Annotated in this window: 121 protein-coding genes, 1 tRNA gene and 1 other RNA gene (2 of these 123 cut by a window edge); 40 read left to right on the top strand and 83 right to left on the bottom strand. The window is 69.8% G+C overall.

Features of this window, described 5'->3' with window-relative positions:
• The 6 genes from ACFHPP_RS11150 to pyrC form a co-directional block, all read right to left on the bottom strand.
• Positions 1-151, bottom strand: partial view of a S41 family peptidase gene (locus ACFHPP_RS11150; protein WP_437163341.1) — the start only. The gene continues 1,280 nt to the left of window position 1, outside the view; only the first 151 of its 1,431 coding nucleotides appear in the window; it begins with the start codon at positions 149-151; the stop codon falls past the left edge of the window.
• 47 nt (positions 152-198) lie between these two features.
• The gene (gene rnr / locus ACFHPP_RS11155) at positions 199-2,412 is read right to left on the bottom strand and encodes a ribonuclease R (RefSeq protein ID WP_437163342.1); all 2,214 of its coding nucleotides are present in this window, start codon (positions 2,410-2,412) and stop codon (positions 199-201) included.
• A 1-nt stretch (position 2,413) separates the two neighbouring features.
• Positions 2,414-5,167 (bottom strand): type I DNA topoisomerase, encoded by a 2,754-nt coding sequence (gene topA, locus ACFHPP_RS11160; RefSeq protein ID WP_437163343.1) that lies wholly within the window; start codon positions 5,165-5,167, stop codon positions 2,414-2,416.
• 41 nt (positions 5,168-5,208) lie between these two features.
• On the bottom strand, positions 5,209-6,318 hold the full coding sequence (gene dprA / locus ACFHPP_RS11165) for a DNA-processing protein DprA (RefSeq protein WP_437163344.1): 1,110 nt from the start codon (positions 6,316-6,318) through the stop codon (positions 5,209-5,211).
• A gap of 103 nt (positions 6,319-6,421) precedes the next feature.
• Entirely contained in the window at positions 6,422-7,015 is a 594-nt protein-coding gene (gene plsY, locus ACFHPP_RS11170) for a glycerol-3-phosphate 1-O-acyltransferase PlsY (protein WP_437163345.1), read from the bottom strand.
• Complete coding sequence (pyrC, locus tag ACFHPP_RS11175; RefSeq protein WP_437163346.1) at positions 7,012-8,280, bottom strand: dihydroorotase; 1,269 nt, start codon at positions 8,278-8,280, stop codon at positions 7,012-7,014. The genes plsY and pyrC overlap by 4 nt, the downstream gene beginning before the upstream one ends.
• Here pyrC and ACFHPP_RS11180 point away from each other — a divergent pair.
• Both ACFHPP_RS11180 and rpmG read left to right on the top strand, forming a co-directional pair.
• Positions 8,279-9,349, top strand: a complete 1,071-nt coding sequence (locus ACFHPP_RS11180; RefSeq protein WP_437163347.1) for a Bug family tripartite tricarboxylate transporter substrate binding protein — start codon at positions 8,279-8,281, stop codon at positions 9,347-9,349. The genes pyrC and ACFHPP_RS11180 overlap by 2 nt on opposite strands.
• A gap of 139 nt (positions 9,350-9,488) precedes the next feature.
• A complete protein-coding gene (gene rpmG / locus ACFHPP_RS11185; RefSeq protein WP_168033295.1) occupies positions 9,489-9,662 on the top strand; it encodes a 50S ribosomal protein L33 in 174 nt (57 codons plus the stop codon).
• An 80-nt stretch (positions 9,663-9,742) separates the two neighbouring features.
• On the opposite strand, the gene ACFHPP_RS11190 is transcribed toward rpmG, so the two are convergent.
• The gene (locus ACFHPP_RS11190; protein ID WP_430668997.1) at positions 9,743-11,143 is read right to left on the bottom strand and encodes a PleD family two-component system response regulator; all 1,401 of its coding nucleotides are present in this window, start codon (positions 11,141-11,143) and stop codon (positions 9,743-9,745) included.
• A 127-nt stretch (positions 11,144-11,270) separates the two neighbouring features.
• On the opposite strand from ACFHPP_RS11190, the gene ACFHPP_RS11195 reads away from it, so the two are divergent.
• Positions 11,271-11,888, top strand: coding sequence for a class I SAM-dependent methyltransferase (locus tag ACFHPP_RS11195; protein ID WP_437163348.1), 618 nt, complete (start codon positions 11,271-11,273; stop codon positions 11,886-11,888).
• An 84-nt stretch (positions 11,889-11,972) separates the two neighbouring features.
• Here the strand turns inward: ACFHPP_RS11195 and ACFHPP_RS11200 are convergent, their stop codons facing one another.
• The 4 genes from ACFHPP_RS11200 to ACFHPP_RS11215 form a co-directional block, all read right to left on the bottom strand.
• The gene (locus ACFHPP_RS11200; RefSeq protein ID WP_437163349.1) at positions 11,973-12,617 is read right to left on the bottom strand and encodes a VOC family protein; all 645 of its coding nucleotides are present in this window, start codon (positions 12,615-12,617) and stop codon (positions 11,973-11,975) included.
• Between the two features lies 1 nt (position 12,618).
• Positions 12,619-13,317 (bottom strand): glutathione S-transferase family protein, encoded by a 699-nt coding sequence (locus ACFHPP_RS11205; protein ID WP_437163350.1) that lies wholly within the window; start codon positions 13,315-13,317, stop codon positions 12,619-12,621.
• 77 nt (positions 13,318-13,394) lie between these two features.
• Complete coding sequence (locus ACFHPP_RS11210; protein WP_437163351.1) at positions 13,395-14,468, bottom strand: SMP-30/gluconolactonase/LRE family protein; 1,074 nt, start codon at positions 14,466-14,468, stop codon at positions 13,395-13,397.
• 153 nt (positions 14,469-14,621) lie between these two features.
• The gene (locus tag ACFHPP_RS11215) at positions 14,622-15,806 is read right to left on the bottom strand and encodes a pyridoxal-phosphate-dependent aminotransferase family protein (RefSeq protein WP_437163352.1); all 1,185 of its coding nucleotides are present in this window, start codon (positions 15,804-15,806) and stop codon (positions 14,622-14,624) included.
• Between the two features lie 144 nt (positions 15,807-15,950).
• Here ACFHPP_RS11215 and ACFHPP_RS11220 point away from each other — a divergent pair, with 144 nt between their 5' ends.
• The 3 genes from ACFHPP_RS11220 (at position 15,951) to ACFHPP_RS11230 (ending at position 20,632) form a co-directional block, all read left to right on the top strand.
• The gene (locus ACFHPP_RS11220) at positions 15,951-18,866 is read left to right on the top strand and encodes an FAD-binding and (Fe-S)-binding domain-containing protein (protein WP_437163353.1); all 2,916 of its coding nucleotides are present in this window, start codon (positions 15,951-15,953) and stop codon (positions 18,864-18,866) included.
• On the top strand, positions 18,863-19,435 hold the full coding sequence (locus ACFHPP_RS11225; RefSeq protein ID WP_437163354.1) for a DUF924 family protein: 573 nt from the start codon (positions 18,863-18,865) through the stop codon (positions 19,433-19,435). Before ACFHPP_RS11220 ends, ACFHPP_RS11225 begins: the two co-directional genes overlap by 4 nt.
• An 84-nt stretch (positions 19,436-19,519) precedes the next feature.
• Positions 19,520-20,632: an OmpA family protein gene (locus ACFHPP_RS11230; protein ID WP_437163355.1), complete on the top strand. Its 1,113-nt coding sequence runs from the start codon at positions 19,520-19,522 to the stop codon at positions 20,630-20,632.
• Positions 20,633-20,669: 37 nt separating this feature from the next.
• On the opposite strand, the gene ACFHPP_RS11235 is transcribed toward ACFHPP_RS11230, so the two are convergent.
• Entirely contained in the window at positions 20,670-21,584 is a 915-nt protein-coding gene (locus ACFHPP_RS11235) for a hydrogen peroxide-inducible genes activator (RefSeq protein ID WP_437163439.1), read from the bottom strand.
• A gap of 116 nt (positions 21,585-21,700) precedes the next feature.
• Here ACFHPP_RS11235 and ACFHPP_RS11240 point away from each other — a divergent pair, with 116 nt between their 5' ends.
• Positions 21,701-22,276: a peroxiredoxin gene (locus ACFHPP_RS11240; protein WP_437163356.1), complete on the top strand. Its 576-nt coding sequence runs from the start codon at positions 21,701-21,703 to the stop codon at positions 22,274-22,276.
• A 79-nt stretch (positions 22,277-22,355) separates the two neighbouring features.
• A complete protein-coding gene (locus ACFHPP_RS11245; RefSeq protein ID WP_437163357.1) occupies positions 22,356-22,904 on the top strand; it encodes a carboxymuconolactone decarboxylase family protein in 549 nt (182 codons plus the stop codon).
• A gap of 44 nt (positions 22,905-22,948) precedes the next feature.
• On the opposite strand, the gene ACFHPP_RS11250 is transcribed toward ACFHPP_RS11245, so the two are convergent.
• From ACFHPP_RS11250 to ACFHPP_RS11270, 5 genes are all read right to left on the bottom strand, one after another.
• Positions 22,949-23,260, bottom strand: coding sequence for a hypothetical protein (locus tag ACFHPP_RS11250; protein ID WP_437163358.1), 312 nt, complete (start codon positions 23,258-23,260; stop codon positions 22,949-22,951).
• 103 nt (positions 23,261-23,363) lie between these two features.
• On the bottom strand, positions 23,364-24,644 hold the full coding sequence (locus ACFHPP_RS11255) for a TRAP transporter large permease (RefSeq protein WP_437163359.1): 1,281 nt from the start codon (positions 24,642-24,644) through the stop codon (positions 23,364-23,366).
• Between the two features lie 20 nt (positions 24,645-24,664).
• A complete protein-coding gene (locus tag ACFHPP_RS11260) occupies positions 24,665-25,207 on the bottom strand; it encodes a TRAP transporter small permease (protein ID WP_437163360.1) in 543 nt (180 codons plus the stop codon).
• 1 nt (position 25,208) lies between these two features.
• Positions 25,209-26,210, bottom strand: a complete 1,002-nt coding sequence (gene dctP / locus ACFHPP_RS11265) for a TRAP transporter substrate-binding protein DctP (protein ID WP_437163361.1) — start codon at positions 26,208-26,210, stop codon at positions 25,209-25,211.
• 95 nt (positions 26,211-26,305) lie between these two features.
• Positions 26,306-26,380, bottom strand: a tRNA-Val gene (locus tag ACFHPP_RS11270).
• Positions 26,381-26,497: 117 nt separating this feature from the next.
• Between ACFHPP_RS11270 and ACFHPP_RS11275 the strand changes: the two genes are divergently transcribed.
• Complete coding sequence (locus tag ACFHPP_RS11275) at positions 26,498-27,382, top strand: N-formylglutamate amidohydrolase (protein WP_437163362.1); 885 nt, start codon at positions 26,498-26,500, stop codon at positions 27,380-27,382.
• A 253-nt stretch (positions 27,383-27,635) separates the two neighbouring features.
• Here ACFHPP_RS11275 and ACFHPP_RS11280 read toward each other — a convergent pair whose 3' ends face one another.
• Positions 27,636-28,778 (bottom strand): CaiB/BaiF CoA transferase family protein, encoded by a 1,143-nt coding sequence (locus ACFHPP_RS11280; RefSeq protein WP_437163363.1) that lies wholly within the window; start codon positions 28,776-28,778, stop codon positions 27,636-27,638.
• A gap of 75 nt (positions 28,779-28,853) precedes the next feature.
• On the opposite strand from ACFHPP_RS11280, the gene ACFHPP_RS11285 reads away from it, so the two are divergent.
• Complete coding sequence (locus tag ACFHPP_RS11285; protein ID WP_437163364.1) at positions 28,854-29,243, top strand: hypothetical protein; 390 nt, start codon at positions 28,854-28,856, stop codon at positions 29,241-29,243.
• Here ACFHPP_RS11285 and ACFHPP_RS11290 read toward each other — a convergent pair.
• The 4 genes from ACFHPP_RS11290 to ACFHPP_RS11305 are packed head-to-tail and all read right to left on the bottom strand — an operon-like array spanning position 29,237 to position 33,030.
• The gene (locus tag ACFHPP_RS11290) at positions 29,237-30,400 is read right to left on the bottom strand and encodes an acyl-CoA dehydrogenase family protein (RefSeq protein ID WP_437163365.1); all 1,164 of its coding nucleotides are present in this window, start codon (positions 30,398-30,400) and stop codon (positions 29,237-29,239) included. The genes ACFHPP_RS11285 and ACFHPP_RS11290 overlap by 7 nt on opposite strands.
• Positions 30,401-30,454: 54 nt before the next feature.
• Positions 30,455-31,060, bottom strand: a complete 606-nt coding sequence (locus tag ACFHPP_RS11295) for a LysE family translocator (protein WP_437163366.1) — start codon at positions 31,058-31,060, stop codon at positions 30,455-30,457.
• Between the two features lie 37 nt (positions 31,061-31,097).
• Positions 31,098-31,505: a hypothetical protein gene (locus ACFHPP_RS11300; protein WP_437163367.1), complete on the bottom strand. Its 408-nt coding sequence runs from the start codon at positions 31,503-31,505 to the stop codon at positions 31,098-31,100.
• Positions 31,506-31,563: 58 nt separating this feature from the next.
• On the bottom strand, positions 31,564-33,030 hold the full coding sequence (locus ACFHPP_RS11305; RefSeq protein ID WP_437163368.1) for an N-acyl-D-amino-acid deacylase family protein: 1,467 nt from the start codon (positions 33,028-33,030) through the stop codon (positions 31,564-31,566).
• A 109-nt stretch (positions 33,031-33,139) separates the two neighbouring features.
• Between ACFHPP_RS11305 and ACFHPP_RS11310 the strand changes: the two genes are divergently transcribed.
• On the top strand, positions 33,140-33,328 hold the full coding sequence (locus tag ACFHPP_RS11310; RefSeq protein WP_437163369.1) for a hypothetical protein: 189 nt from the start codon (positions 33,140-33,142) through the stop codon (positions 33,326-33,328).
• Here the strand turns inward: ACFHPP_RS11310 and ACFHPP_RS11315 are convergent.
• Together ACFHPP_RS11315 and ACFHPP_RS11320 are read right to left on the bottom strand one after the other, a co-directional pair.
• The gene (locus tag ACFHPP_RS11315) at positions 33,325-34,329 is read right to left on the bottom strand and encodes a serine hydrolase domain-containing protein (protein ID WP_437163370.1); all 1,005 of its coding nucleotides are present in this window, start codon (positions 34,327-34,329) and stop codon (positions 33,325-33,327) included. The genes ACFHPP_RS11310 and ACFHPP_RS11315 overlap by 4 nt on opposite strands.
• A gap of 42 nt (positions 34,330-34,371) precedes the next feature.
• Positions 34,372-36,042 carry a hydantoinase B/oxoprolinase family protein gene (locus ACFHPP_RS11320; RefSeq protein ID WP_437163371.1) on the bottom strand — a complete coding sequence of 557 codons (1,671 nt, stop codon included), beginning with the start codon at positions 36,040-36,042 and terminating at the stop codon, positions 34,372-34,374.
• Positions 36,043-36,089: 47 nt separating this feature from the next.
• Here ACFHPP_RS11320 and ACFHPP_RS11325 point away from each other — a divergent pair, with 47 nt between their 5' ends.
• Positions 36,090-36,668 (top strand): deoxycytidylate deaminase, encoded by a 579-nt coding sequence (locus ACFHPP_RS11325; RefSeq protein WP_437163372.1) that lies wholly within the window; start codon positions 36,090-36,092, stop codon positions 36,666-36,668.
• A 35-nt stretch (positions 36,669-36,703) separates the two neighbouring features.
• On the opposite strand, the gene ACFHPP_RS11330 is transcribed toward ACFHPP_RS11325, so the two are convergent.
• The 4 genes from ACFHPP_RS11330 to ACFHPP_RS11345 all read right to left on the bottom strand — a co-directional run bounded on the left by ACFHPP_RS11330 (position 36,704) and on the right by ACFHPP_RS11345 (position 41,879).
• Positions 36,704-37,618 carry a hypothetical protein gene (locus ACFHPP_RS11330; RefSeq protein WP_437163373.1) on the bottom strand — a complete coding sequence of 305 codons (915 nt, stop codon included), beginning with the start codon at positions 37,616-37,618 and terminating at the stop codon, positions 36,704-36,706.
• A gap of 28 nt (positions 37,619-37,646) precedes the next feature.
• Positions 37,647-39,734, bottom strand: a complete 2,088-nt coding sequence (locus ACFHPP_RS11335) for a hydantoinase/oxoprolinase family protein (protein ID WP_437163374.1) — start codon at positions 39,732-39,734, stop codon at positions 37,647-37,649.
• The gene (locus ACFHPP_RS11340) at positions 39,731-40,996 is read right to left on the bottom strand and encodes a Zn-dependent hydrolase (protein WP_437163375.1); all 1,266 of its coding nucleotides are present in this window, start codon (positions 40,994-40,996) and stop codon (positions 39,731-39,733) included. Before ACFHPP_RS11340 ends, ACFHPP_RS11335 begins: the two co-directional genes overlap by 4 nt.
• A 91-nt stretch (positions 40,997-41,087) precedes the next feature.
• Positions 41,088-41,879 (bottom strand): SDR family oxidoreductase, encoded by a 792-nt coding sequence (locus ACFHPP_RS11345; protein ID WP_437163376.1) that lies wholly within the window; start codon positions 41,877-41,879, stop codon positions 41,088-41,090.
• A gap of 111 nt (positions 41,880-41,990) precedes the next feature.
• Between ACFHPP_RS11345 and ACFHPP_RS11350 the strand changes: the two genes are divergently transcribed.
• The 5 genes from ACFHPP_RS11350 (at position 41,991) to ACFHPP_RS11370 (ending at position 46,113) form a co-directional block, all read left to right on the top strand.
• Positions 41,991-42,968 (top strand): 2-hydroxyacid dehydrogenase, encoded by a 978-nt coding sequence (locus ACFHPP_RS11350; protein ID WP_437163377.1) that lies wholly within the window; start codon positions 41,991-41,993, stop codon positions 42,966-42,968.
• Positions 42,969-43,098: 130 nt separating this feature from the next.
• Positions 43,099-43,455 (top strand): hypothetical protein, encoded by a 357-nt coding sequence (locus ACFHPP_RS11355; RefSeq protein ID WP_437163378.1) that lies wholly within the window; start codon positions 43,099-43,101, stop codon positions 43,453-43,455.
• Between the two features lie 66 nt (positions 43,456-43,521).
• Positions 43,522-44,154, top strand: a complete 633-nt coding sequence (locus ACFHPP_RS11360; RefSeq protein ID WP_437163379.1) for a flavin reductase family protein — start codon at positions 43,522-43,524, stop codon at positions 44,152-44,154.
• Between the two features lie 7 nt (positions 44,155-44,161).
• Positions 44,162-45,850, top strand: a complete 1,689-nt coding sequence (locus tag ACFHPP_RS11365; protein WP_437163380.1) for an ABC transporter permease — start codon at positions 44,162-44,164, stop codon at positions 45,848-45,850.
• Positions 45,847-46,113 carry a hypothetical protein gene (locus tag ACFHPP_RS11370; protein ID WP_437163381.1) on the top strand — a complete coding sequence of 89 codons (267 nt, stop codon included), beginning with the start codon at positions 45,847-45,849 and terminating at the stop codon, positions 46,111-46,113. The genes ACFHPP_RS11365 and ACFHPP_RS11370 overlap by 4 nt, the downstream gene beginning before the upstream one ends.
• A 3-nt stretch (positions 46,114-46,116) precedes the next feature.
• On the opposite strand, the gene ACFHPP_RS11375 is transcribed toward ACFHPP_RS11370, so the two are convergent.
• Entirely contained in the window at positions 46,117-46,743 is a 627-nt protein-coding gene (locus tag ACFHPP_RS11375; RefSeq protein WP_437163382.1) for a TetR/AcrR family transcriptional regulator, read from the bottom strand.
• Between the two features lie 196 nt (positions 46,744-46,939).
• Between ACFHPP_RS11375 and ACFHPP_RS11380 the strand changes: the two genes are divergently transcribed.
• Positions 46,940-47,911: an aldo/keto reductase gene (locus ACFHPP_RS11380; protein ID WP_437163383.1), complete on the top strand. Its 972-nt coding sequence runs from the start codon at positions 46,940-46,942 to the stop codon at positions 47,909-47,911.
• A 110-nt stretch (positions 47,912-48,021) separates the two neighbouring features.
• Here ACFHPP_RS11380 and ACFHPP_RS11385 read toward each other — a convergent pair whose 3' ends face one another.
• The 9 genes from ACFHPP_RS11385 to ACFHPP_RS11425 form a co-directional block, all read right to left on the bottom strand.
• Positions 48,022-48,921 (bottom strand): hypothetical protein, encoded by a 900-nt coding sequence (locus ACFHPP_RS11385; protein WP_437163384.1) that lies wholly within the window; start codon positions 48,919-48,921, stop codon positions 48,022-48,024.
• A 249-nt stretch (positions 48,922-49,170) separates the two neighbouring features.
• Positions 49,171-49,659 (bottom strand): bacterioferritin, encoded by a 489-nt coding sequence (bfr, locus tag ACFHPP_RS11390; protein WP_437163440.1) that lies wholly within the window; start codon positions 49,657-49,659, stop codon positions 49,171-49,173.
• Between the two features lie 43 nt (positions 49,660-49,702).
• Positions 49,703-49,879: a (2Fe-2S)-binding protein gene (locus tag ACFHPP_RS11395; protein WP_437163385.1), complete on the bottom strand. Its 177-nt coding sequence runs from the start codon at positions 49,877-49,879 to the stop codon at positions 49,703-49,705.
• Positions 49,880-49,967: 88 nt separating this feature from the next.
• A complete protein-coding gene (locus ACFHPP_RS11400) occupies positions 49,968-51,002 on the bottom strand; it encodes a Fe(3+) ABC transporter substrate-binding protein (protein ID WP_437163386.1) in 1,035 nt (344 codons plus the stop codon).
• A gap of 96 nt (positions 51,003-51,098) precedes the next feature.
• The gene (locus ACFHPP_RS11405) at positions 51,099-52,034 is read right to left on the bottom strand and encodes a DMT family transporter (protein WP_437163387.1); all 936 of its coding nucleotides are present in this window, start codon (positions 52,032-52,034) and stop codon (positions 51,099-51,101) included.
• Positions 51,994-52,788, bottom strand: a complete 795-nt coding sequence (locus tag ACFHPP_RS11410) for an HpcH/HpaI aldolase family protein (protein WP_437163388.1) — start codon at positions 52,786-52,788, stop codon at positions 51,994-51,996. The genes ACFHPP_RS11405 and ACFHPP_RS11410 overlap by 41 nt, the downstream gene beginning before the upstream one ends.
• Before the next feature lie 58 nt (positions 52,789-52,846).
• On the bottom strand, positions 52,847-53,290 hold the full coding sequence (locus ACFHPP_RS11415) for a RidA family protein (RefSeq protein WP_437163389.1): 444 nt from the start codon (positions 53,288-53,290) through the stop codon (positions 52,847-52,849).
• A 61-nt stretch (positions 53,291-53,351) separates the two neighbouring features.
• The gene (locus ACFHPP_RS11420; protein WP_437163390.1) at positions 53,352-54,956 is read right to left on the bottom strand and encodes a cisplatin damage response ATP-dependent DNA ligase; all 1,605 of its coding nucleotides are present in this window, start codon (positions 54,954-54,956) and stop codon (positions 53,352-53,354) included.
• Entirely contained in the window at positions 54,953-55,990 is a 1,038-nt protein-coding gene (locus tag ACFHPP_RS11425; RefSeq protein ID WP_437163391.1) for a ligase-associated DNA damage response exonuclease, read from the bottom strand. Before ACFHPP_RS11425 ends, ACFHPP_RS11420 begins: the two co-directional genes overlap by 4 nt.
• A gap of 148 nt (positions 55,991-56,138) precedes the next feature.
• On the opposite strand from ACFHPP_RS11425, the gene ACFHPP_RS11430 reads away from it, so the two are divergent.
• From ACFHPP_RS11430 to pdeM, 8 genes are all read left to right on the top strand, one after another.
• Entirely contained in the window at positions 56,139-58,052 is a 1,914-nt protein-coding gene (locus tag ACFHPP_RS11430; protein WP_437163392.1) for a class I SAM-dependent methyltransferase, read from the top strand.
• Between the two features lie 399 nt (positions 58,053-58,451).
• The gene (locus ACFHPP_RS11435) at positions 58,452-58,655 is read left to right on the top strand and encodes a hypothetical protein (protein WP_437163393.1); all 204 of its coding nucleotides are present in this window, start codon (positions 58,452-58,454) and stop codon (positions 58,653-58,655) included.
• Positions 58,656-58,660: 5 nt separating this feature from the next.
• Positions 58,661-58,903 (top strand): acyl carrier protein, encoded by a 243-nt coding sequence (locus tag ACFHPP_RS11440; RefSeq protein ID WP_437163394.1) that lies wholly within the window; start codon positions 58,661-58,663, stop codon positions 58,901-58,903.
• Between the two features lie 67 nt (positions 58,904-58,970).
• Entirely contained in the window at positions 58,971-59,354 is a 384-nt protein-coding gene (locus ACFHPP_RS11445; protein ID WP_437163395.1) for a DUF6152 family protein, read from the top strand.
• A 68-nt stretch (positions 59,355-59,422) separates the two neighbouring features.
• The gene (locus ACFHPP_RS11450) at positions 59,423-59,821 is read left to right on the top strand and encodes a DUF2214 domain-containing protein (RefSeq protein WP_437163396.1); all 399 of its coding nucleotides are present in this window, start codon (positions 59,423-59,425) and stop codon (positions 59,819-59,821) included.
• 21 nt (positions 59,822-59,842) lie between these two features.
• The gene (locus ACFHPP_RS11455) at positions 59,843-60,385 is read left to right on the top strand and encodes an MOSC domain-containing protein (protein ID WP_437163397.1); all 543 of its coding nucleotides are present in this window, start codon (positions 59,843-59,845) and stop codon (positions 60,383-60,385) included.
• A 43-nt stretch (positions 60,386-60,428) separates the two neighbouring features.
• Positions 60,429-62,984, top strand: a complete 2,556-nt coding sequence (locus ACFHPP_RS11460; RefSeq protein ID WP_437163398.1) for a ligase-associated DNA damage response DEXH box helicase — start codon at positions 60,429-60,431, stop codon at positions 62,982-62,984.
• Positions 62,981-63,730, top strand: coding sequence for a ligase-associated DNA damage response endonuclease PdeM (pdeM, locus tag ACFHPP_RS11465; protein ID WP_437163399.1), 750 nt, complete (start codon positions 62,981-62,983; stop codon positions 63,728-63,730). Before ACFHPP_RS11460 ends, pdeM begins: the two co-directional genes overlap by 4 nt.
• Before the next feature lie 72 nt (positions 63,731-63,802).
• Here the strand turns inward: pdeM and ACFHPP_RS11470 are convergent, their stop codons facing one another.
• Positions 63,803-64,411, bottom strand: a complete 609-nt coding sequence (locus ACFHPP_RS11470) for a fasciclin domain-containing protein (RefSeq protein ID WP_437163400.1) — start codon at positions 64,409-64,411, stop codon at positions 63,803-63,805.
• 151 nt (positions 64,412-64,562) lie between these two features.
• On the opposite strand from ACFHPP_RS11470, the gene ACFHPP_RS11475 reads away from it, so the two are divergent.
• The 3 genes from ACFHPP_RS11475 (at position 64,563) to ACFHPP_RS11485 (ending at position 67,819) form a co-directional block, all read left to right on the top strand.
• The gene (locus ACFHPP_RS11475; protein ID WP_437163401.1) at positions 64,563-65,975 is read left to right on the top strand and encodes a cryptochrome/photolyase family protein; all 1,413 of its coding nucleotides are present in this window, start codon (positions 64,563-64,565) and stop codon (positions 65,973-65,975) included.
• Between the two features lie 30 nt (positions 65,976-66,005).
• Entirely contained in the window at positions 66,006-66,734 is a 729-nt protein-coding gene (locus ACFHPP_RS11480) for a metallophosphoesterase (RefSeq protein WP_437163402.1), read from the top strand.
• Positions 66,735-66,862: 128 nt separating this feature from the next.
• Complete coding sequence (locus ACFHPP_RS11485; RefSeq protein ID WP_437163403.1) at positions 66,863-67,819, top strand: hydroxymethylglutaryl-CoA lyase; 957 nt, start codon at positions 66,863-66,865, stop codon at positions 67,817-67,819.
• Here ACFHPP_RS11485 and ACFHPP_RS11490 read toward each other — a convergent pair.
• From ACFHPP_RS11490 to ACFHPP_RS11510, 5 genes are all read right to left on the bottom strand, one after another.
• On the bottom strand, positions 67,807-68,637 hold the full coding sequence (locus tag ACFHPP_RS11490; RefSeq protein ID WP_437163404.1) for a TIGR00282 family metallophosphoesterase: 831 nt from the start codon (positions 68,635-68,637) through the stop codon (positions 67,807-67,809). The genes ACFHPP_RS11485 and ACFHPP_RS11490 overlap by 13 nt on opposite strands.
• Positions 68,634-69,215: a 5-formyltetrahydrofolate cyclo-ligase gene (locus ACFHPP_RS11495; RefSeq protein WP_437163405.1), complete on the bottom strand. Its 582-nt coding sequence runs from the start codon at positions 69,213-69,215 to the stop codon at positions 68,634-68,636. Before ACFHPP_RS11495 ends, ACFHPP_RS11490 begins: the two co-directional genes overlap by 4 nt.
• A gap of 228 nt (positions 69,216-69,443) precedes the next feature.
• A non-coding RNA gene (ssrS, locus tag ACFHPP_RS11500) (6S RNA) lies at positions 69,444-69,600 on the bottom strand.
• Between the two features lie 9 nt (positions 69,601-69,609).
• Positions 69,610-69,939, bottom strand: a complete 330-nt coding sequence (locus ACFHPP_RS11505; RefSeq protein WP_216839869.1) for a cell division protein ZapA — start codon at positions 69,937-69,939, stop codon at positions 69,610-69,612.
• Positions 69,940-70,143, bottom strand: a complete 204-nt coding sequence (locus ACFHPP_RS11510; RefSeq protein WP_430669056.1) for a hypothetical protein — start codon at positions 70,141-70,143, stop codon at positions 69,940-69,942. It abuts the gene before it with no gap.
• Between the two features lie 123 nt (positions 70,144-70,266).
• Between ACFHPP_RS11510 and ACFHPP_RS11515 the strand changes: the two genes are divergently transcribed.
• From ACFHPP_RS11515 to ACFHPP_RS11535, 5 genes are all read left to right on the top strand, one after another.
• Entirely contained in the window at positions 70,267-70,704 is a 438-nt protein-coding gene (locus ACFHPP_RS11515; protein WP_437163406.1) for a hypothetical protein, read from the top strand.
• Positions 70,705-70,746: 42 nt separating this feature from the next.
• Positions 70,747-71,658, top strand: a complete 912-nt coding sequence (locus ACFHPP_RS11520) for a class I fructose-bisphosphate aldolase (RefSeq protein WP_437163407.1) — start codon at positions 70,747-70,749, stop codon at positions 71,656-71,658.
• A gap of 140 nt (positions 71,659-71,798) precedes the next feature.
• A complete protein-coding gene (locus ACFHPP_RS11525) occupies positions 71,799-72,551 on the top strand; it encodes a sulfite exporter TauE/SafE family protein (protein WP_437163408.1) in 753 nt (250 codons plus the stop codon).
• 40 nt (positions 72,552-72,591) lie between these two features.
• Positions 72,592-73,227 carry a thiamine phosphate synthase gene (thiE, locus tag ACFHPP_RS11530; protein WP_437163409.1) on the top strand — a complete coding sequence of 212 codons (636 nt, stop codon included), beginning with the start codon at positions 72,592-72,594 and terminating at the stop codon, positions 73,225-73,227.
• Positions 73,228-73,263: 36 nt separating this feature from the next.
• Positions 73,264-74,160, top strand: coding sequence for a PhzF family phenazine biosynthesis protein (locus ACFHPP_RS11535; protein WP_437163410.1), 897 nt, complete (start codon positions 73,264-73,266; stop codon positions 74,158-74,160).
• Positions 74,161-74,170: 10 nt separating this feature from the next.
• Here ACFHPP_RS11535 and ACFHPP_RS11540 read toward each other — a convergent pair whose 3' ends face one another.
• Positions 74,171-74,533 carry a hypothetical protein gene (locus tag ACFHPP_RS11540; RefSeq protein WP_437163411.1) on the bottom strand — a complete coding sequence of 121 codons (363 nt, stop codon included), beginning with the start codon at positions 74,531-74,533 and terminating at the stop codon, positions 74,171-74,173.
• A gap of 161 nt (positions 74,534-74,694) precedes the next feature.
• Between ACFHPP_RS11540 and ACFHPP_RS11545 the strand changes: the two genes are divergently transcribed.
• Positions 74,695-75,162: a hypothetical protein gene (locus tag ACFHPP_RS11545; protein WP_437163412.1), complete on the top strand. Its 468-nt coding sequence runs from the start codon at positions 74,695-74,697 to the stop codon at positions 75,160-75,162.
• Between the two features lie 70 nt (positions 75,163-75,232).
• The gene (locus ACFHPP_RS11550) at positions 75,233-75,955 is read left to right on the top strand and encodes an FkbM family methyltransferase (protein WP_437163413.1); all 723 of its coding nucleotides are present in this window, start codon (positions 75,233-75,235) and stop codon (positions 75,953-75,955) included.
• Here ACFHPP_RS11550 and epmA read toward each other — a convergent pair.
• Complete coding sequence (gene epmA / locus ACFHPP_RS11555; protein ID WP_437163414.1) at positions 75,952-77,073, bottom strand: EF-P lysine aminoacylase EpmA; 1,122 nt, start codon at positions 77,071-77,073, stop codon at positions 75,952-75,954. The two genes, ACFHPP_RS11550 and epmA, sit on opposite strands and share 4 nt — an antisense overlap.
• Positions 77,074-77,111: 38 nt before the next feature.
• Here epmA and ACFHPP_RS11560 point away from each other — a divergent pair, with 38 nt between their 5' ends.
• Entirely contained in the window at positions 77,112-78,128 is a 1,017-nt protein-coding gene (locus ACFHPP_RS11560) for a lysine-2,3-aminomutase-like protein (RefSeq protein WP_437163415.1), read from the top strand.
• Positions 78,129-78,132: 4 nt separating this feature from the next.
• Here the strand turns inward: ACFHPP_RS11560 and ACFHPP_RS11565 are convergent, their stop codons facing one another.
• The gene (locus ACFHPP_RS11565) at positions 78,133-78,483 is read right to left on the bottom strand and encodes a fluoride efflux transporter FluC (protein ID WP_437163416.1); all 351 of its coding nucleotides are present in this window, start codon (positions 78,481-78,483) and stop codon (positions 78,133-78,135) included.
• Complete coding sequence (locus ACFHPP_RS11570) at positions 78,480-79,805, bottom strand: replication-associated recombination protein A (RefSeq protein ID WP_437163417.1); 1,326 nt, start codon at positions 79,803-79,805, stop codon at positions 78,480-78,482. Before ACFHPP_RS11570 ends, ACFHPP_RS11565 begins: the two co-directional genes overlap by 4 nt.
• Before the next feature lie 68 nt (positions 79,806-79,873).
• Here ACFHPP_RS11570 and ACFHPP_RS11575 point away from each other — a divergent pair, with 68 nt between their 5' ends.
• From ACFHPP_RS11575 to ACFHPP_RS11585, 3 genes are all read left to right on the top strand, one after another.
• Positions 79,874-80,848, top strand: a complete 975-nt coding sequence (locus ACFHPP_RS11575) for a Bug family tripartite tricarboxylate transporter substrate binding protein (RefSeq protein WP_437163418.1) — start codon at positions 79,874-79,876, stop codon at positions 80,846-80,848.
• A 53-nt stretch (positions 80,849-80,901) separates the two neighbouring features.
• Complete coding sequence (locus tag ACFHPP_RS11580; protein ID WP_437163419.1) at positions 80,902-81,870, top strand: Bug family tripartite tricarboxylate transporter substrate binding protein; 969 nt, start codon at positions 80,902-80,904, stop codon at positions 81,868-81,870.
• Between the two features lie 145 nt (positions 81,871-82,015).
• A complete protein-coding gene (locus ACFHPP_RS11585) occupies positions 82,016-82,909 on the top strand; it encodes a DMT family transporter (RefSeq protein WP_437163420.1) in 894 nt (297 codons plus the stop codon).
• Here the strand turns inward: ACFHPP_RS11585 and ACFHPP_RS11590 are convergent.
• The 35 genes from ACFHPP_RS11590 to rplJ all read right to left on the bottom strand — a co-directional run.
• Positions 82,886-83,194: a hypothetical protein gene (locus tag ACFHPP_RS11590; protein ID WP_437163421.1), complete on the bottom strand. Its 309-nt coding sequence runs from the start codon at positions 83,192-83,194 to the stop codon at positions 82,886-82,888. The two genes, ACFHPP_RS11585 and ACFHPP_RS11590, sit on opposite strands and share 24 nt — an antisense overlap.
• Before the next feature lie 58 nt (positions 83,195-83,252).
• Complete coding sequence (gene rplQ / locus ACFHPP_RS11595) at positions 83,253-83,678, bottom strand: 50S ribosomal protein L17 (protein WP_430669074.1); 426 nt, start codon at positions 83,676-83,678, stop codon at positions 83,253-83,255.
• Between the two features lie 111 nt (positions 83,679-83,789).
• On the bottom strand, positions 83,790-84,803 hold the full coding sequence (locus ACFHPP_RS11600; RefSeq protein ID WP_430669075.1) for a DNA-directed RNA polymerase subunit alpha: 1,014 nt from the start codon (positions 84,801-84,803) through the stop codon (positions 83,790-83,792).
• Positions 84,804-84,870: 67 nt separating this feature from the next.
• Positions 84,871-85,269, bottom strand: a complete 399-nt coding sequence (gene rpsK / locus ACFHPP_RS11605; protein WP_430669076.1) for a 30S ribosomal protein S11 — start codon at positions 85,267-85,269, stop codon at positions 84,871-84,873.
• A 1-nt stretch (position 85,270) separates the two neighbouring features.
• Complete coding sequence (gene rpsM / locus ACFHPP_RS11610; protein WP_430669077.1) at positions 85,271-85,648, bottom strand: 30S ribosomal protein S13; 378 nt, start codon at positions 85,646-85,648, stop codon at positions 85,271-85,273.
• A 211-nt stretch (positions 85,649-85,859) separates the two neighbouring features.
• Positions 85,860-86,525, bottom strand: a complete 666-nt coding sequence (locus ACFHPP_RS11615) for an adenylate kinase (RefSeq protein WP_437163422.1) — start codon at positions 86,523-86,525, stop codon at positions 85,860-85,862.
• A 10-nt stretch (positions 86,526-86,535) separates the two neighbouring features.
• Positions 86,536-87,903, bottom strand: a complete 1,368-nt coding sequence (gene secY / locus ACFHPP_RS11620; RefSeq protein ID WP_437163423.1) for a preprotein translocase subunit SecY — start codon at positions 87,901-87,903, stop codon at positions 86,536-86,538.
• Between the two features lie 141 nt (positions 87,904-88,044).
• A complete protein-coding gene (rplO, locus tag ACFHPP_RS11625) occupies positions 88,045-88,536 on the bottom strand; it encodes a 50S ribosomal protein L15 (protein ID WP_437163424.1) in 492 nt (163 codons plus the stop codon).
• Position 88,537: 1 nt separating this feature from the next.
• Positions 88,538-88,732: a 50S ribosomal protein L30 gene (rpmD, locus tag ACFHPP_RS11630; protein ID WP_430669081.1), complete on the bottom strand. Its 195-nt coding sequence runs from the start codon at positions 88,730-88,732 to the stop codon at positions 88,538-88,540.
• Positions 88,725-89,369, bottom strand: a complete 645-nt coding sequence (rpsE, locus tag ACFHPP_RS11635; protein ID WP_430669082.1) for a 30S ribosomal protein S5 — start codon at positions 89,367-89,369, stop codon at positions 88,725-88,727. The genes rpmD and rpsE overlap by 8 nt, the downstream gene beginning before the upstream one ends.
• Before the next feature lie 11 nt (positions 89,370-89,380).
• Positions 89,381-89,743, bottom strand: a complete 363-nt coding sequence (gene rplR / locus ACFHPP_RS11640) for a 50S ribosomal protein L18 (protein WP_430669083.1) — start codon at positions 89,741-89,743, stop codon at positions 89,381-89,383.
• Positions 89,743-90,276, bottom strand: coding sequence for a 50S ribosomal protein L6 (gene rplF / locus ACFHPP_RS11645; protein ID WP_437163425.1), 534 nt, complete (start codon positions 90,274-90,276; stop codon positions 89,743-89,745). Before rplF ends, rplR begins: the two co-directional genes overlap by 1 nt.
• 14 nt (positions 90,277-90,290) lie before the next feature.
• On the bottom strand, positions 90,291-90,689 hold the full coding sequence (gene rpsH / locus ACFHPP_RS11650) for a 30S ribosomal protein S8 (protein WP_430669085.1): 399 nt from the start codon (positions 90,687-90,689) through the stop codon (positions 90,291-90,293).
• 12 nt (positions 90,690-90,701) lie between these two features.
• The gene (gene rpsN / locus ACFHPP_RS11655; protein WP_430669086.1) at positions 90,702-91,007 is read right to left on the bottom strand and encodes a 30S ribosomal protein S14; all 306 of its coding nucleotides are present in this window, start codon (positions 91,005-91,007) and stop codon (positions 90,702-90,704) included.
• 51 nt (positions 91,008-91,058) lie between these two features.
• Complete coding sequence (gene rplE / locus ACFHPP_RS11660; protein ID WP_430669279.1) at positions 91,059-91,592, bottom strand: 50S ribosomal protein L5; 534 nt, start codon at positions 91,590-91,592, stop codon at positions 91,059-91,061.
• Positions 91,593-91,765: 173 nt separating this feature from the next.
• Positions 91,766-92,086 (bottom strand): 50S ribosomal protein L24, encoded by a 321-nt coding sequence (gene rplX, locus ACFHPP_RS11665; protein ID WP_430669087.1) that lies wholly within the window; start codon positions 92,084-92,086, stop codon positions 91,766-91,768.
• Between the two features lie 4 nt (positions 92,087-92,090).
• Entirely contained in the window at positions 92,091-92,459 is a 369-nt protein-coding gene (gene rplN / locus ACFHPP_RS11670) for a 50S ribosomal protein L14 (protein WP_430669088.1), read from the bottom strand.
• Positions 92,460-92,471: 12 nt separating this feature from the next.
• Positions 92,472-92,789, bottom strand: a complete 318-nt coding sequence (rpsQ, locus tag ACFHPP_RS11675; RefSeq protein ID WP_437163426.1) for a 30S ribosomal protein S17 — start codon at positions 92,787-92,789, stop codon at positions 92,472-92,474.
• Positions 92,790-92,801: 12 nt separating this feature from the next.
• Positions 92,802-93,017 (bottom strand): 50S ribosomal protein L29, encoded by a 216-nt coding sequence (rpmC, locus tag ACFHPP_RS11680; RefSeq protein ID WP_437163427.1) that lies wholly within the window; start codon positions 93,015-93,017, stop codon positions 92,802-92,804.
• 1 nt (position 93,018) lies between these two features.
• Entirely contained in the window at positions 93,019-93,444 is a 426-nt protein-coding gene (rplP, locus tag ACFHPP_RS11685) for a 50S ribosomal protein L16 (RefSeq protein WP_216837909.1), read from the bottom strand.
• A gap of 12 nt (positions 93,445-93,456) precedes the next feature.
• Positions 93,457-94,134, bottom strand: coding sequence for a 30S ribosomal protein S3 (rpsC, locus tag ACFHPP_RS11690; protein ID WP_437163428.1), 678 nt, complete (start codon positions 94,132-94,134; stop codon positions 93,457-93,459).
• 1 nt (position 94,135) lies between these two features.
• The gene (gene rplV, locus ACFHPP_RS11695) at positions 94,136-94,540 is read right to left on the bottom strand and encodes a 50S ribosomal protein L22 (RefSeq protein ID WP_430669092.1); all 405 of its coding nucleotides are present in this window, start codon (positions 94,538-94,540) and stop codon (positions 94,136-94,138) included.
• Positions 94,541-94,544: 4 nt separating this feature from the next.
• Positions 94,545-94,823, bottom strand: a complete 279-nt coding sequence (gene rpsS / locus ACFHPP_RS11700; protein WP_430669093.1) for a 30S ribosomal protein S19 — start codon at positions 94,821-94,823, stop codon at positions 94,545-94,547.
• Positions 94,824-94,828: 5 nt separating this feature from the next.
• Entirely contained in the window at positions 94,829-95,662 is an 834-nt protein-coding gene (gene rplB, locus ACFHPP_RS11705) for a 50S ribosomal protein L2 (protein ID WP_430669280.1), read from the bottom strand.
• A gap of 4 nt (positions 95,663-95,666) precedes the next feature.
• Positions 95,667-95,963: a 50S ribosomal protein L23 gene (locus ACFHPP_RS11710; protein WP_437163441.1), complete on the bottom strand. Its 297-nt coding sequence runs from the start codon at positions 95,961-95,963 to the stop codon at positions 95,667-95,669.
• A 32-nt stretch (positions 95,964-95,995) separates the two neighbouring features.
• Positions 95,996-96,640 carry a 50S ribosomal protein L4 gene (rplD, locus tag ACFHPP_RS11715; RefSeq protein ID WP_437163442.1) on the bottom strand — a complete coding sequence of 215 codons (645 nt, stop codon included), beginning with the start codon at positions 96,638-96,640 and terminating at the stop codon, positions 95,996-95,998.
• A gap of 11 nt (positions 96,641-96,651) precedes the next feature.
• The gene (gene rplC / locus ACFHPP_RS11720) at positions 96,652-97,377 is read right to left on the bottom strand and encodes a 50S ribosomal protein L3 (protein ID WP_437163429.1); all 726 of its coding nucleotides are present in this window, start codon (positions 97,375-97,377) and stop codon (positions 96,652-96,654) included.
• A gap of 23 nt (positions 97,378-97,400) precedes the next feature.
• Positions 97,401-97,709: a 30S ribosomal protein S10 gene (rpsJ, locus tag ACFHPP_RS11725; protein ID WP_027285682.1), complete on the bottom strand. Its 309-nt coding sequence runs from the start codon at positions 97,707-97,709 to the stop codon at positions 97,401-97,403.
• Positions 97,710-97,741: 32 nt separating this feature from the next.
• Complete coding sequence (gene tuf, locus ACFHPP_RS11730) at positions 97,742-98,929, bottom strand: elongation factor Tu (RefSeq protein ID WP_437163430.1); 1,188 nt, start codon at positions 98,927-98,929, stop codon at positions 97,742-97,744.
• Positions 98,930-98,985: 56 nt separating this feature from the next.
• Complete coding sequence (gene rpsG, locus ACFHPP_RS11735) at positions 98,986-99,462, bottom strand: 30S ribosomal protein S7 (protein ID WP_430669096.1); 477 nt, start codon at positions 99,460-99,462, stop codon at positions 98,986-98,988.
• An 11-nt stretch (positions 99,463-99,473) separates the two neighbouring features.
• Complete coding sequence (gene rpsL / locus ACFHPP_RS11740; protein ID WP_430669097.1) at positions 99,474-99,845, bottom strand: 30S ribosomal protein S12; 372 nt, start codon at positions 99,843-99,845, stop codon at positions 99,474-99,476.
• Between the two features lie 279 nt (positions 99,846-100,124).
• Positions 100,125-104,300: a DNA-directed RNA polymerase subunit beta' gene (gene rpoC, locus ACFHPP_RS11745; RefSeq protein ID WP_437163431.1), complete on the bottom strand. Its 4,176-nt coding sequence runs from the start codon at positions 104,298-104,300 to the stop codon at positions 100,125-100,127.
• 100 nt (positions 104,301-104,400) lie between these two features.
• On the bottom strand, positions 104,401-108,588 hold the full coding sequence (gene rpoB / locus ACFHPP_RS11750; RefSeq protein WP_437163432.1) for a DNA-directed RNA polymerase subunit beta: 4,188 nt from the start codon (positions 108,586-108,588) through the stop codon (positions 104,401-104,403).
• A gap of 235 nt (positions 108,589-108,823) precedes the next feature.
• Positions 108,824-109,201: a 50S ribosomal protein L7/L12 gene (gene rplL, locus ACFHPP_RS11755; RefSeq protein WP_430669100.1), complete on the bottom strand. Its 378-nt coding sequence runs from the start codon at positions 109,199-109,201 to the stop codon at positions 108,824-108,826.
• Between the two features lie 96 nt (positions 109,202-109,297).
• Positions 109,298-109,343, bottom strand: the final stretch of a protein-coding gene (rplJ, locus tag ACFHPP_RS11760; protein WP_430669101.1) for a 50S ribosomal protein L10. Its footprint extends 485 nt past the window's final position; 46 of the gene's 531 nt are visible here — the last part of the coding sequence; its start codon lies off the right edge, out of view; it ends in the stop codon at positions 109,298-109,300.

Below are 109,343 nucleotides of genomic sequence, written 5' to 3' on the forward strand. Positions count from 1 at the left end.
GCAGGATGCGGTCGGTGCGGATTTCCGCGTTGAGCCGGGGATCGAGCACGGCCAGCCCGCGCAGCGACCACAGCACCATGTTGGTCGGGCTGGCATCCTCCAGGTGGCGCTCCAGGATCAGGCCGTGGCTGGGGCGCAGAACCTCTCCCAACCCGCCCGGCCCCGCCTCCTGCGCCGAGGCCGCGCCGGCGAAGGCGATCAGCGCCGCCGCGAAACCCTGGCGGACCGCGTGCCACCACGAGCCCGTGGGTCGCCCTGCATCAGCGAGAACACCATGCCCCCGGTGCGCGGCGTCGCCTCGGACAGCCTCGCCTCGACCGCTTGGCCGAGCGAAAAGGTCAGACCTGTGCTGCGGCCGGACATCGTATGCCCGGCCTCGTCCAACTGCCATTTGTCGTCCGGCAAACTCGCGAGCGGGACAATTCCGCTGGCGCCGTTCTCCGGCAGGGTGACGAACAGGCCGTAGCGTGTCACCCCGGAAACCCGCGCATCAAAAACTTCTCCGACACGTGTTGCCATGAAAGCAGCAAGGTACCGGTCCACCGCGTCGCGCTCCGCCATGGCGGCCCGGCGTTCGGTCTGGGTGATGTGCTCGGCGGTGTCCGGAAACCGGGCCGTCTCGGCCGCCGCCAGGCCATCCCGGCCCAGTTCCAGTCCGCCGATCAGGGCACGGTGTACCAGCAGGTCCGAGTAACGCCGGATCGGGCTGGTGAAATGCGCATAGCGTGCCAGGGCCAAGCCGAAGTGGCCGATATTGTCCGGGCTGTATTCGGCCTGCGACTGGCCGCGCAGCACGGCCTCATGCACCAGCCGTTCCTCCGGCTTGTCCTGCACCGCCGCCAGGATGCCGCCGAAATCCCTGGGATGGATGCGGTCCCGCGCCGGCAGCTTCAGGCCGAGGCTTTCCAGGAACTGCCGCAGCCCTTCCAGCTTGGCGTCGGAGGGGCGGTCATGCACCCGGTACATGCAGGGCTGGCTGAGCCGTTCCAGCTCCTCCGCCGCGCAGACATTGGCGGCGACCATGAATTCCTCGATCAGCCGGTGCGAATCGAGCCGGGCCCGCGGCACCACGGCCTGGACCTGGCTTTCTTCGTCCAGCAGCACCCGGCGTTCCGGCACATCCAGCTCCAGCGTGCCGCGCCGGGCGCGGTCGGCCAGCAGCGCCTCGAAGGCGTCGTAGAGGTGGCCGAGCAGGTCGGCCGGAACGCCTTCCGGCACCTTGGCCTCGTCCTTCGCCGCCTGGACCTGTTCGTAGGTGAGGCGCGCCGCGGACCGCATCAGGCCGCGGCCGAAGCGGTGCCTGGATTTGCGGCCGGCGCGGTCGATGTGGAATTCGCAGAACAGGCAGCCGCGCGGTTCGTTCGGGCGCAGGCTGCACCAGCCATTGGACAGCGCCTCCGGCAGCATCGGCACGACCCGGTCAGGAAAGTACACGGAATTGCCGCGCGCCCAGGCCTCGCGGTCCAGCGCGCTGTCCGGCCTGACGTAATGCGCGACATCGGCGATGGCGACCAGGCAGCGCCAGCCATCCTCCTCCGGCTCGGCCCAGACGGCGTCGTCGAAGTCCCGCGCGTCCTCGCCGTCGATGGTCACCAGCGGAATCCCGGACAGGTCCTCCCGCCCGCGCTTCGTCACGCCCTTCGCCGCCTCGGCTTCCTCCAGCGCCTCGGCCGGGAAGACGTCCGGGATGCCGTGGGCGTGGATGCAGATGAGGGAGACGGAGCGTGCCTCCCCCATGCGGCCCAGCACCTCGATGATCCGGGCCGGGCGCGGGCCGAGGGCGTGATGAGAAGGCAGCGGCTCGGCCAGCACGATGTCGCCGGGCCTCGCGCCGCCCAGCTGGTCCAGCGGCACCCGCCAATCCGCCTTCTGGCGCCGGTCGGTCGGGATGATTCGGCCTTCCTCGAACACGCCGAGGATACGGGCCGGAGTTTCCCGGGTCAGCCGCTTGAAGGTGCGGCCCTCATACTTGTTGCCGCCGATGTACTTCAGCCGCGCCAGCACACGCTCGCCCGGTGCCAGCGCCGGCTGGCCGGCCGCCTCGCGCTGCATGAAGATGGCCGGCGGCGGGCCGAGGGCGCGGTCCCAGGACAGCGGCCGGGCGATCGGGTCGCCATCCGCATCGGTTCCGGTCATCTCGACCGGGGCCATGTCCGGCAGGCGGTCCGGCGCCGCCTGGCCCGCATCCTTCAGGCCGCGCAGCAACGCCCGCAGCGCCGGGCGCTGGTCGGTGGACAGGCCGAAATGCCGGGAGATCTCGGTCTTGCCGACCCGGCCGGGCGCGTCGCGGAGGAATTCGCGCAACTGCACCAGCGTCGGCAATGACGCCGGCGCCGCGCCGGTGGCGGGCTTCGGCACCGCCGGCTTCCTGCGCGCGGCGTGGCCCTTGAGCGGGGGACCGCGCCGCGGCATCTCAGCCCGCGGCCTTCTTGGCGGCCGGCTTCTTCGCCGGGGCCTTCTTCGGCGCCGCCTTCTTGGCCGCCGGCTTCTTCGCCACCGCCTTCTTGGCGGCTGGCTTCTTCGCGACCGGCTTCGCTGGCGCATCGTCGCCCGCCGGCTTCGCCGCCGCCTTGCGGGCCGGCGCCTTCGCCTTGGCGCCCTTCCTGCCCTTGTTCAGCGGCGGCAATTCCTTGCCCTTCTCCGCCAGCAGCTTCACCGCCTCGTCCAGCGTCACCGTGTCGAAATCCATGGTCTTCGGCATGGAGGCAACGCGGCTGCCATGCATGACGAAGGGCCCGAAGCGCCCGCGCCGCACATCGACATTGCCGCCGCTGGGATGATCGCCCAGCGCCCGGCCGCGCGGCTTCACATCGGCCAGCAGCGCCACCGCCCGATTGAGGCCGACCACCAGAACATCGTCATCCGGGTCCAGCGACTTGAACAACTGGCCCATCTTCAGATACGGACCGAAGCGCCCGATCGCGGCCGTGATCTCCTCATGCGTCTCCGGATGCACGCCAACGATTCGCGGCAGCGACAGCAGGGCGAGCGCCCGGTCCAGCGTCAGGCCCTCGGGGTCCATGCCCTTGGCCAGGCTGGCCCGCCGCGGCTTCACCTTCTTGCCCTTGGCGTCCAGCGTTTCCTCGCCGAGTTGCACATACAAGCCGTAGGGCCCGCGGCGCAGGCTGATGGCCTGGCCGGTCGCCGGGTCCGCGCCCAGGTCGCGCTGGCCTTCGTTGAACCCGGCCGCACCCTCCGCCTCGGCGCCTGGCGCCACCAGAGGCCGCGTGTAGCGGCATTCGGGATAGTTCGAGCAGCCGATGAAGGCGCCTGTCCGCCCCAGCCGCAGCCCGAGCCGCCCGCCGGAACAGGCCGGGCAGCCGCGCGGGTCCACGCCATCGGCGCGGGCGGGAAAGAAGTGCGGGCCGAGATCCTCGTCCAGCGCGTCGATCACGTCCGAGATCGTCAACTCGCTGGTGGCCGAGATGGCCTTGGAGAACTCCTCCCAGAAGGCGCGCATCACGGCGCGCCAGTCGGCCCGGCCGCCTGAGATGTCGTCCAGCTTTTCTTCCAGGCCCGCCGTGAAGCCGGTGTCCACGTAGCGCTCGAAGAAGGACATCAGGAAGGCCGTCACCAGCCGCCCCCGGTCTTCCGGCACCAGCCGGCGCTTGTCGATCTTCACATAGTCGCGGTCCTGCAACACCTGCAGGATCGAGGCATAGGTGGACGGCCGGCCGATGCCGAGTTCCTCCATCCGCTTCACCAGCGTCGCCTCGGAATAGCGCGGCGGCGGCTGGGTGAAGTGCTGGTTGGCGGCGACGGCGCCGGTCTTCACCGGATCCTTCTCGCGCATCGGCGGCAGCGTCCGGCTGTCGTCATCCGGCTCGGGCCCGGCCGTCGCGATGCCCGCACGCGCATCCGCCGCGCGGTCGTCCTCATCCTCCCGGTACAGGCGGAGGAAGCCGTCGAAGGCGATGACGGAGCCGGTGGCGCGCAGCTTCGTGCGGCCGGAGGGCTCCACCAGCTCCACCGCCGTCTGGTCCAGCTCGGCGGATTGCATCTGGCTCGCGACGGCGCGCTTCCAGATCAGCTCGTACAGGCGGCGCTGCCGCTCATCGAGGAAGCGGGCCACCTGCTCCGGCGTCCGGGTGACGTCGGTCGGCCGGATCGCCTCATGCGCTTCCTGCGCGTTCTTCGCCTTGGAGGAATACTCGCGCGGCGCGCCCGGCACGTAGTCCGGGCCGAAGGCCTCCTTCACATGGTCGCGGATGGCGAACATCGCCTCGCGCGCCATCTGCACGCCGTCGGTCCGCATATAGGTGATGAGGCCGACGGATTCGCCGCCGATATCGGCACCCTCATAAAGCTGCTGCGCCACCCGCATCGCAGCCTGCGCGCCCATGCCCAGCTTGCGCGAGGCTTCCATCTGGAGCGTCGAGGTGGTGAAGGGCGGCGGCGGATTTCGCCGGGTGCGCCGCTTCTCGACACTGGCGACGCTGAACTGGCCCGCCTCGACCGCCGCCTTGGCGGCCATGGCGATGGCCTCGTTCGGCAGGTCGAACTGTTCGAGTTTTCGGCCATCATGGTGCGTCAGCCGGGCAGTGAAGGGCGCGCCGGCCGGCGTGGCGAAGCGCCCCTCCACGGTCCAATATTCCCGCGCCCGGAACGCCTCGATCTCGGCTTCCCGCTCGCAGATCAGCCGCAGCGCGACGGACTGCACGCGGCCGGCGGAACGGCTGCCGGGCAGCTTGCGCCACAGCACGGGCGAAAGGTTGAAGCCCACCAGGTAGTCCAGCGCGCGGCGGGCCAGGTAGGCATCGATCAGCGGCGCGTCGAGCTCGCGCGGATGCGCCACCGCATATTGCACGGCGCGCTTGGTGATCTCGTTGAAGGTGATGCGGTGCACCTCGACGCCCTTCAGGACGCCGCGGCGGGCCAGCATGTCCTTCACATGCCAGGAAATCGCCTCTCCTTCCCGGTCCGGGTCGGTGGCGAGGTACAGGCGGCGGGCGCCCTTCAGCGACTTGGCGATGGCGGTGATCTGCCGGTCGCCCCGCTCATCCGCCTCCCAGTCCATGGCGAAGTCTTCCTCCGGCCGGACGCTGCCGTCCTTGGCGGGAAGGTCCCGGACATGGCCGAAGGAGGCGAGGACGGTGAAGTCGCCGCCCAGGTACTTGTTGATGGTCTTGGCCTTGGCCGGGCTTTCGACCACGACGACATCGGTCATTTCTGTCGGCTCGCCTTCACGCGCTTCGGGTGCTCGGACGGTCAGGTCACGGACCGCACCACCCTGTTGCCGGGCAGGGTTTCCACCAGCCCCGACAACTCCAGGTCAAGCAGGATCGCCTGGACGGATGGCGCAGATAGCTGGCAGCGGCGGACCAGATCGTCAACGGCAACCGGGACCGTGCCAATCAACTCGAGCAATTGTCCCGCGGATTCCGCCGGTGGCGGTGCCTCCGACGGGCTCTCGGCAGTGTTCCGGAACTCCGGGCGCATCGAGAACAGGGGAAGGTCGAGCGGCTGGGCCGGCAGGTTGGCCAGCACATCCTCCGCACCTTCGGTCAAATGCGCACCCTGTCTGATCAAATCATTGCCACCGCGGGCGCGCGGGTCCATCGGGTTGCCCGGCACCGCGAACAGCTCCCGCCCCGCCTCCAGCGCCAGGCGCGCGGTGATCAGGCTGCCGGAGCGTGGCGCTGCCTCCACCACCACCAGCCCCAGCACCAGCCCGGCGACGATGCGGTTGCGGCGGGGAAAGTGCCGGGCCATGGGCGCGGTGCCGAGTGGCGCCTCGCTGACCACGACGCCGCCCTCCGCCGCGATCCGGGCCTGCAAGGCCGTGTTCTCGGCCGGATAGGGCACGTCCAGCCCGCCGGCGACCACGGCGATGGTGCGGCCCTGGGCGCCGAGCGCGCCTTGGTGCGCGGCCGTGTCGATGCCGCGGGCAAGGCCGGAGGTCACGGCGATGCCGGCGGTACACAGCCCCGCCGCCAACTCCTCCGCCAGCCGTCGCCCGGCCGCGGAGGCCGCGCGGGCCCCGACCACGCCGACCTGGCGCCGCTTCAGCACGCCGGCATCGCCGAGCACGGCGAGCACCGGCGGTGGGTCCTCCAGCAGCGCCAGCAGCGGCGGGTAGCCGGGGCTGTCGAGGAACAGGAAGTCACCGCCCATGCGCGCCACCGCCTGCATCTCGCGCTCGGCTTCGGCCAGCGGCGGCGCGGTGAAGGCGCGGCCGCTGCGGGCGGCGTGGCCGGGCAGCGCGGCGAGCGCGGCGGCGGCGCTGCCATGGCGCTGGACCAGGCGGCGGAAATTGGCCGGGCCGATGCCTTCGGTGCGCGACAGGCGCAGCCGCGCCAGGGCCTCGGCGGGTGTCATCCAGCCATCTGCGAAGAAGCCCTCTCCCCCCCTGGGGGGGAGAGGGTTGGGTGAGGGGGCCCGTGCCGGACGCTGAGCCCGTGCAACGGGCCGCGGACCGCCGTCATGGCGATTTGCGTCCGATCCTTGGCTCGGTCCCCGCGATCAGCCGGCGGATATTGGCGTGGTGGCGGATGGCGATCAGCAGCGCGACGCCCAGGCAGAACCCCGCGAGCCGCCAATCCCCCGACAGCGCCGCCACCACCGGCGCCAGCGCGCAGACGGTCAGCGCACTGGCCGATGAGATGCGGGTCAGCGCCGCCATGGCGAGCCAGACGCCCAGCAGCAGCAGCCCGAGGCCGGGCTGCGCCGCCAGGATCACGCCCGCGCCGGTGGCCACGCCCTTGCCGCCCTTGAAGCCGAGCCAAACGGGGAAAGTGTGCCCCAGCAGCGCGGCGAAGCCGGCGACCAGCGCGGCATCCTCGCCCCAGATCCAGCGGGCCAGCAGCAGCGCCACCGCGCCCTTGGCCGCATCCAGCACCAGCGTCGCCGCCGCCAGCTTGCGGTTGCCGGTGCGCAGCACGTTGGTGGCGCCGATGCTGCCGGAGCCGATGGCGCGGACATCGCCGAGGCCCGCCGCCCGGGTCAGCAGCAGCCCATAGGGCACCGAGCCGAGCAGGTAGCCCAGCGCGGCCGCGAGGATCAGGGGCGTGGTCACCCGAACACCCGCTGGCCGGCCTTCCAGGTGCCGAGCGCGCGGCCCTCCAGCGCACGCCCGTCGAAGGGCGTGTTCTGCGCCTTGCCCGGCAGCTTCCCCGAGATCACCTGCCAGCCGCGCTCCAGGCTGAACAGCACCAGGTCGGCCGGCGCGCCCTTGCGCAGGCGTCCGGCCTCGATGCCGAGCAGCTTCGCGGGCCGGTCCGTCATCAGGCCGATGGCGGCCAGCAGCGGCAGCCGGCCGCCATGCACCTGCGCCAGGGTCACCGCCAGCAGCGTTGCCAGCCCGGCGCCGCCCGGCTCCGCCTGGGCGAAGGGCAGGCGCTTGTCGTCGGCGTCGTGCGGCTGGTGGTCGGAGGCGACGGCATCGACGGTGCCATCCGCCAGCGCCGCCACCACCGCCAGCCGGTCCGCCTCCGCCCGCAGCGGCGGGGACAGCTTGGCGTAGGTGCGGTATTCGCCGATCGCCGTCTCGTTCAGATCGAAATAGGGCGGCGCGGTGTCGCAGGTGACACGCAGGCCCTCCGCCTTGGCGCGCCGGATCGCCTCCAGCGCCGCGCCGGTGCTGACATGGGCGAAGTGGACATGGCCACCGGACAGCCGCGCGAGGCCGATGTCGCGCTCCACCATCATGCATTCGGCGGCGGGCGGGATGCCCGGCAGGCCCATGCGCGTGGCGCGCTCGCCTTCCGTCGCGGCGCCGCCGGCGGCGAGCGAGGCCTCCTCCGGATGCTGCACGATGAAGCTGCCGAAGGCGCGGGCGTAGGACAGCGCGAGCCGCATCAGCCGTGCGGGGCCGATGGCGCGACGGCCATCGGTGAAGGCGACCGCGCCCGCCTCCCGCAGCAGGCCGAATTCGGCCAGATCCTTGCCCAGGCACCCGCGCGTCGCCGCGCCATAGGGCAGGATGGTCAGGCTGGCGCCGGCCTGGCGTGCCAGGAAGGACACCAGCGCCGGGTCGTCGATGGCCGGGCTGGTATCCGGCAGGGCGCAGAGCGTGGTGATGCCGCCCGCCGCCGCGGCCAGGGCGGCGGAAGCAATGGTCTCCCGGTGTTCGCCGCCAGGCTCGCCCAAGGCAGCGCGCAGGTCGACCAGGCCGGGGGCGAGGCAGGCACCCTCCAGGTCGAGCACCTCCGCCCCCTCCGGCGTGCCGAGGTTCTGGCCGTGGTCGTGGATGCGGCCGTCCCGCACCAGCAGCGCGCCGGGCGCATCCAGCCCGGTCGCGGGGTCGAGCAGGCGGGAATTGAGGAGGAGGAGATCGCGCATGGATCGCCGTTATAACGGCAAGCCCGAGTCCCGCCATGGCCTGCCGCACGCCGCCGGGCCTATGGTCGCGCCGCACCTGCCGCATGAGGCCGCCATGATTTCCCGCCGCACCGCCCTCGCCCTCCCCGCAACCCTGCTGCCGCTCGCCGCGCATGCGCAGGCGGAGTGGCCGACGCGGCCGGTGCGCATCGTGGTGCCCTTCGCCGCCGGCGGCAGCACGGATGTCTCGACCCGGCTGCTGGCGCCGGGCATTCAGCAGGTCCTCGGGCAATCGGTGGTGATCGAGAATCGCGGCGGCGCCGGCGGCACCATCGGCTCGGATGCGGTGGCCAAGGGTCCGAAGGATGGCAGCGTGTTCCTGATGGGCACGATCTCCACCCATGTCCTGGCGGTGGGGCTGTACGGCGCCCGCCTGCCCTACGACCCGGAACGTGACTTCGTCGCGGTGGCTCCCACCGTGATGGTGCCGATCTGCATCACCGTGCACCCCTCCCTCGGCGTCACCGACCTGGCCGGGCTGATCGCCCTGCTGAAGGCCAATCCCGGCCGCACCGCCTATGGCACCGGCGGCGCCGGCGGGTCGGCGCATATCGGCGCGGTCGCCTTCCTCAACGCCATCGGGGCGGAGGCGACGCATGTGCCCTATCGCGGCAGCGCGCCGATGCTGACGGACATGCTGGCCGGCCAGGTTTCCCTCTGCTTCGACACGCCGGCGCTGATCGCCCCGCACCACGCCGCCGGCCGCCTGCGCTGCCTGGCGGTGGCGACGGCGGCGCGCTCCGGCCTGATGCCGGAGGTGCCGACGGCAGCGGAGGCCGGGCTGCCCGGCTACAAGGCCTATTCCTGGTTCGGCCTGTTCGCGCCGGCCGGCACCCCGGCGCCGATCGTGGCGCGGATGAACCAGGCGGTGCGGACCGCGCTGCTGGAACCGGCGACCGCGGCGCGGCTGGCCGAACAGGACCTGCCGCCGATCGCGGAGGGCAGCCCCGAGGCATTCGCCGCCTTCCTGAAGCGCGAGCTGGCCGAATGGGTGCCGCTGGTACGGGCCAGCGGAGCCACCGCGGATTGATGGCCCCTGGCCTGGCACCTTGACCCGGCCTCTTGACCCAGCCTCTTGACCTGGGCCGCCGCCGGACTACAACGCGTCCTTCGTGCCGAGTGGTCCGCAAAGTCCGCCCGCAACCGTTTTCTGAGCTGGAACCCGCCCGATGGCCAAGGCCAATACCATCCTGATCAAGCTGGTGAGCACGGCGGAGCCGTCCACGGGCTATTTCTACGTGACGAAGAAGAACACCCGGAACGCGACCGGCAAGCTCGAGATGAAGAAGTACGACCCGGTCGCCCGGAAGCACGTGCTGTTCCGCGAGTCGAAGATCAAGTAAGTCCGCCGGGGGCAGCGCCCCCCCGCGCCACGGCCTGAAGGCCGCGCCGGACCCTGCGTCCGGCGCGGCCTTTCGCCGTTTCAGCGGGCCACGCGCGTCGCGGCCTTGCCCTGGTCGGCGGAAGGCGGCCAGTCCGACGGCTCGGCGGCTTCCACCCGGTTGCGGCCGTTGTTCTTGCCGCGATACAGCGCCGCGTCGGCCGCACTCACCACGTCATCCGCCTGCGCGCCGATGCCGCCTGCGGCGACGCCGATGCTCATGGTGACGTTCATCGAAACGCCCTCCGCCACCATCGGCACATTGGCGATGGCCGCGCGCAGGCGTTCCGCCACCAGCATCCCGTCCTCCGTCGCGGCGCCGGACATCACCACCAGGAATTCCTCCCCGCCGTAGCGCGCCACCACATCGGCGGCGCGCAGATGCCCGCGGACGCGCTCCGCCACCTCCCGCAGCACCAGGTCGCCGGCGGCGTGGCCGTGGGTGTCGTTGACGGCCTTGAACTTGTCCACATCCATCAGCAGCACCGCGGCGCCGGAATTGCGCAGCACGCCTTCCAGGTGGCGGCGGACGTAGCGGCGGTTGCGCAACCCGGTCAGCGGGTCCGTCACCGCCATCTCCAGGCTGCGGTCGAGGTCGGCGCGCAGGCGTTCCTGGTAGCGCTTGCGGCGGATCTGGTTGCGGACGCGGGCGCGCAGCTCGTTGGGGTCGACCGGGCGGATGACGTGGTCGTTGGCGCCGAGGTCGAAGCCGCGCAGCACCAGGCCCTTCTGGCCATGATCGGCGACCAGCAGCACCGGCACGTCCCGCGTCGCCGCATGGGCGCGCAGCCGCGATGCAAGGCGCAGCGCATCGCCGCCATCCAGCGACAGGCTCAGCAGCACCACGTCGTGCAACCCGTCCTGCAGGATGTCCCAGGATTCGGACGGGTCGGCGCAATGCGCCACCTCGATCCCATCGGCCGCCAGCACCAGGCCCAGCGCCTCGGCCTCCGCCGCGTCCTCGTTCACGATCAGGGCGCGGGCGCCGGCGACGCTGGGGGACGGGCCGGGCGGCGGCTCGAAGCCCAGGTCGCGGGCGGTCTCGGCCCGCAGCCGCCAGGCGTCCAGCACCTGCTTCATCCGCAGCAGCGCCCGCAGGCGGGCGAACAGCGTGGCATCGTCCACCGGCTTCGACAGGAAGTCGTCCGCCCCGGCCTCCAGCCCGCGAACGCGCTCCGCCGGGTCGGTCAGCGCCGTGATCATCACCACCGGGATGTGCGCCGTGCTGTGCTGCGCCTTCAGCCGGCGGCAGACCTCGTAGCCATCCATGCCGGGCATCATGACATCGAGAAGAACGACGTCCGGCATCCAGCGTTGCACGGTCGTCAGCGCCTCCGGCCCCGAGGCGGCGATCGCCACCTCGTAGTACTCGTTCAGCAGCTTGATCTCCAGCAGCCGGAGGTTCGCTGCGATATCGTCGACGACGAGGATACGGGCGGTCATCGCGCGCAGGGTCCGGACGCGGCCATGGCGGCGCGGCAAGCACTACCCTGGCGAGGCGGCGGCATTCCGGCTACACGCATTTCGTTGGCCTGATGCATACGGTCACAAATCTGTCAAGGAGAAATCTGTGTCAGACATCACGAGAAGCGACGCGGCCCCCGATGCGTCGCCGGGCGAGCATCGCCAGGTCGCCAATGCCGGCCTGTTCTTCAAGCGCTGGCTCGCCAACCCGTTGCAGATGGGGTCCATCATCCCGTCCTCCGACACCCTGTGCCGGCGCATCGCGGCCCTGGTGCAGCGGAAGGAGGACGAGGTGGTGGTGGAGCTCGGCGCCGGAACCGGCGTCATCTCCCGCGCCCTGCTCGCCGCCGGCGTGCCGGCGGAGAAGCTGGTGGTGGTGGAGATCGTGCGCGACATGGCCGACCACCTGCGCGCCGCGCTGCCGGGCGTGAACGTGATCTGCGGCGATGCCTTCGAACTGGCGAAGGCGCTGCCCGAATCGATGCATGGCAAGGTCGGCACCGCGATCTGCGGCATTCCCCTGGTGATGCTGCCCCGGGCGGACCAGCAGCGGTTCATCGCGGCGGTCGAGGCCGTGGCCCCCGGCAAGGGATTTCTCCTGTACACCTACTGCATTACCTCGCCGCTGCCCTATCGTGCGCTTGGCCTCAGCGCGAAGCGGGAGGTCTGGACCCCCCTCAACTTCCCACCGGCCAGCGTCTGGCGTTACCAGCCTGCCCGGTAGTTCGCCGCGCCGCAACGCCTGACGCAAGCCAGACGTCACTCGCAGACGTAAGTTTACGGTTCATGTGACGGAGAGGCAGCGGATTCAACCGCTGCTGAGGGCAACCTCCGAGCCGTCCGGGCGGCTGATCCGCGCCACCAGGCGCGGATGGCCACTGCGACGCAGCTTCAGCGCCTCCTCCAGCCCGCGCTGGCCAAGCGCCTGGCGAAGCTGGTCCGCATCCGGATGCTCGGCCTCCAGCGCCAGCAGCCGGCAGCCGGACTCCTTCAGGCGCGGCGCGGCGCCCTTGCCGTCCTCCCACTGGATCAGCGGCGGGATCAGATTGCGCATGTCCTGGTTCTGCGGCGGGAAGGCCATGCGCCACTTCAGGTCGCCGCGGGACCAGGCCCGCACCTCCCCGGCCTGGCTGGCGCCCAGCCGGGCGGCCACCGCATCCAGTACCGGGGTGCGGGCGACCCAGGCCAGCAGATGCGGCCCGGCCTCCAGCATCATCGCCACCCCGGCATCGTCGAGGTCGAAGGGCCGGGGATGCGGCGGGGCGGGCTGGTCCGGGTCGGGCGCGATGACCTCCAGGTACCGGTCCGGCCCCAGGCCGAGCAGCATGTTGTGCGTGCCGATGCCGGGGTGGCTGCCACCAGGGGTTGGGCGCACGCCGAGCTGCGCCTCGATGTAGTCCGCGCCTTCCTCCAGCGTACGGGCGCCGATGACGATGTGGTCGATCTCTGCCATGTCAGCGCGCCTGGAATTGGGTGTTGCCGAAAAGCACTTCGCGTTCCTGGTCCGACATGCCGCCGACCCGCTGGTTTTCCGCCAGCACGGCGCAGCCGCGCTGCACGGCGGGACGCGCGGCGATGGCGTCGTGCCAGCGCTTCACATGGGGGTAGTCCGCCAGGTCGATTTTCCGCCGCTCCGGATTGCGGATCCAGGGGAAGGTGGCGATGTCGGCGATCGAATACGCCTCCCCGGCCAGGAAGGAAACCTCGGACAGGCGCTTGTCGAGCACCCGGTGCAGGCGGCCGACCTCCTTCGCGTAGCGGTCCTGGGCGTAGGGGATCTGCTCCGGGGCATAGGTGTGGAAGTGGCCGTACTGGCCGAACATCGGGCCGACGCCGCCCATCTGGAACATCAGCCATTCCAACGCGCGGTAGCGTCCCGCCGGATCCGCCGGCAGCAGCCGGCCGGTCTTCTCCGCCAGGTAGATCAGGATGGCGCCGGACTCGAACAGGGTCAGGCGCTGCCCGCCGGGGCCATCCGGGTCGACGATGGCGGGGATGCGGTGGTTCGGCGTGATGGCCAGGAACTCCGGCCGGAACTGCTCGCCGGCGCCGATGTTCACCGGCACCACCCTGTAGGGCAGGCCCAGTTCTTCCAGGGCGATATGCACCTTGTGGCCATTCGGCGTCGGCCAGGTCCAGACCTCGATCGTCATGCGGCACTCCGGGGATCGGTGATGGGCAGGGTGGGCCGCGTCACCCGGGCTGGCAAGCGGCCCGCCTGCCCCTCCGTTCAGCAGAAATGCGCGCCGCGGGTTTCGACCGGCACCATGTAGATCGACTGGCTGGCGCACATGAACAGCCGGTTCCGCCTGGTGCCGCCGAAGCAGATATTGGCGCAGATCTCGGGCAGGCGGATCTGGCCGATGCGGTCGCCGTTGGGCGCGAAGACATGCACGCCGTCATAGCCCTCCCCGACCCAGCCCATGGCGCCCCAGACATTGCCGGCCTCGTCGCAGCGCAGCCCGTCGACCATGCCGGTCTTCCCGTCCAGCGTCATCTCGGCGAAGGTCCGCGGGTTGCTGAGGCGGTCGCCGTTGACGTCGTAGGCCCAGATCTGGCTGCGCGTGCCGGGGTAGTGGCTGCGGCCGGTGTCGGCGACGTACAGTGTGCGGTAGTCGGGCGAGAAGCACAGCCCGTTCGGCTTCACCACGTCATCCGCCACCTTCGCCACCTGGCCGGATTGCGCGTCGATCCGGTAGATCGCCTCCTTGATGAAGGGGCGCGGCGATTGCGCGGATTCGGGCACGCGGTTGCCCTCGTAGTCCATCAGCCCGCCATAGCCGGGGTCGGTGAACCACAGCGCGCCGTCCTCCGGGTGCACCACGCCATCATTCGGCGCGTTGAAGGGGCCATCGGGGCCCCGGGCGGCCAGCACCGTGAGGCGGCCATCGGGCTCATAGCGCACCACGTCGCGGTGGAAGTGGCGGAAGGCGATCTGGCGGCCCTCGCGGTCGAAGGTGTTGCCGTTGGAATAGCCGGAGGGGCTGCGGAAGCGGCGATGCGTGGTCCAATCCTCCTCGACCATGCGCAGGCATTCGTCGTTCGGGATGTCGGACCAGATCAGGAAGCGGCCGGTTGCGTGCCAGGCCGGCCCCTCGGCCCACCCCATCCCGGTGTGCAGCCGGGTGATGGCGGAATTGCCCAGCTTTGCGCCGAAGCGCTGCGGGTCGATGGCGACGATGTCCGGGTCGGGGTAGCGCTGCGGCGGGGCACCGGGACCGAACTGGCGCTGGGCGGCGGCGGGGCTTGCGGCAAGGGCGGCGGCCGCGCCGAGCAGGGCGCGGCGCGAGGGGACGTTCTGCATGCGGTTTCCTCCGTTGGCCCGAACGGGCGGGCGGAGGATGGCACGAGGCGCCGCGGCGGATGCAACCGCGGCGTGTATTCTGCCGAAGGCGTGATGCGGGGCGCGGCCCCCCTCACCCGACCCTCTCCCCCGTTCGGGGGAGAGGGCTTTCGGTCAGGCGTTCCCGCCGAGATACTCCATCGCCACCTGCACGCCGCCGGCCTGGTGCGGCACGCCGGCCGCGCGCAGCCCCATCTCCACGCCGCCCAGCGCGCCGACCAGTTGCAACGGGCTGATGTCGCCCAGGTGGCCGATGCGGAACACCCGGTCGTTCAACTGGCCGAGGCCGTTGCCGAGCGACATGTTGAACTTCTCAAGGATGGTGGCGCGCAGCGCATTGGCGCTGTGGCCTTCCGGCAGGCGCACCGCCGTCAGCACGGAGGAATAATGCCGCGGGTCCTGGCACTGCACCTCCAGCCCCCAATGGCGGACGGTGCGGCGGGTGGCTTCCGCCATGCGGTCGTGCCGGGCGAAGACGTTGTCGAGGCCTTCCTCCAGCAGCATGTCGATGGCGGTATCCAGCGCGTAGAGCATGTTGGTGGCCGGCGTGTAGGGGAAGTAGCCGGTGGCGTTGGAGGCCAGCATCGGCTTCCAGTCCCAGAAGCTGCGCGTCAGTCTTGCCTGCTCGCTGGCCTTGATCGCCTTGGCGGAGATGGCGTTGAAGGACAGGCCCGGCGGCAGCATCAGGCCCTTCTGGCTGCCGGAGACGGTGACATCCACGCCCCACTCATCGTGGCGGTAGTCCATGGACGCCAGGCCGGAAATGGTATCGACCAGCAGCAGCGCCGGGTGGCCGGCGGCATCGATGGCGCGGCGCACCTCGTCGATGCGGGACGTGGCGCCGGTGCTGGTCTCGTTGTGCACGACGCAGATCGCCTTGATGGCGTGCGACTTGTCATCCCGCAGCTTCTGCTCGATCGCCGCCACATCGGCACCGCGGCGCCAGTCGGTCTTGACGAAGTCGGCGACGATGCCGAGGCGTTCCGCCATCTCGTTCCACAGATGCGCGAACCAGCCGGTCTCGCACATCACCACGCGGTCGCCGGGGGACAGGGTGTTGACCAGGGCGGCCTCCCAGGCGCCGGTGCCGGAGGCCGGGAAGATCACCACATGGCTGTCCGTCTTGAAGACCTTCCGGACCTTCTCCAGAACCTGGGCGCCGAACTTGCCGAAATCCGGGCCGCGATGGTCCATGGTCGGGTGGTCCATGGCGCGCAGGATGCGGTCCGGCACGTTGGAGGGGCCGGGGATCTGCAGGAAATGGCGGCCGGAATTGGGCTTGGACTGGAAATAGGCCATGGCGGCGATCCTCCTCGGTTGCCGCTACCTAGCCTCCACCCAGGCCGGCTGCCAATGAGTAAGCCTTGTAGGATTGATGAGACTTATAGATCGGACATTTGCAGGGCGGCGCGCTAAGCAGCCCGCAAGGATGAGGGAACCAGCATGAACGCCAGCCGCGACATCGGAACCAGCCGCCTGGCGGACCGGCTGCGGCGCGAGACCTCGGGCGAGGTGCTGTTCTCCGCCGGCGACCGCGGGCGCTATGCGACGGATGCCTCGATCTACCAGATGATGCCGGTGGGCGTGCTGGTGCCGCGAGCCACGGCGGATGTCGCGGCTGCCATGGCGATCTGCCGGGAGGAAGGCGTGCCGGTGCTGGCGCGCGGGGCCGGCACCAGCCAGTGCGGCCAGACGGTGAACAGCGGCCTGGTGATCGACTGCACCCCGCATCTGCGCCGCGTCCTGTCTGTTGAGGGTGACACGGCGCGCGTCGAGCCGGGCATCACGCTCGGCGCGCTGAACGAGGCGCTGAAGCCCTCCGGAAAATTCTTCCCGGTCGATCCCTCGACCTGGGCGCGCTGCACCATCGGCGGCATGGCGGGCAACAATTCCTGTGGCTCGAAATCCATCCGCTACGGGCTGATGGCAGACAACGTCCGGGCCATCGACGCCATCCTGGCCGATGGCACGCGCTTCAACTTCGCCGAGTTGCCGGACAACCTCGGCCCGGACGTCCCGGGCGGCGTCGCCGACCTGGTGGCGAAGCTGCGCGCGATCGGGGCGCGGGAGGCGGAGGAAATCGCGGCGCGCTTCCCGGAGCAGCTTCGCCGCGTCGGCGGCTACAACCTGGATGCGCTGACGCCGGATGGCCGCCAGCACGGCCGCGGCAGCCTGGCGCGGCTGCTGGTGGGCAGCGAGGGCACGCTGGCGTTTTCCGCCGCGCTCGACCTGAAGCTGTGGCCGATCAAGCCGCGCAAGGTGCTGGGCATCTGCCAGTTCCCGTCCTTCCGCCGCGCCATGGAGGCCTCCCGCCACCTGGTGACGCTGGACCCGGAGGCGGTGGAACTGGTGGATCGCACCATGATCGACCTCGGCCGGTCGATCCCGATCTACCGCGACACCATCGACCAGATCCTGATCGGCGAGCCGGACAGCCTGCTGATCGTCGAATTCCACGGCCATGACGACGCCGCGCTGCTGGTGCAACTCGATCGACTGACAGAGATGATGGGCGACCTCGGCCTGCCGGGCCAGGTCGTGCGCATCACCGATGCCGGCTTCCAGGCGCGCGTGGCGGAGGTGCGCGAGGCCGGGCTGAACATCATGATGAGCATGAAGGGCGACGGGAAGCCGGTGTCCTTCATCGAGGATTGCGCCGTCGGACTCGACGACCTTGCCGACTACACCGAGCGTCTGAACGACGTGTTTGCGCGATATGGCACCAAGGGCACCTGGTACGCCCATGCCAGCGTCGGCTGCCTGCATGTGCGGCCGGTGCTCAACATGAAGTCCGGCGAGGACGTGACGAAGATGCGCGCCATCGCCGAGGAATGCTTCGCGCTCGTGCGCGAATACAAGGGCAGCCATTCCGGCGAGCATGGCGATGGCATCGTGCGGTCGGAGTTCAACGAACCGATGTTCGGCGCCCGCATCGCGCGCGCCTTCGAACAGGTGAAGGACGCCTTCGACCCGGGCTCGGATGCGCTGCCGCACGGGCTGCTGAACCCGAACCGCATCGTGCATCCGCCGCGCATGGATGACCGCACGCTGTTCCGCTACGGGCCGGACTACGCGGCGGATCCGAAGGTGACGCCGGCGCTCGACTGGTCCGCCTGGCCCGGTCCGCAAGGCGGCCTGCTGGGCGCCGTCGAGATGTGCAACAACAACGGCATCTGCCGGAAGTTCGACGCCGGCAGCATGTGCCCCTCCTACCGCGCCACGCGGCAGGAACAGCACCTCACGCGCGGCCGCGCCAACACGCTGCGGCTGGCGCTGACCGGGCAGCTTGGCGAGGACGGGCTGGCCTCCGACGAGGTCGCGGCGGCGCTGGCGCTCTGCGTCGGCTGCAAGGCCTGCAAGCGCGAATGCCCGACCGGCGTCGACATGGCGAAGATGAAGATCGAGGCCGCGCATGCCCGCGGCCGCGCCCGTGGCGTGGCGCTGAAGGACAGGTTGATCGCCACCATGCCGCGCTGGGCGCCGCTCGCCGCCCGCGCGCCGGCGCTGTTCAACCTGCGCGACATGATCCCCGGCGCGGCGAAGCTGACGCAGGGCCTGACGGGCCTCGCCGCCGGCCGCACCCTGCCCCGCTTCCGCGGCGACGCTTTCCGGGATGCGGAACTGCGCGCACCGGATGGCAGGGCAAGCGAGGTCATCCTGCTGCCCGACCTGTTCAACCGCTACTTCGAGCCGGAGAATCTACGCGCTGCCATCCGCGTACTCCGCGCCGCCGGCGCCGATCCGGCGGTGGCCCGACCGCGCACGGGATCACGCCCGCTGGATGAGGGCCGCACCTACCTCGCCGCCGGCATGGTCGAGGAAGCCCGCGCCGAGGCCCGCCGCACCCTGGAAGCCCTGGCGCCGTTCGAGAGCCCGGTGCTCGGCCTGGAACCCTCCTGCCTGCTGACGCTCCGCGACGAGTTCCTGTCCATGCTGCCGGGCGAGGCGGCCGAGAGGCTGGCGGGGCGGGCGATGCTGGTGTCCGAGTGGCTGGCGAAGACGAAGGCGCCGCTGAAGCTGAAGGAGATCGGCGCGGAGGCGCATATCCACGGCCATTGCCACCAGAAGGCGGTCGGCGACTTCCCGGCGGCGGTGGCGACGCTGACGCGCATCCCGGGGCTGAAGGTGACGCCCATCGCATCGTCCTGCTGCGGCATGGCCGGCGCCTTCGGCTACGATGCGGAAAAATTGCCGACCTCGATCGCCATGGCGGAATTGTCGCTGCTGCCGCATATCCGGCGCACGGCGCCCACCGCGCTGATCGTGGCCGACGGCACATCCTGCCGCCACCAGATCGCCGACCTGGCCAAGCGGCCGGCGCTGCATTCCATCCGCATCCTGGATATGGCCCTCGCATGACCACTCCCGACGATGTCCTGGCCTTCTGGTTCGCCGAAGGCCCCGCCACCTTCCGCAAGGCCTGGTTCGTCAAGGACGACGCCTTCGACGCCAGCATCCGCGACGGCTTCGCCGATCTGGTGGCCCCCGCGCGCGACGGAGCCCTGGATGGCTGGGCGGCGACGGCGGAGGGCGCGCTGGCGCTGCTGCTGGTGCTCGACCAGTTCCCGCGCAACCTGCACCGCGGCAGCGCCGAGGCCTTCGCCAGCGACGCCCACGCCCGCGCCATCGGGCGCGACGTGGTGCTGGCGCGCGGCCTGGACCGTGGCCTGCACCCGGTACAGCGCATGTTCCTGTACCTGCCCTTCGAACATGGCGAGGACCTGCCGGACCAGGACCTGTCCGTCGCCCTGTTCGAGGGTCTGCGGGACACCCCCGCCATGGCCGCGCCGGATGGCGCCATCGACTATGCGTGGCGGCACCGCGTGGTGATCCAGCGCTTCGGCCGCTTCCCGCACCGCAATGCCGCCCTGGGGCGGGAGAGCACGCCGGCGGAACGTGCCTGGCTCGCGGCCGGCGGCGGGTTCTAGCCTCAACTTCTGCGACAATTTCCTGTTCCGTCCCTGCGCCTGTTGCGCCATGTTACGTTCCGGAATCGGAAGGGGGTCGGGCGCATGCGGACAGCGAAGGCTTTGCTGCTGGCCTGCACCCTCCTGGCCGGCACGGCGCAGGCGCAGGTGCCCGCCGGCTTCTATGTCTCCGCCGGCATCGGCGTGAACCAGTCGCAGCAGACCGACGTCGAGACCAGCGGCAATGTCGCCAGGGCGCTGAACGGCCAGCCCAGCATCCGCTTCGAACCGCAGGCGATGGGCGTGCTGGCGGTGGGCTACGGCTTCGGCAACGGCATCCGCGTCGAGCTCGAAGGCAGCCTCCGCGCCAGTGCGGTGGAGAGCGCCAGCGGCCCCGCCAGCCTGTCCCCGGTGACGCAGAGCCAGGGGCAGATCTGGAACTGGGGCGTCATGGCCAACGCCTATGTGGACATCCCGGTCGGCGTCGACTGGATCCAGCCCTATCTCGGCGTCGGCCTCGGCTATGTGTGGTCGGAGGTGGAGGACCTTCGCGTGAACGGCAACCGCCAGCGCCTGGCGGTGGATGGCACGGACGGGTCGCTCGCCTACCAGGCCATCGCCGGCGCCGCCTTCCCGATCGGCGCGATACCGGGCCTGTCCGCGACAGCGGAATACCGCTTCATGGGCACCGTTGACCCGGAATACAGCGCCACACTGTTTGCCCGGAACGGCCGCAACCAGACCGGCCGGGCGGAGATCAACCCCTACCACCACGCCGTGCTGTTCGGCGTTCGCTATGCGCTGGGCGGCACGCCGGAGCCCTTGCCCGTCGCACCCTCGCTCGCCGCCCCGCCCATGGCCCCGCCGCCGGTCGCCGCGGCGCCCGCCGTGGCGCGCAGCTACATCGTGTATTTCGGGCTCAACAGCGCCTCCCTCACGGCGCGGGCGCGGGAGATCGTGGCGGAGGCGGCGCAGGCTGCCCGCAGCGGCCCGGCGCGCATCGAGGTCAGCGGCCACACCGATACGGTGGGCCCGGCCGCCGCCAACCAGCGCCTTTCGATGCGGCGCGCGGAGGCCGTGGCCTCCGAACTCCGTCGCCAGGGCATCCGGGGCGAGGATATCGGCGTGTCGGCCTTCGGCGAGACGCAGCTTGCGGTGGCGACGCGGGACGGGGTGCGGGAGCCGCGGAATCGCCGGGTGGAGATCGTCGTCCGATAGGACGCGGAAAGCGGGTGCGGTAGAAGGCGCGGCCGGTTCAGGCCAGCGCCGCGGCCACCGCGGGCGCCAGCCCGGCGAATTCCGCGGCGCGCGGGCTGCGCGGCCGCCAGGCGAGCGCCAGCATGCGGGCCGGCGCCGAGGAACCCTCCAGCCGGCGCAGCTCCACCGGCGCATCGCCCAGCACGCCGGCATCGATGGCCAACTGCGGCAGCAGCGTGATGCCGAGGCCGCCGGCAACCATCTGCACCAGCGTGTGCAGGCTGGTGGCGGCGAAGCCATCCTCGCTGGCGTCGGACAGCCCGCGCGGCAGGCCGCAGGCGGCCTCGGCATGGCCGCGCAGGCAGTGGCCGTCCTCCAGCAACAGCATCCGCTCGCCGGACAGGGCCGAGACCGGCACCGTGTCGCGCGCCGCCAGATGGTGGCCGCGCGGCAGGGCGAGGCGGAACGAATCGGCCGCCAGCGGCAGGGTCTCGATGGCGCCCGCCGCCGGCAGCGCCAGGATCAGCAGGTCCAGCTTCCCGGCCTCCAGCCCCGCAACCAGCCGGTCCGTCAGATCCTCCCGCAGCCACAGCCGCAGCCGGGGGTAGGCGGCGCGCAGCGCCGGCATCAGGCGCGGCAGCAGGAAGGGGCCGATGGTCGGGATCACGCCGAGGCGCAGCGGGCCGGACAGCGGGTCCCGCGCCGTCGCCGCGGTCTCGGCCACCGCCTCCAGCGCCGCCAGCGCCGTGCGGGCGCGCGCCACGAGTTCGAGGCCGAGTGGCGTGAAGACCGGGCGCTTCACCGCGCCGCCACGCTCCAGCAGCGCCGCCGCCAGTTGGCGCTCCAGCGCGATCAGCCCGGCTGAGAGGGTGGATTGCGTGACTGCGCAGGCGGAAGCGGCCCGGCCGAAATGGCCGTGATCCGCCAGGGCCACCAGATAGCGGAGCTGCTGCGGGCTGGGGAGGAGCATGATCGACAGAACCAATCAAACGGCCGAAAACTATTCATTGGCACGCTTTGCTGCACTGCGCCATAAATGGTGCATCGCAGCGCAGGTTGCGCAAAGCCCTCCCTCCCCAGGAGATTTCCATGCTGACCGTCGGCGACAAGTTCCCCACCTTCAAGCTCACCGCCGTCAAGGGCGGCAAGGAAGGCCTGCTCGGCCCGGGCAAGTCCTTCACCGAGATCTCCGAGTCGACCGATGCCGGCAAGTGGAAGGTCGTGTTCTTCTGGCCGAAGGACTTCACCTTCATCTGCCCGACCGAGATCGCCGCCTTCGGCAAGCTGAACGGCGAGTTCGCGGACCGCGACACCGTGCTGTACGGCGCCTCCACCGACAGCGAGTTCGTGCACCTGAACTGGCGCGTCTACAACGAGGACATCCGCAACCTCGAGATCCCGATGCTGGCCGACACCAAGCGGGAGCTGTCCGCAGCCCTCGGCATCCTCGACAAGGCCGAGGGCGTGCCGCTGCGCGCGACCTTCATCGTCGACCCGGAGGGCACGATCCAGTGGGCCGCCGTGAACGGCCTGAATGTCGGCCGCAACCCGCAGGAAGTGCTGCGCGTGCTGGACGCGTTGCAGACGGATGAGCTGTGCCCCTGCAACTGGGAGAAGGGCAAGGATGTCCTGAAGCCGCAGGAGCTGTTCGAGCAGGCCGCCTGATCCAACGGCGCGGTCCCCTCACCCAACCCTCTCCCCCCTCGGGGGAGAGGGCTCTGCCTGTCCTGATGAGGTCATCCCCATGTCTCTCGAAGCCATTCGCGGGCGGCTGCCCGACTATGCCAAGGACCTGAAGCTCAACCTGGGCTCGCTGGCCACCGAGCCGGTGCTGAACCAGCAGCAGCGCGCCGGCACCTTCGTCGCCTCCGCCCTCGCCAGCCGCAACGCGGAACTGACCGCCGCCCTGGTCGCCGAATTCGGCGCGCAGTTGTCGCCGGAGGCACTGGCCGCCGCCAAGGCCGCCGCCGCCATCATGGGCATGAACAACGTCTACTACCGCTTCACGCATCTGGTGGGTGGCGACTACGCCAACATGCCGGCCAAGCTGCGCATGAACGTCATGGCCAAGCCGGGCGTCGACAAGGCGGATTTCGAGCTGTGGTCGCTTGCGGTCTCCGCCATCAACGGCTGCGGCATGTGCATGGAAAGCCACGAGAAGATCGTGCTGCATGGCGGGCTGAGCAAGGAACAGGTGCAGGCCGCGGTGCGCATCGCCGCCGTGGTGCACGCGACCGCCGCCGTGCTCGATGGCGAGGACGCACTGGCGTCCGGCCTGCAGCAGGCGGCCTGACCAGGCCGCCGGTGCCGCCCGACGGGCGGCACCGGCCTGATGGATTACTGCGTGCCGCCGGTCGCGCCGGCGCCGCCGGCGCCGCCCGAGCCACTCGCGCTGCCACCCGAGCTGGCGCCCGCCGAGGCCCCGGCCCCGGCCCCCTCGCCGGACGGGCTTCCGGTGCTGGTCGAACCGCCGCCCGCAACTCCCGAAGTGCCGCCGCGCTGATCCGAACCGCTCTGGGATGCACCGGGCGCAAGCCGCCCGGCGGACGGGACGCCAGGCGTCGCGCCGGAATTCGGCGTGGCGTCGCAGGCCGCGAGGCCGAGCGCGAAGGCAGAGGCCAGGACGGGCGTCAGGATTCGAAGCTTCATGGTGGGTCCCCTGTGGTCGTGGTGTGAACCACAACCAGGCAGGACCGCTCGGGTTCGATCGGCGGCTGAACGACCCCGGAGCTTGCCCGTGGCCAGGGGCGATCTACCCGCCATACCCCGCGACGCGCGGCAGCCACAGCGCGATCTCCGGGAAGGCGATCAGCATCGCGGTGCCGAAGGCCAGCATCAGCATGTAGGGCAGGATGCTGCGGTTCACCTCCGCCAGCGGCGCCCCGGTGATGGCCTTGATGACCACCAGGTTCAGCGCCACCGGCGGCGAGATCAGCGCCATCTCCAGGCTCAGCGTCAGCAGGATGCCGTACCAGACCTTGTCGATGTCCAGCACGCCGAGCAGCGGCAGGATGGCCGGCATGGTCAGCAGGATGATGGAAAAGCTCTCCAGCACCAGGCCGAGCAGGAACAGCAGCACCATCATGGCGATCAGGAATTCGGTGCGCGACAGGCCGAAATCGGCGACCAGTTGCGTCAACTCCTGCGGCACCTGCAGCTTGGTCAGCATGTAGCCGTAGATGGCGGCACCCGCGATGATCATCAGCAGCATGGCCGACGTCCGCGTCGCCTCCTGCACACCCTGCAGCATGTCGCGCCAGGTCAGCGTGCGGTAGATCAGGGCGGCGATCAGCAGGGCGTAGATCGTGCCGGTGCCCGCCGCCTCCGTCGCCGTGAAGACGCCAAGATAGATGCCGCCGAGCACGAAGATGGGCAGCGAGAGCGACCAGCCGGCGCGCATCAGGGCCACCTGCACGCTGTCGGGCACCGGCTCATCCGCCGGGACCTTGGCCTTGCCCTCGGTGACGAAGCAGTAGGCGGCGAACATCAGCGCCATCAGCAGGCCCGGCACCAGCCCGGCCAGGAACAGCGCGGCGACCGAGGTTTCGGTCACATAGGCGTACAGGACCATGGGCGCCGAGGGCGGGATCAGGATGCCGAGCGTGCCGCCGCCGGCCACCACGCCGAAAGCGCCCTGGCGGGACATGCCGTAGCGCAGCATCTGCGGGATGGCGATCTTGCCGATGGTCAGCGCGGTCGCGACCGAACTGCCGCTGATCGCGGCGAAGACGGTGCAGGCCAGGACGGTCGCGATGCCGACGCCGCCGCGCACGCCGCGCAGCAGGGCGAAGGCGGCGTTGTACAGGTCGTCCACCACGCGGCCGCGCACCATGATGTGCGCCATCAGCATGAACAGCGGGATCGCCACCAGCAGGTAGCCATCGAGCTTGCCGATGACCATCTCGCCGAGCGCCGGCACCGCGCCCTCGACCCAGAACAGCACGCCGAGCGGCAGCAGGAACAGCGCCGCGAACATCGGCATGCCGAGCCACAGCAGGACGATCAGCGCGCCCAGCAGCAGGAAGAAGGTCACGCGCGCGTCACTCCTTCAGGTCATTCCGCTCGGGCGAGCGGGTCGCGCGGGACCGTCTCCGAACTGTCCGGCAGGTATTCGGGCTCGCGCCCCAGCAGCAGCAGCAGCGTCTGTGCGGAGGCCACCAGCAGCAGCAGTGCGGCGCCCACCGGCAGCAGCGCCTGCACCCACCAGGCGGGCACACCCTCCAGGTCGGTCATCATGCCGACCATGCGGCTGAACTGCACCGTCTCGATCCCGGCATCCAGCAGCACGGCCGCAACCACCGCGACTGACAGCGTGCCGATCAGGTGCACGACCCGCACCGGGCGCGGGCCGAGCCGGTCGCGCGCGATGTCGACGCCGATGTGCTCGAAGCGGCGCTGCGCCTCCGGCGCCGCCAGCATCACCACGCCCACCACCAGCCAGCCGGCGACCTTGTCGGTCCAGGGCTCCGGCTGGCCCAGCAGGTAGCGCATGCCGACGGCATAGCCGACCAGGGCCACGCAAAGCAGCGTCAGCACCGCGCCCAGCCCACCGGCGAAGCGCGCCACCACTCCGACGGCGCGCTCCAGCCCACGCATCTCAGGCGGTCGGGATGTTGCGCAGCAGCTCGATGGCGCGCGGGCCGCCCTCGGGCGCCAGGCGCAGGAAGGCCGCGATCACCGGCGGCTGCATCGCCGCCTGCCACGTCGCCGCCTCGGCCGCGGTCTGCTCGTGGATGGTCATGCCGCGCTCGCGCAGCGTGCCCAGCGCCGCCTTGGCGGTGTCTTCCGTGATCTGCATCTGGTCCTGCTCCGCCTTGCGGGCGGCGGCCTCGATCGCGGTGCGGTGCGCGGGGGCCAGGCCGTTGAACCAGCGCGGGTTCACATAGACATGGCTGATGACGGAGAAATACGGCGCGACGGTGCCGAACTTCTGGATCTCGTAGTAGCGGCGCGACACGGCGGCGGAGATGTCCGTCAGCCCCGCATCCAGCACGCCGGATTGCAGCGCCTGCGACACTTCCGGCCCCGGCATGGCGGAGGGCGCGGCGCCGACGGCGGACAAGGCGTGGTCGGTCAGCGCATTCAGGCCGCGGATCTTCATGCCCTGGAAGTCGGCCAGGTTGACGATCGGCTTGCGGTTGCTGGTGAAGATGGATTGGCGGGTGGTGTAGAGCCACATCAGGTTCTTCACGGCGCGGCGTTCCAGCAGCCCTTCCAGGTGCTTCGCCGCCTCGCTGCCCGGAAAGCGGCTGATCCGCGCGAAATCCGTGAACAGGTAGGGGATGGTCGGCGCGTTCATCTCGGGGATGGTCGTGCCCCACTGGAAGTTCACCGCCGCCGCCGCCTCGAAGGCGCCGCGCGCCACGCCGGGGAAGTTCTCGCCGGCCTTGGCAAGCTGTTCCGCCGGGAAGACCTGCACCTCCACCTGGCCCTGGCTGCGCGCCTTCACATCCTCGGCGAAGGCGGCGACGACGCGGGCATTGTGGTGGGAGGGGGGAAACTGGTGCGACAGCCGCATCGTGACGGCGGCTTGCGCCTGGCCGAGGCGCGGCAGCGCGGGCGTGGCCAGGGCGGCGGCGATAAGGGTGCGGCGGCGCATGATTTCGTTCCTCCCGGGATGATGGCGCAGATGTGCGTCAGCCCGCGCCCGCGGTCAACGCCGCGTGAGAACCCGAAGAAAGGAGAAGCGCTGGATGGTGGGCGCGACAGGGATTGAACCTGTGACCCCCGCCGTGTCAAGGCGATGCTCTCCCGCTGAGCTACGCGCCCATCCAGCGAAGCGCTGAGATAGCCAAGGCCGGAGGGCAACGCAAGCCCAGGGCGGCCGGCCGATCCGACGGCAGGGGATGACAAGCGGCCCCTCGCTGTGGCTTGATCGAAGCACCGATGGACCTGCCTCTGCCCGCCGCCCTGACCACCAGCCTGGTCCCCGACCTGCCGCCGCTGCACGTGGCGCGGCCGGAGCGCCAGACCGTGCCCCTGGTCTTCGCCTCCCCGCACAGCGGCGCGCACTACACCGCAGGTTTCCTGGCCGATTCCCGCCTGGACCCCACGGCGCTGCGCCGCAGCGAGGACAGCTTCGTGGACGAGTTGTTCGCCGCCGCCCCCGGCTTCGGCGCGCCGCTGCTGACGGCCACCTTCCCGCGGGTGTTCTGCGACGTGAACCGGGAGCCCTGGGAACTCGACCCCGGGATGTTCGACGGCCCGCTGCCCGCCTGGGTGAACAGCGCCAGCCCGCGCGTCGGCGCCGGGCTCGGCACCATCGCCCGCATCGTCGCCTCCGGCGAGCCGGTGTACCGCAACAAGCTGGCCTTCGCCGATGCGGAGGCGCGCATCCGCCAGTTCTGGCAGCCCTACCACGCGGCCCTGGCGGCCCTGATCGCGGAAACCCGTGCCAGCTTCGGCTACTGCCTGCTGATCGATTGCCATTCCATGCCGGCGCATCCGGCGCATGGTGTCAGCCCGGCGGATTTCGTCCTCGGCGACGCGCATGGCACCGCCTGCGCGCCGCGCGCGACGCGGCTGGTGGAGGAAACGCTGGGCGGCCTCGGCTACCGGGTGCGCCGCAACGATCCCTATGCCGGCGGCTACGTCACCCGCCATTACGGCCGGCCGCGGGAGGGTGTGCATGCGCTGCAGATCGAGATCGCGCGCAGCCTGTACATGAACGAGGCGCGGGTGGAACGGGCGCCCGGGATGCAGGCGCTGACCCGCGACCTGACGCGGCTCGTCGCAACGCTCGCCAAGGCGGACTGGTCCGTCCTGCGCTGACCAGACCCTGGCGGACGTACACCGGACAAAAAAAGGGCGGTCCCTTGCGGGACCGCCGAGTTTAGGGAGGAAACGTCCAAGAAAGACAGACAACCCGGCAACGCCGTGTTGCTGCGATGCACAATCTATAGCGGAGAGCCGGGCCTCACAAGGGTCTTTTTGCGGTGCAGCATGAAAATCTTGCTGCATTGCACCCACGCACCGAATGCATGCCGCGGCGACAGGCAGCGCCTTTCCGCCGGGCATCAGCGTGTCAGCCAAACTCCGCCCGGATCGCCGCGCCGTGCTCGCCAAGCGCCGGCACCCTCCCGTACTGCCGCGCCTCGCCCGCCAGCCGAGCCGCCGGTGCCGCCACCTGCACCGGCCCGCCCGGCGTCTCGACCCGCAGGCGCCGCAACGCCGGATGGGCGGCGAGTTCGGCGACCCCGTTGACGAAGCCATAGGCGATGCCCGCCGCGTTCAGCCGCGCCGCGGCGGCATCGCGCGTCAGGCCGGCGAAGACGGTGCCGATATGCGCATCCACCGCCGGGCGGTTGGCGACCCGCTCGTTGTTGCTGCGCCAGCCTGGCTGCGCGGGCAGGCCGGGCTCCGCCAGGAAGCCGCCACAGAAGGCAGCCCATTCCCGTTCGTTCTGGATCGAGATCAGCACCAGCGCGCCATCCGACGTGGCGAAGGCGCCGTAGGGGCAGATGGAGGGATGCGCGAGGCCGACGCGGGCCGGCGCGCGGCCGGTGCCCTCGTAGTACAGCAGCGGCACGTTCATCCAATCCGCCATGCCGTCGAACAGCGAGACCGCGATGCCGGTGCCCTGCCCGGTGATGCCGCGGGCGATCAGCGCCTCCAGCACCGCCGCATGGGCGTTCATGCCGCAGGCGATATCCACCACCGAGACGCCGACGCGCCCCGGCCCGGCCGGATGGCCGGTGATGGCGGCGAGTCCGGATTCGGCCTGCACCAGCAGGTCGTAGGCCTTCATCGCGGCGTAGTCGCCCTCCTCGCCATAGCCGGAGATGTCCACGGTGATCAGGCGCGGGTGCTTCGCGCGCAACTCCGCGCTGTCGAAGCCGGCGCGGGCCATGGCGCCGGGGGCGAGGTTCTGGATGAACACATCCGCCTTCGCCAGGATGCGCCCGAGCAGCGCCTTGTCGGCCGGGTCCTTGATGTCGAGGACCAGGGACTCCTTGCCGCGGTTCAGCCAGACGAAATAGCTGGACTGACCGGCTGCGGCGGTGTCGTAGCCACGGGCGAAGTCGCCTTCGGCACGTTCGATCTTGATGACGCGGGCGCCGGCATCGGCGAGCTTCACGGAGCAGGTGGGTGCCGCGACGGCCTGCTCCATGGCGACGACGAGGAGGCCGGACAGCGGCCTGGCCGCCATGGTCGCAAGATCGGTCAAGCCATCCTCCCTTGCGGCCGCCCGGCCGCGATCCTCATCTGCGCGTCATCATCCAGCATCATCGTGGAGCCCGGGATGCCGAAGAGTTGGGAGGAGAAGTTCCACGGCGCCAGGCCGCCGCATGTCACGGTGCTGGCGAAGCCCTTCGCCGGGCTGAAGCAGGGAGCGCTTCTGTTCATCGCCTCTCCCGCCATTCTGGACGCAAGGCTGCGCGCCATCCCACGCGGCCAGACACTGGACCCGGCGACGCTGCGTGCAGAACTCGCGCGCGAACATGGGGCGGAGGCCACCTGCCCCGCCTCCACCGGCATCTTCCTGCGCATCGTGGCGGAACGGGCGCTGGCGCAGCCGGCGGAGGAACGTACCCCTTTCTGGCGGGTGATCGCGCCCGAGAGCCCGCTCGCCCGGAAGCTGTCCTGTGGCCCTGACCTCATCCGCCATCTCCGCGCGCTGGAGGCTCAATAGCTCCGCGGCATGCCCAGCACGTGTTCCCCAATGTAGCTCAGGATCAGGTTCGTGCTGATCGGCGCCACCTGGTACAGCCGCGTCTCGCGGAATTTCCGCTCGATGTCGTATTCCTCGGCAAAGCCGAAGCCGCCATGGGTGTTCACGCAGGCCTCGCCGGCGGCCCAGCTGGCCTCGGCGGCCAGCATCTTGCCCATGTTCGCCTCTTCGCCGCAGGTCTCGCCGCGCTCGAATTTGGCCAGGCCCCTCTGCACGATGGCTTCCGCGGCGCGCATCTGGGCGTAGGCCTTGGCGATGGGGAACTGCACGCCCTGGTTCTGGCCGATCGGGCGGCCGAACAGCACACGCTCCTTGGCATAGGCGGCCGATCGCACGGTGAACCACTTGGCGTCGCCGATGCACTCGGCGGCGATCAGCAGGCGCTCGGCGTTCATGCCGTCCAGGATGTAGCGGAAGCCGCGGCCTTCCTGCCCGAGCAGGTTCTCCGCCGGAACCTCCATGTTGTCGAAGAACACCTCGCAGGAATTGTGGTTCATCATGGTGCGGATCGGGCGGATGGTCAGGCCTTTCGCCGTCCGCATGTCGACGATGAAGGTCGACAGCCCCTCGGTCTTCTTCGCCACCTGGTCGCGCGGCGTGGTGCGGGCCAGCAACAGCATCAGGTCGGAGTGCTCGGCGCGGCTGGTCCAGATCTTCTGGCCGTTGATGATGTACTTGTCGCCCTCGCGGCGCGCGGTGGTGCGCAGCGCGGTGGTGTCGGTGCCGCTGGTGGGCTCGGTCACGCCGAAGGCCTGCAGGCGCAGCTTGCCCGCCGCGATGTCGGGCAGGTACTGCGCCTTCTGCGCCTCGCTGCCGTGCCGCAGGATGGTGCCCATGATGTACATCTGGGCGTGGCAGGCGGCGCCGTTGCAGCCGCTGGCCTGGATCTCCTCCAGGATGGCCGCCGCACCGGACAGCGGCAGGCCGGCGCCGCCGAATTCCTCGGGGATCAGCGCGGCCAGGTAGCCGCTTTCGGTCAGCGCATCCACGAATTCGGTGGGATAGCCGCGGCGGCTGTCCAGCTCGCGCCAGTATTCGCCGGGGAAACGGGCGCAGAGCTTGCGGACTTCCTCGCGGATCTCGGCATGCGGATCGGCGGCGGGCTGGTGCATGTCCATCTGGTGTCGTCTCCCGGGCTTGCCGCCCGGATTACGGCGCAGGGCCGCGCGAGTCTACCGGAGCATCGGCACCAGGCTCGCCACCAGCAGCAGCGCCATGGTGACGTTGAAGGCGCGCAGCCGCCCTGGGCTGTGCAGCAGCCGCCCGGCGGAGACGCCGATGCCGGCCCAGACCAGCAGGCACGGCAGGGTGATCAGCAGGAAGACCAGGGAGATGGCGAGGATCTGCGGCAGCATCGGCTCGCCCGGCCGGGTGAAGGCGGGCACCACGGCGGCGGCGATCATCCAGGCCTTCGGATTGACCCACTGGAACAGCGCCCCGCCGACAAAGCCCAGCGGCGGCTTGCCCGGACCGGCTGCTTCCCCCACCGCGCGGGGCTGGGGCGGCGGTGCGGTGGCGATCTTCCAGGCCAGCACCAGCAGCCAGGCGGCACCCGCCCAGCGCAGCACCTCGTGCAACGTCCGGCTGGCCAGCAGCGGCCCGGCCAGCCCCAGCCCGACCAGCAGGATCATGCCGCCGAAGCCGAAGGTGATGCCCAGCATGTGCGGCATCACCCGCCGCAGCCCGTGGCTCGCGGCGGCGGCAGCCACCATCAGCACATTCGGCCCCGGCGTGACCGAGGAGGCGATGGCGAACCCGAGGAGCGGAAACCAGTCCATGCCCGCATCGTGACAGCAACCCTGACCTGTTGAAAGATCAGCTTCGCGACAGAGCCATGCGCACCGCGATGGCCCGCACCACCAGCCCATCATGGCCGAGTTCGACCAGCGCGGTCAGCACCTGGTCATCGCCCCGGCGGGCGCGGAAGCGGCAGGTCTCGATCTCCCCGGCCGCCGCGATGCCTCGGCATTCGAAGCCCATGCGCTGCAACTGGGCGTAGAGCGGGCCGACGCTGCTGCCGGGGCCATGCGCCTCCAGCAGGTCGCGCTCCAGCCGCTCGGCCCCGGCGCGCGGGCCGGCCTTGATGTAGCTGGCCATCTCGAAGGGCACGACCCAGCCGCCGCTGAACATCTGCGCGCCGAGCACCAGCGCGCCGAGCATCAGCAGCCCCGCGATCATCGCGTTGCGGGCGGTGCGCGTGACCGGATCGCGGGGTGGCGCCACGTCGTTGGCCGGCGGCGCCTGGTACCAGGCGCGCGGCCCAGGGGACCCAGGCTTGGGTTCAGGCGCGATGGCGCGTCACCAGCCGGCCCGGGCGTTCTCCGGTGGCGCCGCCCTTGTCGCCGTAGCCGGCGCGGAAGGTGGGCACGCCATTGGCCCAGACCTCCTCGATGCCGAGGCTCGGCAGGGTCGGCGTCTCGAAGGTCGCGGCGTCGATGACGGTGGCGGGGTCGAACAGCACCAAATCGGCGTAGGCGCCCTCGGCCAGCACGCCGCGATCGACGATGCCGTAGGCCTCGGCGCAGCGGCCCGTCATCTTGTGGATCGCGGTCTCCATGCTGAACAGGCCGAGGCCGCGCGCGTAATGGCCGAGGACGCGCGGGAAGGTGCCCCACAGGCGCGGGTGCGGGTGGGCGTCGTGCGGGATGCCGTCGGAGCCGATCATGGACAGCGGATGCGCCATGATGCGGCGCACGTCTTCCTCATCCATCTGGAAGCTGATCTGGCCGGCGGGCGTCAGGCGTTCCGCCGCCGCCTTGATGTCACTGTTCCAGCCGCGGGCGATCTCGTGCAGGTAGCGGCCGGCCATCTCGGGGTGCGGCACGGACCAGGTGATCATCACCTTCACGTCGTCGCGGAGGCGATCCGGCATCAGCACGGTGGACCCGGCGGGATAGGGATAGACGTCGTAGGCGACTTCCTGCGTCCGGGCATATTCCGCGATCAGCGGCAGGGTCTGGGTGGAACGGCCGAAATTTTCCGGCAGCGAGCATTTGTGGTGGCTGATCTGCACCGCGACGCCGGCCCACTTGCCGATCTTCATGGTCTCCTCGATCGAGCCCAGCACCTTGTCGGCCTCGTCGCGCATATGCGTGGAATAGAGGCCGCCGGTGGTCTTCAGCGCCTCCGCCACCGCGATGACTTCCTCCGTCGTCGCATGCATGTTGGGGCCATAGTACAGGCCGGTGGAGAAGCCGGAGGCGCCCTCCGCCAGCGCCTGCTTCAGCCGCTGGTGCATGTGGTGGATCTCGCCATCCTTGGCCGGGCGGTAGACATCGCCATCCATCGCCTCCACCCGCATGGTCTGGTGCCCGGCGAGGGCATAGGTGTTCACCTCGCTGCCCTGCTTCGCCAGCGCATGAGCGTAGTCGCCGAAATCGGCGAAGCGCCACCAGCCCTCGGCGCCGATCAGGTCGAGCGGCGGCGGCGGCATGCGCTTGAAGCGGGCCGGGGAAAGCGAGACGCCGCAGCAGCCGACCACCACGGTGGTGACGCCCTGGCTGGTCTTGCAGGTGGTGCAGGCGGGGCCACACAGCACGGCACGGTCGTCATGCGTGTGCGCATCGATGAAGCCGGGCGCCACGGCGCGGCCGGTGGCGATCACCTCCCGATCCGCCGTCGCGCCGCCGAGGTCGCCGATGGCGGCGATGCGGTCGCCCTTGACCCCGACATCGCCGAGGCGGCGCGGGGCCCCGGTGCCGTCGAACAAGGTGGCGTCACGGATGATGAGGTCGCAGCGGAGCGCCATGTGGCCGGGTTCCCTATCGCTTCGGGCGATCATGCCAAGAAGGGGGGCGGCGCGCCAGGGAGCCAGGGCCGATCGTGGACGTTGCTGTCCGGCAGCACAGGAGCAACCCATGGCCAAGCCGCCACTTCCCACCGGCGCCGGCGACCGGATGAACAGCGCCGACCCCACCAGCAAGGACACCGCGGAGAAGGTGCAGCAGGGCGGCACCACGCGGAACCCGAAGGCCAAGGTGCCGTCCGACCTGTACCCGGACCCGCCGGGGGTGACGGACCAGACGAAGGGCGCGCCGGACGATTAGGCGCCGTCGGTGAAGGCCGGAAGGATCGCCTCCGTCAGCAGCGCGTGGCGCGTCTGCACCTGGCCGCGCACCCGCGGCACGTCGGCATCCGAGGTCATCACCACCGTCAGCCCCAGCCCCGGCAGCAGGTACAGCATCTGCCCGCCATAGCCCCAGGCGTAGAGCACCTGTTGCCCGCGCGCCTCCGCGATCCACCAGCCGAGGCCGTACATCTGCCCGCTACAGGCCGAGCGCGCCTGTGGCTGCCAGGCCTGCCGCAGGAAATCCGCCGGGATCACCTGGCGGCCTTCATGCACCCCGCCATTGCGGCAGCATTCGCCGAAGGTGAGCAGCGCTCGGGGCGACAATGCCATCTCGTTGCCGCCGAAATGCAGCCCCTGCGGGTCCCGCGTCCAGCCCGGCACGGTGAAGCCGAGCGGCGTGCCGAGCCAGGCTTGCGCCAGGTCGTGGACGCTGCGGCGGCTGGCGCGGGCCAGGACGGCGGCCAGGATGTGGGAGGTGCCGGTGGAATACAGCATCCGCCCGCCCGGCTCATCCACCATCGGCCGCGACAGGGCGTAGGCCAGCCAGTCCCGGCTGGCGACCCAGGCGCCGTAGTTGGCCCCCGAGGTCGGCTCGAGCCCCGCCCGCATCGACAGCAGGTGGCGCAGCGTGATGTCGCGAACCTCCGGCGGCGCGTCGCGCGGGATGCGGTTGCCGAGGATGGGGGCGACGCGCTGGTCCAGCCCGGTCAGCACGCCCCGCTCGATGGCGATGCCGGCCAGCATGGCGAGGAGGGTCTTGGAGGCCGACTTGATGTTGGTCGGCCGGTCCAGCCCGCCGCCGCGGAACACACGTTCCGCCACCGGCGCCCCGTTCTGCGCCACGATCAGCGCGCGCAGGCCGGGCGTGTCGGCGATGCCGTCGAGCGCGCGGGACAGGAGGGCCGTATCGGCGCGCGCCGGCACGGCAGCCAGGGTCAGGCCGGCCAGGGCCAGGCGGCGGGTGATGCGGAACGTCATCCCCGGCGGATGGGGAAGCGGCGCCGGTCCCCAAGCGGCCGGTTACACCTCGATACCGTACAGCGCCTTCGCCTGCTCCGGGCTGACCAGCCCATCCGCCACGTCGCGCGCCACCAGCGCCGGGTCGCGCGCCTTCGCATCGCCCATGCCGCCGCCGCCGGGCAGCTTCAGCAGCAGGCGCTTGCCCTTCGGGATCACCTGGAATCCCTTGGTGCGGATGGTGGTGCCATCGGTGTGGCCGACCCAGCCGGGCGCGCCCTCACCGCCGCCGTCGCGGCCCTTCGGTGCGTTGGCGACGCGGTCGAAGATGGCGTTGACGGCGAATTCCGCCTCGCCCTTCGTGCCGATCTCCATAACCTTGCCGAAGCCGCCGCGGGTACGGCCGGCGCCGGCCGAATCCGGGCGGAGCTGGTTCTGCCAGAAGATCACCGGCGCGACATTCTCGGTCGCCTCCACCGGCATGGTGCGGACGCCGGAGGGGAAGGCGGTGCCGTCCAGCCCATCCTTGGTCGGCCGCGCGCCGGTGCCGCCGGAGTTGAAGGTGATGATTTCGAAATCCGGCAGCTCCGCCGCCGCGCCGGAGACCTGCGCGCCGCCCCGCAGCGGCGGGTTCCACAGCGCGGAGGAACCCTCCGCATTCACCCGGTCCGGCACCGCCTGGTGCAGGCAGCCCATCATCAGGTCCGGCAGCAACTGCCCGACCACATGCCGCACCGAGACCGGATAGGGCCGCGGCGCGTTCAGGATGCAGCCCTCGGGGATCTCCATGTGGAAGGGCGCCAGCGAGGCCCAGTTGTTCGGGATTTCCGGCGCCACGACGCATTTGATGCCGAAGCAGGCATAGGCGCGGCAATAGGCGGCCGGCACGTTGATGCCGCGCCCGGACAGGCCCGAGGTGCCGGCGTAGTCCACCACGATCCGGTCCGCCTGCACCGTCATCGCGGCCTTCAGCGTGACCGGCGCCTCGTAGCCATCGGAGGTGATCTGGCTGCGGTAGGTGCCCTGCGGCAATTTCGCGATCTCCTCCAGCGTTGCCTTCAGCGAGCTGTCGAAGATGTAGGTCGCCAGCGGGTCCAGGCTGTCCATGCCGAATTCGGCGAGCATCTCCGCCAGGCGCTTGGCACCGGCATCGTTGCAGGCGCACAGGGAATAGACATCGCCCTCCAGCTCCACCGGCGTGCGCGATCCCATGCGCAGGAAGTCGAAGAAGGTCTCGTTCGGCTTGCCCTGGTCGAAGCACTTCACGATGGGGATATAGAGCCCCTCCTCGAAGACGCTGCGCCCCTCCGGCCCCATGCCGAGGCCGCCGACATCGATGACATGCGCGGTGTTGGCGAACAGGCCGACGATGCGCCCGCCGCTGAAGGCCGGCGTCACCACCGTCAGGTCGTGCAGGTGGCCGGTGCCGAGCCAGGGGTCGTTGGTGATGTAGTGGTCGCCCGGCTTCATCGTCCCGGCCGGGAATTTCGCCAGGAAGTGGCCGACGGATTCCATCATGGAGTTCACATGGCCCGGCGTGCCCGTCACCGCCTGCGCCAGCATGCGGCCATGCAGGTCGAAGACGCCGGCGGACAGGTCGCCGGCTTCGCGCACCGTGGTGGAGAAGGCGGTGCGGATCATGATCTGCGCCTGTTCCTCGACCACCGCGATCAGGCGGTTCCACTGGATCTGCTGCTGGATCTTCTCCAGCGCGCTGGCGGCTTGCGTGCTCATGCGATCCCCATCTAGGCTTGATATTCAGAGGCTTGCGGTGCGTAGGAATGGCCCGGACCAAAGTCAGCGCGGCAGTGCGGCGGAAAAACCAGGAGAAGTGGGATGCCCGCTACCTCGACCTGGCGAAGCTGGTCGGCGAATGGTCGAAGGACCCGCGCGCCAAGGTCGGCGCCGCCATCGTCAACCCGAAGCTCGGGCGGCTGATCGCCGTCGGCTTCAACGGCTTCCCCTCCAACGTCGAGGATGACGTGCGGCGGCTGGAGGACCAGAAGCTCAAGCTGACCATGACCATCCACGCCGAGCAGAACGCCCTGATCTTCGCGGGGAAGGAGGCGCGGGACTGCGACGCCTATGTGGTCGGCAAGCCGGTGTGCAGCATGTGCGCGACGCTGCTGATCCAGGCCGGCGTCAAGCGCGTCATCGCCGCCGAACCACGGCGCGGCACTGCGTCGAAGTGGGACAAGGCCGGGCTGCTGTCGATCGAGATCTTCCGGGAGGCCGGTGTCGAGTTCCGCCGCCTGACGGAGGCGGAGATGACGCGGCTGGGGCTGGATGCCGACAGCGCCACGCGATCCCTGCCGCCATCCGGCACCATCTTCGTCGAGGGTGACGAGGTGGAGCTTTAGCTCAGCCGCCGCGCGGCCGCTCTTGGATTTGCCAATCAAAGGGGCGTCTCGACCTTCTGAAGTGCCTCAATCCACTGATCGTATCTGCGCCCTGGTGCTTCATGAAGCCAAGCATGAGGTCCTCGCAAGCTGGTTCCCGTCAGTACCCCCGCCGCAGCTGAGGTGCTTCCTACCGGAAAATCAGTTTTGAACCGCATCAATTCCGATTTCTCCGGGTGCGACTCAAGTAAATCGGATTGTAAAGCGCGATTTCGAAGAGCAATGATCCCAGGCGGGGTTGCGCCAGGAGCTGACTTTCGCAACTCAGATCCTGCAAGAATTATAAATCCAGAGCCATCCGCGCGCATCTGAGCATTTATATCTCGCGCCCCTACAAATCGAAATGTGTCGCCGACTGCAATGTCAAGTGAAGGTGGCGTCGCGAGGGCGGGCCTGGGCGCTTTCGCAGGATCCAGCCTTTGCATTGGGGCTTGATTCGGAGGGGCGCGAAAGACCCGAACACCGATGATTTCGGCAAGCAGCGCCACGTCATCGACGAAGCCCTGAGCGAAGGCAGCATCACCATCGCTCAACTTTCCAAGTGAAGTTTGGTCCGTTAGAACAAGCGCCCGGCGAAGAATACGGCTCGCCTCGACAAGCAAATGCTCCGCGCGTCTGGCATGTGCCTTATTGAAGGTTTCATCAGTTGTCGACGCAACAGTTATTTGGCGCCAATCAGCCTTCTCGAGAGCATGATGCTTGCCGCGAAAGCGCTCAGCGAGCGAGTCACACTCGCCAATGTAGATGACCTCACCTGCTTCGCCTTCGCCCGAGAGAAAATAGATCGCCGGTCGCTTAGCTTCGTCTCTCTCCTTCAAAGCGTCGATTCGGTTCAGCGGACAACTGGTCAGGACCGTTGTGCTACCCGCAATAGCGGCACTCCGCAGACCATCGGGATCGCCATCGTGCAAGGTAAGCCGAATTAGCCTGGCTCGTGCACTACGCATTTAGAGACCGCGTCAGTTCCAGATAGCCCAGCCCATCCACCCGGCAGGACCAGCCCGGCCCGACCAGCGTGCTGGTCTCGGCTTCCGCCACGATGCAGGGGCCGGGCACGGTGGACCCGGCGGGCATCTCGGCGCGGTCATAGACCTGCCAATCCGCCACCTGCCCCGTCGCCGTGTCGCGCACGCGCTGCATGCGGATCGGCGCGGGGGCTGGCATGTCGGCAACCGGCGCCACGGGTTCCACCGGCTCCGCGATGGTCGCGACGGTGACGGCAAACGACAGGATTTCCACGTCGCTGCCGGGCACGGGGCGGTCGTAGAAGCGGGTGTATTCGGCGTCGTAGGCGGCGCGGATTTCGGGGATGTCGGCCTGCGTCAGCGCGCGCGCGGGCAGCGCCACGTTGATCTCGTGGCCCTGGCCGACGTAGCGCATGAAGGCCAGCCGGTGCTCCTGCGTCGGCGCGCCGAAGGCGCCTTCCGCCACCACGCGGGATGCCTCCGCCGACATCTCCGCCAGCAGCGCATTCACCGCCGCCACGTCGAAGCTGCGGAAACGCTGGTACAGCGACTTCACCACCTCATAGCCCACCGGGGCGCGGAGGAAGCCGATGGCGGAGCCGACGCCGGCGCCGCTCGGCACCAGCACGCGATCCACGCCGATCTTCTCGGCCACGCGGTAGCCATGCACCGGCCCGCCGCCGCCGAAGGCGATGATGCCGCGGCCGCCATAGCCCTTGCCGGATTCGATGGCATGGACGCGCGCGGCGTTCGCCATGTTCTCGTCCACCATCTCCACCACGCCGAGCCCGGCCATCTCCGGCGCCAGGCCCAGCTTGCGGCCGACATGCGCATCGAGCGCATCGAGCGCCGGCTGCACATGCAGCTTGAGCGCACCGCCGGCGAACAGATCCGGCTCGTAGCGGCCGAGCGCCAAATTCGCATCCGTCACCGCCGGCTTGTCGCCGCCGCGGCCGTAGCAGGCCGGCCCCGGATCGGCACCGGCGCTTTCCGGCCCGACCTGGATGCGGCCCAGCGCGTCGAGATGCGCGATGGAGCCGCCACCGGCGCCGATCTCCACCATCTCGATGACCGGGATGCGCAGCGGCAGGCCCGAGCCCTTCTTGAAGCGGCCGACGCGGGCCACCTCGAAGGTGCGGCTGGCCTGTGGCGCGAAATCGTCGATCAGGCACACCTTCGCCGTGGTGCCGCCCATGTCGAAGGACAGCACCTTCGACCAGCCGCGCTGCTTCGCGACATGCGCCGAGAAGATCGCGCCACCGGCCGGGCCGGATTCCACCAGGCGGATCGGGAAGCGCGCCGCGGTATCCAGCGTGGTGAGGCCGCCGCCCGACAGCATCATGAACAGCGGGCAGGTGAAGCCGCCGGATTTCAGCCCGGCCTCCAGCCGCCGCAGGTAGCTCGCCATCAGCGGCTGGACATAGGCATTGGCGGCGGTGGTGGAAAACCGCTCCCACTCCCGCATCTCCGGCGAGACCTCGGACGACAGCGAGATGGGAAGGTCGGGCCACATCTCATGCACGATCGCGGCGGCACGACGTTCATGCGCCGGGTTCACGAAGGCATGCAGGAAGCCGATGGCGAGGCTTTCGATGCCCTCGGCACGCAGGGTCTCGACCTGCGCGCGCACCGCCGCCTCGTCGAGCGGCAGCAGCACCTGGCCCTCATTGTCCAGCCGCTCCGGCACCGTCAGGCGCCAGCGGCGCGGGATCAGCGGCTGCGCCAGGTCGATGTTCAGGTCGTACTGGTCGTAGCGGGACTCGTTGCCGAGCGCGAGCACGTCCCGGAAGCCATCCGTGGTCAGCAGCGCGGTGCGGGCGCCCTTGCGCTCGATGATCGCGTTGGTGGCGAGCGTGGTGCCGTGGATGACCAGCTCGATATCGGCGGGCGTCAGCGCGGCGCGTTCCAGCACCACGCGCACACCTTCGAGCACGCCAAGTTCCGGCGCATGCGGCGTGGTCAGGACCTTGCCGGTCCAGCGCTCGACTCCATCCTCGCCGGCACGCTCGACGGCCACGTCGGTGAAGGTGCCGCCGATATCCACTGCAAGACGAGCGCTCACTGCGAGGCCTCGCTCGCCCAACGCGTCACCACCGCACAGGCCTCGCCGAAATCTTCCATCCGCATCGCTTCCTTGGGATTGTGGCTGCCATTCTGGTTGCGGACGAAGATCATCCCGGCCGGGATGCCCGCCATGGCGAAGGCCGCCGCGTCGTGCCCCGCGCCGCTGGCCATCGACAGGTGCCGGATGCCGAGCGCGTCCGCGGCCGCCGCCAGCCCCGCCTGGATGCCGGCATCCATCGGCGCGGCGCGGCTGGTGGTCTCGGCGCCCAATTCGAAGCGCACGCCGCGGCGCGCCTCGATCTCCGGCACCGCGTCGTACAGCGTTTCCATCAGCAGGTCGCAGCTGCGCGGGTTCACGCTGCGGACGTCGAGCTGGAACCGCGCCTCGCCGGCGATCTTGGTGAAGCCGGCGTCTTCCGTGGTGCCCATGACGCAGAAGGTGACGACCAGCACATGGCCGCGCGCCTCCAGCTCCACCCAGCGGTCATCGACGCGATGCGCCAACTCCGCCAGCGCGATCGCCGCGTCGCGCCGGTATTTGCGCGGCGTGGCGCCGGAATGGTTGTATTCGCCGAGAACCCGCGCGGCGCGCAGGCGGCGGCTGCCGGGTATGCCGGTGACGATGCCGACCGGCACGCCGTGGCCTTCCAGCACCGGCCCCTGCTCGATATGCAGTTCCAGGAACGCCGCCGTGTCGTCCTGCGAGAAGGTGCGCCCGCCACGCTCGACGAAGCCGGGGTCGAACCCCTCCTCCCGCATATGGTCGGCCAGCGAACGGCCATTGTCCTGCCGCTTCACCTGCAGTTCTTCCGGCTTCAGCAGTCCGAGCGCGCCGCGTGAGCCGGGGTAGGAGATGGGGAACCAGCTTCCCGCCTCCTCCGCCCGCACCGCCACCACCGTCACGTCCCGCCCCGGGACGAAGCCCGCGCGCTTCATGCCGGACACGGCGGCGAGGCCCACCAGCACGCCGGCGGCGCCATCGAAATTGCCACCCTCCGCGACGCTGTCGAGATGGCTGCCCAGCAGCACGCGCTTCGCGGCGCGGTCGCTGCCCGGCAGGGTCATCAGCAGGTTGCCGATGGGGTCCACCTGGCAGTCCAGCCCGATGCCCTCCGCCGCCGCGCGCACGATCTCATGCGCGCGCCGCTCGCCCGCGCCATAGGCATCGCGGGTGATACCGACGCCGTCGAAGCTCGCCGCGCGCAGGTCGTCGAACAGCTTCTCGGCAAGCGCCACGTCCGGCGTCAGGTTCGGCAGCATCGGCACCGTCTCCTCATCTGGTCGGGGACGGCTCGCCCCCCTCACCCAACCCTCCCCTCCAAGCGGGGGAGAGGGCTTTGACGTCAGGCTGTCAGAGCATGCTGCGGACGCGGCCGCCATCGACGCGGATCATGGAGCCGGTGATGTAGGCGGCGCGGTCGCTGGCCAGGAAGGCGCCCATCGGGCCGTATTCATCCGGCGTCCCGATGCGCCCGGCCGGAATCTCGTCCGACATGCGCGCCATCTCATCCTCCGGCGTCGTGCCGGCCTTGGCGGCGCGGGAGGTCGCGTTCTGCACGATGCGGTCGGTCATGATGCTGCCGGGGGCCAGCACGTTCATCGTCACGCCGTCCTTCGCCGCCTCCCCCGCATAGGTCTTGAGCCAGCCCCAGATCGCGGCCCGCAGCGTGTTTGACAGCGCCAGGTTCGGGATCGGGTGCTGCATGCCGGTGCTGCCCACCACGATGACGCGGCCCCAACCCTGCTTGCGCATCGCCGGCACCAGCCGGTTGGCGATGCGGATGGGGGAGGCCACGATCTGCTCGAACCAGGTATGCAGCGCGGCGTCCGTGATCTCGGAGGCGATGCAGGGCGGCGGGCCACCATGGTTCAGCACCAGGATGTCGACGCCACCCATCGCCGCCACCGCCGCATCGGCCAGCCGGTCCATCTGCTCGCCCTGCGCGACATCGGCCACCAGGCCGGTGGCCGCGGCGGCGCCGGCCGCGCGCAGTTCCGCCGCCGCCTTGTCGAGGCTCGCCTGGTCCCGGCCGCTGATGGCGAGCGTCGCCCCCTCGGCTGCCAGCGCATCGGCGATCGACCGGCCGAGGCCCTTGGAGGCGCCCATCACCAGGGCGCGGCGGCCCTTGAGACCCAGATCCATGTTTTCATTCCTTGCGGTAATCCGGCGGGGAACCTGCAACCGAGCGGCCCGGCTGGCAAGCCGGGCGCTTCCTGCTACCAAAGCCCGAACGACGCCCGGGAAGACAAAACCATGCCGAAGCCCGTCCTGCTGCTGACCCGCCGCCTGCCGGATGCCATCGAGGCCCGCGCCGCGCGCGACTACGACGCCCGCCTGAACAGCGCCGACGAGCCCTGGTCCCGTGACGGCGCCGAGATCGCGCGCCGCGCGGCGGAGGCTGGTGCCGCCGGCATCCTGTGCGCCGCCGGCGACCCGATGAACGCGGCCACCATCGCAGCCCTGCCGGACAGCGTGAAGATCATCGCCACCTTCTCCGTCGGCACCGACCATATCGACCTCCCGGCCGCCAAGGCGCGCGGCATCACCGTGGCGAACACGCCGGAAGTGCTGTCCTTCGCCACCGCCGAATGCGCCTTCACCCTGATGCTGATGGCCGCCCGCCGCGCCGGAGAGGGCGAGCGCATGGTCCGCGCCGGGAAATGGGAGGGCTGGGCGCCGACGCAGTTGATGGGCGTGACGCTGGAGGGCAAGCGCCTCGGCATCGCCGGCTTCGGCCGCATCGGGCGCGAACTGGCCGCCATGGCGCGCGGCTTCCGCATGGAAATCCACTACCGCGACCTGAACCGGGTGCCGCCGGACCTCGAACAGGGCGCGATCTTCCATGCGGAGGAGCGCGATTTCCTGTCCTCCATCGATATCCTGTCCATGCACATGCCGGGCGGCGAGGCGACCCGGCGCTGGCTGAACGCCGAACGCCTGTCCTGGATGCGGCCGGGCGCCATCGTCATCAACACCGGCCGCGGCGGGTCGGTGGACGATGCGGCACTGGTCGCGGCGCTCGTCTCCGGCCACATCCGCGCCGCCGGCCTCGATGTCTATGACGGCGAGCCGAAGCTGTTCCCGGGCTATATGGGCCTCGAGAACGTGGCGTTGCTGCCGCATCTCGGCAGCGCAACCCTCGAGACGCGGGACGCCATGGGCCAGCGCGCCCTGGGCAATGTGGATGCGGTGCTTCTGCACGGGAGGAAGGCGCCGGACGCGGTGGGCTGACCCTCAACGGGATTCGTTTGCCTCCTGGTTCAATCCTGGATAGTTTCGTAACGAAACGGTTATCCAAGGCGCCCGCTCGGATCGGAGCAGGGCCGAAGCGCCCAGGACGCCAGCCAGGCAGGGAAGCACCATGAGTGAGGTCGCACGGATCACGCTGTTCATCCATGACCGCAAGGGCCGGCTCGAGACGATCCCGGACCAGGACCTGCTGGCGGCACTGCTGCAGGAGACCCCGCTGATCACCCAGCACGACGATGGCAGCCGGACCTTCGTCTTCGACCTGCTGGACCCGGACGGGGAGAGGCCCGGCGGCGAGCCGCGCCGGACCGACACGTCGCTGGAGACGCTGCGCAGTTGCGGCGCCCGGCTGGGACAGGTCGCGCGGCACCTCGGCCTGCCGCTGACCGCCGCGCTCGCCGAATCGGCGGAGCTGGTGGCGGAGGGTGAGCTGCGATCCATGCAGGTGCCGAAGGGACGGCAATGCTGAGGCTCCCGGCCCTCGACAGGGGCGGCCGCCGGCGGCAGTAAGCGCGGCGACCCTCGGAGACCGCCGATGCTGTTCGACCTCGATGCCCTGCCGGCGTCCAGCCGCTACAAGCTGCTGGTCTCCACCGTCGTGCCGCGGCCGATCGCCTGGGTGGTGACCCAGGATGCGGCGGGCGTGCTGAACGCCGCGCCCTATTCCTTCTTCAACGTCTTCGGCTCGGACCCGCCGGTGGTGGCGCTCGGCGTCGGCAACCGTCCGACCGGTGCCGCCAAGGACACCCTGGCCAACATCGCGGCGACCGGCGAATTCACCGTCTGCCTGGTGCCGGAGACGGCGCTGGATGCGATGAACGTCACCGCCGCGGACTTCCCGCCGGGCGAGGACGAGGTGGCGCAGGCCGGGCTGACCACCCTGCCCTCCACCAAGGTGCGGCCACCACGCCTGGCCGAAAGCCCGGTGGCGATGGAATGCACGCTGTTCCAGACGCTGCCGATCGGCGCGCACAGCATGGTCATCGGCCAGGTGCGGGCCATGCACATCGCCGATGCCGCGGTGATGGACCCGGTGAAGTGCTACATCGACAGCCCGGCGCTCGGGCTGGTCGGCCGCCTGCACGGCGCCGGCTGGTACACGCGGACCACCGACCGGATGGAGGTGAAGCGGGTCTCCGCCGCCGATTGGATGGCGCGCAAGGACTGACACGAGGATGTCCATCGCCGGCTTCCCGGCCGACCGCCTGCGCCCCGGCCCGCCGCGGCGCAGCCGGGTGGCGCCGGCCTGGGCCTGGGTCTCGCTGCTGGCGGCGGGCCTGATCGCGGCGCCGCTGGCCGCGGTCCTGGTGACGGCGGCCACGCCCGCTGGCCTGGGATCGGGTGGCACCGAATGGCCTTATATCCTGCGGACCTTGCTGCCGGAATTGCTGGTGAACTCGCTGCTGCTGGCGGTGCTGGTCGGCGTGCTGGCGGCGACGATGGGCGCCATCACAGCCTGGCTGGTCGCCAGCTGCGCCTTCCGCGGCCGCTGGCTGCTGGAAGTCGCCCTGCTGCTGCCGATGGCGATGCCGGCCTATGTCTGCGGCTATACCTATGTCTGGCTGCTGGACGTGGCGGGGCCGGTACAGACCGCGCTGCGGGATGCCACCGGCCTGCGATGGGGCGAATACTGGTTCCCCGAGATCCGCAGCCTGCCCGGCGCCGCGCTGATGCTGGCTGCGGTGCTGTACCCTTACGTCTACCTGCTGTGCCGCAGCGCCTTCCTGCAGCAGAGCGTCTGCCTGCTGGAAGCCAGCCGCACCCTCGGCCACGGCCTGCCGCGCACCTTCCTGCATGTGGCGCTGCCGATGGCGCGCCCGGCGCTGGCCGGCGGCGTGGCGCTGGTGCTGATGGAGACGCTGGCGGATTTCGGCACGGTGCAGCACTTCGCCGTCCGCACTTTCACCACCGGCATCTACGATGCCTGGTTCGGCCTGGCGGACCGCACCGCGGCGGCGCAGTTGGCGACCGCGCTGATGGGGCTGGTCGCGACCCTGCTGCTGCTGGAGCGGATGAGCCGCGGCGGCCGGCGCTACCACCCCACCACCACGCGCAACCCGCCGCTGCGGCCGGTGGTGCTGCGCGGCTGGAAGGAAGCGGCGGCCATCCTCGTGTGTTCGCTGCCGGTGCTGCTCGGCTTCGTCATCCCGGCCGGCGCGCTGCTGATGCTGATGCTGGAGGCCGGCGACCCGCTCGACCCGCGTCGCACCGTGCCCTACGCGCTGAACAGCGTGACACTGGCCGGGCTGACGGCGGCCCTCGCCGTGCTGCTGGCGGCGCTGCTGGCCTGGGCGCAGCGGCTGCACCCCTCCCGCCTCCGCGCCTCGGCCAATCGCGTGGCGGCGCTGGGCTATGCGCTGCCGGGATCGGTCATAGCAGTGGGGGCGCTGGTGCCCTTCGCGTTGTTCGACAACACACTGGATGCGTGGATGCGGGCGCGCTTCGGGATCTCCACCGGCCTGCTGCTGTCGGGCAGCATCGCGGCACTGGTCTTCGCCTACCTGGTGCGCTTCCTCGGCGTGGCGCTGTCGGCCGTGGAATCCGGGCTGGCGCGCATCCGGCCGAGCCTGTTCGGCGCCGCCCGCGTGCTCGGCCGCACGCCGGGCCAGGCGGTATGGTCCGTGGAACTGCCGCTGGCGCGCGGCGCGCTGCTGACGGCGGGCGTGCTGGTCTTCGTGGATACGATGAAGGAACTGCCGGCGACGCTGATCGTGCGGCCCTTCGACTTCGACACGCTGGCGGTGCGGGTGCACAATCTTGCCTCGGATGAAAGGCTGGCCGAGGCCTCCACCGCCGCGCTGCTGATCGTGCTGGTCGGGCTGCTGCCGGTGGCGGCGCTGGTGCGGGGGATGCGACGAGGATGACCAAGACCGAGCCGCTGCTGCGCGCCATCCGCCTGGCGCTGGACGGGGATTGGGAGGCGGCGCACCAGATCGCCCAGGCCGATCAGGGCGCGGACGCCGCCTGGGTCCATGCCTGGCTGCACCGGATCGAGGGCGATGAGGCCAATGCCGGCTACTGGTATCGCCGCGCCGGCCGCAGCCAGGCCGAGGGCAGCACGGCGGAGGAGGGCGCGGCGATCGCCACCGCCATCGCCGCCGCCCTGGGCAGGGCTGCACGCGGCTGAGGATCAGCCACCCGGCCCCGGCCAGCACGCCATCGCGGTCTCCACGATCCGCAGCAGCTTGCCGCGGTCGGCGCCATCCTTGGCCAGCGTCGACATGCCCTGGATCACGGCGAGCGTATGGCCGGCCAGCGCCGCGGCATCGCAGCCGGAAGGCAGCCGGCCCTCCGCCACATCCTGCGCGATCCGCGACCGCAGGCGCGCCTCGATATCGCGGCGGATGCTGGCCAACTCCTCTCGCAGCTCGGCCTCCTCGGCCGAGCCACTGACCAGGGCGCTGGCCAGCAGGCAGCCTGGCGGCGTCGCCTCGCCGGTGTTGCCGGTTGCCGCGGCGACCAGCAGGTCGCGTGCCGCATCCCGCGCGCTCGCGGCCTCGCCGATGATCTGCTCCACGGTCCGCGCGCCCGTCATGTAGCGGTGGAGCGCGGCGCGGAACAGGCGGCGCTTGTCGCCGAAGGCGGCATACAGGCTGGGCGGCGTGATGCCCATCGCCTGGGTCAGCTGGGCGACCGAGGTCGCCTCGTAGCCGTGCCGCCAGAACAGCAGCATGGCGGTACCAAGCGCCGCCTCGCGGTCGAAGGACAGCGGGCGGCCATGGCGGCGACGCGGCGCGGCATGTTCCATAGCGATCATTATATAATTCTTGACCATGGCCGGCAAGCGGCGCATCAGGTTCCGTAGCAATCACTATGGAACACTCGCATGGCCCTCACGGACTACCGCACCCTCGGCCGCTCCGGCCTTGCCGTCAGCCCCCTCGCCCTCGGGACGATGACGTTCGGCGTCGCGCGCTGGGGCATGGACCGGCCGGAGGCCGAGGCGGTGTTCGATGCCTATGTGGAGGGCCGGGGGCAATCTGGTCGATACGGCGGATGTCTATGCCGGCGGGCAGGGGGAGGAGATGCTGGGCGCGATCATCGCCGAGCGCGGGCTGCGGGACCGCGTCGTGCTCGCGACGAAATCCGGCTTCTCCGCTGGCCAGGGGCCCCATGCCGGCGGCAACGGGTCCAAGCACATCCATGCGGCGCTGGAGGCTTCGCTGCGCCGGCTGCGCACGGACCACATCGACCTGTACTGGGTCCATGTGTGGGATTCCGTGACGCCGGCCGAGGAGTTGCTGGAGACGATGGCGGCACTGATCCGCGCCGGCCGCATCCGCTACTGGGGCATCTCCAACGCACCCGCCTGGTACGTCGCGCGCATCGCGACCCTGGCGGCACTGCGCGGGCAACCGGGGCCGATCGCGATGCAGTACTTCCATTCGCTGGTCAGCCGGGAGTTGGAGGCGGAGCACCTGCCGCTGGCGCGCGAGATGGGCCTGGGCTTCATGCCGTGGAGCCCGCTCGCCTATGGCCTGCTGACCGGCAAATACGATCGTGCGACGGTCGAGGCGGGCGCCTCGCGTGCCGGCGGACTGCCGAGCGAAACCGGCGCCACCGCGCGCCCGGCGGATGACAAGCGGCTGGACGGGGCCAACCCCTTCGGCGACACGCTGTTCACCGAGCGCAACTGGCGGATCGTCGCCGCGCTGCGGGAGGTGGCGGAGGGGATGGGGCAGCCGATGGCCCGGGTGGCGCTCGCCTGGGTCCTTGGCCGGCCCGGGGTGACCACCGCGCTGATGGGCGTCAGCCGCGTGGCGCAGCTTCAGGACAACATCGCGGCCACGGATCTGCGGCTGACGGAAGACCAGCGCGCCACGCTGGATGCCGCCAGCGCGCCGGGGCTGCCGATGCTGTACGGCCTGTTCACGCCGGCGCTGCGGCGCCAGGTGGTCTTCGGCGGCAGCAGCGTCACGGCGTAGCGCGCTGATCCTGGTCGGGCGCCGCGTCGCTGTTCAGCGGGATGTACCGCTCGATGCCGATCTGGCGGATCAGGTCGAACTGGCGGTCGAGGAAATCCTCGTGCCTCGTCTCAAGCGCCCTTAGGCGGCCCCGACGTCGAAAGCAGCATCAGCACCTCGAAGGCTATTGCATAGCGCTCGATTTCGTCGGCCCGGTCGAGGCCGTTGATGATCTGTCGCGCATAGCGGTAGTTGCAGCCGCTGCCGTTGATGAAGCGAGGCAGGCTCATCGCCTTGCCCTTCTTGTCGGAGGAGAAGCGGCCCTCCCGCATGCCGAGCGAGGCGATCCTGTAGGCGATCTCGGCCTCCAGCGCACGCTCCGGCGCCGCCAGAAGGCCATCGCCCAGCCCGAGCGCCTGTCCCATGGCACGGTAGTTCTCAGCCCAAGTCAGTTGCACGTAGCCGCGCCCGAAGTACCGCGCCTTGAGCGGCTTGCCGTCGGCCCCGTTGATCGTCGTGCCGGTCGAGTCCTTGGGCGTGATCTCCTCGGCATACCCGCCGGCCCCGCTCTTCTTGGACCACAGGGCCTTGTGTTCCTCGATCGGCAGGTAGACCGCGGTTTCCGCCTTGACCGTCGCCAGCATGTAGGCGCCCCAGCGAATGTCGTAGAGCTTGGGGTCGGCCAGGATGCGGCCGAACAGGCCGCGAAAGCCATCCATCGAAGCCTGGTTCAGCGGGCCGAACTGGCGTTGGGTCAGGCGCAGCATGGTTTCCGTGTTCATGCTCGCCCAGAGGTCGAAGTTCTGCTCCTGGCCATAAAGCTTCGGCAGGAAGCTTCCGACCGTCTGCGCGCGCAGGAAGGCGATGGACTTGCCGCTGCGGTCAAGCCGGCCGTCGGGCTTCGGATTCTTCAGCCGTTCCTTCTGCAGCAGCGTGATCTGCGCATCCAGGGCTTGGTCGGCCTGGCCGTCGATCGGCAGGAAAGGCACCGCGGGATTGTCGTAGAAGCAGTTGTTCAGCAGGAACTGCACGATGGCGACGTCGGTCGGCTTGTTTCGGCCGCCACGGCCGACGGAACCGGACAGGACCGGGGTGTTGCCGATCTTGGCGAGGTCGGCGGCTGTGGCCATGGTCTTCTGCTCCGATCCGCCAGCACCAGCCCCGACGCTGGCATCGGGGCTGGCGGTTGCAGACGAGCATGGCGCCAATTCGGCCCGCGCCTATTTCAGATCGTTTCGCGGAAGCGCCTTGGGCCGTGGGTGCCGCGAAGGGCTTCCTGCTCAGTCCTGGTCGGGCGCCGCGTCGCTGTTCAGCAGGATGTAGCGCTCGATGCCGATCTGGCGGATCAGGTCGAACTGGCGGTCGAGGAAATCCTCGTGCTCCTCCTCATTCGCCAGGATCTTCAGCATGAGGTCGCGGGAGACGTAGTCGCGCACGGATTCGGAATGCGCGATGCCGTCGCGCAGGTCGACCAGCGCCTTCTCCTCCAGCTTCAGGTCGCATTCCAGGATTTCCTGGACGTTCTGGCCGATCAGCACCTGGTTCAGCCGCTGCACGTTGGGCAGGCCGCCGAGGAACAGGATGCGCTCGATCAGCCAGTCGGCGTGCTTCATCTCCTCGATCGATTCCTCATACTCCTTGCGCGCCAGCTTGCTGACGCCCCAGTGGCGCAGCGTGCGGGAGTGCAGGAAGTACTGGTTGATCGCGGTCAGCTCGTTGGTGAGCTGGAGGTTGAGGTATTCGATGACCTTGGCGTCGCGCACGTCCACATCCTTCTGCAACCGTTTGACCCGGCCCCTGGGATGCGCCCGGCTACTTGCCGGCGGTGCAGGTCCCCGCGCGCACCATCGCCAGGATGGTCGCCGTGCAGCCGCCGCACTGGGCGCGGCAGCCGCAGGCCGCATAGACATCATGCGGACGGTCGGCCCCCGCGGCCACCGCGGCCGCGATCTGCTTGTCCGTCAGCGCATTGCAATTGCAGATATACATGCAGCCTCGCCCTTCCGCAGCGGCCTTTGCAGCAAATCAGCGACAGGGCCCGCCGGCGCCGTGGCGCCGGCGAAGCCCCTTTGGGAATTCAGCGCCAGCCCGCGCGCTGCATGATGCGCAGCGCCTCGGCGGCATTGGCGCCATAGCTGCCGGCGTTGAGCTGGTCCTCGCGGAACTCGCCGAAGGCGGCCAGCACCGGGTGCACCGGGGCATCGGCCACCACCGGGTATTCCATGTTGCCCACCGCGAAGATCTCCTGCGCCCGCGGGCTGGTCAGGTACTCGATGAAGCGTTGCGCGGCTGCGGCGTTGGGCGCGGTGCGGACCACGCCGGCGCCGGAGATGTTCACATGCGCGCCGCGGTCACCCTGGCCCTGGTTCGGGAAGATCACGCCGATGCGCTCCGCGATCGCGCGATCATCGGCGCGGGCGGAGGTCATCATGTTGCCGAGGTAGTAGGTGTTGGAGATCGCCAGCTTGCACTGGCCGGACGGGATCGCGCGGAACTGGTCGCGGTCACCACCCTGCGGCGGGCGCGCCATGTTGGCGGCAACGCCACGCGCCCAGGCCTCCGTCGCCTCCGCGCCATTGGCGGCGAGCACCGAGCCGGTGAGCGAGGTGTTGTACGGATGCGATGCCGAGCGCACGCAGATCTGGCCGCGGAAGCGCGGATCGGCGAGGTCCTCGAAACGGCTCAGGCCCTCCGGCCGGCCGGCCTGGCGGTCGTACATGATGACGCGGGCGCGCTTGGAGACGCCGAACCAGTAGCCTTCCGCATCGCGAAGGTTGGCCGGGATGCGGCTGTTCAGCACCTGGCTCTGGATCGGCTGCAGGATGCCGGCCTCCTTCGCGCGGGCCAGGCGGGCGGCATCGACCGTGATCAGCACGTCGGCCGGGCTGTTGGCGCCCTCGGTGCGGATGCGCTGGATCAGCTGGTCGGCGTCACCCTCGATCAGGCGGACGCGGATGCCGGTCTCGCGCGTGAAGGCCTCATACAGCTCCCGGTCCGTGTCGTAGTGGCGGGAGGAGTAGAGGTTCAGCTCCGGTCCCTGGGCGAGCGCCGGAAATGAGAACGCGGCAAGGCCGAGGGCCGGGAGCAGCGAAAGCAGGGGGCGACGGCGCATGGGATTGTCCTCTGGCGGTGTTGCGAGCCAGATATCGCAATTGCGAGGCGTTCGCAAGATTACTTGCGAGTCATCCGCAAGAAATCCGCCTGGCCATCACCTGGGGCGCAGCCAGGTGCGCAGCCGGTCGGCGAAGGCCACCACCACCGCCGCCGCCACCACCAGCACGCCGCCCGCCAGGCTCGGCAGGCCGGGGACCAGGCCGAAGATCACCAGGTCGAACAGCACCGCCCACAGCAGCGCGGTGTATTCGAAGGGTGCGAGCAGGCTGATCGGCGCGCGGGCCACCGCCTCCGTCATGCAGATATGCGCGAGGCCGCCGGCGATGCCGGCGCCGACCAGCCAGACCAGGCCGCTGCCACCGACATCGGCCCAGCCGAAGGGCAGCGTCGCCAGCCCGCCGGCAGCGCAGAGCAGCGAGAAATACAGCGCGATGGTGCCCGGCAGTTCGGTTGCCGTCAGGCGCTTCACCTCGACCCGGGCGAACAGCGTCGTCGCCGCCGTCAGCAGGCCGGCGCCGACGCCGATCAGCGTGCCCCGGTCCAGCGCCGGGCCGGTGAAGGCGGGCGCCAGCATCAGCAGCACGCCGGCGAAGCCGCCGATGGCCGCGCCGCCGACCAGCCAGCCGGGCCGTTCCCGCAGCACCAGGATGCCGACCGGCACGGCGAGCAGCGGCGCCAGGAACGACAATGCGGTGGCCAGCGCCAGCGGCAGATAGGCCAGCGACAGGAAGGAGAAGAACATGGAGGCGCAGCCGAACAGGTTGCGCCGCAGATGGCCCATCGGATGCCGCGTGGTGAACCCGTGCGGCAACTGTCGCCGCCAGGCGAGATAGGCCAGGACAGCAGCGCCCAGAAGCTGCGGTGGAAGACGATCTGCCCGACCGGCGCCTGCGCCGAGGCCAGCCGGACGAACAGCGACATCACCGCGAACAGCAGTGTCGCCGACAGCCGCAGCGCGATGCCGACCGCCGGGTGCTCGGCGCGAGGGGTCAAGCCCGCTTCGGCGCCAGACCGCGCAGGAAGCCGGCACGCTGGGTGGCGCCGGCCATCAGGAAGGCGTGGTCGGACCCGCCCAGGATGAAGCGCGCGCCGAGCGCGATGTAGTCCGGCGCCACCTTCTCGTCATACACGCCACCCATGCCCATGACCTTGCCATGCGCGGCGCAGGCGGCGCCCACCCTGGCATAGGCGGCGCGGACATCGGGGTGGCCAATCTGGCCGGGGATGCCCATGGTGGCCGTCAGGTCCGAGGTGCCGAACATCAGCACGTCCACCCCCGGCACGGCGGCGATCGCTTCCGCATTCGCCACCGCCTCCGGCGTCTCGATCATGCAGACCACCAGGATGTCGGCGTTGAGCTCGGCCTGCGCCTGCGCCGCGTTGACCGGCGCCATGCCATAGGCGAAGGGCGGCGCGCCCCAGCTGCGATCGCCGGTGGGCGGGAAGCGAGTGGCGCGGACCACCGCCTCGGCCTCCGCCGCATTGTCCACATGCGGCACGACGATGCCCATGGCGCCGTTGTCGAGGCAGCGGGTGCCCTCGAACAGCGCGTCCTTGCAGACCCGGACGATGGGCGTGATGCCCTGGCCGAGCGCCGCGATGGCGATGCGGCTGGCATCGTCGACGCTCATCGCGCCGTGCTCCATGTCGATGAACAGCCAGTCGAAGCCGGCCGCCTGGCCGATCATGCCGACGGCGCTGCCGCGCAGGTGGTGCACGCCGAAGCCGAGCGCGAGTCCGCCCTCGGCCAGGCGCTGACGGCACAGATTCGGAACCAGTTTCATCGACTTCCCCCCCGGGGCGCTGCGCCGGCAAGGCAGCACGCGGGTTGGGGGTGGTCAATTAGGGCCGGGCGGCAATGGCCGCGATCTCCACCTTCACGTCGCGCGGCAGCCGGGCGGCCTGCACCGTGGCGCGGGCCGGCGGGTTGGAGGGGAAGTAGGTGGCATAGACCGTGTTCATGCGGCCGAACTCATTGAGGTCCGCCATGAAGACGGTGGTGGAGACGATGTCGGACATGCGGAAGCCCGCCGCCTCCACCACCGCCTTGAGGTTGTCCAGCACCCGGCGCGTCTCGGCCTCGATGGTCCGGTCGGCGATCATCTGGTTGGTGGCGGGGTCGAGCGCGATCTGGCCGGCGAGGTACAGCGTGTTGCCCACGCGGATCGCCTGGCTGTAGGGGCCGATCGCCTCCGGCGCATCGCGCGTCGCGATCACGGTCTGGGCCTGGGCCAGGCCCGCCAACGGCAGCAGGACCAGGGCCAGGCGGCAAGCGGATTTCAGCATCGTGGTTCATCTCCGCCGGCCCGCCCGATGCGGGCCGGGACGCCGAGGCTAGCCAATCCTCTTATTCCTCCGCCACACCGACGATCAGCGCCTCCAGCGTCGCCAACTGGTCCGCCTCCTCCGCCGGCTTGTCGGTGCGGAGCCGCAGGATGCGGGGGAAGCGGAGCGCCACGCCGGATTTGTGGCGGGTGCTGCGCTGGGCGGCGTCGAAGATCACCTCGATCACCAGGGACTTCTCCACCTCCCGCACCGGGCCGAAACGGGCCGTGGTGTGGTTGCGGATCCAGCGGTCGATCCACAGCAGTTCCTGGACGGTGTAGCCGGAATAGGCCTTGCCGACCGGCACCAGCTCCTGCCCCCCCTGCCCGTCCGGCCGCCACAGGCCGAAGGTGAAGTCGGAATAGAAGCTGCTGCGCTTGCCGTGGCCGCGCTGGGCGTACATCAGCACGGCATCGACGCCGAGCGGCGCGCGCTTCCACTTCCACCACAGCCCCTTCTGCCGCCCGGCGAGGTAGGGGCTGTCGGCGCGCTTCAGCATCAGCCCCTCGATCGCCGCGGCGCGTGCGCCGGCGCGGATTTCCTCGAGTTCGCCCATCGAGCGGAAGCGGATCATCTCCGACAGATCCATGCGTCGTGGCTGCACGCGGGCAAACCAGGCCTCCAGCCGGGCACGGCGAGCGTCGAAGGGCAGCGGGCGCAGGTCCTCGGCGCCGTCGAACAGGATGTCGTAGAGCCGCACGGCGACGGGGTGGGAGGCCTGCATCTTCGCGCTGACGACCTTGCGGTTCAGCCGCTGCTGCAGGTCCGCGAAGGGCGCCACCTCCTTGTCCCGCATCACCAGCAACTCGCCGTCCAGCACGGCGTGGAAATCCATCGCCTCCAGGATTTCGGGGAACCCGCCGGAAATCTCCTCCGCCCCGCGCGACCACAGCGCGGCGCCGCCGGGCGTCGCTGAAAGCTGCACGCGGATGCCGTCCCACTTCCATTCGGCGCGGTGGGTCTCCGGGCCGATCGTCGGAAAATCCGGTTCCTCCAGCGGATGCGCCAGCATCAGGGGCCGAAACACCGGCAGGTTCTCGGAACTCGGCCGCGGGCCCTGTTCGGTCAGCCAGGCGAACAGGTTGAGGTAGGGCGGCGCCAGGCCGTGCCAGACCTCCTCGATCTCCGCCACATCCTCCCCGGCCCATTCGGCCAGCGCGGTCTTCGCCAGCCGGGCGGAGACGCCGACGCGCAGCCCGCCGGTCACCAGCTTGATCAGCGCCAGGCGGCCATTCGCATCCAGCGCATCCAGCCAACCGGCGATCAGCTCCGGCAGCGCGGCCTTCGGCGTCGCCTCCATCGCCTCCACCACCTCGGCGAGGCCCGGCGGCGGCGTGTTGACGCCGGCGCGTGGCGGCCAGATCAGCGCGACGGTCTCGGCCAGGTCGCCGACATAGTCGTAGGACAGGTCGAACAGCACCGGGTCGGTGCGCCCCGCCACCAGCTCCCGCACCATCCCCGGCTTGGCGGAGCGGAACACCAGTTCGCCGGTCAGCGCGGCAAGGCCGATGCCGCGGTCGGGGTCGGGCTGCGTCTCGAACCAGTGCCGCAGCAGCGCCAGCTTGGCGAGGCGGCCGGGGGTGAAGGCGAGGCGTTCCAGCAGCCCGGCGAAAGCGGGCAGGCTCATGCCGCGGGCGCTTCCGCGGCCACCGGCACCGGGTCCTCATCCTCCTCGCCGCGCCCCAGCAGGTGCAGCGCCCGGCCGCGCACGCCGCGCAGCGCCATGGCGTGGCACAGCGCGTCGTCGCGGCCATGCGTCACCCAGACATCCGGTGCCTGCACCTGCTCGATGGTCATCAGCAGTTCGTCCCAGTCGGCGTGGTCGGAGATGATCAGCGGCAGTTCCACGCCCTTCGCCTTGGCGCGCTGCCGCACCCGCATCCAGCCGGAGGCGGCGCAGATCACCGGTTCCGCCAGGCGGCGGACCCAGGCGGTGGCCTCGGCACTCGGCGGCGCCAGCACCACCTCGCCGGCCAGCAGGCCGCCGCCGCCCCGCTTCGTGGGCACCGGCACCGGCTCCAGCGGGCCGAGCTTCACGCCGAGGCTTTCGTACAATTCGCACAGGCCGACCAGCGCGCCATGCAGGTAGATCGGCCGGTCCCACCCCGCCTGCCGCAGCAGCGCGATCAGCCGCTGCGCCTTGCCCAGCGCATAGGCGCCGACCAGATGCGCGCGGTCCGGGAACAGGCGCAGGCTTTCCAGCAGCCGCGCCACCTCCGCCGCCGCATCCGGGTGGCGGAACACCGGCAGGCCGAAGGTCGCCTCCGTCACGAAGACGTCGCATGTGACGGGCTCGAAGGGCGCGCAGGTCGGGTCGGCTCGGCGCTTGTAGTCGCCGGAGACGACGATGCGGCTGCCCTGCCAGTCGAGCACCACCTGGCACGACCCCAGCACATGGCCGGCCGGGACCAGGCGGATCTCGACGCCGTTGTGGCGCACCACCTCCCCGGCCGCGATCGGCTGCTGCCGCAGACCTGCGCGGCCTTCGCCCATGCGGGCGCGCATGACGGCCAGCGTCTCCGGGCTGGCCAGCACCGCCGCGTGGTCCGGGCGGGCGTGGTCCGAATGGCCATGCGTCACCACCGCCAGCGGCACCGGCCGCGCCGGGTCGATGAAGAAGCCGCCGGGCTCGCAGTACAGCCCCTCGGGCGTCACGCGCATCCAGCTTCGGGGGTGGGGGGCCGCCATCGCCCACAATGTGGGCGCGGCTGGTCCAGGCGACAATGCGATCGGGCCGGGCGCGGCTGCCGCAACCCTTTCATGGGGGGAAGGCGGCTGGTAACTTGTGCGCAACTCGGAGCGGCGCCGAATGAAGAAGCAGACCTATGGTCAGCTGTGGGACGTCTATGTGGCGGAGGCGTTTCCCAGGCTCCAGCAGGCCGATGCACGCCTGGCCTATCCCGGCCAGGAATGGGGCAACGAGAAAAGCTGGCAGCGCATCTTCGACAAGCTGTTCGTCCCCGCCGGCGTCGCGCAGTGGGACGTGGCGATCGAGATCGGCGGCGGTGGCGGCAAATACACGGAACGCGTGCTGCACGCCGGCGACAAGGTCCGGCTGTTCGGCTTCGACGTCAGCCGCAACTTCCTCGACGCCACGGCGGCGCGGCTGGGCGATTTCGTCGAGGCCGGCCGGCTGTCCCTGCACGAGATCGACCCCGTGCACCCGGATGCGATGTTCACCACGCTGTCCGCGCAGGGCCTGGCGCGCAAGGTCGATGCGGTGTTCAGCATCGACGCCATGGTCCATGTGGACCTCACCTACCTCACCACCTACTGGATGAACGCGGCGCTGCTGCTGAAGCCGGGTGGACGCGTGCTGATGACGCTGGCCGACCCCACCACCGTCGGCGGCTTCCAGAAGATCCTGCGCGACATCCGAAAGTTCTACAGGTTCCAGGGCCGCATCTGCCCGAAATTCGAATACCTCTCGGCCGAGATCGCCGGCTTCGTCCTGCGCCGGCTGGGCTTCGAGATCGAGCTGCTGGAGCCCTGGTCGAACCATGAGGGCCGGCCGCCACGCGACCTGTACCTGATCGCGCGTCTCGATCGCCCTGGGCAGGCGGAGGCCTTCCGCGATGCGCTGCGCGCCGACCCTGGCGCCGTGCCGGCCAGCCTGGCGCGGCCGGAATCCTACGCCGACCTGTGGACGCGGGAGGCGCCGCGCGCCATCGCCGGCGGCCCCGACCGGCCGCCCGCCACGGCGGTGCTGAACCGGATCTTCGGCATGGCGGACTCGGCCGGCTGGCGACGTGCCATCGAGATCGGCACCGGCGATGGGCGCTATGCGGAGGCGCTGCTGCGCGCCAACACCGCGGTGAAGCTGACCGTCCTCGACGTCAGCGACCGGGTGATGAAGGCCGCGGCGGCGAAGCTCGCGGACCATGTCGACGCCGGCCGGCTCGGCTTCCTGCCCATCGACCCGCTGCACCCCGACGGCCTGATGGGCGCCTTCGGGCGGGAGGCGTTGAAGCGGGATGTCGATGCCGTGTTCAGCATCGACGCCATGGTGCATGTCGACCTGCAGTACCAGCTCGCCTACTGGCTGAATGCCGCGCTGCTGCTGCGGCCCGGCGGGTGGCTGGTGTTCAACGTCGCCGACGCGACGACGGAGGCCGGCTTCGCCAAGCTGGTGGGCGACATCCGCCGCTACTTCCCCTGGCAGGGCCAGGCCTGCACGCGCTTCGAATACCAGAGCTTCACCCTGGTGCGGCCGCTGCTGGAGCGCCTGGGCTTCGACATCGCCTATGCCGGGCACTGGGACCCCCACGCCGGTCCGGGGGATGCCGGTCCGGGGGATGTCGGTCCGGGGGATGCCGGTCCGGGGGACGCCAGCGAAGCGGGGCGTGACCTGTACGTCGTGGCGCAGCTGGCGCGACCGGAGGCGGCGGAAGCGCTGCGGGCGCATGTCAGCATCGGCCTGCCGGTGCCCAGCTTCGCCGCCGCGGTGGAGGAGGCACCGGCGGAGCAGGCGCAGGAGCCGGCGGCCGAGGACGCCGAGTTGGCACGGCTCGTCGGGCAGGTGCTGTGGCGGCAGCTGCACCTGCAGGCGAACCCCGGCCTGAGCCGGGAGAAACTGCGCGAGGCGATGCGCGAGCATTGGGCCGGCAATCGGCGCGAATACACCCGCCTCGGCAACCTCGTGCTGCGTGAGCTGGCCGAGGCCGGCGTGACCCTGCAGCAGGCCGGACCGAAGCGCCTCGGCCCCACATCCGACGCCGAGTGACCGTCGCGGAAGGCTCCATCAACCCGCTGACCATGGCCGCATCGCGGCTGCGGGAGGCGGGCGACCTGCCGGGTGCGATCGCCCTGCTGCGGCAGGCCGGGGATGCGCCGGATGTCGCCCATATGCGGCTGCGGGGCCTGTTCGATATCCAGGACTACGGTGCCCTGCAACAGGCGACGCGCGAGGCGATCCGCAGGCTGGAGCCGGGCACCGTGGTGCCGGGGCACCTGTACACGTCCACCCTGCTGCACTTCGCCGAGTTGTGCTGCCTGCCGCTGGAGGAGATCGAGGCGCCACGACGTCGAGGCGTCGCTGGCGGGGATTCCGGGCCTGAAGGCCGGGCGCATCGTCGCCTTCGGCCTGGACAGCGACCAGACCGGCTCGGAGGAGTTGGTCGTGGTGGCGGAGCACGATCCGGCGGCGGGCGTCACCATGGCCGCCTGCCGCGCCGCCGTCAGCCGCCACCTGGCCGATACGCTGCTGGTCACGCCGCGCGATGTCCGCATCGTCAAGGGGAGCTGGCTGGTGAAGGCCGGCAGCGGCAAGATCAGCCGGGACGAGAACCGCCGCCGCTACCTCGCTCAGTTTCGCCAACCGGAGTGACGCCCATGCCCGCCTTCAGCCTCGCCGACCTGCAGGCCATCGCGCGGGAGGTGATCGGCGACCGCGACATCCTGCTGACACCCGTCACGGCGGCCGGCGACGTGCCGGGCTGGGACAGCCTGAACCACACGCTGATCACCCTGGAGGTGGAGGCGCGCAGCGGCGTGGCGGTGGAGGCCGAGGAGCTGGGCGACTGCCCGGATTTCGGCGCGCTGGTGGCGCTGCTGGTCGCACGCCAGGCCGCCTGAGCGGTTGTGACTCGACAGCGGCTTGCCTCACCCCAACCTGCCGGCCGTCAACCAACGGAGGTCTTTCATGCAAGGTCACACCTACGGCCGGCGCGCGGCGCTGGGCCTTGTCGCCGCCACCGTCACCGCCGGCGGCGCCGCGGCGCATCACGGCTGGTCCTGGGCGGAGGGCGACCAGGGCGAGCTGACCGGCACGATTCGGGAAATCTACATCGGTGCGCCGCACCCGACGCTCCGCGTCGAGGCGAATGGCCAGCTCTGGATCGTCGAACTGGGCAATCCGCGCCAGACCGCCGCCGCCGGATTCAACGCCGAGTCCGCCCGTGCGGGCGACGAGGTGCGCGCGCTCGGCAACCGGTCGCGCAGCAGCGATGAGCGGCGGATGAAGGCGGTGCGGGTGACGGTGCGGGACCGCACCTACGACATCTACCCCGAGCGGATCCGCAGCTGAACCTGGAGGCGCTGGCCGCCTGGCCCGGGGCGGCGCTGCTGCGGGACTGGCAGACCGCCTACCTGCTGGTGAATGCGGCGCATATCCTGGGCATCGGCCTGCTGTTCGGTGCCATCGCGACGCTGGACCTGCGGCTGCTCGGCGCCTTCCGTGCCGCGCCGCTGGCGCTGTTCGGGCCGCCGCTGTGGCGGGTGGCGGCGACCGGCCTGGCGCTGGCGGCGGTGACCGGGTTCTGGCTGTTCACGACGCGGCCCGGCGCCTACCTGGAAAACCCGGCCTTCCTGGCGAAGCTCGGGCTGATCGGCGCCGGGCTGCTGAACCTGGCGCTGCTGCACCTGCGTGCGCCTTGGCGGCAGGCGCTGGCGGGCGCGCCCGTCGCGGCCCTTGTGCGGGCGGCGGCGCTGGTTTCGCTGCTGGCCTGGGTAGGCACGGTGGTCGCCGGGCGCTGGATCGGCTTTCTTCAGTGAGCATCGAATCGGGACGACACCATGCCGGCTGAAGTGATCGCGGTGGCTGCGGCGGCCGGACATGGCTTCTCCAAGCCCGTGCTGCCGGACATCACGCTGCTGGCGGGGCTGGGGGTGGAGGGCGATGCGCATTGCGGCGTGACGGTGAAGCACCGGTCCCGCGTCAAGGCGAACCCCAACCAGTCGAACCTCCGCCAGGTGCATCTGGCCAGCGCCGAATTGCTGGAGGAACTGCGCGGCCAGGGCTTCGAGGTCACCCCCGGCGCGATCGGCGAGAATGTGACCGTGGCCGGGCTCGACCTGCTGGCGCTGCCGCGGGGCGCGCTGCTGCACCTGGGCGAGGCGGCGGTGGTCGAGGTGACCGGGCTGCGCAACCCCTGCTACCAGCTGGACCAGTTCCAGCCCGGGCTGATGCGCGCCACCCTCGGTCGGACGCCGGAGGGCGCGCTGATCCTGAAGGCGGGCATCATGGCCATCGTGCGCCAGGGCGGCGTGGTGCGGCCGGGCGATGCGGTGCGGGCCGAGATGCCGGCGCTGCCGCACCGCGCGCTGGAAAAGGTCTGACCGCCCTTCCCCAACGCCGCCGGCATCGCCATAGTCCCGGCAGATGGGAACATTGCCGGAACTGTTCAGCCAGTGGTTCGCCGCGCGCGGCTGGTCGCCGCGGCCGCACCAGATGGCGCTGCTGGCGGCCGTACAGGGCGGGCAAAGCGCGCTGCTGGTGGCCCCGACCGGCGGCGGCAAGACCCTGGCCGGCTTCCTGCCCAGCCTGGTGGATTTGCACGACCATCCGCGGGAGGGGCTGCACACCCTCTACATCTCGCCGCTGAAGGCCCTGGCAGTCGACATCGCGCGCAACCTGACCGCCCCCGTCGAGGCGATGGGCCTGCCGATCCGCATCGAGACCCGCACCGGCGACACCCCCGCGAACCGCCGCGCCCGCCAGCGCGCCGCGCCGCCGCATCTGCTGCTGACCACGCCCGAAAGCCTGGCGCTGCTGCTGACCCTGCCGGATGCGGGCGAGATCTTCGCCGGGCTGCATGCCATCGTGGTGGATGAGATCCACGCGCTGGCCGGCAGCAAGCGCGGCGACCAGCTGGCACTCGGCCTCGCCCGGCTTTCGACGCTCGCACCGGGCGCACGGCGCATCGGGCTGTCCGCCACCGTCGCGCATCCGACGCCGCTGCGCGCCTACCTCTCGCCCACCGCCCAGGCCGAGGACGTGGCGCTGGTGCAGGGCGCGCCGGGGGCGCCGCCGCGCCTCGACATGCTGCTGCCGGAAGGCCGCCTGCCCTGGGGCGGGCATATGGGGCTCGCCTCGATGCCGGAGGTGTATCGCCGCATCCGTGGCGCCGGCGTCACCATCGTCTTCGTCAACACCCGCGCGCAGTCGGAACTCTGCTTCCAGGCGCTGTGGCGGCTGAACGACGACAACCTGCCGATCGGCCTGCACCACGGCAGCCTGACCGTCGAACAGCGCCGCAAGGTGGAAGCCGCGATGGCGGAGGGCAGGCTGCGCGCGGTGGTGGCGACCGCCTCGCTCGACCTCGGCATCGACTGGGGCGCGGTGGACCAGGTGGTGCAGGTCGGCGCGCCGAAGGGCGTTTCGCGGCTTCTGCAACGCATCGGCCGCGCCAACCACCGCATGGACGAGGCGTCGCAGGCCGTGCTGGTGCCGGCGAACCGCTTCGAGGTCATCGAATGCATCGCCGCCCGCCAGGCGATCGCGGCGGAGGAGCTGGATGGCGATCCGCCGCGGGAGGGCGGGCTCGACGTGCTGGCGCAGCACATCCTGGCCGTCGCGGTGGCCGGGCCGTTCCACCCGGATGCGCTGTATGCGGAGGTGACGCGCGCCGCGCCCTATGCCGAGCTGACGCGGCGCGATTTCGACGATGCGCTGGGCTTCGTGGAAAACGGCGGCTACGCCCTGCAATCCTATGACCGGTTCCGCCGCCTGTTCCGCGATTCCGAAGGCATGGTGCATATACGTGGCCCCGCCGCCGCGCGGCAGCTGCGCATGAACCTCGGCACCATCGTCGAGACGCCGCTGGTGAAGGTCCGCCTGCGCGGCGGACCGGTGCTCGGCGAGGTCGAGGAGTGGTTCGTCTCCACGCTCACCGCCGGAGACTGCTTCATCTTCGCGGGCCAGTTGCTGCGCTTCGAGGGGCTGGACGCGCTGGCCTGCATGGTCTCCCGCGGCGGCGAGGGCGAGCCCCGCGTGCCCGCCTATGCCGGCAGCCGCATGCCGCTGACCACGCATCTCGCGGCCCGGGTGCGTGGCATCCTGCACGACCCGTCCTCCTGGCCCGCCCTGCCCGAATCCGTGCGCGAATGGCTGCGGCTGCAGCAGCACCAGTCCATCATGCCGCCGCGCGACGGGCTGCTGGTCGAGACCTTCCTGCGCGGCGACCGCTGGTTCCTGGTGGCCTACTGCTTCGAGGGGCGCCTCGCGCACCAGACGCTGGGCATGCTGGTGACCAAGCGGATGGAGCGCCTCGGCATGGGGCCGCTCGGCTACCTGGCGACGGACTACGTGCTGGCCGCCTGGTCTGCCTTCGAGCCCACGGGGATCGAGCGGCTGTTCGAGGAGGACATACTGGGGGAGGAGCTGGAAGCCTGGATGGCCGAGAGCAGCATGCTCCGCCGCACGTTCCGAAATATCGCCACCATCGCGGGGCTGATCGAGAAGAACCATCCGGGGACGGAGAAGCGGCCGCGGCAGATGACCATGAACTCGGACCTGATCTACGACGTGCTGCGCAAGCATGAGCCGGACCACATCCTGCTGCGCGCGACGCGGCGGGAGGCCGCGGCGGGGCTCACCGACGTGGCGCGGATCGGGCTGCTGCTGGCGCGCGCCAAGGCCGGCGGCATCCGCCACATGCGCCTCGAACGCGCCTCGCCGCTGTCCGTGCCGGCGCTGATCGAGGAAGGGCGGGAATGGGTCGCGGGTGGCGCGCAGGATGCGCTGCTGGCGGAGGCGGCGGACCTGGTCGCGGACGCCACCGACGGCGCCGAGATCTTCTCCGAATTGCTCGCCAACGTCACCGAAGCCATCCCGCCGCGCGGCGACCGCGACAGGGCGCGGCGTCCGCGCGACCCGAAGCAGCGCTACAACCGCTTTGTCAGAACCGCGCCGAAGAACTACGGAGCTCCCACTTGAACGCAGCGCCGCTTCACATGGCCGGCCAGCGCCTGATGCTGGACCCGGCCGGGCTGCTCGCCTGGCCTTCCGAACAGCTTCTGGTGGCCGCCGACCTGCACCTGGAAAAAGGCAGCAGCTTCGCCGCCGCCGGCCGTTTCCTGCCGCCCTACGACACGCGGGAGACGCTGGAGCGCCTGGCGCTGGCGCTGCGGCGCTGGAAGCCGGCGCGGCTGGTGCTGCTGGGGGACAGTTTCCACGACCGCCACGGCTGCGCCCGGCTGCACGCCGCGGATTGCGCCGCCCTGCAACGCATGCTGGCGGGGCTGGAGGTGGTCTGGGTGCTCGGCAACCATGACCCGGAACCGCCGGTCGGTCTGCCCGGCATCGCCGTGGCGGAATGGCGGCGCGGGCCGCTGATGTTCCGCCACATCGCCGAACCGGGCGCCAATTTCGAGGTCTCGGGCCACTACCACCCGAAGGCGTCCATGCCGACCCGCGCCGGGACCGTGACACGCCCCTGTTTCCTGACCGATGCGCGGCGCCTGCTGCTGCCGGCCTTCGGTGCCTATACCGGCGGGCTGGAGGTGCGCGACCCCGCCATCGCCGCGCTGTTCCCGCGCGGCGGCCGGGCCTTCCTGCTGGGCCAGGACCGGCTGTTCAGCTTCCCGACCGGGCCCCTGCGCGGCGCCAGGCCGCCTGCAACGGAAAACGCGCCGTCCTTGCCGGACGGCGCGCCTGTCCTCACGCAGCTCGGCGGGGACTAGACCTGCCGCATTTTCCGGGTCGCCAGGCGTCTCCGCCTGGCTTGAAAATGCTCTGGCCCCCGCCGCGTCACATCACGGCCAGATGACCTGGTCGATCGCGTGGATCACGCCGTTGCTGGCCACGATATCGGCCTGCACCACCCGCGCCGGGCGGGCGGAGACGTTGGCGCCGGCCGCACCGAAGCCGCCCATCTGCATCGCCGGGGCCGGGTTCTGCAGCATCACGCCATCCGCATTGCCGGTGATGGCGACATCCGCGCCGTTGCGGGTGCGCAGCCGGCGATCGCTGCCCATCAGCTCGGAGGCGCGGAAGGCGCCCGGCACGATGTGGTAGTTAATCAGCGCGCCGAGGCGCTGGCGGTCCACGCTTTCCTGGCTGCCGCCGGCGCTGCCGGTGCCGACGAGCTGCTGCAGCAGGTTGGCGGGGGCGCCGGAGAAGGCGGCGTCGGTCGGGGCGAAGACCGTCATCGGCTCGGCCCGTCGGAAATCCTCGACCATGCCGCCACGGCTGATCAGGTCCAGGAAGCGCGAGAAGCGGGTGTCGCCGGCCATGGTGTCGGCCAGGGTGCGGGTCGCCGGCACGGTCTGGGCCCGCAGGATGGCGGGGGCGGCGAGGGAGCCGGCGGCGGCCAGGGTGCCGAGGGTCAGGACGCGACGGCGCTGGAGAATGGTCTGGATCATGCGGGGGTATCCTCAATTGTGGCCCGCGCGGCCCCTGCACGTCAGGGCAAACCAGGGCGGCAGGCGTTGCGGTCGGGTCAAGAACGCGTTCGATCCGCAATGGTTCGCTCCCGCTGCTCCCTAATCGGTCGTTTCATCCTACATGGCAGGGATGACCGAGCCCTGCCTGGTGTGGTTCCGCCACGACCTTCGCCTGTCCGACCACCCTGCCCTGCTCGCCGCCCTGGAAGGCGGCCGCCCGGTCCTGCCGGTCTTCGTGCTGGATGACGCCGCCGCCGGTGCGCAGCGTGCCGGGGCCGCCTCGCGCTGGTGGCTGCGCGGCAGCCTCGCCGCCCTGCGGGCCGATCTGGCGGTGCGCGGCGCGACGCTGGTGCTGGCGCGCGGACGGGCAGAGACGGTGCTGCCGGCCCTGGTGGAGGCGGTCGGCGCCGGCAGCGTCCATGCCGGCCGCGGCACCGAGCCCTGGGCGCGCGCGCAGTCGCGCCGGGTGCATGAGGCGCTGGCCGATTCCGGCCGCACGCTGCACCTGCACACCACGACGCTGCTGCGCGAGCCGCACGGCTTCGGCGCCGCCAGCGGCAAGCCCTATGCCGTCTATTCGCCCTTCGCGAAGACTATGATGGCCGCCGGAGACCCGCCGGCACCCCGCGCCGCGCCCGAGCGCATCCCGGGCGTCACGCCGCCCGAGGGTGGCGAGGCGCTGGAGTCGCTCGGCCTGTATCCGGTGCCGGGCGAGCCGGACTGGGCGGCCGGCTTCCCGGACACCTGGCAACCGGGCGAAGCCGGGGCCCAGGCGCGTCTGGCGCGTTTCGTGGACCGGGCGCTGGGGAAGTACGATGCGCAGCGCAACCTGCCGGGCATCGAGGGTTCCTCCGGCCTGTCGCCGCATCTGCGCTGGGGCGAGGTCTCGCCCGGCCAGGTCTGGCACGCGGTCCGTTCCGCGCAGGCGGACGCGACCGCCAGCGAGACCTTCCTGAAGGAGATCCTCTGGCGCGAATTCGCCTACCACCTGCTGTGGCACCGGCCGGAGATGCCGGAGGCGCCGCTGCGCGCGGAATTTTCCGAATTCCCTTGGCAGCCGGATGCGAAGCTGCTGGACGCCTGGCAGCGCGGCCGCACCGGCTATCCGGTGGTGGATGCGGGCATGCGGCAGTTGTGGCAGACCGGCTGGATGCACAACCGGGTCCGGATGATCGCGGCCAGCCTGTTGGTGAAGCACCTGATGCAGCCCTGGCAGGAGGGCGCCGCCTGGTTCTGGGACACGCTGGTGGATGCCGACCTCGCCTCCAACAGTGCCTCCTGGCAGTGGGTGGCCGGCTGCGGTACCGATGCGGCGCCCTATTTTCGGGTGTTCAACCCCATCCTGCAGGGCGAGAAGTTCGACCCGGAGGGCGCCTATGTGCGCCGCTGGGTGCCCGAACTGGCGACGATGCCGAACGCCTTCATCCACAAGCCGTGGGAGGCGCCGAAGGCCATTCCCCGCAACGGCTACCCCTCCCCCATCGTGGACCATGCGACGGGCCGCGCCCGGGCGCTGGCCGGCTTCGCGGCGCTGCGCCAGTGAGGGGTCGGGGCAAGTGAGGGGTCCGGCCTGATGACCCCGCCTGAGAACCTGTGGCGCGGCTTCGCCGGGCTGCGCGTGGTGGCCGATGTGCATGGCGATGCGCAGGCCTTCGCCCATGCCGTCGATGGCGCGCTGGCGGACGACCTGTTCGTGCTGCAACTCGGCGACCTGACCGACCACGGGCCCGACAGCCCGGAGGTGCTGCGCCGCATGTTCGCGCTGATCGACGCCAGGCAGGGCCTGTTCCTGCTCGGCAACCACGACCACAAGCTGCGCCGCGCCCTGACCGGCACGCCGCTGCGCATCCAGGCGGAGGGGCTGGGGCGAACCCTGGCACAGCTCGAGGCGGCCCCGGACGGGGCGGCGCTGAAGGCGCGCGCGATCGAGGAGATTGCCCGCGCCCCGGCCTGGATCCGCGATGGCGGCCGCGTCTTCGTGCATGGCGGCTATCACCCCGGCATGCTGCATGCGGCACCACCGCCGGATGCCGGCACGCAGAAGGCACAGGGCCTGGTGACGCGGGCGCTGTTCGGCCAGGTGACGGGGCGGATGCGCCAGGATGGGTTTCCCGACCGGGTGCATGACTGGGTGGACAAGATCCCGGCCGATGTCACCGTGGTCTGCGGCCACGACCGCCGCAGCATGGACGGCCGGCCCTTCGTGGCGGAGGGCGCACTCGGCGGGCGCTGCGTGTTCCTGGACTGCGGCGCCGGCAAGGGTGGGCATCTGGCCTGGATCGACCTGCCATCCTGGGCCTGAAACGGCCGCGCATTCGGTCTGGGCGCGGCGGCCCTCCGGCCGCTCGGCGCTGCGCGCCGGCACCCTTGGGGCCAGGGTTCCGCATCGCCCATGCGGGGGTGTAGCCTGCCCGGCGAGGAGAACGCGCCATGACCGACCTGCCGTCATCCGTCGAGATCCGCGAGGAGGGCCCGCGGGAGGGCTTCCAGATCGAGCCCGGCCCGATCCCCACGGCCCGCAAGATTGCGCTGGTGGATGCGCTGTCGGCCACCGGGCTGCACCACATCCAGGTCTGTTCCTTCGTCTCGCCGAAGCTGGTTCCGGGTTGGGCGGATGCGGAGGCGGTGGTGGCGGGCTTCGCGCCACGCGCGGGCGTGACCTACACCGCGCTGTGGTTCAACGCCGCCGGGCTTTCGCGCGCCATGGCCTTCAAGGACCGGCTGAAGGTGGAGGGCGCCGTCACGGTGGTGGCCTCCGAGGCCTTCTCGCTGAAGAACCTCAATCGCGACCGGGCCAAGAACCTGGCGGCACAGCGCAGCAACGTCGCGGCGCATCTGGAGGCCGGCGTCCCGGTGCCGCGGATCAGCGTGCAGGCCGCCTTCGGCTGCAACTACTCGGGCGATGTGCCGCCGGCCAAGGTGATCGAGGCGCTGGCGGACGCCTTCGCCATCGGCGCCGAGCATGGCCTGGCGCTGCGCGAGGCGACGCTGGCGGACACCATGGGGTGGGCGACGCCGGCGCGGATCGAGCGGGTCGTTGGCGAGGTGCGGGCGCGCTGGCCGGAGCTGTCCCTCATCCTGCACCTGCACGACACGCGCGGGCTCGGCATCGCCAACGCCCATGCCGGGCTGCGCCTCGGGATTTCCCGCTTCGACACCACGGTGGGCGGGCTGGGCGGCTGCCCCTTCGCCGGCCAGCCGGGCGCGCCGGGCAACATCGCGACGGAGGAACTGGTGCTGCTGTGCGAGGAGATGGGCCTCGCCACCGGCATCGACCTCGATGCGCTGGTCGAGGCCGGGCGGCTGGCGGAGGAGGTGGTGGGGCGGCCCCTGCCCTCCACCCTGCTGCGATCCGGTGGGCTGGCCCGGTTTCGTCAGGCGGCCTGAAGGGCGGGAATCGCCTGGCTGAGGCGGCCGCCGATGCGGACCGGCTCGATGCGGGTGGCGAGGCCGGTGGCGTCGTCGGTTTCGAGGTACACGCCGCAGACCGTGGCCTCGCCCTCGGCCGGGGCCAGCTTCTCGCCGGGCACCTTCTTCCAGAATCGCAGCGCGGCGCCGCCCTTCTGCATGCCGATGACGCTGTCGTAGTCGCCGCACATGCCGGCATCCGTCATGTAGCCGGTGCCGCCCACCAGGATCTGGTGGTCGGCCGAGGGCGTGTGGGTATGCGTGCCGACCACCAGCGAGACGCGGCCGTCGAAGCTGTGGCCCATGGCGAGTTTTTCCGAACTCGCCTCGGCATGGAAATCCACCAGGATCGCCTGGACGGTGCCGCCGGCGCCCATGCGGTGCCCGGCGATGGCCGCCTGCACGCCGCGGAAGGGGTCGTCCAGCGCATCCATGAACAGGCGGCCCATCGCCTGCGCCACCAGCGCCTTGCGGCCATCGTCCAGCGCCACGATGAAGGCGCCCTTGCCGGGGGTTCCGGGCGGGTAGTTCAGCGGGCGGATCAGGCGCGGCTCGGTCTCGATAAAGGCAAAGATCTCCTTGCGGTCCCAGGCGTGGTTGCCGAGGGTCAGCACATCCGCCCCGGCCAGGAACAGCGCGCGCGCCATCTCCGGTGCCAGGCCGAAGCCGTGGCTGGCGTTCTCCGCGTTGACCACCACCAGGTCGAGCGCCAGGCGCTGCCGCAGGCCGGGAATGGCGGCGGCGGCGGCCTCGCGGCCGGAGCGGCCGACGAGGTCGCCGAGAAACAGGATTCTCAAACCGGGGAGGCTCCGCAGAAGATCAGGCCGCGCTCCGTCGCGACGGCAGACAGGGGGGCGTCGTCCACGCCCGCGGGCACTTCGTCAACCTCCTGGCTCGCATAGGCGACCCCGATGGCGGTGGCGCCGGGCAGGCTGGCCAGGGTGCGGTCATAGTAGCCGCCGCCATAGCCGAGGCGGTGCCCGGCGCGGTCGAATGCCAGCAGCGGGACCAGCAGCCAGCCGGGGGTGAGGTCCGGCGCCTCCGGCCCCGGCTGGCTGGTGCCGAGCGGGCCGCGCGCCAGCGCAGCGCCGGGCTGCCACTGGCGAAACCGCAGCGGGTTGCCGCGCTTCGGCGTGACCGGCAGGGCGATGCGGTGGCCGCGCGCGTGCAAGGCGAGGAGGAGGGGGCGGATGTCGATCTCCGGGCCCATCGGCCAGAAGCCGGCGACAATGGCGCCGGGTGGCGGCGGCGCGTCGCGCAGGACGTGGTCGGCGAGAAGCGCGCCGAGGGCGGGATCGCAGCCGGCGCGGCGTGCCAGCGCGGCCTTGCGGGCTTCCGCCTTCATGCCGGCGAGGAGTTCGGGGCAGAGCATCATGATTCGGTGTTGCGCTGGTCCTGCGCGCCCCCCTCACCCCAACCCTCTCCCCCCTGTGGGGGAGAGGGAGAAGAAAGCGGATAGAACGGAGAGCCGGCGGCGCCGAAGCGCGCCGAGGCCGCGAACGCGGCCCGCGCCCAGACCTTCACGCCCGCAAGCGGGCCAGTGCAAGGCGCGAAGCCAAGGCCGCGGATGCGGCCGCCCGGCGTCTGAGGGCAAGAATTAAGCTGCGGAGCCACCATGGCCGTGGGCGTTCAAACCCTCCTGAGACCTGCTTTTGCAGGTGGGAACCAGGTACCCAGGCCAAGACCTGGGCAGCGCCAGCCCCCGGAGGATGCTTATTGGCCCCGGGGGTTCATGTGCCTCACCAACCGGGCAGCCCCGCATGTCCTAGTTAGGGACGGTCGAGGGTCTGGGCAATGCCCTCGATGCGATCGGCGATGCGCGCCAGGCGTTCGGCCAGCTTCGGGTCCGGCTGCGGGGCCGCCATGTTCTGGCCGGCACGGGCCTGCGACAGCGCGACCTTCAGGTCGTGCACCTCGTCGGCCAGCAGCAGGGCGCCGAGCAGCAGCAGGCGGCTCTCGCCGAACTGGCCGCCCATCGCCTTGATGGAATTGACCCGCTTGTCGACCTCCCCGGCCAGGGAGACCAGGTGGGCTTCCTGGCCATCCTCGCAGGAAACCGGGTGGCTGTAGCCGCCGACGCGGACGGTGACCTGACCCATCTACTGATCCTCTCCGAGCGCCGCGCGCAGCCGCGCAATCGTCTCGTCCAGCCGGTCCGCGATGGCGGCGACGGCGGCCTTGGGGATGCCTTCACCCGGCGCGGCAACGGCGCGGGGCTGGGCGGCGGCCTCGGCCAGTCTCTCGACGGCCTGTTCCAGCCGCGCCAAGGCACGGCTGGTCGGATCGCCGGTTTCCGCACGCATGCCTGACACCAGAAACCCCCGCCCCATTGCGCGCCCAAACGCAGCGACTGCGCCGCCTGCGCCTTGTCGCCACCGGTTCCGGCATGCTGCAACGCTTTGCATGCACGGCGCGGCGGGTCAACGGTGAGCGAGGGTTCGGTCCGGCTTCCGCCGGCCGTTCTGGTGCGGTCCGCGGCGGAGGGCCGCGCGGCGCTGGAGGTGGCGGGGCCGGGGGGCGTGCTGCTGCTGTCGGCGCCGGGGGCCGCCGGGTTCCTGGGCCCGGGCGCCTGGCGCGCGCTGGTCGCGGCGGCCGGCGATGCGCCCGACGCGCTGTGCTGCGGCGATGCGGCCGGCGATGCGCTGGCGGGCCTTCGCGCCGGCTGCCGCATCCTGGTGCTGGATGGCGCGCTGCCGGCCTTCGCCGTGGTGGCGGGTGCGGCGGCGGAGGTGGACGCCCTGCTGCTGCCCGCGCGCCCACCTGCGCTGGACCTTCGCGATCTTGATCTCCGCCGCCTCGCCGCGCGCGCCAAACTGGCGGATTGGCTGGCCCGGACGCATGACACCGGGGCCATGCTGCGCTAGACCCCGGACATCGTTCGCCGATATCCGAGAGGGCTCCCGAAAATGCGTCTGACGCCAAAAGTCCAGGAAATCCTGTCCTGGTATGAGAGCGACAACCCCGGGACCAAGGCGAACCTCGCCCGCATCCTGATGGCCGGCAAGCTGGGCGGCACCGGGCGCATGGTGATCCTGCCGGTCGACCAGGGCTTCGAGCATGGCCCGGCCCGCAGCTTCGCGCCGAACCCCGCGGCCTATGACCCGCGCTACCTGTTCGAGCTGGCGCTGGAGGCCGGGCTGAACGCCTACGCCGCGCCGCTCGGCATGATCGAGGCCGGTGCTTCGACCTATGCCGGCACCATCCCGACCATCCTGAAGATGAACAGCAGCAACAGCCTGTCCACCACCAAGGACCAGGGCGTGACCGCCAGCGTCGGCGACGCGCTGCGGCTGGGCTGCTCGGCCATCGGCTTCACCATCTACCCCGGCTCCGAATACCAGTTCGAGATGATCGAGGAGCTGCGCGAGCTGGCGGAGGAGGCGAAGTCCGTCGGCCTCGCCGTGGTGGTATGGAGCTATCCGCGCGGCCCGATGCTGGACAAGGTGGGTGAGACGGCGCTGGATATCGCCGCCTATGCCGCGCACATCGCGGCGCTGACCGGTGCGCACATCATCAAGGTGAAGCCGCCGACCTCCGCCATCAGCCTGGATGCGGCCAAGAAGACCTACCAGGCGAGCCCGGTGGACGACGACGCCACCAAGCGCTTCGCCCACATCGTGCAGGCCTGCTTCGGCGGCCGGCGCCTGGTGGTGTTCTCCGGCGGCGAGGCCAAGGGCACGGAGGCGATCCTGGACGAGGTGCGCGCCATCCACGCCGCCGGCGGCAACGGCTCCATCATGGGCCGCAACGCCTTCCAGCGCTCCAAGGCCGATGCGCTGGCGCTGCTGGCCGCGATCATCAACGTCTACAAGCACTGAGACCAGGAAGGGGAGGCCACGCGGCCTCCCCTTCTCGCGTGACACCCGTCGGCCAGTCCGACGCGCGGGCCGGCTGATCGGCGCCAGACGCTGCGGCCGGCAGCGAAGCATCGATGTCGGATCCCAGGCAGGCTGGCCGCATGGAACACCTGCCACTCGCCGTCTTCGCCGGCCCCACCTTCATCGGCCTCGTCTTCCTGCTCGCCGGGATGGTCAAGGGCCTGATCGGCCTTGGCCTGCCGACCATCGCCATCGGCGTCCTTGCCCTGGTGATGCCGCCGGCGGAGGCCGCGGCGCTGCTGGTGCTGCCCTCGCTCGCCACCAACGTGATGCAGGCCCACGGGCCGGCGCTGCGGCCGCTGCTGCGGCGGCTGTGGCCGATGCTGCTGATGCTGGTGCCGGGCACGCTGGCCGGGATCGGGCTGCTGACGGGTGGCGGGCCAATGGCCCTGGGGCTGCTGGGTCTGGCGCTGGCGGTCTATGGCGGCTGGGGGCTGGCGGCGCCGCCAATCCATCTGTCGCCACGGGCGGAGCGTGCCAGCGCGGTGCCCGTCGGGCTGCTCGGCGGGCTGGTGACGGGGGCGACGGGCGTCTTCGTCATGCCGGTGGTGCCCTGGCTCGGCGCGCTGGGACTTGCGCGCGATGCGCTGGTGCAGGCGCTGGGCCTTGCCTTCCTGGTCGCGACGGTGGCGCTGGGCCTTTCGCTGGCCCTGGCCGGCAGCTTCACGCCGATGGCGGCCGGTGGATCGCTGCTGGCGCTGCCGCCGGCGCTCGGCGGCATGGCGTTGGGCGGCTGGCTGCGCGCGAAGATCCCGCCGGCGCTGTTCCGGCGCATCTTCTTCGCCAGCCTGCTGGCACTCGGCGCGCATCTGGCCTGGCGCGGATTGGCGTAGCCCCTTCCCAAAGCGCCGCGGGCGGGCGACACGCTGGGTCATGCAAGATTGCCGCCTCTACCTCATCACCCCGCCCGCCATCCCGGACCTGCCCGGCTTTACCGAGGCGCTGAAGCGCGCGCTCGGCGCCGGGGACGTCGCCGCGCTGCAACTGCGGCTGAAGGACCTGCCGGAGGATGCCATCCTGCGCGCGGCGGAGGCCCTGCTGCCGGTCGCGCAGGCGCATGACGTCGCCGTGCTGATGAACGACCGCATGGATTTGGCGAAGCGCGCCGGCTGCGACGGGGTGCATCTCGGGCAGAGCGATGGCGACCCGGTGGCCGCGCGCAAGCTCCTGGGGACGGAGGCGATGATCGGCGTCACCTGCCACGCCTCCCGCCATCTGGCGATGCAGGCCGGGGAAGCGGGCGCGGACTACGTCGCCTTCGGCGCCTTCTTCCCGACCGGCACCAAGCGAACCGAGCATGTGGCGGAGACCGATCTGCTGGAGTGGTGGTCCGAGATGTTCGAGATCCCCTGCGTCGCCATCGGCGGCATCACCGCCGCCAACTGCGCGCCGCTGGTCCGGGCCGGGGCGGATTTCCTGGCGGTGGTGGGCGCGGTCTGGAACCATCCGGAGGGGCCTGATGCCGGGGTGCGGGCGATGAACGCGGCGATCGCCGCGGCGGCTGGCTGATGCCCCTCTCCTTTCGGATAGCCTGCCGGAAGACGCTTGCCTGAGGCCGCCAACCCGTCCGACAAGATCATCATGAGCCTGATGTTCGAGACCTGCGACGTCTTCACCACCACCCGCCATGGCGGCAATCCGCTGGCGGTGGTGTACGGCGCCGCCGATCTGGACGGCGCAGCGATGCAGGCCATCGCGCGCGAATTCAACCTGAGCGAGACGGTGTTCGTCACCGCCGCCGAGCCGTCCCGCGCCCGCATCCGCATCTTCACGCCCGGCCGCGAACTGCCTTTCGCCGGCCACCCCAATGTCGGCGCCGCCGTGCTGCTGGCGCGGCACCTGGACCTGGCCGGCGAGACGCTGCTGCTGGAACAGGCGGCCGGGCCGGTGGAGGCGCGGCTGCTGCGCGATGCGGCCGGAGAGGTCACGGCCGCCCACATCACCGCGCCGCAGCCCTTCACCCTGGGCGAGACGCTGGATGCCGAGGCCATCGCCACCTGCGCCGGCCTGCCGGCACTGGTGGGGGAGGCGGTCATCGCCTCCTGCGGCACGCCGTTTGCCATCGCCGAGGTCGCGGATGCCGAGGCGCTGGCCGCCGCCGCCCCGGATGCCGCCGCCTTCCGCGCCCGCCTGCCGGCGGACCTTGCCATCGGCCTGCTGCTCTACACCCGCCTGCACCCCGGTCGGCTGCGGGCGCGCATGTTCGCACCGCTGTCAGGCGTGGCGGAGGACCCGGCAACCGGCAGCGCCAATGTCGCGCTGGCCGGGCTGCTGCTGGCCCGGCTCGGCGCCGATGCGCTGGAGATCGAGGTGGAGCAGGGGCTCGAGATGGGCCGGCCGAGCCTCCTCATGCTCGCCGCCCAGACCACGCCGTATTTCGGCATCCGGGTCAGCGTCGGCGGCGGCGTGGTGCCGGTGAGTGCGGGGCGCCTGATCATCTGAGCGATCCGCCTCACGGGGAGCGGAACCGGGCGCCGTCGGCGCGCAGGAACACCTGAAGCGGCGTGGTGCCGGCGCCCTGCCCGTCCTGGCCACGCCAGCGGCCGTCGCGGCACAGGATGCCGCCGGGGATCGCCACCGCCTCCCACTCCACGATGTTGGCGACACGCTCCCCGCCCGGGCCGAGCGCCAGGAAGTTCGTGCGGCAGCGGCCCCCGGCCAGCACCGGGTCGTAGCCATCGATCATCCAGCCGCCGCCGCCGGTGCTTTCGAACCGCCGCTCCAGCGGGAGCCAGGATGAAGGATCGGGCCATTGGGCAAGGGCCGGATGGGCCAGGCCGAGGCATGCGGCGAACCAGACCAGGGGGCGTGACATGGGGGCTCCGTTTCAATCCATTTCGGCAAGGCCGTCGCGGGCTTTTCAACCACGACGGAAGCGTTACGGTCGGGCCGGGCCACTGGATGCAGCGGCTCCACGAACAGGGAAATGTTCATTCGCGCGGCCGCATCCCGCGCGGCCACTCCTGGAGATCGACCATGCTGTCCCGACCCATCGCCGCGCTGCTGGCCCTCGCCGCGGTGCCGACACTGGCCCTGGCGCAGGACTACAACCGGCAGCCCTCCTTCGGCACCGTGAACCTCCGCGCCAATTTCGCGCCCGATCCCTACGTCGTGAATGTCACGGCCGGTGGTGGGCTGCCGGCGGAGCGGCTGGGTGGGCGGGAATGCCTGGGCTCCATCGCCAACGCGCCCGATGTGCGGCTGAACTACAGCGCCGGCCAGGGGCTGCCGCTGTATCTTTCGGCGGTGTCGCGGGCCGACGTCACGCTGGTGGTGAACCTGCCGAACGGTCGCTGGGCCTGCAACGACGACTTCCAGGGCACGAACCCCGGCCTGATCTTCCGCAACCCGCAATCCGGCCAGTACGACATCTGGATCGGCAGCTACGACCGCGGGTCCCGCATCCCGGCGCAGCTGCGGATTTCGGAAGTCCCGCCGAACTGAAGCGCCTGCCCCTGGCGTTCCGCGCGCCGATGCCACATGCCGGGCTCAGGAACGGGAGCCCGGCAGGCACATGGACGAGTTGAGCTTCCACCGGCGGCTGCACCGCCCCGGCACCATCCTGGATGTGGGCGCGCATGACGGCCTGCTGACCCTGCCCCTCTCCCGCCTGCCCGGCGCACGGGTGCTGGCCTTCGAGCCGCTGCCGAGCGCCTTTGCCCGCCTGCACGCAGCGGTGCTGGCGGACTACGGCAGCGTCCCGCCGCATCTGGAATTGCGGACGGAGGCGCTGGGCGCGGTGCCCGGAACCCTGACCCTGTCCGTGCCGATCCTGGACGGCGTGGCACAGGAGCAATGGGCGAGCACGGCGAAATCCTACGACGCCTTCGCCTCCGTCACCGTGGCACGGCATGTGGTGCCGGTGACGACCATCGATGCGCTGGGGCTGGCCGACCTGGAGCACGTCAAGCTGGACGCGGAGGGCTTCGAGCAGGAGGTGCTGGAGGGCGCCGTCGCGACACTGCGCCGCTGCCGCCCGGTGCTGTCGCTGGAGGTGGAGGAACGCCACCGTGCCGGCAGCACGCGGGACGTGCCGGCGCTGCTGGCCGGCCTCGGCTACGAAAGCTGGTTCGTGCTGGATGGCGCCTGGCATCCGCATGCGGATTTCGACGCGGCGACGATGCAGGTGGCCTCCCCGGACCCGGCGGTCTTCGCCGCCTCCGACCCATATGTCTTCACCTTCTTCGCCTGGCCGGCCGAACGCAGCGCCGAAATCCTTGCGGCACTGAAGGACTAGCCAGGCCCCGTCAGCAGCTTCGGCGGCGCGGCCAGCGCCGGCTGGGGCGTGCGCGGGATGGCGGGCAGCCACAGCACGTCCTCGATATCCGCGGCGCCGCTGGCCAGCATCGCCAGGCGGTCGAAGCCGAGCGCGATGCCGGAGGATGGCGGCATGCCATGGTCCAGCGCCGCCAGGAAATCCTCGTCCACGTCCCAGCCGGCCTCGCCGGTTTCGGCGCGACGGGCGGCGACGTCGCGTTCGAAGCGGCTGCGCTGTTCCACCGGGTCGGTCAGTTCCTCGAAGGCGTTGGCGAGTTCCAGACCGGCGGCAAACAACTCGAACCGCAGGGCGACGCGGCCATCCTGCGGGTCGCGGCGGGCCAGGGCGGCCTGCGGGGTGGGCCAGTGGGTCAGGAAGGTGGCCTGGCCGCGGCCGAGCTTCGGCTCGACGTGGCGCAGCATCAGGCGGAAGAAGCCGTCCTCCCAGCTATCGGTCTCCGGCACATGCAGCCCGCTGCGGGCGGCGGCGGCGCGCAGCTTGGCGGCGCTGCCCTCCCCGGTCGCGGCATCGATGGTGCCGAGGATGTCGAGGCCGCGGCAGAACCGGCTGAAGGCCTCCGCCATGGTCATGCGGAGGAAGGGGCGGGACAGGTCCGCCGTGACCTCGTCCTGCCCCACCACGCCGGGGCAGACGGAGCGCAGCAGCAACTCCGTCTCGTCCATCAGCCCGGCCATGCCGAGGCCGGGCGCGTACCACTCCAGCATGGTGAATTCGGGCGCATGGTTCGGGCTGGCCTCGCCGTTGCGCCAGACCCGCGCGAATTCGAAGATCGGCCCGGCCCCGCCGGCCAGCAGGCGCTTCAGTGCCAGTTCGGGCGAGGTCCGCAGCCACAGCCGCGTCTCCTCGCCGATGCCGAGGTGCGGGCGGTACTCCGTGGCGAAGCCGCGCAGATGCACCTCCATGCCGGGCGCCGGGACCAGGCAGGGAGTCTCGACCTCCAGGTATCCGCGGGACTGGAAGAAGGCGCGGATCGCGGCGGTAAGCTGGGCGCGGCGGCGCAGGAAAGGCAGCCGCGCGGCGAGCCTGTCGCGCGTCCAGGGTTGCCGGCCATGGGGTGGCAGTGCGGCCTCGGGCATGGACGCGCCTCCGGTGTTGGGGTTTACCGGCGGCGATCATGCCCGATACCAACCCGCCCCGAAACCTGTTGCCGAAGCGGACGATCCGCGATGCCGCCGGACTGGCCGCCGCCGGGCTGCTGCCGCCTGGCGCCGATGCGGCGGCGCTGGAGGCGGTGGCCGAGCGCTACGCCATCGCGGTGACGCCGGCGATGGCGGCGCTGATCCGGCCGGAGGATGCGGCGGACCCGGTCGCGGCGCAGTATGTCCCGCACCTTGGGGAGTTGGAGACGGCGCCGCACGAGGTCGCCGACCCCACCGCCGATGCGCCCTTTACCCCGGTGCCCGGCGTGGTGCACCGCTACCCCGACCGTGCCCTGTTGAAGCCGCTGCTGGCCTGCCCGGTCTATTGCCGCTTCTGCTTCCGGCGGGAGGTGGTGGGACCGGGCGGCGGGCTGTTGGACACGGCGCAGCTCGAGGCCGCCATCGCCTGGTTCGCCGCCACCCCGCAGGTGCGGGAGGTGATCCTGACCGGCGGCGACCCGCTGATGCTCTCGCCCCGGCGGCTCGGCTGGCTGCTCGAACGCCTGGCGGCGATCCCGCATATCGAGATTCTGCGAATTCACACGCGGGTTCCGGTGGCCGATCCCGCACGGATGACGGCGGAACTGGCGGCGGCGCTGGAGCTGGAGAAGCCGCTGTATCTCTGCCTGCACGCCAATCATGCGCGGGAATTCACGGCCGAAGCCGCCACCGCCTTGCGCCGCCTGACCGGCGCCGGCGTGGTGCTGCTGGGCCAGAGCGTGCTGCTGCGCGGCGTGAACGACAGTGCGGCGGCGCTGGAGGACTTGTTCCGCGCCATGCTGCGCCACCGGGTGAAGCCCTACTACCTGCACCAGCTTGATGCCGCGCCGGGCACCGCGCGCTTCGAGGTGCCGGCCGAGGAAGGCCGCGCCATCCTCGCCGCGCTGCGCTTCCGGGTCACCGGCCTCGCCTGGCCGACCTATGTCCAGGAACGCCCGGCCGGCGGCGGCAAGGCACCGATCGGGCCGCGCTGGGACGATGTGCGGGCCTGATGCCTCAGCGGCGGACCAGCGCGTAGGCGATGCCGAAGGCGGCGAGGCCCAGCACCAGGGACGCCGCCACATAAGCCGCCGCCAGCCACCAGCCACGCTCGAACAGCAGGCCGGTCTCCAGGCTGAAGGCGGAAAAGGTGGTGAAGCCGCCGAGCAGGCCGGTGACCAGCAGCAGCCGCGCCTCGCCCTGCACGCCAAGCCCCGCGGCGATACCAATGCCGGCGCTGCCGAGCACGTTCACCGCCAGCGTGCCCCAGGGAAAGCCGGCGCCGAGTTGCGCCATGGCGAGCAATGAGAGTCCGTAGCGCAGGACGGAGCCCAGGGCGCCGCCGGCGGCGACCAGCAACCAGCTCATCGGCGGCGATTTCGCAGCGCATCCCATTCGGCCAGCCGCGCCGCCACCGCCGCCTCCGCGCCGCGCTGGGTCGGGGTGTAGAAGCGCTGGCGCTCCATGCCGGGTGGCCAGTAGTCGGCGCCGGAGAAGCCTTCCTCCGCGTCATGGTCGTATTCGTAGCCCTCGCCATAGCCGAGCTGCTTCATCAGCTTGGTCGGCGCGTTGAGGATGTTGGGCGGCGGCATCAGGCTGCCGGTCTGCTTCGCCGCGCCCATCGCGGCCTTGAAGCCGGTGTAGAGCGCGTTGGACTTCGGCGCGGTGCCGAGATGCACCACCACCTGCGCCAGCGCCAACTCCCCCTCCGGCGAGCCGAGCCGCTCATACGCCTCCCATCCGGCGAGCGCGATCTGCAGGGCGCGGGGATCGGCCATGCCGATATCCTCGGAGGCAAAGCGCAGCAGGCGGCGGGCGATGTAGCGCGGGTCCTCGCCGCCGGTCAGCATCCGCGCGAACCAGTACAGCGCCGCGTCGGGGTCGGAGCCGCGCAGCGATTTGTGCAGGGCGGAGATGAGGTTGAAATGCTCCTCCCGGTCCTTGTCGTACAGCGCGGCGCGCTTGGCGAGCAGCGTGGCGAGGCCCTCCGGGTCCAGCGGATCGCCGCCCGGCGGCAGGGACAGCAGCTGTTCGACCATGTTCAGCAGGTAGCGCCCGTCGCCATCGGCCATCCCCGCCAGGCTGTCCCGCGCCTCCGGCGTCAGCGGCAGGGTGCGCGCTTCCTCGGCCTCGGCGCGGGCCATCAGGTCGGCCAGCGCCGCGTCGTCCAGCCGTTGCAGGACCAGGACCTGGCAGCGCGAGAGCAACGCGCCGTTCAGGGCGAAGGACGGGTTTTCGGTGGTGGCGCCGACAAGCGTCACCGTGCCGTCCTCGACCACCGGCAGGAAGCCATCCTGCTGGGCGCGGTTGAAGCGGTGGATCTCGTCCACGAACAGCAGCGTGCCGCGGCCGTTGCGGCGCCGGTTGCGTGCTTCGTCGAAGGCACGCTTCAGGTCGGCGACGCCGGAGAACACCGCGGACAGCGCGACGAAGGACAGCCCGGCCGCCTCCGCCAGCAGCCGCGCGATGGTGGTCTTGCCGACGCCGGGCGGGCCCCAGAGGATCACGGAGGAAAGACTGCCGCGCGCCAGCATGCCGGTGATGCTGCCCTCCGGCCCCACCAGTTGCGGCTGGCCGACCACCTCCGACAGGTTGCGCGGACGCAGGCGATCGGCCAGCGGGCGGGGGCCGGGTGGCGGTGCGGGCGCCTCGGCATCCGGGGCGCCGAACAGGTCGGGTGGGCGTGTCATGCCCCGCAGTCTAGCCGCAAGCCGGCCCGCAGGGCATGGTGCGGCCAACAAAAGCGGAGGATCACGCCATGACCACCCTCACCCGCCGCACGCTGACCGGCGCCCTTCTGGCGACGCCCTTCCTGGGCCGTGGCGCCCTGGCGCAGTGGGCGCCGACACGGCCGATCCGGCTGCTGGCGCCCTACCCGCCGGGCGGTGGCGTCGACACCACCTCCCGCCTGCTGGCCACGCCGATGGGCGCCTTCCTCGGCCAGCCGGTGGTGGTGGAGAACCGTGCCGGCGCCGGTGGCTCGATCGCCGCGGCGGAATTGGCGCGTAGCGCGCCGGATGGCCATACCATCATGATCGATGCGCTGGCGCATACGGTGAACCCGTCCCTGCTGCGCAACCTGTCCTTCGACTACGCCACCGCCTTCACGCCGATCAGCCAGGTGGTGGTGCTGCCGCAACTGCTGGTGGTGAACAAGAACGTGCCGGTGAACAGCCTGGCCGAATTCGTCACATGGGCGAAGGCGCGGCAGGGCACGCTGTCCTACGGCTCCTCGGGCAATGCCACGGCAGCCCACCTGGCCTCCGCGCTGTTCCTCAACCGCGCCGGGCTCGACATCCAGCACGTGCCCTACCGGGGCGGCACGCCGGCGTTGCAGGACCTGCTGGGCGGCAACATCACCTTCGTCTTCGGCACTGTTTCCTCCTCCCTGCAACTGGCGCGGGATGGGGCGATCAAGCCGCTGGCCGTCAGCACGACGCAGCGGCTGGCGGCGCTGCCGGACGTGCCGACCGTCGCCGAACAGGGTTTTCCGGGCTATGAGCTGAACGAGTGGAATGGGCTGTATGCCCCTGCCGGGCTCACCGCCCCGATGACGGAGCGGCTGCACGCGGCGGCGCTGCACGCGCTGGCGGATGCCACGGTGCGGGCGCGGCTGGACACGCTGGGTGCGCTGCCCGTCGGCACTTCGCCGGCGGATTTCGCGAAGTATGTCGCGGAACAGCGGGCATTGATGGGGCAGTTGGTGCGCGACGCGAAGATCGAGGTGGGTTGACCCGGCCGGCCGCAGCCGCAATCTCCCGCGCCAACCCGACCGGAGGAAGAACGATGCCCGCCACCCGCCGCGCCGTCCTGGCCAGTGCCGCCACCCTCGCCCTCGCATCCAGGTCCCACGCACAGGCGGCCTGGCCGTCGCGGCCGATCCGGCTGGTGGTGCCGTTCTCCGCCGGCGGCGCGGCGGACAGCGCGGCGCGCGTCACCACGCCCCATATGGGCGCGAAGCTCGGCCAGAACTTCCTGGTGGAGAACCGAACCGGCGCCAGCGGCAGCCTGGGCGGCAACGAGGTGGCGCGGGCGACGGACGGCCACACCTTCCTGTGGGATGCGTCCTCCCACATCGTCAATCCGGCGCTGCTGCCGCGGCTGCCCTTCGACTATGCCACGGCCTTCACGCCGATCAGCCTGGTGGTGCAGTTCCCCTCCGTCATCGCGGTGAAGAACGAATTTCCGGCGCGCTCCCTGGCGGAATTCGTCGCAGCAGCGAAGGCGCGGCCGGGTGCGATTACCGTGGGCACGCAGGGCAATGCGACGGCGGGGCATCTGGGGCTGGTGGCCTTTGCCCGGCGTGCGGGCATCGAGGTGATCCACGTGCCCTACAGGGGCGGCGCGGCCGCGGCGCAGGACCTGGCAGGCGGCGCCATCGATGCCGTCTTCACCACGCTGGTCTCGGCCGGGCCGGTGGCGGATGGCGGCCGGGCGCGCTTCCTGGCGGTCGGCACACGCACGCGGGTCGAAAGCCGGCCGGATGTGCCGACGATCCACGAAAGCGGCTTCGAGGGCTTCGAATCCAACGAATGGGCCGGCCTGTTCGGCCCCGCCAGCACACCGCCCGCCGTGGTCCAGGCGCTGTCCGATGCCCTGATCGAGGCGGTGGCGGAGCCCACCATCCGCCAGCGCCTGGTGCAGATCGGCTGCGTGCCCGTGGCCAGCTGCCCGGATGACTTCGCCCGCTTCGTGCGCGACGGCAGGGCGGAGATGGCGGCGCTGGTGCGGGACGCGAATATCCGCGCCGAGTGATGGCAAATCCCGCGGATCGTGGACGATCCGCCCTTATGCGCCGGCGCCCGCATCCGCGGGCTTGGCTGCGCGCCACGCGGCGCGGCGCCCATTCGGGCGCTCGCCCGCCTTCGGCGGGCGCAGATTGCGCTCCGTGGGATGCGATGTGACTCCACCTTCGAACCGCAACCTCGCCGGCATCCTGCTGATGTCGGTGGCGGTGCTCGGCTTCTCGCTGAACGACGTGCTGGGGAAGTGGCTGCTCGGCAGCTACACCGTGGCCCAGGTCCTGGTCCTGCGCAGCATCGCCGCCCTGCTGATCCTGGCGCCGCTGCTGGTGCGGGAGGGTGTGCTGCCCCTGCTGCAGCCGCGCCGGCCGGGGCTGCAATTGCTGCGGGTCGCCTGCGGCACGCTGGAGGTCGCGGCCTTCTACTGGGCCGTCTCCCAGATGCCGCTGGCGGACACCATGGCGTTCTGGATGGCGACGCCGATCTTCGTGGCCCTGGCCTCCGCCGTGCTCCTGCGCGAAAGCCTGGACCGGCCGCGCTTCATCGCGGTGGTGCTGGGCTTCCTCGGCGTCGTGCTGACGCTGGGCGCCGGGTTGGACCATGGGCTTCTGCCGACCCTGACGGCGATGGCAGGTGTCGTGCTGTACAGCGGCTACCTGCTGAGCACGCGCGCCCTGCGCGGCACCTCCGCCCCTGTCCTGGCCGTGTACCAGATGCTGGGGGCGCTGACCTTCGGCCTGTTCCTGGCACCCTTCGGCTGGGTGCCGGTCGGCTGGGTGGATGCCGGCCTGCTGATGCTGCTCGGCGTGGTGGGGGTGGCGGCGCATCTGGCCGTCACGCGGTCGCTCGCCCTGGCACCGGCGCCGGTGGTCGTGCCGTGGCAGTATGCGATGATCCTGTGGGGGATCCTGTTCGGCTGGATCTTCTTCGACGAAATCCCGGAGGAATCGATGCTGGCCGGCGTCGCGGTGATCGTCGGGGCAGGGTTCTGGCTGACGCGGCTGGAGCTGCGCGACGCGCGTCGCGGGTCAGTCCCGGCAGGCGAAGGGTAGGAAGCTGCCGGTGGCGCCGCCATTCATCGCGGCGATGGACAGCGCATCGGCCAGGGTCAGTTCCGCAGGCGATCGCGGGCAGACATCGCGCTGGCCAGTGCAACCGGAAGCCAGGAAGGCGGCGTGCCGGTCGAGGAACGCCTGGCTGACGCCCTGCCGTCCGAAATGGGCCAGCGCCGCCGCCGTCGCTTCGCCGTAGCGGGCGCATTTGACCTCGGGCCAGCCTGACTGGGCCTGGACCGGCTGCACCGCGAGAAGTCCCAGCAGGATGATGCTTCGGATCATGAAACGGAAAAGGGCGCCTTGCGGCGCCCTCCCTTCGCATAGACTGGGGCTGAAAGGCTTACGCCTCGTCCGCCTCGCTCGGCACGGCCTCGGGGCGCGGGCCGCTGTCGAGGCCCTTGGCCGCGACGTCGCGCTCGATCAGCTCGATCACCGCCATGTCGGCCGCATCGCCGTAGCGGACGCCAGCCTTCAGGACGCGGGTGTAGCCGCCAGCGCGGGTCTTGTAGCGATCCGCGATGGTGGAGAACAGCTTGTCCACCACCTTCGGGTCACGGATCTGCGCATAGGCCTGGCGCCGCGCATGCAGGTCGCCGCGCTTGCCGAGCGTGATGATGCGCTCGACATACGGGCGCAGCTCCTTCGCCTTCGGCAGCGTGGTGCTGATCTGCTCGTGCTTGATCAGCGCGGTCGCCATGCTGCGCAGCATGGCGAGGCGGTGGCTGGTGGTGACGCCGAGCTTACGGCCGGCAACGCCGTGACGCATGGTCCTGTTTCCTTAGATACCCAGGCCAGCCGCATCTGCGTCGGCCGACCCGTTAAGTCCGTTGCAGAGCCGTCTCACCCGAATGGGTGACTGCCCCTCCGCCGAGAGCCCTCAGAAGGGCTCTTCGAGTTTCTTCGCCAAATCCTCGATGTTCTCCGGCGGCCAGCCCGGCACGGTGATGCCGAGGCCGAGGCCCATGGACGCGAGGACTTCCTTGATCTCGTTCAGCGACTTGCGGCCGAAGTTCGGCGTGCGGAGCATTTCCTGCTCGGTCTTCTGAACCAGGTCGCCGATGTAGACGATGTTGTCGTTCTTCAGGCAGTTCGCCGAGCGGACCGAAAGCTCCAGCTCGTCGACCTTGCGCAGCAGGTTGCGGTTGAAGGGCAGATCGTCGCGGATCTCCTCCACCACACGCTGGCGCGGCTCCTCGAAGTTGATGAAGAGCTGCAGCTGTTCCTGCAGGATGCGCGCGGCGATGCCGACCGCATCCTCCGGCGTCACCGTGCCGTCGGTCTCGACGGTCAGGACAAGCTTGTCGTAGTCCGTCTTCTGGCCGACGCGGGTCGGCTGCACCTGGTAGGCGACGCGGCGGACCGGCGAGTAGATCGCATCGATCGGGATCAGGCCGATCGGCGCATCCTCCGGCCGGTTCTCACTGGCGGGGACATAGCCCTTGCCGGTGTCGACCGTCAGTTCCATGGACAGCTTGGCGCCGTCATCGAGCGAGCAAATGACCAGGTCCGGATTCGAGATCTCGATGTCGCCGGTAGTCTGGATCTGCCCGGCGGTGACTTCACCCGGGCCGGTCGCGGTCAGCTGCAGGCGCTTCGGGCCATCGCCCTGCATGCGCACGGCCAGCTGCTTCACGTTCAGGACGATGTCCGTGACGTCTTCCCGCACGCCCTGGAGGCTGCTGAACTCATGCAGCGCGCCGTCGATCCGCACGGCCGTCACGGCGGCACCCTGCAGCGAAGACAGCAGGATGCGGCGCAGCGCGTTGCCGAGCGTCATGCCGAAGCCGCGCTCCAGCGGCTCCGCGATCAGGGTCGCAAGCCGCGTCGGATCGGCGCCGAGTTCGACGTCCTTCTTGGTCTCGATCAGCGAACGCCAATTCTTCTCGATCACGGTCTATTCCCCTGCCCAGCCCTGGTAAGCCTGTCGTCGCGTCTCAGACGCGACGTCTCCGCGCGTCTCAGACGCGACGGCGCTTGCGCGGGCGGCAGCCATTGTGCGGGATGGGCGTCACGTCGCGGATGGCGGTGACGTAGAAGCCGACGGCCTGGAGGGCCCGCAGCGCCGACTCACGACCCGAACCCGGCCCGGAGACCTGGATCTCCAGCGTCTCCATGCCGTGCTCACGGGCCTTCTTGCCGGCATCCTCGGCGGCCACCTGGGCGGCGTAGGGCGTCGACTTCCGGCTGCCCTTGAAGCCCTGGCTGCCCGCCGAAGACCAGGCAATCGCGTTGCCCTGGGCGTCGGTGATGGTCACCACGGTGTTGTTGAAGGAGGCGAGCACATGCGCCACGCCGGAGGAGATGTTCTTCCTCTCCTTCTTGCGGGGACGGGCGCCGGCGCGGGGTTCGCGAGCCATCTTACTTCGTCACCTTCTTCTTGCCGGCGATCGCCACGGCCTTGCCCTTGCGGGTGCGGGCATTGGTGTGGGTGCGCTGGCCGCGGACCGGCAGGCCCTTGCGGTGACGCAGGCCGCGGTAGCAGGCCATGTCCATCAGCCGCTTCTTGTTCATCGCTTCTTCACGCCGCAGGTCGCCCTCGACGCGGTATTCCCGGTCGATCAATTCACGGACGCGGATGACCTCGTCATCGGTCATCTGGTTCACCCGGCGATCCTCGGGGATTCCGAGTTGCTCGCAGATCACCTTCGCGTTCTGCGGACCGATGCCATAGATGTAGCGGAGCGAGATGAGCACCCGCTTGTTGGTTGGGATGTTCACGCCGGCGATGCGCGCCACGGTGCCTCTCTCCTCATCAGGCCAAAGGCCTGCCTCAAAAAAACCGGGCCGAGGCCCGCATCAGTTCAACCAGACCCGGACCTTCGTGGCTGCCACGAAACTGGCCCTGATCAGGCATGCAACGGCGAAGGGCGGCCGGAGGAACCTCCGGACCGCAGGGGCCGGGTGCTACACCGGCCCCACGGGGGGAGTCAAGGCGGAGGCCAAGGCCTCAGCCCGTACCCAGCGGACGACCGGACACGATGGCCGCGATCTGCCGCGTCACCTCGTCCATGTCGGCCATGCCATCCACCTGCTTCAGCTTTCCCTGCCCCGCATAGTGCGGCAGCAGGGGCGATGTCTGGCGGTGGTAGGTCTCGAGCCGCGCCGCCACCGTCTCCGCCCTGTCATCGGCGCGACGGACGAACTCGGTGCTGCCACAGGCATCGCAGACGCCGGCCTGGGCCGGCACCTTGAAGCGGTCGTGGTAGCCCTCGCCGCACTTCGCGCAGGTGTAGCGCCCGGCGATCCGCTCGACGAGCGCGGCGTCATCCACCTTCAACTCGATCACGTGGTCCAGCGGCAGCGCCTGGTCCGACAACATGCCGTCCAGCGCCTGCGCCTGCGGCACGGTGCGGGGAAGCCCGTCCAGGATGAAGCCACGTGCCACGTCCGGCGCCTGGACGCGGGCCGCCAGCATCCCGATCAGGATGCTGTCCGGCACCAATTCGCCCCGCTCCATGATCGCCTTGGCCTCGCGGCCGATCGGAGAACCCGATTTCACCTCGGCCCGCAGCATGTCGCCGGTGGCGATCTGCACGACGCCGTAGCGCTCCTCCAGCCGCTTCGCCTGGGTGCCCTTGCCGGCCCCGGGCGGTCCCAGAAGGATCAGCCGCACGTATCTGCCCTCATCGACCGCGTCCCCCCGGTTGCGTGCCGCGGCCACCCAGCCGAGCCTTCTTGATCAGCCCCTCATACTGATGGGCGAACAGATGTGACTGCACCTGTGCCACCGTGTCCATCGTTACCGACACGATGATGAGCAGGGACGTGCCGCCGAAGTAGAACGGCACGCCGTAGTTGGAGATCAGCAGTTCCGGCAGGATGCAGACGATGGACAGGTAGATGGCGCCCACCGCCGTCAGCCGCGTCAGCACCCGGTCGAAATACTGGGCCGTCGGCAGGCCAGGCCGGATGCCCGGCACGAAGCCGCCATACTTGCGCAGACTGTCGGCCGTCTCCTGCGGGTTGAACACAACGGCCGTGTAGAAAAAGGCGAAGAACACGATCAGCGCCAGGTACAACGCCATGTACAGCGGCTGGCCATGCGCCAGCAGGTTGGTCACGCTGGTCAGCCAACTGTCGCTGTTCGGGTCCTGCCGGAACGCCGCGAAGGTCGCCGGCAGCAGCAGCAGGGAGGAGGCGAAGATCGGCGGCATGACGCCGGCCGTGTTCAGCTTCAACGGCAGGTGGGTGTTCTCCCCGCCGAACATCCGGTTGCCGACCTGGCGCTTCGGGTACTGCACCGGGATGCGCCGCTGGGCGCGCTCGATGAACACGACGAAGGCGATGACCAGCAGGGCGATGGCCAGGAAGGCCATGATGAAGAAGGTGGACAGCGCGCCGGTCCGGCCGAGTTCCAGCGTCGCCGCCAGGGCGGAGGGCAGGTTCGCCACGATGCCGGCAAAGATGATCAGGCTGATGCCGTTGCCGATGCCGCGCGCCGTGATCTGCTCGCCCAGCCACATCAGGAACATGGTGCCGCCGACAAGCGTGATGACGCAGGAGATGCGGAAGAACCAGCCCGGATCATGCACCGCGGCCCCGAAGCTGCCACGCAGGCTCTCGAGCCCCACGGCGATGCCGTAGGCCTGGAAGATCGCGATGAACAGGCAGAGGTAGCGGGTGTACTGGTTGAGCTTCTTCCGCCCCGATTCGCCTTCCTTCTTCAAGGCTTCCCATGAGGGAATGGCGGCCGTCATCAGCTGCACGATGATGCTGGCGGAGATGTAGGGCATGATGTTCAGCGCGAAGATCGTCATGCGCCCCAGCGACCCGCCGGTGAACATGTCGAACATGCCGAGGATGCCGCCGCCCATCTGCTGCAGCAACTCGGCCATTACGCCGGCATCGATGCCCGGCACCGGCACATAGGAGCCGATGCGGTAGACGATCAGCGCGCCCAGGGTGAACCACAGCCGGTTCTTCAGCTCGGTGGCCTTGGCCAGCACCCCGAGGTTCAGATTGGCCGCAAGCTGTTCGGCGGCGGACGCCATGTGCGATCCCTCCTCGCGAAAGCGGCGCCCCCAAGCCACGCCGAAAAGGCGGACCCGGGACGCCGCGTCGCAGCTACCCTAAATTGCCGCCCGCACCCGTGGGGTGCAAGGGCGGCGCGCTCAAATCAGCCGTGGATCGGCCTAGGCTTCAACCGAAGCCTCGGCCTTGACCACCAGCAGCGTCAGCGTCCCACCAGCCGCCGCGATCGCCTCGGCCGCCGTGGCAGAAGCGCCGGAGACCGTCAGCGTCACCGCGCGGGTGATCTCGCCCACGCCAAGCAGCCGGACGCCGGCATACTTCGGCGAATTGCGGACCACGCCAGCCGCCTGCAGCATCGCCTCGTCGATCGGCTGCCCTTCCGGCAGGCGACCATCGGCAATCGCCTTGTCCAGCGCGCCGAGGTTCAGCGGCGCGTAGTTCTTGCGGAACGGGTTGACGAAGCCCCGCTTCGGCATGCGCCGATAGATCGGGAGCTGACCGCCCTCGAACCCGTTCAGCGACACGCCGGTGCGCGCCTTCTGGCCCTTGACGCCGCGGCCGGAGGTCTTGCCCTTGCCGGAGCCGATGCCACGGCCGATGCGCTTGAACTTCGGCCGTGCGCCGTCGTTGTCGCGGATTTCATTGAGCTTCATGTTATTCACCGTCCACCTTGATCAGATGGGCGACCTTCCGGATCATGCCACGAACGGCCGGAGTGTCCTCCAGCTCGCTCGTGCGACGGATCTTGTTCAGGCCCAACCCGATCAGCGTCTCGCGCTGACCTGGCTTGCGGCCGATCGGCGACCCGGTCTGGGTCACCTTCACGGTCTTCTTGCTCGCCTCAGACATTCGTCGCCTCCGGCGCCGCGCCCTCGGCCACGGCGTCCTTGCGCGGACCCATCAGGTCCGACACCTTCTTGCCACGACGCGCCGCCACAGCCCGCGGGCTGGTGCAGCGGCCGAGCGCGGCGAAGGTCGCCTTCACCATGTTATGCGGGTTCGTCGTGCCGGTGCACTTGGCGACGACGTCGCCCATGCCCAGCGTCTCGAACACCGCGCGCATCGGACCGCCGGCAATGATGCCGGTACCGGCCGGTGCGGCGCGCAGGATCACGCGACCCGCGCCGAACTCGCCGACCTGGTCGTGGTGCAGGGTGCGACCCTCGCGCATCGGCACGCGGATCATCGTGCGCTTGGCACGCTCCGTCGCCTTGCGGATCGCCTCCGGAACCTCGCGCGCCTTGCCGGCGCCCCAGCCCACTCGACCCTTCTGGTCGCCAACCACGACCAGCGCGGCGAAGCTGAAGCGACGACCGCCCTTCACCACCTTGGCCACGCGGTTGATGGTGACCAGCTTGTCCTTCAGCTCATCGCCGTCGGACCGATCCTGCCGGTTCTCGTTGCGGTCGCGACCGCGGCCACGACGGCGATCGCCGCCCTCGCCACCGCCACCGCCGCCCTCGCCGCTCCTGGGTTCACGTGCCATTCCCGAACTCCTCAGAAGGAGAGGCCGCCCTCGCGGGCTGCCTCCGCGAGTGCCTTGATGCGGCCGTGATAGAGATACGGCCCGCGATCGAACACCACTTCCACGACACCGGCGGCGAGCGCGCGCTCCGCCACCAGCTTGCCAACTGCTGCGGCCGCGCCCTTGTCGGCGCCGGTCTTCAGCTCATCACGCATCGGCTTCTCGATCGACGAGGCGGCGGCCACGGTGCGGCCGGCCTTGTCGTCGATGACCTGGGCGTAGATGTGCTTGCCCGAACGGAAGACCGAGAGCCGCACGCGGCCGCCCGACTTCATCTTGATCTGGTAGCGCGCGCGCGAACGGCGGCGCTCCATCAATGCGAGCTTGTTGGCCATTACTTCTTCTTACCCTCCTTCCGGAGGATCACCTCGTTGTCGTAGCGCACGCCCTTGCCCTTGTAGGGCTCCGGGCCGCGATACGCGCGGATCTCAGAGGCCACCTGGCCGACCTGGCGCTTGTCGGCGCCTTCCACCTTGATGGAGGTCGGCTTCTCGCAGGTGATCTTGATGCCCGCCGGGATCGGATAGCGGATGTCGTGGCTGTAGCCGAGGTTGAGCACGAGCTCCTTCCCCTGCACCGCCGCACGATAGCCGGTGCCGGTGATTTCCATGTTGCGGGTGAAGCCGGTGGAAACGCCGGTCACCATGCTCTGGATCAGGCTGCGGGTGGTGCCCCACATGGTGCGGGACTTGCGGTCCGCCCCACGCGGCGCCACCGCGACCTCGCCACCCTCGATGGTGACGTCCACTTCTTCCGTCAGGTCGAGCGACAGCTCGCCATTCTTGCCCTTGGCCACGACCTTGCGGCCCTGCAGCGCCACCTGGACGCCTGCCGGAACCGGGACCGGGTATTTGCCGACGCGAGACATGATTGATCCTCCCGTCAGAACACGCGACAGAGGACTTCGCCGCCAACATTGGCAGCGCGGGCCTCATTGTCGCTCATCACGCCCTTCGGCGTGGACAGGATCGAGATGCCGAGGCCGGAGTAGAACTTCGGCAGCTCCGCAATCTTGGAATAGACGCGGCGGCCCGGCTTGGACACGCGCGCGATTTCCTTGATGGCGGGCTCGCCTTCGGAATACTTCAGCTCGATGCTGATCACCTTGATGCCAGGGCGAAGCTGCTCGGTGGCGAAGGCGCGGATGTAGCCCTCGCGCTTCAACACATCGAGCACATTCTCCCGCAGGCGGGATGCCGGGGCGACGCAGCGGCTCTGCCGTGCGCGCTGGGCATTGCGGATACGGGTGAGCATGTCACCCAACGGATCGGACAGCGACATTCGCGGCCCTCCTTACCAGCTGGCCTTAACCAGCCCCGGAATCTGACCCTGATTGGCCAGATCGCGGAGCTGGTTACGGCTCAGCTTGAATTTGCGGTAGTTGCCGCGGGGACGACCGGTCAGCTCGCAACGCAGGCGGACGCGGTTCTGCGCGCCGTTGCGCGGCAGTTGCGCCAGCTTCAGCGTCGCTTCGAAGCGCTCCTCGACCGGCAGCTCGCGATCCATCACCACCGCCTTGAGGGCGGCGCGCTTGGGCGCATGCAGCTTCGCGAGCCGTTCACGACGCTTGTTCTTCATGACAGACGAGGTCTTGGCCATGCCGTCTAAAATCCTCCGGAACCTGCCTGGCGTGCCAGGCGGTTTTCCAAATCAGTTTGCGAAAGGAAGGTCGAACGCCTTGAGCAGCGCCTTGGCTTCCTTGTCGGTCTTCGCCGTCGTCACGAACTGGATGTCCATGCCGCGCACCACGTCGACCTTGTCGTAGTTGATCTCCGGGAACACGATCTGTTCCTTGAGACCCATGGCATAGTTGCCACGGCCATCGAAGCCGCGGTTCCCGGGGATGCCCCGGAAGTCCCGCACCCGCGGCAGCGCAATGGTCACCAGGCGGTCGAGGAACTCGAACATCCGGGCCTTGCGCAGCGTGACCTTGCAACCGATCGCCTGGCCTTCGCGGATCTTGAAGCCCGCGATAGCCTTGCGCGCCTTGGTCTTCACCGGCTTCTGGCCGCTGATGGCCATCAGGTCGGCCACCGCCGCATCCAGCTTCTTCTGGTCGCCGGCGGCTTCGCCCACGCCCATATTGATGACGATCTTCTCCAGCTTCGGCACCTGCATCGGGTTCTTGTAGCCGAACTCGGCAGACAGGGCCTTGCGGATCTCGTCCTCGTAGCGGCGCCGCATGCGCGGCTGCTCGGCGGGCGACGCCTTCGCCTCGCCGGGATTCGCAACTGCGGCCGGCGAGGCCGGCGCAACGCGCTGCTCGCCACCCTTGGCGGCGGCCGGCGCGTTGGACTTCTTCGGCGGCGTGGACTTGCCGCCCTTCGTGCCGGGCTTGTTGCCCTTCTTCGAGTCGCTCATCGGTCAATCACCTCGCCCGAGGGCTTGGCCACACGGACCTTGCGGCCGTCTTCCAGCACCTTGAAGCCAACCCGCGTCGCCTTGCCGGAGACCGGATCGAGCAGCGCCAGGTTGGAGAGATGGATCGGCCCCTCCTTCTCGACGATGCCGCCCGGCTTGCCCATGCCCTGCGGCTTGGTGTGGCGCTTCACCATGTTCACGCCCTGCACGAAGGCGCGGCTCTCCTCGGGCACGACGCGAATGACATCGCCCTTCTTGCCCTTGTCGCGACCGGTCAGAACCTCGACCTTGTCGCCCTTCTTGATCTTCGCGGCCATGGCCTTACAGGACCTCCGGCGCCAGCGAGATGATCTTCATGAACTTCTTCCCACGCAGCTCGCGCACGACCGGTCCGAAGATACGGGTCCCGATCGGCTCGCCCTGCTTGTTGATCAGCACCGCGGCGTTGCCGTCGAAGCGGATGGCCGTGCCGTCGATGCGCCGCACGGGATAGGCCGTGCGGACGATGACGGCGCGGTGCACCTCGCCCTTCTTCACCTTGGCGCGGGGAATCGCTTCCTTGACGGAAACGACGATGATGTCACCGACCGACGCGGTCCGGCGCTTAGACCCACCCAGCACCTTGATGCACTGGACGCGACGCGCACCGGAGTTGTCGGCGACTTCGAGATTGGATTCGACCTGGATCATGGTGGGTCCGCCTCAGCCTGCCGAAGCCGGCGCGTCGGCAGACGGTGCGGCAGCGACGACCGGGGCGGCAAAGCCCTCCGGACGCTCGACCGCATCGCCGTTGCGCGCAATCACCAGCCAGGACTTGTTCTTGCTGATCGGGCGGCATTCCTCGATCGACACCAGGTCGCCTTCCTTGCAGAGGTTCGCCGCGTCATGCGCTGCGTACTTCTTGGAACGGCGGATGAACTTCTTGTAGAGCGGATGCATCACGCGACGCTCGACCAAGACGGTGATCGTCTTGTCGGTCTTGTCGCTGACCACCCGGCCCGTGAGGACGCGCCTCGGCATCGCCCGAACCCCTTAAGCTTGTTTCGCCGAGCCGCGGACGCGCTCGGTCATGATCGTCTTCGCCCGCGCGATATCCCGGCGAACTTCCTTGATGCGACCCGTCGCCTCAAGCTGACCGGTGGCCCGCTGGAAGCGCAGGTTGAACTGCTCCTTCCGCAGGTTCACCAGCATCTCCTGCAGCTCGTCCGGGGACTTCGCCCGAACGTCCGCGATCTTTGTCTGCGCCATCTCAGGCCTCCGCCGTGGCGCCGAGGCGCGTCACGATCTTCGTCTTGATCGGCAGCTTCGCCGCCCCGAGTTCGAGCGCCTCGCGCGCGATTTCGCCGGAGACCCCGTCCAGCTCGAACATGATGCGGCCCGGCTTGACCCGTGCCACCCAGTATTCCGGCGCGCCCTTGCCCGAGCCCATGCGGACTTCGGCCGGCTTCGTCGAGACGGGCACATCCGGGAAGATGCGGATCCAGACCCGGCCCTGGCGCTTCATGGCGCGCGTGATGGCGCGTCGTGCCGCCTCGATCTGCCGCGCCGTCACCCGCTCGGGCTCCAGCGCCTTCAGGCCGAAGCCACCGAAGGTCAGGGTGAATCCACCACGGGCGATGCCCTTGATGCGGCCCTTGTGGGCCTTGCGGAACGTCGTGCGCTTAGGCTGAAGCATGATACTTTACTCTCAGCGCTGCGGCGCTTGTTCCGCGGCGCGCTTGTCCTGCGCCATCGGATCATGGGCCATGACTTCGCCCTTGAAGATCCAGACCTTGACACCGCAGGTGCCGTAGGTGGTCTTCGCCGTGGCGACGCCGTAATCGATATCGGCACGAAGCGTGTGCAACGGAACGCGGCCCTCGCGGTACCACTCCATCCGCGCGATCTCCGCCCCGCCAAGCCGGCCGGAGCAGTTGATGCGGATGCCGCCGGCGCCGAGGCGCATGGCGGACTGCACGGCGCGCTTCATCGCACGGCGGAACGCCACGCGGCGCTCCAGCTGCTGCGCGATGCTCTCGGCGACCAGCGTGCTGTCGATCTCTGGCTTGCGGATCTCGACGATGTTCAGGGACACTTCGGCCCCTGCCATCTTCGCCAGGTCCTTGCGCAGGTTCTCGATATCCGCGCCCTTCTTGCCGATGACCACGCCAGGCCGGGCGGCATGGATGGTCACGCGCGGCTTCTTGCCGGGACGCTCGATCACGACGCGCGATACGCCGGCGCCCTTCAGGCGCTCACGCAGCGTACGGCGCAGCTTCAGGTCCTCGTGCAGCATCCGCGCATAGTCGGCTTCCGCGAACCAGCGGCTGTCCCATGTGCGGTTGATGCCGAGCCGGAGCCCGATCGGATTGACTTTGTGACCCATGTTACGCGGCCTCCTGCTGTGCCGCCGGCGGGGCGATGGTCTGCTCCGCCACCACGATCTTGAGATGGCTGAACCACTTCTCGATCTGCGAGGAGCGGCCGCGACCACGCGCGTGGAAGCGCTTCATCACCACCGCACGACCAACCTCGGCCTTGGTTACGACCAGGCGGTCGACATCCAGGGAGTGGTTGTTCTCCGCGTTGGCGATGGCGCTCTCGAGCGTCTTCTTCACCGTCTGTGCGATGCGGCGCTTGGAGAAGGTCAGCGTCGCGACGGCGTCCTGCGCCGTGCGGCCGCGGATCAACCCCGCCACCAGGTTCAGCTTCCGCGGGCTGACACGAATGTTCTTCGTGACGGCCTGCGCTTCGGTTTCTTCGAGCCCGCGCTCGTGCTTCGGCTTGCTCATGGCGTTAGCCCCGCTTCGCCTTCTTGTCGGACGAGTGCCCGGTGAAGGTACGCGTCGGCGAGAACTCCCCGAACTTGTGCCCGACCATGTTCTCGTTCACCTGCACCGGGATGAACTTCTTCCCGTTGTACACGCCGAACACCAAACCCACGAACTGCGGCAGGATCGTGCTGCGGCGGGACCAGATCTTGATGACCTCGTTCCGGCCGGAGGCACGAGCCGCCTCTGCCTTGTTGAGCAGGTAGCCGTCGACGAACGGCCCCTTCCAGACGCTGCGCGACATTGCCGTCAGCCCTTCGTCGCGTTGCGGCGCCGGACGATGAGCCGGTCCGTACGCTTGTTGTTACGGGTCTTGGCACCCTTGGTGGGCTTGCCCCACGGGGTAACCGGATGGCGGCCACCGGAGGTCCGGCCTTCGCCACCACCATGCGGGTGGTCGACGGGGTTCATGACCACGCCGCGGACATGCGGGCGGAAGCCCATCCAACGAGTCCGGCCAGCCTTGCCGATCTGCTGGTTGCTGTTGTCCGGGTTCGACACGGCGCCGATGGCGGCCATGCACTCGGCCCGCACCAGGCGAACCTCTCCGGACATCAGCTTGACCTGCGCGTAGCCGGCATCCTTGCCGACCAGCTGGCAGAAGGTGCCAGCCGAGCGTGCGATCTTGGCACCGGCGCCGGGCTTCATCTCCAGGCAATGGATGATGGTGCCGACCGGGATGTTGGCCAGCGGCATCGCGTTGCCCGGCTTGATGTCGACCTTCTCGCCCGACACCACGCTGTCGCCCGCCTTCAGGCGCTGCGGCGCAATGATGTAGGCCAACTCGCCATCCGCATACTTCAGCAGCGCGATCCAGGCCGAGCGGTTCGGGTCGTATTCCAGGCGCTCGACAACCGCGGCCACATCATACTTGCGGCGCTTGAAGTCGACGATGCGGTAGGACTGCTTGTGTCCGCCGCCCCGGAACCGGACCGTCGTGCGGCCATGGTTGTTGCGGCCGCCGGAGTGCGACTTGCCCTCCGTCAGCCCCTTGACCGGCTTGCCCTTCCAAAGGTCGGAACGGTCCACCAGGACCGTGCCGCGCAGCGAAGGCGTAACAGGGTTGAAATTCTTCAATGCCATGGCGTCACGCAAGCCCCGTCGTGAGGTCGATGGTCTGGCCGGCGTGAAGCCGCACCACCGCCTTCTTCCAATCGGAACGCTGGCCCTTGCGACCGCGGAACCGCTTGGTCTTGCCCTTCATCACGAGCGTGTTCACCGCCTCGACCTTGACGGCGAACAGCTTCTCGACGGCCTGCCGGATTTCCGGCTTGGTCGCATCCAGGGTCACCTTGAAGGTCACCTGGCTGCTCTCGTTCAGGCGCGTCGCCTTTTCCGTCACCACCGGCGCCAGGATCACCTGGTACAGGCGCTCCGCGGACAGGACCTTGCCGCGCGGCTTGGGTGCCGTCTCGCTCATGCCTCAGCTTCCTTCTTCGCGCCGCTGAGCCGAACGGCCAGAGCCTCAAGCCCGGCCCGCGTCACCGCCAGCACGTCGTGGTTGAGGATGTCGTACACATTGGCGCCGATCGTCGGCAGCACGTCGATCTTCGGGATGTTGCGGGTGACGCGGGCGAAGCCCGCATCCACCGTCGCATCGATGACCAGCGCGCTGTCCCAGCCCAGCTTCTTCAGCTGCGCCACCATCGCCGACGTCTTGGCATCATCGCCCGCGGCCGCCGCGTCCAGCACGATCAGCTTGCCGGCCGCGACCTTGGCGGACAGCGCACAGATCAGGCCGAGACGACGGACCTTCTTGTTTAGATTGTATTCGTGGCTGCGCACGACCGGGCCGTGCACGATGCCACCCTTGCGGTACTGCGGTGCCCGCAGCGAGCCCTGGCGCGCGTTGCCGGTGCCCTTCTGCCGGTACGGCTTCTTGGTCGTGCCGGAAACCTCGCCCATGCCCTTGACCTTGTGGGTCCCGGCGCGACGCTTGGCCAATTGCCAATGAACAACCCGCGCCATGATGTCGGCCCGCGGCGCGGCGCCGAACAGCGCCTCCGAAAGCTCGATCTCGCCGGCCGGCGTGTTGTCGAGAGTGATGACAGGAAGCTGGATCGCCATGATTCTTACCCTTGCGCCCCAGCTTCGCCAGCCGCAGCCACGCCTGCGGGATACGGCGCGTCGGCATGGCGCGCACGCTTCACCGCATCGCGCACCAGCACATAGCCACCCTTCGAGCCCGGGATCGCGCCCTTCACCAGCAACAGGCCGCGTTCCGCGTCATGCCCGGCGATCACGAGGTTCTGCGTCGTCACGCGCTCGACACCGAGGTGACCAGCCATCTTCTTGTTCTTGAAGGTCTTGCCGGGGTCCTGGCGGTTGCCGGTCGAGCCGTGCGAACGGTGGCTGACCGAGACGCCGTGCGAGGCTTCGAGACCGGAGAAGTTCCAGCGCTTCATGGCGCCGGCAAAGCCCTTGCCCTGCGTCACGCCGGTCACGTCGATCTTCTGGCCCACAACGAAGTGCCCGATGTCGAGCTTCGTCCCTGGGGCAAGCGTCGCGTCCTCCGCCACGCGGAACTCCACGGTCTTGCGCGGCGCATCGACGCCGGCCTTCGCGAAGTGCCCCTTCTGCGGCTTGGTGACGTTCTTCGGCTTCGCGTGGCCGATGCCGATCTGGACGGCGACGTAGCCGTCCTTCTCCATCGTGCGCTGCGCAACAACCCGCACGTCATCGACATGCAGAACGGTGACAGGGACGGTGGAACCGTCCTCATTGAAAAGCCGGGTCATCCCCAGCTTCCGGGCGATCAGCCCGGAACGGCCCGTAACCTGACGGCCTGTGATGGACATAATGTCGGTCCTTATACCGTCGGTCAGATCTTGATCTCGACGTCCACGCCGGAGGCCAGATCGAGCTTCATCAGCGCGTCCACGGTCTGCGGGGTGGGATCGACGATATCAAGCAGGCGACGATGCGTACGAATCTCGAACTGCTCGCGCGACTTCTTGTCGACGTGCGGCGAACGGTTGACGGTGAAACGCTCGATCTGCGTCGGCAGCGGGATGGGCCCGCGCACCCGCGCACCCGTCCGCTTGGCCGTGTTGACGATCTCCCGCGTGCTGCCATCCAGCACGCGGTGATCGAACGCCTTCAGGCGAATGCGGATGTTCTGGCTGTCCATGGCGCTCTGGCCCGTATCCCTTCTGTCGTCGCTTACTTGACGATCTTGGCGACGACGCCGGCGCCGACGGTGCGGCCGCCTTCGCGGATGGCAAACCGCAGCCCCTCATCCATGGCGATCGGCGCGATCAGCTCGACATCCATCGTCACGTTGTCGCCCGGCATCACCATCTCGACGCCTTCCGGCAGCTTCACGATCCCGGTCACGTCCGTGGTCCGGAAGTAGAACTGCGGACGGTAGTTCGTGAAGAACGGCGTGTGCCGCCCGCCTTCCTCCTTCGTCAGGATGTACGCCTCGGCCGAGAAGCCGGTGTGCGGCGTGATCGAGCCCGGCGCCGCCAGCACCTGCCCGCGCTCCACATCCTCGCGCTTGATGCCGCGCAGCAGGGCGCCGATGTTGTCGCCCGCCTGCCCGCTGTCCAGCAGCTTGCGGAACATCTCGACGCCCGTCACCACCGACTTCACCGTGTTCTTCAACCCGATGATCTCGATCTCCTCGCCCACCTTGACGATGCCGCGCTCGACCCGCCCGGTCACCACCGTGCCGCGGCCCGAGATGCTGAACACGTCCTCCACCGGCATCAGGAACGGACGGTCCAGCGCCCGCACCGGCTGCGGAATGTAGGCGTCCACCGCCTCCATCAGCTTCAGCACCGCCTGCTCGCCGATCTCCGGCCGCTTGTCCTCCAGCGCCATCAGCGCCGAGCCGTGGATGATCGGAATGTCGTCGCCCGGGAACTGGTAGGACGACAGCAATTCCCGGACTTCCATCTCGACGAGTTCGAGAAGATCCGGGTCCGCCATGTCCACCTTGTTCAGGAACACCACCAGCGCCGGCACGCCCACCTGGCGCGCCAGCAGGATGTGTTCCCGCGTCTGCGGCATCGGACCATCCGCCGCCGAGACGACGAGAATGGCGCCGTCCATCTGCGCCGCGCCGGTGATCATGTTCTTCACGTAGTCGGCGTGGCCCGGGCAATCCACATGCGCGTAGTGCCGGTTCGCCGTCTCGTACTCCACATGCGCCGTCGAGATCGTGATCCCGCGCGCACGCTCCTCCGGCGCCTTGTCGATCTGGTCGTACGCCGTGAACGTCGCACCGCCCGTCTTCGCCAGGATCTTCGTGATCGCCGCCGTCAGCGACGTCTTGCCGTGGTCCACGTGCCCGATCGTGCCGATGTTGCAGTGCGGCTTGTTCCGCTCGAATTTCGCCTTGGCCATGATGTCAAATCCTCAGATCGGATCGCGTTACCAGCGGTGCGCGTTGAAGCGCAGATTTACCAGCGATAGTGGCTGAAGGCCTTGTTGGCTTCGGCCATACGGTGCGTGTCTTCGCGCTTCTTGACGGCGGAACCGCGGTTGTTCGCGGCATCCATCAACTCCGCAGACAGGCGGTCTTCCATCGTGTGCTCGCCACGCTTGCGGGCGCTGTCGATGAGCCAGCGGATCGCAAGCGCTTGGCGCCGCTCCGGCCGGACCTCGACAGGCACCTGGTAGGTGGCACCACCGACGCGACGCGAGCGCACCTCGACGGCAGGCTTCACGTTGTCCATCGCCTGATGGAACACGCCCAGCGGATCGGCGTTGGCGCCACCACGACGCTTCAGCGTGTCCATGGCAGCGTAGACGATGCCCTCGGCGGTGCTCTTCTTGCCGTCGTACATCAGCACGTTCATGAAACGGCTCAGCACGAGGTCGCCGAACTTCGGGTCCGGCAGGACTTCGCGCTTGGTGGCGCTATGGCGGCGCGACATGTCTCAGTTCCTCACTTCGGCCGCTTGGCGCCGTACAGCGACCGGCGCTGGCGACGCTTGGCAATGCCCTGCGTGTCGAGCACGCCGCGCAGAATGTGGTAGCGAACGCCCGGAAGGTCCTTCACGCGCCCGCCGCGGATCAGCACTACGGAGTGCTCCTGCAGGTTGTGACCCTCGCCCGGGATGTAGCTCACGACCTCGTAGCCGTTCGTCAGGCGCACCTTCGCGACCTTCCGAAGCGCCGAGTTCGGCTTCTTCGGCGTGGTCGTGTAGACGCGCGTGCAGACGCCCCGCTTCTGCGGGCTGCCCTGCAGGGCCGGAACCTTGTTCCGCTTCGCGATAGGCTCACGCCCGTGGGCGATGAGCTGGTTGATCGTCGGCATGACGCCCCTTCGTGCTCGTCTCGTCTGTCCCGGCACCGCAAACAGAGCGGCCCGCGTGGAAGGCCAAGTGGCACTTCCCTGCGGGCACCTGTCCGACCCCCGGCCTAGGCTCCTGTTGGAGCGGTTCCGGAAGCGCGTCGCTGGAGACCAATATCAGCCCGGCCGTACCGGCGCAGGCTGCGCCACATCCGACCAAGGTCGCGCCTAATATCCGGCGCGCCTGGTTGAGTCAAGCGAAGTGGCGCCTTTCGGGGGTCCCCCGGGGCGCCACCCGCATGGCTACTCCGCAGCCCGCGCAGGACCCGCCAGCGGCGCCGGAGAAGCCGGCAGGCGCCCCCGGTCCCGCTGCGCCGCCACCGCCCGCAGCTTGTTCATGACGGAGCCCGTACCCGCCGGGATCAGGCGCCCGACGATGACGTTCTCCTTCAGGCCCATCAGGTTATCCACCTTGCCCGCCGTCGCGGCCTCGGTCAGCACCCGGGTCGTCTCCTGGAACGAAGCCGCCGAGATGAAGGAGGTGGTCTGCAGCGAGGCCTTGGTGATGCCCTGCAGCACCGGCTCGGCACGCGCCGGGCGTTCCTTGGCGAAGATGCGCTTCTCGTTCTCGATTTCGAACTCGATTCGTTCCACCGTTTCGCCCACCAGGTAGGTCGTGTCACCCGGATCCAGGATCTCGACCTTCTGCAGCATCTGCCGGACGATGACCTCGATGTGCTTGTCGTTGATCTTCACGCCCTGCAGTCGGTAGACGTCCTGCACCTCGTTCACCAGGTAGTTGGCCAAGGCCTCCACGCCCAGCACCCGCAGGATGTCGTGCGGAACGCGCGGTCCGTCGACCAGCGGGTCGCCGGCCTTCACATAGTCGCCCTCCTGGACGGACACGTGCTTGCCCTTCGGCACCAGGTACTCCCGGGGCGTGGAGGGCTCGTCGCCCACCTGCTCCGGCACCACCAGGATACGCCGCTTGGCCTTGTAGTCCTTGCCGAACTCCACGCGCCCATCGACGTCGGCGATGATCGCCGCGTCCTTCGGGCGCCGCGCCTCGAACAGCTCCGCCACCCGCGGCAGGCCGCCGGTGATGTCGCGCGTCTTCGACGATTCGCGCGGCATCCGCGCGATCACGTCGCCGATCCGGACCTCGCTGCCGTGCTCGACGGAAAGGATCGAGCCAGGCGGCAGCACCGTGATGGCTTCGGCACCGTTGTCGCGCTTCACCACGTTGCCACCGGCGTCGCGCAGGATCAGCCGGGGACGGAGGTCGGCACTGCGGCCGGTCGACTTGTACTCGACAACCTCCTTGAAGCTCAGGCCCGTCACCTCGTCCATGCGGTCCATCAGGGTGACGTTCTCGAGCAGGTCGCCGAACTCCACCTTGCCGTTCTTCTCGGTGATGATCGGCAGGGTGAAGGGGTCCCACTCGGCCACCTTCTGGCCGCGCGTGACGGCCTCACCCTCCTCCACCAGCAGCTTGGCGCCGTAGGGAACGCGGTTGCGCCCACGCTCCCGCCCATTGGCATCGTGCAGCACGGCTTCGCAGTTGCGGGCCATGACGATGGTCGCGCCCTGGCTGGTGGTGACGACCTGGCGGTTCAGGAACTTCACCGTGCCGTCCGCGATCGCCTCGACCGCCGAGGTCTCCGCGCCACGCTGCGCCGCGCCACCGATGTGGAAGGTGCGCATCGTCAGCTGCGTGCCCGGCTCGCCGATCGACTGCGCCGCGATAACGCCGACCGCCTCGCCGGTGTTCACCGGGGTACCGCGGGCGAGGTCGCGCCCGTAGCACATGGCGCAGACGCCGACGCGCGCATCGCAGGTCAGCACGGAACGGATCTTCACCCCCTCCACGCCGGCCTTCTCGATCAGCTCGGCCTCCGGCTCCTCAACGAGTGTGCCGATCTTCACCAGCACCGAGCCGTCCGCCGGGTCGATGACGTTCTCCTGCGTCGTCCGGCCCAGGATGCGCTCGGACAGCGAGGACACCGTTTCGCCACCATCCATCACGGCGCGCACGGTAATGCCACGCTCCGTACCGCAATCATCCTCGACGATGATGCAGTCCTGCGCCACGTCGACCAGGCGCCGCGTCAGGTAGCCCGAATTCGCCGTCTTCAACGCGGTGTCCGCGAGACCCTTCCGGGCGCCGTGGGTCGAGTTGAAGTACTCGAGGACAGTCAGGCCTTCCTTGAAGTTCGAGATGATCGGCTGCTCGATGATCTCGCCCGAGGGCTTGGCCATCAGGCCGCGCATGCCGGCGAGCTGGCGCATCTGCGCCGGCGAACCACGCGCGCCGGAATGCGACATCATCCAGACGGAGTTGGCGGGCTTGCCGATCTCCTCCTTCTGAATCTCCTTCATCATCGCCTGCGCGACTTCCTCGGTGCAGCGCGACCAGGCGTCGACCACCTTGTTGTAGCGCTCGCCCGCGGTGATGAGGCCGTCGAGGTACTGCTGCTCGAACTCCTTCACCTGGTCCTTCGTGTTGCCGATCATCGCATTCTTCGTGTCGGGGATGACCATGTCATCCTTGCCGAAGGAAATGCCGGCCTTGGCCGCGTGACGGAAGCCGAGGCCCATCAGGCGGTCCGCGAAAATCACCGATTCCTTCTGGCCGCAGTGACGATACACCGCGTCCATCACGTCCGAGATCGACTTCTTGGTCAACTGCCGGTTGATCAGCGAGAACGGCACCGCCGGATGCAGCGGCAGCAGCGCGCCCATGAACATGCGGCCGGCGGTCGTCACCGCACGCTCGGTGACGATGTTGCCGTCCTTGTCGGCGGCCTTGCGACGTGCGCGGATCTTGCTGTGCAGGTTGATCGCGCCTGCAGCCAGCGCCTGCTCGATCTCCCCGATCGAGGCGTAGGCCGGGGCCTTCTGCTCCTCAGCCACCTTGAACTCGGGCGTCTCGAGCGAGAGGTAGTACAGGCCCAGCACGATGTCCTGCGACGGCACGATGATCGGCTTGCCGTTGGCGGGGCTGAGGATGTTGTTGGTGGACATCATCAGCACGCGCGCTTCCAGCTGCGCTTCCAGCGACAGCGGGACGTGCACGGCCATCTGGTCACCGTCGAAGTCCGCGTTGAAGGCGGTGCAGACCAGCGGGTGCAGCTGGATCGCCTTGCCCTCGACCAGCACCGGCTCGAAGGCCTGGATGCCCAGGCGGTGCAGCGTCGGCGCGCGGTTCAGCAGGACCGGGTGCTCGCGGATGACCTCCTCGAGGATGTCCCACACCTCCGGCCGCTCCTTCTCCACCATCCGCTTCGCGGCCTTGATGGTGGTGGCGTGGCCGTATTTTTCGAGTTTTGAGTAGATGAACGGCTTGAACAGCTCCAAGGCCATCTTCTTGGGGAGCCCGCATTGATGGAGCTTCAGCTCCGGACCCACCACGATGACCGAACGACCCGAATAGTCGACGCGCTTGCCCAGCAGGTTCTGGCGGAAGCGGCCCTGCTTGCCCTTCAACATGTCCGACAGCGACTTCAGCGGGCGCTTGTTGGCACCCGTGATGGCGCGGCCACGGCGGCCGTTGTCGAACAGCGCGTCCACGGCCTCCTGCAGCATGCGCTTCTCGTTGCGCACGATGATGTCCGGCGCGCGCAGTTCAATCAGCCGCTTCAGGCGGTTGTTGCGGTTGATGACGCGGCGGTACAGGTCATTCAGGTCGGAGGTCGCGAAGCGGCCACCGTCCAGCGGCACCAGCGGGCGCAGCTCCGGCGGGATCACCGGCACGACGTCGAGGATCATCCACTCCGGACGGGCGCCGCCCTCCCCGAAGCTCTCCAGCATCTTCAGACGCTTCACCAGCTTCTTGCGCTTGGCCTCGGAGGTGGTCTCCTTGAGGTCGGCGCGAAGCTGGGCGGCTTCCTTCTGCAGGTCGATGGCGGCCAGCATCTGCTTCACCGCTTCCGCGCCGATGCCGACGCTGAAGGCGTCCTCGCCGAACTCGTCCTGCTTGTTCTGGAACTGGTCCTCGGTCAGCAGCTGGTGCAGCTTGAGGTCGGTCAGGCCCGGCTCCAGCACCACGTAGGATTCGAAGTAGAGGACCTTCTCCAGCTCCTTCAGCGACATGTCGACCATCAGGCCGACGCGCGAGGGCAGCGACTTCATGAACCAGATATGCGCGACCGGCGAGGCAAGCTCGATGTGGCCCATGCGCTCACGGCGCACCTTGGCCAGCGTCACCTCCACGCCGCACTTCTCGCAGATGATGCCGCGGAACTTCATGCGCTTGTACTTGCCGCACAGGCACTCGTAGTCCTTGATCGGCCCGAAGATGCGGGCGCAGAACAGCCCGTCCCGCTCCGGCTTGAAGGTGCGGTAGTTGATCGTCTCCGGCTTCTTGATCTCGCCATAGGACCAGGAGCGGATCTGCTCCGGCGAGGCGATCGAGATGCGGATCTGATCGAAGGTCATCTGCTGGCCGGTCTGGCCCAGAATCTTCATCAGCTCATTCATGCGGTCCACTCCGTCCGGCGCGCCAGCGTGCCCGCCTCGCGCCACGAAAAGGGAGAGAGCCGCGCCACCTTCCGGCAGCGCGGGGAAGCACGCCGCCCGATCAGGTCGGGCGGTTTTCCAGGTCGACGTTCAGGCCCAGGGACTTCAGTTCCTTCACCAGCACGTTGAAGGATTCCGGCACGCCGGCCTCGAAGTTGTCCTGGTCGCGGACGATGGCCTCGTACACCTTGGTGCGGCCGGACACGTCGTCCGACTTCACCGTCAGCATCTCCTGCAGCGTGTAGGCGGCGCCGTAGGCTTCCAGCGCCCACACCTCCATCTCGCCGAAGCGCTGTCCGCCGAACTGCGCCTTGCCGCCCAGCGGCTGCTGGGTCACCAGGCTGTACGGCCCGATGGACCGCGCGTGGATCTTGTCGTCCACCAGGTGGTGCAGCTTCAGCATGTAGATGTAGCCGACCGTGACCTTGCGCTCGAACTTCTCGCCCGAGCGGCCATCGTGCAGCCAGACCTGGCCGGACTTGTCGAGGCCCGCCTTCGTCAGCATGCCCTCGATATCCGCCATGCGGGCGCCGTCGAAGACCGGCGTCGCAATCGCCACACCCTTCTTCAGGTTCTCGCACAGCTCGATCAGCTGGTCGTCGTCCATCGGTTCGATCTCGCGAACCACGGTCTCCTCGTCATAGGCCTCGCGAAGCTTGGCCATGAGCTCCTCGCGCATGGCACCGCCACGGCGATACTCCTCGACCATCTCGCCGATCTGCCGGCCCATGTTGGCGCAGGCCCAGCCCAGATGGGTCTCCAGGATCTGCCCGACATTCATGCGCGACGGCACGCCGAGCGGGTTCAGCACCAGGTCCACCGGCTTGCCATCCTCGAGGAACGGCATGTCCTCGATCGGAACCACGCGGGAGACGACGCCCTTGTTGCCGTGGCGGCCGGCCATCTTGTCGCCCGGCTGCAGCTTGCGCTTCACGGCCACGAAGACCTTGACCATCTTCATCACGCCCGGCGGCAGCTCGTCGCCGCGCTGCAGCTTCTCGACCTTCGATTCAAAGCGCTTCTGCAGGCGCTCAACGGCGGCGTCGAACTCCCGCTTCAGCGACTCGATCTCGGCCATCGCCGCATCGTCCTGCACGCCGATCTGGCGCCAGGTCTGCTTGGCGAACTGGTCCAGCACCTCGTCGTTGATCTCGGTGCCGGCCTTCACGCCGCGGAAGCCACCCGAGGCCTTGCGGCCGATCAGGCGTTCTCGCATCCGCGAATGGAAGCTGCGTTCCTGGATCGCCTTCTCGTCGTCGCGGTCCTTGGCCAGGCGCTCGATCTCGGAACGCTCGATCGCCATGGCGCGCTCGTCCTTGTCGACGCCGCGGCGGCTGAACACGCGCACATCGACGATCGTGCCCGCCACACCCGGCGGCAGCCGCAGCGACGTATCGCGTACGTCGGAGGCCTTCTCGCCGAAGATGGCGCGGAGGAGCTTTTCCTCCGGCGTCATCGGGCTCTCGCCCTTCGGCGTCACCTTGCCCACCAGGATGTCGCCCGGCTGAACTTCCGCGCCGATGTAGACGATGCCGGCCTCATCGAGGTTGCGCAGCGCCTCCTCACCCACGTTCGGAATATCGCGGGTGATTTCCTCCTGGCCCAGCTTGGTGTCGCGGGCGTTCACCTCGAACTCGTCGATGTGGATCGAGGTGAAGACGTCGTCGCGCGCGATCCGCTCGCTGATGAGGATGCTGTCCTCGAAGTTGTAGCCGTTCCACGGCATGAAGGCGCACAGCGCGTTGCGCCCGAGCGCCAGCTCACCGAACTCGGTGGATGGCCCGTCGGCAATGATGCCGCCGGCCGCCACGCGGTCACCCACCTTCACCAGCGGGCGCTGGTTGATGCAGGTGGACTGGTTGGAGCGCATGAACTTGCGCAGGCGGTAGATGTCGACGCCGCGCGTGGTGCCGTCATCGCCCGTCGCCCGCACGACGATGCGCGCGCCGTCGATGCTGTCCACCACGCCGTCGCGCTTGGCCACGATGGTGGCACCGCTGTCGCGTGCCACCGCCGCTTCCATGCCGGTGCCGACAAGAGGCGCATCCGCCTGGATCAGCGGCACCGCCTGGCGCATCATGTTGGAGCCCATCAGCGCGCGGTTGGCGTCGTCGTTCTCAAGGAACGGGATCAGTGCCGCGGCGACGGAAACCAGCTGCTTCGGCGAGACGTCGATCGCCGTCACTTCCTCCGGCTTCACCAACCGGAAGTCGCCGCCGTCGCGCACGCTGACCAGCTCGCCGGTGAGCTTGTCATCGGCATCCAGCCCGGCATCGGCCTGCGCCACCACCAGGCGCTCCTCCTCCATGGCGGAGAGGTAGCGCGGCGCGCCGACCACCTGCCCGTTCTTCACCAGGCGGTACGGCGTCTCGATGAAGCCGTACTTGTTCACCTTGGCGAAGGTCGCCAGCGAGTTGATAAGGCCGATATTCGGGCCTTCCGGCGTCTCGATCGGGCAGATGCGGCCGTAATGCGTCGGGTGCACGTCGCGCACCTCGAAGCCGGCACGCTCGCGGGTCAGGCCTCCCGGGCCAAGCGCCGAGAGGCGGCGCTTGTGCGTCACCTCGGACAGCGGGTTGGTCTGGTCCATGAACTGGGAAAGCTGACTGCTGCCGAAGAACTCGCGCACCGCGGCCGCGGCCGGCTTCGCATTGATCAGGTCGTGCGGCATGACGGTGTCGATGTCGACCGACCCCATGCGCTCCTTGATCGCGCGCTCCATCCGCAGCAGGCCGACGCGGTACTGATTCTCCATCAGCTCGCCGACCGAGCGCACCCGGCGGTTGCCCAGGTTGTCGATGTCGTCGATGGAGCCGTTGCCGTCCTTGAGCTGCAGCAGGACGCGCATCGTGGCGACGATGTCCTCCTTGCGGAGGGTCCGCTGCGTGTCCGGCACCTCCTCGGCGGAGAAGCCGAGGCGCATGTTCATCTTCACGCGGCCGACGGCCGACAGGTCGTAGCGCTCGCTGTCGAAGAACAGGCCGCGGAACAGCGTCTCCGCGGTGTCGGCGGTCGGCGGCTCACCGGGGCGCATCACCCGGTAGATGTCCATCAGCGCTTCTTCGCGGTTGCCGTTCTTGTCGACGGCCAGCGTGTTGCGCATCCAGGGGCCGGCGGACTGGTCGATGGCCAGCGTCGCCAGGCGGTCCAGCCCGGCTTCCTCGATCGCGGCGAGCTTCGGCTCGGTCAGCTCCTCGCCGGCCTCGGCCCAGATCTCGCCGGTCTCCATGTTGACCATGTCCTCGGCGACGTATCGGCCGAGCAGGTCCATGCGGCCGACCAGCACCTCGGTCGTGCCGCCTTCGGCAATCTTGCGGGCGGCGCGGGGCGTCATCTTGACGTCCTTCTCAGCCACCACCTCGCCGGTGCGGGCGTCGACCAGCGGCTCCTGCAGCTTGATGCCGCGGAACGCATCCGGATCGAACGGGCGCGACCAGCCCTTCGGGCCGCGCGCGAAGACCACCTGGCCGTAGAAGACGTTCAGGATCTCCTCGGCGTCCATGCCGCGGATCTCGTTGATCTCGAGCGGCGGCAGGCCGGCCGCGGCACGCTCCGCGCGCTGCTGCTGGGTCCAGGCGCTGTCCAGCGCATAGAGCAGCGTCGTCGCCGGAAGCTTGCGCTTGCGGTCGATGCGGACGTAGCAGATGTCCTTGGCGTCGAACTCGAAATCCAGCCAGCTGCCGCGGTAGGGAATGACCCGCGCGGCGAACAAGTACTTGCCGCTGCTGTGCGTCTTACCCTTGTCGTGGTCGAAGAACACGCCCGGCGAACGGTGCATCTGGGAGACGATGACGCGTTCGGTGCCGTTGACGATGAAGGTGCCGTTGTCCGTCATGAGCGGCATGTCGCCCATGTAGACATCCTGCTCCTTGATGTCGCGCACGGAACGAGAGCCCGTGTCCTCATCCACGTCCCAGACGATCAGGCGCAGGCGCACCTTGAGCGGGGCGGCAAAGGTCAGGCCGCGCTGGATGCATTCCTCGACGTCGTATTTCGGCTCCTCGAGCTCGTACTGGACGAATTCCAGCCGGCCCCGGCCACCGAAATCGTCGATCGGAAAGACCGACTTGAAGACCTCCTGCAGCCCGGCGTGCAGGCGCACATCCGGGTCAACGCCCATCTGCAGGAAGGCCTCGTAGGAGGCGCGCTGCACGTCGATGAGGTTGGGCATCGGGGCGACTTCGGGCAGGCGCCCGAAAGACCGCCGGATGCGCTTCTGCGCGGTGAACGTCTTCGCGATAGCGTTCATGCCTGTCCCGCTTCCCGTACCTGCCGGAGACGCACCGCGCCCGGAGGATTCCTGCCAATTCGCCTCGCCTGGAGCGGCGGGGCGCCATCGTCAAACGCGGTCGCGGGCGGGATTCCCAGATGGGAGTCCCGCCCGTTCCCGCAGATATGTCGCCCGCCGGCGAGCCAAAGGCCCGCCGGCGGGATTTCGCGCACCCGCCCCCGCCCGGAGGGGTGAGGTTGGGCGCGCAGCGACCTCAGCTGATCTCGACCACGGCGCCGTTCTCTTCCAGCACCTTCTTGATCTTGGCCGCTTCGTCCTTGTTCACCGAGTCCTTCACGACCTTCGGCGCACCCTCGACCAGGTCCTTGGCTTCCTTCAGCCCGAGACCCGTGATGGTGCGGATTTCCTTGATCACGTTGATCTTCTTGTCGCCGGCGGCCTTCAGGGTAACGGTGAATTCCGTCTTCTCCTCGACCGGGGCGGCCGCGGCCGCAGCCGCAGGCGCCGCTGCCGCTGCGGCCGGAGCCGCGGCGGAAACGCCCCACTTCTCTTCCAGCATCTTGGAGAGCTCAGCAGCTTCCAGAACGGTCAGGCTGGAGAGCTCTTCGACGAGCTTTGCGAGTTCGGCCATGTCAATGTCCTTCGATCTAATAGCTTGGCTTGGTATTTGCAAGACCGAAGCGGGAACCCTTCCCGCCTGGTCCGATCATGAGGGTGGCAGGGGGGCTTACGCCGCCTCCGCCTCCGCCTCGTCCTTCTTGGCATACGCGGCG

This window comes from Falsiroseomonas sp. E2-1-a20 (genome assembly GCF_051433195.1).
In the GTDB taxonomy this organism is placed as follows: domain Bacteria; phylum Pseudomonadota; class Alphaproteobacteria; order Acetobacterales; family Acetobacteraceae; genus Falsiroseomonas.

Bases quoted from the DNA above. Each gene is read 5' to 3' on its own strand.
- rnr (WP_437163342.1), bottom strand. From the start codon at position 2,412: ATGCCGCGGCGCGGTCCCCCGCTCAAGGGCCACGCCGCGCGCAGGAAG.
- topA (WP_437163343.1), bottom strand. From the start codon at position 5,167: ATGACCGATGTCGTCGTGGTCGAAAGCCCGGCCAAGGCCAAGACCATC.
- dprA (WP_437163344.1), bottom strand. From the start codon at position 6,318: ATGACACCCGCCGAGGCCCTGGCGCGGCTGCGCCTGTCGCGCACCGAA.
- ACFHPP_RS11180 (WP_437163347.1), top strand. From the start codon at position 8,279: ATGGATCGCCGTTATAACGGCAAGCCCGAGTCCCGCCATGGCCTGCCG.
- pyrC (WP_437163346.1), bottom strand. From the start codon at position 8,280: ATGCGCGATCTCCTCCTCCTCAATTCCCGCCTGCTCGACCCCGCGACC.
- rpmG (WP_168033295.1), top strand. From the start codon at position 9,489: ATGGCCAAGGCCAATACCATCCTGATCAAGCTGGTGAGCACGGCGGAG.
- ACFHPP_RS11190 (WP_430668997.1), bottom strand. From the start codon at position 11,143: ATGACCGCCCGTATCCTCGTCGTCGACGATATCGCAGCGAACCTCCGG.
- ACFHPP_RS11200 (WP_437163349.1), bottom strand. From the start codon at position 12,617: ATGGCAGAGATCGACCACATCGTCATCGGCGCCCGTACGCTGGAGGAA.
- ACFHPP_RS11205 (WP_437163350.1), bottom strand. From the start codon at position 13,317: ATGACGATCGAGGTCTGGACCTGGCCGACGCCGAATGGCCACAAGGTG.
- ACFHPP_RS11210 (WP_437163351.1), bottom strand. From the start codon at position 14,468: ATGCAGAACGTCCCCTCGCGCCGCGCCCTGCTCGGCGCGGCCGCCGCC.
- ACFHPP_RS11215 (WP_437163352.1), bottom strand. From the start codon at position 15,806: ATGGCCTATTTCCAGTCCAAGCCCAATTCCGGCCGCCATTTCCTGCAG.
- ACFHPP_RS11220 (WP_437163353.1), top strand. From the start codon at position 15,951: ATGAACGCCAGCCGCGACATCGGAACCAGCCGCCTGGCGGACCGGCTG.
- ACFHPP_RS11225 (WP_437163354.1), top strand. From the start codon at position 18,863: ATGACCACTCCCGACGATGTCCTGGCCTTCTGGTTCGCCGAAGGCCCC.
- ACFHPP_RS11230 (WP_437163355.1), top strand. From the start codon at position 19,520: ATGCGGACAGCGAAGGCTTTGCTGCTGGCCTGCACCCTCCTGGCCGGC.
- ACFHPP_RS11240 (WP_437163356.1), top strand. From the start codon at position 21,701: ATGCTGACCGTCGGCGACAAGTTCCCCACCTTCAAGCTCACCGCCGTC.
- ACFHPP_RS11245 (WP_437163357.1), top strand. From the start codon at position 22,356: ATGTCTCTCGAAGCCATTCGCGGGCGGCTGCCCGACTATGCCAAGGAC.
- ACFHPP_RS11250 (WP_437163358.1), bottom strand. From the start codon at position 23,260: ATGAAGCTTCGAATCCTGACGCCCGTCCTGGCCTCTGCCTTCGCGCTC.
- ACFHPP_RS11260 (WP_437163360.1), bottom strand. From the start codon at position 25,207: ATGCGTGGGCTGGAGCGCGCCGTCGGAGTGGTGGCGCGCTTCGCCGGT.
- dctP (WP_437163361.1), bottom strand. From the start codon at position 26,210: ATGCGCCGCCGCACCCTTATCGCCGCCGCCCTGGCCACGCCCGCGCTG.
- ACFHPP_RS11275 (WP_437163362.1), top strand. From the start codon at position 26,498: ATGGACCTGCCTCTGCCCGCCGCCCTGACCACCAGCCTGGTCCCCGAC.
- ACFHPP_RS11285 (WP_437163364.1), top strand. From the start codon at position 28,854: ATGCCGAAGAGTTGGGAGGAGAAGTTCCACGGCGCCAGGCCGCCGCAT.
- ACFHPP_RS11290 (WP_437163365.1), bottom strand. From the start codon at position 30,400: ATGGACATGCACCAGCCCGCCGCCGATCCGCATGCCGAGATCCGCGAG.
- ACFHPP_RS11295 (WP_437163366.1), bottom strand. From the start codon at position 31,060: ATGGACTGGTTTCCGCTCCTCGGGTTCGCCATCGCCTCCTCGGTCACG.
- ACFHPP_RS11305 (WP_437163368.1), bottom strand. From the start codon at position 33,030: ATGGCGCTCCGCTGCGACCTCATCATCCGTGACGCCACCTTGTTCGAC.
- ACFHPP_RS11310 (WP_437163369.1), top strand. From the start codon at position 33,140: ATGGCCAAGCCGCCACTTCCCACCGGCGCCGGCGACCGGATGAACAGC.
- ACFHPP_RS11315 (WP_437163370.1), bottom strand. From the start codon at position 34,329: ATGACGTTCCGCATCACCCGCCGCCTGGCCCTGGCCGGCCTGACCCTG.
- ACFHPP_RS11320 (WP_437163371.1), bottom strand. From the start codon at position 36,042: ATGAGCACGCAAGCCGCCAGCGCGCTGGAGAAGATCCAGCAGCAGATC.
- ACFHPP_RS11325 (WP_437163372.1), top strand. From the start codon at position 36,090: ATGGCCCGGACCAAAGTCAGCGCGGCAGTGCGGCGGAAAAACCAGGAG.
- ACFHPP_RS11340 (WP_437163375.1), bottom strand. From the start codon at position 40,996: ATGCTGCCGAACCTGACGCCGGACGTGGCGCTTGCCGAGAAGCTGTTC.
- ACFHPP_RS11345 (WP_437163376.1), bottom strand. From the start codon at position 41,879: ATGGATCTGGGTCTCAAGGGCCGCCGCGCCCTGGTGATGGGCGCCTCC.
- ACFHPP_RS11350 (WP_437163377.1), top strand. From the start codon at position 41,991: ATGCCGAAGCCCGTCCTGCTGCTGACCCGCCGCCTGCCGGATGCCATC.
- ACFHPP_RS11355 (WP_437163378.1), top strand. From the start codon at position 43,099: ATGAGTGAGGTCGCACGGATCACGCTGTTCATCCATGACCGCAAGGGC.
- ACFHPP_RS11360 (WP_437163379.1), top strand. From the start codon at position 43,522: ATGCTGTTCGACCTCGATGCCCTGCCGGCGTCCAGCCGCTACAAGCTG.
- ACFHPP_RS11365 (WP_437163380.1), top strand. From the start codon at position 44,162: ATGTCCATCGCCGGCTTCCCGGCCGACCGCCTGCGCCCCGGCCCGCCG.
- ACFHPP_RS11370 (WP_437163381.1), top strand. From the start codon at position 45,847: ATGACCAAGACCGAGCCGCTGCTGCGCGCCATCCGCCTGGCGCTGGAC.
- ACFHPP_RS11375 (WP_437163382.1), bottom strand. From the start codon at position 46,743: ATGATCGCTATGGAACATGCCGCGCCGCGTCGCCGCCATGGCCGCCCG.
- ACFHPP_RS11380 (WP_437163383.1), top strand. From the start codon at position 46,940: ATGCCTATGTGGAGGGCCGGGGGCAATCTGGTCGATACGGCGGATGTC.
- ACFHPP_RS11395 (WP_437163385.1), bottom strand. From the start codon at position 49,879: ATGTATATCTGCAATTGCAATGCGCTGACGGACAAGCAGATCGCGGCC.
- ACFHPP_RS11400 (WP_437163386.1), bottom strand. From the start codon at position 51,002: ATGCGCCGTCGCCCCCTGCTTTCGCTGCTCCCGGCCCTCGGCCTTGCC.
- ACFHPP_RS11410 (WP_437163388.1), bottom strand. From the start codon at position 52,788: ATGAAACTGGTTCCGAATCTGTGCCGTCAGCGCCTGGCCGAGGGCGGA.
- ACFHPP_RS11415 (WP_437163389.1), bottom strand. From the start codon at position 53,290: ATGCTGAAATCCGCTTGCCGCCTGGCCCTGGTCCTGCTGCCGTTGGCG.
- ACFHPP_RS11420 (WP_437163390.1), bottom strand. From the start codon at position 54,956: ATGAGCCTGCCCGCTTTCGCCGGGCTGCTGGAACGCCTCGCCTTCACC.
- ACFHPP_RS11425 (WP_437163391.1), bottom strand. From the start codon at position 55,990: ATGCGCGTGACGCCCGAGGGGCTGTACTGCGAGCCCGGCGGCTTCTTC.
- ACFHPP_RS11430 (WP_437163392.1), top strand. From the start codon at position 56,139: ATGAAGAAGCAGACCTATGGTCAGCTGTGGGACGTCTATGTGGCGGAG.
- ACFHPP_RS11440 (WP_437163394.1), top strand. From the start codon at position 58,661: ATGCCCGCCTTCAGCCTCGCCGACCTGCAGGCCATCGCGCGGGAGGTG.
- ACFHPP_RS11445 (WP_437163395.1), top strand. From the start codon at position 58,971: ATGCAAGGTCACACCTACGGCCGGCGCGCGGCGCTGGGCCTTGTCGCC.
- ACFHPP_RS11455 (WP_437163397.1), top strand. From the start codon at position 59,843: ATGCCGGCTGAAGTGATCGCGGTGGCTGCGGCGGCCGGACATGGCTTC.
- ACFHPP_RS11460 (WP_437163398.1), top strand. From the start codon at position 60,429: ATGGGAACATTGCCGGAACTGTTCAGCCAGTGGTTCGCCGCGCGCGGC.
- ACFHPP_RS11470 (WP_437163400.1), bottom strand. From the start codon at position 64,411: ATGATCCAGACCATTCTCCAGCGCCGTCGCGTCCTGACCCTCGGCACC.
- ACFHPP_RS11475 (WP_437163401.1), top strand. From the start codon at position 64,563: ATGACCGAGCCCTGCCTGGTGTGGTTCCGCCACGACCTTCGCCTGTCC.
- ACFHPP_RS11480 (WP_437163402.1), top strand. From the start codon at position 66,006: ATGACCCCGCCTGAGAACCTGTGGCGCGGCTTCGCCGGGCTGCGCGTG.
- ACFHPP_RS11485 (WP_437163403.1), top strand. From the start codon at position 66,863: ATGACCGACCTGCCGTCATCCGTCGAGATCCGCGAGGAGGGCCCGCGG.
- ACFHPP_RS11495 (WP_437163405.1), bottom strand. From the start codon at position 69,215: ATGATGCTCTGCCCCGAACTCCTCGCCGGCATGAAGGCGGAAGCCCGC.
- ACFHPP_RS11505 (WP_216839869.1), bottom strand. From the start codon at position 69,939: ATGGGTCAGGTCACCGTCCGCGTCGGCGGCTACAGCCACCCGGTTTCC.
- ACFHPP_RS11510 (WP_430669056.1), bottom strand. From the start codon at position 70,143: ATGCGTGCGGAAACCGGCGATCCGACCAGCCGTGCCTTGGCGCGGCTG.
- ACFHPP_RS11520 (WP_437163407.1), top strand. From the start codon at position 70,747: ATGCGTCTGACGCCAAAAGTCCAGGAAATCCTGTCCTGGTATGAGAGC.
- ACFHPP_RS11525 (WP_437163408.1), top strand. From the start codon at position 71,799: ATGGAACACCTGCCACTCGCCGTCTTCGCCGGCCCCACCTTCATCGGC.
- thiE (WP_437163409.1), top strand. From the start codon at position 72,592: ATGCAAGATTGCCGCCTCTACCTCATCACCCCGCCCGCCATCCCGGAC.
- ACFHPP_RS11540 (WP_437163411.1), bottom strand. From the start codon at position 74,533: ATGTCACGCCCCCTGGTCTGGTTCGCCGCATGCCTCGGCCTGGCCCAT.
- ACFHPP_RS11545 (WP_437163412.1), top strand. From the start codon at position 74,695: ATGCTGTCCCGACCCATCGCCGCGCTGCTGGCCCTCGCCGCGGTGCCG.
- ACFHPP_RS11550 (WP_437163413.1), top strand. From the start codon at position 75,233: ATGGACGAGTTGAGCTTCCACCGGCGGCTGCACCGCCCCGGCACCATC.
- epmA (WP_437163414.1), bottom strand. From the start codon at position 77,073: ATGCCCGAGGCCGCACTGCCACCCCATGGCCGGCAACCCTGGACGCGC.
- ACFHPP_RS11560 (WP_437163415.1), top strand. From the start codon at position 77,112: ATGCCCGATACCAACCCGCCCCGAAACCTGTTGCCGAAGCGGACGATC.
- ACFHPP_RS11565 (WP_437163416.1), bottom strand. From the start codon at position 78,483: ATGAGCTGGTTGCTGGTCGCCGCCGGCGGCGCCCTGGGCTCCGTCCTG.
- ACFHPP_RS11570 (WP_437163417.1), bottom strand. From the start codon at position 79,805: ATGACACGCCCACCCGACCTGTTCGGCGCCCCGGATGCCGAGGCGCCC.
- ACFHPP_RS11575 (WP_437163418.1), top strand. From the start codon at position 79,874: ATGACCACCCTCACCCGCCGCACGCTGACCGGCGCCCTTCTGGCGACG.
- ACFHPP_RS11580 (WP_437163419.1), top strand. From the start codon at position 80,902: ATGCCCGCCACCCGCCGCGCCGTCCTGGCCAGTGCCGCCACCCTCGCC.
- ACFHPP_RS11590 (WP_437163421.1), bottom strand. From the start codon at position 83,194: ATGATCCGAAGCATCATCCTGCTGGGACTTCTCGCGGTGCAGCCGGTC.
- rplQ (WP_430669074.1), bottom strand. From the start codon at position 83,678: ATGCGTCACGGCGTTGCCGGCCGTAAGCTCGGCGTCACCACCAGCCAC.
- rpsK (WP_430669076.1), bottom strand. From the start codon at position 85,269: ATGGCTCGCGAACCCCGCGCCGGCGCCCGTCCCCGCAAGAAGGAGAGG.
- secY (WP_437163423.1), bottom strand. From the start codon at position 87,903: ATGGCGTCCGCCGCCGAACAGCTTGCGGCCAATCTGAACCTCGGGGTG.
- rplO (WP_437163424.1), bottom strand. From the start codon at position 88,536: ATGAAGCTCAATGAAATCCGCGACAACGACGGCGCACGGCCGAAGTTC.
- rpmD (WP_430669081.1), bottom strand. From the start codon at position 88,732: ATGTCTGAGGCGAGCAAGAAGACCGTGAAGGTGACCCAGACCGGGTCG.
- rpsE (WP_430669082.1), bottom strand. From the start codon at position 89,369: ATGGCACGTGAACCCAGGAGCGGCGAGGGCGGCGGTGGCGGTGGCGAG.
- rplR (WP_430669083.1), bottom strand. From the start codon at position 89,743: ATGGCCAACAAGCTCGCATTGATGGAGCGCCGCCGTTCGCGCGCGCGC.
- rplF (WP_437163425.1), bottom strand. From the start codon at position 90,276: ATGTCTCGCGTCGGCAAATACCCGGTCCCGGTTCCGGCAGGCGTCCAG.
- rpsH (WP_430669085.1), bottom strand. From the start codon at position 90,689: ATGTCGCTGTCCGATCCGTTGGGTGACATGCTCACCCGTATCCGCAAT.
- rpsN (WP_430669086.1), bottom strand. From the start codon at position 91,007: ATGGCCAAGACCTCGTCTGTCATGAAGAACAAGCGTCGTGAACGGCTC.
- rplE (WP_430669279.1), bottom strand. From the start codon at position 91,592: ATGCGGCGCCGCTACGAGGACGAGATCCGCAAGGCCCTGTCTGCCGAG.
- rplX (WP_430669087.1), bottom strand. From the start codon at position 92,086: ATGGCCGCGAAGATCAAGAAGGGCGACAAGGTCGAGGTTCTGACCGGT.
- rplN (WP_430669088.1), bottom strand. From the start codon at position 92,459: ATGATCCAGGTCGAATCCAATCTCGAAGTCGCCGACAACTCCGGTGCG.
- rpsQ (WP_437163426.1), bottom strand. From the start codon at position 92,789: ATGCCGAGGCGCGTCCTCACGGGCCGGGTGGTCAGCGACAAGACCGAC.
- rpmC (WP_437163427.1), bottom strand. From the start codon at position 93,017: ATGGCGCAGACAAAGATCGCGGACGTTCGGGCGAAGTCCCCGGACGAG.
- rplP (WP_216837909.1), bottom strand. From the start codon at position 93,444: ATGCTTCAGCCTAAGCGCACGACGTTCCGCAAGGCCCACAAGGGCCGC.
- rpsC (WP_437163428.1), bottom strand. From the start codon at position 94,134: ATGGGTCACAAAGTCAATCCGATCGGGCTCCGGCTCGGCATCAACCGC.
- rplV (WP_430669092.1), bottom strand. From the start codon at position 94,540: ATGAGCAAGCCGAAGCACGAGCGCGGGCTCGAAGAAACCGAAGCGCAG.
- rpsS (WP_430669093.1), bottom strand. From the start codon at position 94,823: ATGTCGCGCAGCGTCTGGAAGGGGCCGTTCGTCGACGGCTACCTGCTC.
- rplB (WP_430669280.1), bottom strand. From the start codon at position 95,662: ATGGCATTGAAGAATTTCAACCCTGTTACGCCTTCGCTGCGCGGCACG.
- rplC (WP_437163429.1), bottom strand. From the start codon at position 97,377: ATGTCCATCACAGGCCGTCAGGTTACGGGCCGTTCCGGGCTGATCGCC.
- rpsJ (WP_027285682.1), bottom strand. From the start codon at position 97,709: ATGGACAGCCAGAACATCCGCATTCGCCTGAAGGCGTTCGATCACCGC.
- tuf (WP_437163430.1), bottom strand. From the start codon at position 98,929: ATGGCCAAGGCGAAATTCGAGCGGAACAAGCCGCACTGCAACATCGGC.
- rpsG (WP_430669096.1), bottom strand. From the start codon at position 99,462: ATGTCGCGCCGCCATAGCGCCACCAAGCGCGAAGTCCTGCCGGACCCG.
- rpsL (WP_430669097.1), bottom strand. From the start codon at position 99,845: ATGCCGACGATCAACCAGCTCATCGCCCACGGGCGTGAGCCTATCGCG.
- rpoC (WP_437163431.1), bottom strand. From the start codon at position 104,300: ATGAATGAGCTGATGAAGATTCTGGGCCAGACCGGCCAGCAGATGACC.
- rpoB (WP_437163432.1), bottom strand. From the start codon at position 108,588: ATGAACGCTATCGCGAAGACGTTCACCGCGCAGAAGCGCATCCGGCGG.
- rplL (WP_430669100.1), bottom strand. From the start codon at position 109,201: ATGGCCGAACTCGCAAAGCTCGTCGAAGAGCTCTCCAGCCTGACCGTT.